This window comes from Gemmatimonadota bacterium (genome assembly GCA_040388535.1).
Lineage (GTDB): Bacteria > Gemmatimonadota > Gemmatimonadetes > Gemmatimonadales > GWC2-71-9 > Palsa-1233.
Genome location: JAZKBR010000008.1, coordinates 1 through 115,343 on the forward strand (window position 1 = coordinate 1; position 115,343 = coordinate 115,343).

The following is a 115,343-nucleotide window of genomic DNA, read 5'->3' on the forward strand; positions in this document are numbered from 1 at the left end:
GATGACAGATGACAGATGACAGATGACAGATGACAGATGACAGATGACAGATGACGAGTCATTGATGGTCATCCAGGGATAGCGATCGCCGATCGATCATCTGTCATCTGTCATCCGTCATCAAATGCACTGATCCACAACTTGTTTGGAGCGTCCATGAAGATCGCCGTCTGCTTACGCCGCGTCCCCGATACGACGAGCAAGATCGTCATCGGCGCCGGTGGGAAGGCCATAGATGAAGCGGGGTTGAAGTTTGTCCCGAATCCGTACGACGAATACGCGCTCGAGGCCGCGATCGCGTTGAAGGACGCCGCCGGTGCGGGGGAGACCGTCGTGGTCGCTTTCGGGCCGGACAATGTCCAGGAGACGCTGCGCACCGCCCTGGCAATGGGCATCGACCGTGCAGTGCACCTGCAGGGCGCCCCATCGGCCGACGGGCTCTCGAATGCCCGCGTCCTGGCTGATCATCTGAAGGATGGCAGCTACGACCTCGTCCTCTTCGGCAAGCTCGCCGTGGATGACTATGGTCAGCAGACCGGCGCGATGGTCGCCGAGCTCCTCGGCCTGCCGTGTGCCACTGCCATCACTGCGCTGGAGGTGGCCGATGGTCGTGCCACCGTTGCTCGCGAAGTCGAGGGCGGAGTCGAGCACGCGGGCTGCTCGCTTCCCGCGGTCTTCACCTGCGACAAGGGACTCAACACACCGCGCCTGCCGTCGCTCAAGGGAATCATGGCGGCCAAGAAGAAGCCGCTGGACATCGTCCCGGTGACGGCGCCTGCGGGCAAGGTGGAGATCGTCTCTCTCGCACTGCCGGCCGAACGCGCGGCAGGACGCATTGTTGGTGAGGGTGCGGCCGCGGTGCCTGCCCTGATCCAGTTGCTCACGACCGAAGCGAAGGTGCTCTGATGACGGCGATTCTTGCGATTCTCGAGCAGCGGAACGGCGCCCTCCGGAAGGGAAGCGTCGAACTCCTCGCGGCCGCGCGCCGCCTCGCCGATCAGGCCGGGACCACCGTCGATGCGCTGGTGTGCGGTGCGGGTGATGTCGCCGGCCTCGATGCGCTCGGTGCCGCAGGCGCCGACCGCGTGCTGGTTGCGACCGCGGCGGATTTCTCGGTGTACTGCCCCGACGGCATCGTGGCCACGGTGGCCGCCGTTGCGCCGCAGTATCGCGCGGTGCTCGTCTCGGCGACAGCGACCGGGAAAGACCTCGCGCCCCGCCTCGCCGCGCGACTCGGTGGCTGCTGCGGGATGGATGTCACGGCGGTGGATATCGACGGCGCCAACATTCGTGCGGTCCGACCCGTCTACGCCGGCAAGGCAATCCAGACCGTGATGTTGAGCGGGACCGTGGTGCTCGCGGTGCGGCCTGGTGCATACGCCGGCGTCAGCGCAGCGAAGGCCGGAACTCGTGAGCCCGCCAACGTACCGACCTATTTCAAGCGGCTCACCGTGACCGGTATCCGTGCGCCCGAGAAGGCCAGCATCGATGTCGCCGAGGCACGGGTGATCATCGCCGGTGGCCGCGGGCTTGGCGATCCGAAGCATTTCGCGTTGCTCGAGGAACTCGCCGAGGCGTTTGGTGGCGAGGCGGCCGTCGGTGCGTCGCGTGCCGTCGTGGATGCCGGGTGGATCGAGCACGGGGCGCAGGTTGGCCAGACCGGCAAGACCGTCGCACCCGAGCTCTATATCGCGGTCGGCGTCTCCGGCGCGATTCAGCATCTCGCCGGGATGCGCACGAGCAAGGTCATCGTCGCCGTAAACCGCGACAAGGACGCACCGATCTTCAAGGTGGCCGACTACGGAATCGTGGGCGACCTCTTCGAGGTGATGCCGGCGCTCACGGCAGCAGTGCGAGCGGCGAAGGCGCACTAGCGCCGATGCAACGCCCACTGGTCGTTGGCACCGGTGTGGCCGGACTCTGGTCGGCGTGGCGCCTCGCGTCCGAGGGCCACCACGTCCTGCTGGTCAGCAAGGAAACCCTCGCCGACTCCAACACGGCGTGGGCACAGGGGGGGATCGCCGTGGCAATGGATGCCGGCGATTCCCCCGCGTTGCATGCCGCCGATACCATCGCCGCGTCTGATGGCCTGGCCGATCCAGAGGCCGTCGACGTCCTCACGACCGAAGGCCCCGCGCGCGTACGCGAGTTGCTCGAGCTCGGGGCCGAATTCGATCGTGGCCCCGATGGCACCCTCCGCTTCGGTCTCGAGGCGGCACACTCGCGTGCCCGCATCATTCACGCGGAGGGCGACCGCACCGGCGCCGCACTGGTATCCGCACTGAGCCGCGTGGTGCGACGCGATCCGCGCATCGAATTGCGCGAGCGCACCCGGGTCCGCCGCCTGGTGCTGCGCGATGGCAGGGTGGTCGGCGCGATTCTCGTCGGCGAGGATGGCGAGGGGACGGCGGTCACTGCGCCCGCCGTGATCCTCGCGACCGGCGGCGTCGGACAGCTCTTCGAAGTCACCACCAATCCGCCGGTGGCGACGGGTGATGGCTGGTCGCTCGCCCACGCGGTTGGCGCCCGGTTGCAGCACATCGAATTCCTGCAGTTCCATCCCACCGCGCTGCACGTCGCGGGAGTGAATCCTGCGCCACTCCTGACTGAGGCGTTGCGTGGCGCGGGGGCGTGGCTGGTCGATGGCGCTGGGCGCCGCTTCGCCTTCGATGCCGATCCGCGAGGCGAGCTTGCGCCGCGTGACATCGTGGCCCGCGCGGTCGCGGGACGAGCGCTGCGTGGCGATGCGTTCCTCGATGCTCGCCACGTCGATGACGTCGAGGCGCGCTTTCCGGGGGTCGCGGCGCTGGTGGCGCAACACCACCTTTCCCTCGCGCACGATCTGCTGCCGATTGCCCCCGCAATGCACTATGCCATGGGTGGCATTCAGACCGATCTCGATGGCCAGAGTTCGGTGCCAGGGCTGTGGGCCGCAGGCGAATGCGCCCAGACCGGGGTGCACGGCGCCAATCGGCTCGCGTCCAATTCACTGCTCGAAGGTCTGGTCTTTGCCGATCGTGCCGGGCGACAGGTGGGAGAAAGCATCACCGCGTCACCTCACGCACCGGTTGGTTTCTCTCCCGCGCCGGACGATCACGACACCGGAGCCGACCGCGGACCCGACGCCCAGGCGCTGCTGGTGAAGATGCGCTCGGTGATGACGCACGACGTCGGATTGCTGCGTACTGAACCCGGGCTGGCCGAGGCCGAACTCGCGCTCGCCGCATTGCTGGCCGCCGTGCCCGAAGGCGCCTGGCACACGGCCGACATGATCCGCCTCGCGGCGCTCATCGCCCGGACCGCTCGTGGTCGGCGCGAATCGCGCGGCGGACATCGACGGACCGATTTTCCGAAACCGCGCCCCGAATAGCGACTTACTCGCGCAAGACTTCGACCGGATTGGTCCGGGTGGCCCGATGCGCCGGCGCCCAGGATGCCAGGATCGCGATCAGGAGGAGGATCGTCGCCACACCGGCAAACGAGAGTGGATCGAAGGTCGGTATCCCGAACACCAGCCCGCGCATCAGCCGGGTGAGCACGAAGGCGGCCGGCAAGCCGATACCCACACCGAGCAGCGCGTAGCGCAGTCCTTCACGAACCACCAGGCGGCGAATGGAATCGATGCTGCCCCCTAACGCGAGCCGGATGCCGATCTCCTTCCGGCGCTGGCGCACGCCGTACGCCACGACGCCATAGATCCCGACCCCGCTCAGCAGCAGTCCCAGCGTCGCAAAGACGCCCATCAGCGCCAGGACCATCCGCGGTCGCTGCAGGGACGCCGCGTACACATCGTCCATCGTGCGAATGTCGGAGATGGGAATGTCCCGGTTGATCTCGGCGATTCGCTGACGAATTGCCGGCGCAACGACGACCGGACTCACCGACGTGCGGACGATCAGCGCAGAGGCCCCGACCGGGCGCTGCCACATCGTGGCGTAGACCTCGGGAGTCGGCTGGACGTTCAGCGAGTCGTGGCGCACGTTGCCCACGACAGCGACGATGGTCGCAATCTGATCGCGGGTTGCGTTGCCGGCGGCGACCCGCTTCCCGATCGGACTCTCACCCGGGAAGAGTCGCTCGGCGAACGCCGCATTCACCGCAATGACGCGCGGGGCGTTGGCGCCGTCGGCATCGCTGAAGGGCCGTCCGGCGATCAGGGGAATCCCGGCCACCCGGAAATATTCTGGCGACACTGATTGCCAGCCTGCGCGGGGAAGCGGGCTTCCGGCAGGCAGGTCGCGTCCTTCCACGCGAATATCGGCCATCCAGTTCCGGCCGCTCATCGGAAGGTGCAACACGGTGGCCGCCGCGGTCACGCCCGGCACGTTGGCGACCTGCTGCAGGATGGTGCGCCACAGCGTCGCACGGCCGCTGTCGGGCAGGTTGGGTGGCAACAGTTGCATGGTCAGCAGATGTTCGGAGCGGAGCCCGCGATCCACTTGCCGCAGCGACAACATCGTGCGGATCATCAGCGCGGCGCCGATGGTCAGCACAAGTGCTAGAGCGATTTCACACGCCACGAGCACTCCGCGCGCCTGCCGCCCGCCATGGGCGATGGAGCGGCCCTTCCGGAGCGAACTGCCGAGCGCATGAGACCGGGTCTGCCGGACGGCAGCCACGGTGCAGACGACACCCACGGCCGCGACGAGGAGGGCGACGGTACCCAGGACCCAGCCGTCGATAGCGATCTCCGATTGACGCGGCAGGGAAGGCGGCAGGATCAGCCGCAGCAGCGACAGCCCGGCGCTGGCGAGCGCGAGTCCTGCGAGCCCGCCTGCGGCACTCAGCAGCAGCGCCTCCATCATCAGCAGGCCGGCCACCTGCCGAGTCGTCGCGCCGAGCGAGGCCCGGACGGCCATCTCCTGATTGCGCTCGAGGGTGCGGACGATCAGCAGATTGGCGACGTTGATCACAGCGAGCAGGAGCAATGAGCCGACGGCGCCGAGGAGGACGACAAGGGTGAGCCGGGCATCACCCACGAGGCTCTCCTGGAGTGATGACACCGCCGCGTCACGTGCCCAGGTGTTGTTGCGCTTGAAGTCCTGTTGCATCTGCCTGGCGAGGCCCCCAAGCTCGGCGCTCGCGCTCGCCGGGGTGACGCCATCGCGCAATCGTCCGAGGCCCAGCGTCGTTGAGTACTCCCACGACATCGCGTTCGGGTCCATGGTCATTGGCACCCAGAGATCGGTCCCGCTGTCGATCAAACCGAAACTGCCAGGCATGATCGCAACGACGCTGTACCGGGTGCCGTCGAGTTGAATTCCGCGTCCGATGATCGCCGGATCGCCACCAAATGCTTCGCGCCACAGCCGCTCGGTGAGCACGGCACGCTGCTCAGCGCCGACTGCCTCAGCATCGAGGCCGAAGGTCCTCCCCAGAAGCGGCGGCACGCCAAGCATCGGGAAGAAATTGCCTGACACCTTCGCGGCGTTGAGCAGACGCGGCGTCTCGATGCCGGTGAGCGGCATCAGCCAGCCGGGGGAGAAGCTGGCGACTTCCCGATAACTCTGTGACCGCACCCGAAGCGCTTCAACTTCACGATTGGCAAGCGTGTGACCAGGCCAGATCGCGACCAATCGCCCGGGATCGGCGTAGGGAAGGGGTCGGAGCAGCAGCGCATTGAAGACGGCGAGCACGGTCGCACTCGCCCCGAGGCCCAGCGCGAGACTCAGGACGGCGGTGAAGGTGAACGAGGGCCGCCGACGCAACGAACGCGCGGCGAATCGAAGGTTCTTCCATCCCTGCTCGAGCATCGGGATCGCGGCGCTGCTCCGGGCGTCCTCCTTGAGCAACGCGAAGTTCCCGAAGCCCCGTCGCGCGGCTGCATCGGCATCGTCGGGCGACATGCCACGCGCCCGGTTCCGATCCGCTTCTCGCGCCAGATGACCCTGGAGTTCTTCCTCCAGCTCCTGGTCGAAACGGCGGGGCCGCAAGAGGGCACGCAGGCGATACAAGAGGCGTGACATCGTAGCGTCCTCAGTCCGAGTGAAGGATATGTTCGAGGGCGGTGCTGAAGCGTTCCCACGCGGCCCGTTCTACCGCGAGCTGCCGATGACCGGCGCGGGTAAGCTGGTAGAAGCGTGCTCGTCGGTTGTTTTCCGAAGGGCCCCACTCCGCGGTGACCCAGCCTTGGCTCTCCAGTCGCCGGAGCGCCGGATACACGGAGCCGTAGTTCACATCCAGGGCCCCGCGAGAGGTCGCCTGAATCGCCTGGGTGACGTCCCAGCCGTTGGCGGGACCGGCCCGCAGCAATCTCAGGATGATCAGGTCGAGCGTCCCTTGCAACAGATCAGTCTTCGGGGTTGGCATCGCCACTCCAGGCTCTGGCGTTCCCTGTAATATCCAATAGGAAGAATGTACGCGGGCTCAATAGCTTTTGTGTCAGCCCGGGGCGATCGTAGCCCCCCGGACCCCGAAGGCGACCTTTCAGGAGAGAACATCGTGAGGCTCCAGCTGCCCGTCGTCGATCCACCGCTGGTCGACGCCGACGAGATTGCCACTTTGCAGACCGAGATTCGTACCCTGGCCGCGGTGCATCGCGCCGTGATTCTGGCGCACAACTATCAGCGCCCCGAAGTGCAGGATGTCGCCGACTTCGTGGGAGACTCGCTCGGGCTGTCGCGCAAGGCCGCTGCGGCCGAGGGCGACGTCATTGTCTTCTGCGGCGTGCATTTCATGGCCGAGACGGCAAAGATCCTTGCGCCGACGAAACGGGTGCTCCTCCCCAATCTCGCGGCAGGCTGTTCGCTCGCTGACACCATCACCGCAGACGAGGTGCGCGGCTGGCGCAAGCAGTTCCCCGACTATATCGCGGTGGGGTACGTCAATACCACGGCCGAGGTGAAGGCCGAACTCGACTACTGCTGCACCAGCGGCAACGTGCTCGACGTGATCGACGCGATCCCCGAGGATCGGGGCATCCTTTTCCTTCCCGACATGTTCCTCGGCGCGCACGTCCGCCGGATGCGGCCGAACCGCCGGGTCGAGGTCTGGATGGGGGAGTGCCACGTACACGCGGGGATCGACGTCGACACCCTGCAAGCCACGCGCGCGGCGCATCCTGGAGCGGAAGTGCTGGTGCACCCCGAATGCGGCTGCGCGTCACGACTGCTCTACCGAATGGCCGATGGCGACCTGGCGAGCGACGGCATTCACATCGCATCGACGGAAGGGATGATCAACCTGACCCGGAAACTCGAAGCCGATACCTTCATCGTCGCGACCGAGACCGGCATCATTCACCGGATGCAGCAGGCCGCGCCCACCAAGCGTTTCGTCGCCGCCGACGAGCGGGCGGTCTGCGCTTACATGAAGACGATCACGCTTCGTGACGTGCGAGATGCGTTGTTGCTGGGGCAGTTCGAGATCGAGGTGCCCGAGGCGATCCGCGAGCGGGCCCGCGGCGCGATCGATCGCATGGTCGAACTGGGCGCCTGAATGCTCACTCCAGACCTGATTGCGGCCGACGCGTTACGCGTGGCGCGCGTGGCCCTTGCCGAAGATGGCGATCGTGACATTACCTCCGAGGTGACCGTCGCGGCGGAGCAGACCGGACACGCCGAAATCGAAGCAAGAGAGAGCTGCATCCTTGCCGGTCGCGTCTATGCCGATGCCGTCGCCGCGATGTGTGGCCTTCCCGCCCCCGGCTGGCTCTTCACCGACGGCGCCGACGTGGCGGCCGGGCGCGTGATCGGGACAATCGACGGCGGTCTCCGGGGTATCCTGCGGGCCGAGCGATCGGTGCTCAACCTGCTGCAGCGTGCAACCGGCATCGCCACGATGACGCGCCGGTACGTCGAGGCGGTGGCCGGCACCGGTTGCCGGGTACTGCACACCCGCAAGACGACGCCCGGTCTGCGCATCTTCGAGGTCCACGCCGTGCTGCTGGGCGGCGGCGCACTCCACCGGCTCGATCTCGCCAGCACCCTGATGGTGAAGGACAACCACTGGCAGTCACTCGCGCGCAATGGCTGCCGCCTCGCCGATGCCCTGGCCGAAGCGAGGAGTCGGGGTGTCGTGTCGCTCCAGGTCGAAGTGGAATCCCTCGCGCAGCTCGACGAGGCCTGCGCCGCCGGTGCGACCCGCCTCCTCATCGATAACCAGACCCCCGCGACGGTCGCGGAGTGGGCCGATCGCGCGCGCGCCCACGCGCCCGGCATCGAAATCGAAGCGACCGGCGGCATCACGCTCACCACCATCCGGAGCTTCGCCGAGGCTGGGGCGAATTTCGTGAGCACGGGGGCGTTGACGCATTCGGTGAGGAGCATCGACCTTGGCGTGGAAGTGCGATGATGGATGATTGATGACGGATGACGGATGATGGGTGATGGGGGATTGAGAATCCTCCGCAAGCAAAGGTTCCGCCTTTATCCCAGCGTTCCTCGCCTATATTTGAGGTCAACCTATCCCGGAGACCCGTTCGTGGGCCTCGTCCTTCCCGTCCGCCATCAGCCGCCCCTCCCGACCACCCTGATCCGTGCCGACCAGCCCAGCGCCGAGGCGATCGAGCTGGACGTGCTCATCGTGGGCGCCGGACCGGCCGGGCTGGCCTGCGCCATCCAACTCGCGCGGACCGCCCCGGATCTCGCGATCGGGGTGCTTGAGAAGGCCGGGGCCCTGGGCGAGCACTCCCTTTCCGGCGCGGTGATCAACCCGGTGGCCTTGCGCGCGCTCTTCCCGGGAATGAAGGACGAGGAGTTCCCCTTCCGTCAGTCGGTGAGCGGTGAGGCGGTCTACTTCCTCACCGAATCGAAGTCGATCCGGATTCCGACGCCGCCGACGATGAAGAACCACGGCAACTACGTGGCGTCGCTCTCGGAAGTGGTCCGCTGGATGGGCGAGCAGGCCGAGGCCCTTGGCGTGAACCTCTTCCCGGGCTTCCCGGCAGAGTGCCTGCTGGTCGACGGCGACAAGGTGATTGGCGTGCGCACGGTGCCGGGTGGCCTCGATCGCGATTCGCAGCCGACCGATGTTTTCCAGGAACCGACCGACCTAACCGCGAAGGTGGTGGTGCTTGCCGAAGGAACCCGCGGGCCGCTTGCCGAAGCGTGGCGTGCGTGGCAGGGTGTCACCAGCGAGAATCCGCAGATCTTCGCACTGGGCGTGAAAGAAGTCTGGGAGGTCACCAAGCCGCTCGATCGCGTGATTCACACGATGGGATGGCCGCTGCCGACTGATGCCTTCGGTGGCTCGTGGTGCTACCCGATGGGACCGAACCAGGTCTCGATCGGCCTCGTCGTCGGTCTCGACTATCACAACGCATCGCTCGATGTGCACGAGTCGCTGCAGCGGATGAAGCTGCACCCGCTCTTCCGAGAAATCCTCACCGGCGGAACGATGCTCGAGTGGGGCGCCAAGACGATTCCCGAGGGCGGCTTCTACGCCATCCCGAATCGGCTCAGCGGCAACGGGCTCGTGACCATTGGTGATACTGCCGGATTCGTCGACGTCCCGTCGCTCAAGGGCGTACACTACGCGATGGAATCGGGGATGCTTGCGGCGGCCGCGATTGCCGGTGCCTTGCAGGCGCATGGCGAGGCGACCGCCGCGATGCTCGCGAGCTATGATCAGGCGGTGCGGCAGTCACGGATTGTGAGTGATATGCACAAGACGCGGAACATGCGCCTGGCGTTCAAGGACGGTTTCGTGACAGGCGGCATCAAGGCCGGCCTGATGAGCCTGACCGGTGGTGCGTTTCCCGGTGGTCGGATCACCATGGCGCGCGACGCCGACACCCCGCGCGAAATTCACGCGGCAACACCATTCGTGCCCGACAACGTCCTCACCTTCAGCAAGGTGGACGCGGTGTTCAAGTCGGGCAATGCAACGCGCGATGATCTGCCGTCGCACCTTGTGGTGGGTCGCGATATTCCTGGCGACGTGGCCGACTTCTATGCCCACCTCTGTCCTGCCGGGGTGTACGAACGGATCGGCGATGAGCTGCGCGTGAACCCGCCCAATTGCGTCGACTGCAAGGCGACCGATGTGCTCGGCCCCCGCTGGACTCCTCGCGAGGGCGGCAGCGGGCCCAAGTACCGGTTGATGTGAGTCCGCCGACCGCGCGGGACTCCCGGGCAGCTCGACTCTGGCGCTGGCTGATCGCCGCGCCCGACGAAGCGCTGGCCGATGCCTCGCGCGACGGCGAACTGGTGGTGGCCCGGGTTCGGACCTGGCTCACCCTGCTGATCACGCTGAGTCCGCTGATTTCGCTGATCCTCGAGCCCACGCAATCGCAGCACTACGTCGGGCTCGCGGTGGCGCTGACCGCGGTGCTGATGGCGATCCTGCTCGAGCGCGCGCTGCAGACCGGCGGCTACAAGAGCGAAATCTCCTTCCTTTCCGCAGTACTCGATGTGTCGCTGGTGTCGTTCGGCCTCTTCGCCTTCTGGCTGATCGAAATGCCCCTCGTGACGACCAATTCCCGCGTCGTCTTCGAGGTGTATTTCATCGCGATCGGCGCCTCGGCACTACGCTACGACACCCGGGTCACCGTCGTGGCCGGTGTCGCGGCGGTCATCGAATACGGGCTCCTCTCGGAGCTCACCTGGTACCTGCACACGCCTGAGGAGATGCGCCGCGGTGTCGAGGAGTATGGCGTCTTCTCGGCGTCGACGCAGGTCTCGCGACTGATCATGCTGGTGGCCATGACGGCGGTGGCGCTGTCGATCGTCGGTCGCTCGCAACGGCTCCGCCGCCAGAGTACCAGCGATCGTCTCACTGGCCTCTTCAACCGACCCTACGCCGAAGACTTCCTCGAAAACGAAGTGCTGCAGACTGCGCGCACCAAGACCACGATGGTGGTCGCGATGCTCGATGTCGATCACTTCAAGAACTTCAACGACACCTTCGGCCACGCGGCGGGCGATGCAGCGCTCAAGGAACTTGCGCGCGTGCTGAAGGCCGCACTTCGGCGTACGGACGTGGTAGCGCGGTATGGCGGCGAGGAGATCCTGCTGGTGATGCCAGGGACGGACATTGTACGCGGCATGGAGAAGCTCGACGAGGTCCGGGTGCAGATCGGCCTGACCGACATTGCACTGCCGCGAGGCGGCACGTCGCGTATCACGGTGTCGATTGGTGTCGCCGGCTTCGGCGTCGATGGTCGTGACGTCGATACCCTGCTCGATATCGCCGACCGCCGACTCTACCAGGCGAAGGACGCCGGGCGCAATCGCGTCGTCGGCCCCGACGCGCTACCCCAGCAGGCCTGAGCTCACCGCGAGTTCGGCATTCTGCACCGCGGCGCCTGCCGCACCTCGCACCAGATTGTGTCCCAGCGCCACCAGTCGCAGATGATGCAGCGGGCACGGCCGCACCCGACCCACCGTCACCGTCATCCCGTTGCCGCGATTGAGGTCGAGTCGCGACTGCGGCCGATCCGCTCGGCGATCCACCTCGATCGGCAGCGCCGGTGAACTGGGCAGGGCCGCCACGGTCGCATCGCCGCGGAAGCCCTCGAGTACGGCGATCGCCTCTTCAATGCTCGGCTCACGCTCGAAGCCGAGCGATGCGCTCACCATATGACCATCAACGACCGGCACGCGATGCACCATCGCGCTGACGTTGATCGCGGCGTGATGAATCTCCTCGTTGTGCAGCCGTCCGAGGATCTTGGCGGTCTCAGCCTCGATCTTCTCTTCCTCGCCACCGATGTAGGGAATCACATTGCCGAGCAGGTCGAGTGATGGAACTCCTGGGTAGCCGGCGCCGCTGGCCGCCTGTAGCGTTGCCACGGCAGCAACCCGGAGCAGGAAGGCGTGGTGCAGCGGCGCGATAGCCGTCACCAGTGCCGCCGTTGAGCAGTTGGGATTCACGATAATGGCGCCGGTCCAGCCTCGTTCGCGACGCTGCCGCGGAATGAGCCCCAGATGCGCCGCATTCACTTCCGGAATGAGGAGCGGCACATCGGGCTCCATCCGGAACGCGGAGGCGTTGCTGACCACCACGGCGCCTGCGCGCGCGAAGGCGGGCTCGACCTCGCGGGCGATCGCGGCATCGAGCGCCGAAAAAGCGATCTTGGCGCCGTGACCGGGCTCGCAGGCCGTGAGCCTGATGTTTGCCACCGACTCGGGCAGCGGCGTCGACTCGCGCCAGCGGACCTCATCGCCGAAGCGCTTGCCGACGCGTTCGGCCGAGGCGGCGAGCTGGACGATCTCGAACCAGGGGTGCTCGGCGAGGAGGGTGATAAACTTCTGGCCGACGGTGCCGGTGGCACCGAGAATGGCGACAGGAATCTTGGTCATTCGGGAAGGTAACTGGCCGTGCCGCTCTGCCGCATCGAGAGCCAGATGGCGCCGCTGAGCACGCCCACGATGACCCCGAGCGAAATCAGGATCGGGATATGTACCCACGCCGAAATCACCATCTTGACGCCCACGAAGACCAGGATGACGGCAACGCCCGGCTTCAGGTAGACGAAGGTTTCCATCGCGTGGGCGAGCAGGAAGAAGAGGGCGCGGAGGCCGAGGATCGCGAAGATGTTCGACGAGTAGACGATGAACGGATCGCGGGTGATCGCGAAGATGGCCGGAATCGAGTCAATGGCGAAGACAAGATCGGCCCATTCCACCACCAGCAGGACGAGCAGGAGCGGCGTGGCAAGCCAGCCGTTTCGGGTGCGCGCGATGAATTTGTCATCGCGATACGCCTTCGAGACCGGCAGGAACTTGCGGACAATCCGGACCACCGGATTGCGCTCGAGGTCCATCGTGTCTTCGGCCTTCGCGAGGTACATCCGGATCCCGGTAAAGACCAGGATGCCGCCAAAGAGATAGATGATCCAGCTGAAGCGCTGCAGCAGCAGGGCGCCGAGGCCGATCATGATGGCCCGCATGACGATTGCGCCGAGGATGCCCCACTTGAGCACCTTGGGCTGGAGCTTCGCGGGCACATCGAAATACTGGAAGACGAGGATGAAAACAAAGAGGTTGTCGACCGAAAGCGACAGCTCGATCACGTAACCGGTGAGGAATTCGAGGCCGTGGCGCGAGCCTTCACTCCACCAGAGAAAGCCGCAGAAGAGCAGGGCGAGGAGCACGAGGGAGCCGCTCCAGCGCGCGGCCTCCCCCGGGGTGAGCACGTGCGACTTGCGATTCAGGACGCCGAGATCGAGCACCAGCAGGACGAGAATGACTCCGCTGAAGCCGAGCCAGACTGTGGGCGAGTGCACGCTGCCGAGCACTTACCGTCCTCCGTCCATCGCGAGCAGGGCGCGGACGCGCTCTTCGGTCGGCGGATGGGTCGAGAAGAGCTTGGAGATCCCACCGACGCCGGCGAGCGGGTTGACCTGGGCGAGCGGCGCCAGTGAGGGCGACACATCCATCGGGATCTGCTGCGCGATGGCGTCGAGCCGGGTGAGCGCCTGCGCCAGCGGCTTCGCCCGGCCGGCGATCTCGGCGCCAACGCGGTCGGCCTCGAACTCGCGCTGGCGCGAGATCGCGAGTTGCATGATCGTCGCGAGAATGGGTGAGAGCACCAGCAGGATCATCCCGCCCCAGCCGCCGCCTTCCTCGTCGTCCCGCCCGCGTCCGAACATCAGCAGGTAGGGCACTACCGACAGCATCGCGGCGATCCCTGCTGCGACGGTGCCGATGAGCATGTCACTGTTCTTGATGTGCGCGAGTTCGTGCGCAAGCACGCCCTCGAGTTCGTCGGGCGGCAGCAGGCGCAGGGCGCCCTCAGTGACGGCAACAATGGCGTGGTGCGCGTTGCGTCCGGTCGCGAAGGCATTCGGCTGCTGATTGGGAACAATCGCGAGGCGCGGCATCGGCAGGCCGGCGCGCGTGCGCAGCCGATCGACCATCGCGAAGAGATCGGGTGCCTCTACCGCGGTCACCAGCTTCGCCCCGTATCCCTTGAGCACCATCTTGTCGGAGAACCAGTACGAGCTGAAGGTCATGATCAGGCCGAGGCCGCCGCCGATGACGAGCCCGCCGGCACCACCGAGCAGTTGCCCGACGACGAGGCAGAGGGAGAGCAGTCCGGCGAGCAGGACGAAGGTCTTGATGTTGTTCACGATGCGATTCCTCCAAAAACAGCGAAGGCGAGACTTCGTCGCCCCCGGCAGTCCGGGTTGCAACGAAGGTCTCGCCTGAAAAACCCACCCGGGTTCCTCGATGGCACCGTGCACGCGAGAGGCGTACAGTGTTGACGATGCCGCCGGCCGCTTGGTGCGGCTTGGCTACTCCCCTTCTTACCGGATAAAGCTAATCGGGTGATGGGTGATGGGTGATGGGGAAGGGGGAAGGGGGAAGGGGGAAGGGGGAGCGGGGAGGAGGGGAGTGCTAGCGCGGTTTGGGGTTCGGCGGGAGCTTGGACCAGTCAATGTCGCCCGGGACGCCGGACCAGACTTTCAGGGGGCCGACGAGCAGCTGCGAGCCCACGGTCTGGCCTTCGATGGAGACTGCGACCGAATCACGTGGCGCAACGGCGGTCTCGCTCCGACCCACCGGAATGCCATTGATCGCCATGCCGCAGGTTCCATCGGGGAAGATCTGGACCCGCACGTCATACCAGTCGCCGGATCGCAACGTGTTGCCAACCACCACGACACCCGCGGGTGAAATCGCCTGGGTGCGCGCTTCCCACCCCTCACCGCTCGGGTAGGCGAAGGTGCAACTGCCTTTGCCCGTCAGCCCGCCGCGAGAAGCCCCCGTTACCGCCGAGAGGCCGACACGAATCACCTGCCACTTGGATTGGGTGATCGGGGTGGTCAGTCGGACATCGAGCGCCACTCCGGGCCGCGGATCAAATCGTCGCGACGAAGCGCCCGAGCTAGAGTAGACCCCATCACCGTTGACGAGAAATGCCGCGGGACGACCCGGGGCGCTCGGAACCGTGACGGGTGTTGGGTCGCCATATAAATGCCATCGGGCCGCCCAGTCACCCGACCATTCCTCGGTATAGACCACTGTCGGCGCGAGCTCGACGATGATCAGGTGCACCTCCCCCGCCCGCCAGCCCCCAGCGGATCCGTGGATGGTCACCGCCCCGGTGCGCAGAGGATGGACCATCCCGTTTGAATCCACTTGCGCCACAGTGGTGTCTTCCGATCGCCACGACACGACTGCGGGCGGAATCGCCACCGCGGCTCCCGCCTGGTCTTCACCGCGGAGTTCGAGCTGATAATTCGAGCCGACATTGACCGTATCGCCCTGATGGCGGACACGCACCTGAGCGAGCCAATGCGTGCGCCACGGCCCCTGCCAATAGGTGGCCATTTCTCCAGTCGAGTTGGTGGGCAAGGCGATCTCGGTGGTCTTCGCGACTCCGGTGATGGAGCTGATCGCGACTCGAGAGGGGCCGGGATTTGTGCCATTCGTCAAGGGCCACGCGAGCCAACTCCCGTCGGGCGAGAGCGTGGCATTGCACTGTCCCTGTGGCAGTGGATGATCGATGATTCCGGAGTCGAGATTGAGCGCCGGGAGTTGGCACCGAGTCCCCGACCCCGCGGCCACGACAACCGTCGCCGCATCCAGCCAGCCGAGCACGGCACCGATGGCGCGGTCACTCACGCTCCGGCACACCCCGCGTCGCCCGTCGACGCCGATCCAGCAGACCGAGTCTCCGGCGGCCAGGGCGGAGCGTTTGACGTAGGCGATGCGAGAGCCGTCAGGCGACCAGCTCGGGGTGACCTCATCGGCTGCGTCGGCAGTGAGGCGGCGGACGTGATTGCTCGTGAGGTCGACGATGCTCAAGTCGAAGTTGGCGCTGGGGCCGGTGGTCCAGCGATTCGACTGGAAGACCACGAAGCGTCCGTCTGGCGACCAGGCAGAGAGTGCGTCGTCTCCGGGCGCTGAGGCGATCACGCGTTCCGTCGCTCCGGACTGCAACACCAGCTCGGTCGGGCCGTTTGAGTCTGACCGCGTGCGCGCGAAGATCCATCGCTCGCCTGAGGGGTCTCCGATCGGGCCGTTACTGAGTGACTCGGCCGGGGTGCTCCCCCACGGCGCGAGTTCCTTGTCCGAGCGCGACGAAATCGTGAAGCCGGCGGGCGTGCCCCAGCCGTCGTGACGCAGGGCGAGGCGGTGATCGACCGGCCGACCCGAGGCTGCCACGCCATAGACGCCCAGTGTTGCGTCGGGTATCGGGGTGCGCTCGAACACGGTGAATGCGGCGAGCGCCACCGCCGCGCCGGCGACCGCCCAGATCGGCGCGAGCCGTCGTGCCGACCATGGGCGTCGGCGCAGATCGCCGGGGAGATTGCGAGTGAGCGCCCGGATCGCGGACGACGGCACTTCGGGGGGGAAGACTTCCGTCAAGAGGCGGGGCGCTGAATCAGTAGCTCTGCCTGCGCGACGATATCGCAGCCACCGCAATGCGACTTCGTGTTGCAACGCGTGGTCACCCGATTCGATCGCGTGCTTGGCGACCTGGAGGAGCAGCGCCGGCTGGTCGCCGCGTTGCAGCACAAGGCGCCCGGCATCGCGATGTGCCGCGCGGAGGGCCGCGTGATCGGCCGTGTTCTCGATAGCCTCACCGATCGCGTCGTGGGCGATCTTCCAGCCGCAGGCACTTGAGGAGAGGAAGCCCAGCCGTTCGAGTTCCGGCAACATGGCGTGCGACGCATCAGGGTCGATGGTGGCGTGTTCGCTCTCGGTGACTTCCGATTCCAGCAGCCAGACCATCAGCAGGAGATGACGTTGCCGCGGCGTGAGCGTCGATGCGCGTTCGCGAAGCAGTTGGCCCGGACGCAGCAGCGTGAGAAAGTCATTGAGATGCTCGAAGTGCCACCGCTGATCACGCAGACTGATGAGGGCGCGATCGAGGCCGAGACGGATGGCTTCGAGCACGAGCAGCGGCACGCCTTCGGCGGCGACACAGAGCGCCGAGGCGACGGTGATGGTAACCTCGGATTCGTCGATCCTTCCGATGCTCTGCAACAGCGTACCGACCTCGGCGTCGGTCCAACGCAACAGTTCGATGCGCTCATGGCCGAGGCCGGTGCTGATTTCGCTGGCGCCGGGTCGCGATGCGGTCACCACCAGGATGGGGCGTTCGCCGAGTCGTTCGATCGCCGCTTCGATCACGCGCCGCGAGAGGTCGTCCCACCAGTGGGCGTCGTCGAAGATGAGGCAGACGGGGCCGTTGTGGCTGGCGTTGTCGAGCAGATCGTGGATCGCCTCTCCCGCGATCGGGTCACTTGCCCGGGCGGGGCTCGAGGTCGGCGCGGCAGCAGCGGGGAAGCGTGCGGACACGGTCGGCTGCAGGTCGATGAGTATGCGCGCCGACTCGGGCGTGATGCCACCAGTCCCCGACAGTTCAGCGAGGGAGCTGATGGCGGCAGCGAGCATCGCGCCCGGAACGAAGTGCTGCCGGGGGTACGCCCCAACCACGGCGACGCGTCCGCGCTCGCTCTTGAGTCGGACCGCAAAGTCGTCGAGCACCCGTGACTTGCCGAGCCCTGCGCCGCCGACGAGATGGATGTGCGCGCCACCGTGGCGGGCAACCCCCTTCCACTGCTCGTACATCGCGGCCATCACTGCTCCGCGTCCCACCAGGTCCGCCTCGAGCAGCACGCCGCCACTCGCATCGTGTGAGCTGCGTCGGATCTGCTCGAGTGAAGCCACCAGCTGCAGCGTGCGTGGCTGCGGCTGCCACCCCTCGGCGGCGAAGCGGCGACGCAGTTCGGCGATGCTCGCGGCGAGGTGGATGCTGCTGCCGGCCAGTTGTTCCGCTTGTAGCCGGAGACGCCAGCCGCGTTCATCGAGGGGGTAATCGTCGAGTACGCGCCTTGCGAGCGCGCTTGCCTCCGCGGCGTGCCCCGCCGCGAGGGCCCGCTCTCCGGCCACGTCGACGGTGTTGGTAAAGAGATCGTGGAGCCGATCCTGCTCCTGATCGCGCCACTGTTCGAACTGCGAGGTGCCGCGCGAGACGAACTGGGTGACGTAGGCGCCTTGGTAGAGGGCCAACGCGGGCTCGAGTTGCCCCTGTTCCAGCGCGCAGAGAAAGCTGTCGCGATCGGTATGGAGTTCCTGAGTCAGGCGGAGGTCGGTGCCATCGTTGGCCAGGGCCGCATCGCCAAGTACCTCACGGAGGCGGTAGACCACCTGACGGAGTGATGCGCGGCCCTGTTCGAGCGCGGAATCGCCCCAGAAGAGATCGACGAGCCGCTCGCGTGAACAGCGGCGGCCAGGCGCGGCGGCGAGGTACGCCAGCAGGGCGAGCGGCTTGGCGACGTCGCGGGGGAGGAGGTCACGCCCCTCGTGGTCGAGCAGGGCGAGGCGGCCAAGGGTGATCAGTTGAAAGGGCGGTACCGCGGGCATGGCACTCCAGGGGAGGGCGCCAGGGGCGATCTGTTGTGAGAGAGAAGGTGTAGCGGGGTTCGGCAGGCGGCAAGGAGGGGGCGTGAATTGGGCGTTATATGGGTTGAATCCGGTGGCTGGGCGCGGGCTGCGGGTTTCTGCGAAGCCGAGCGAGTGCACTCTGGGAGGCATCGCCTATTGACGTGGATGACGGGTGGATCACGGAGACATGGCAGCCTTAGGGATCAGCACGGCACCGCCCTGCTCCCCGAAACCGGACCGAAATCGCGATGTCACGACGCCTATCGATGCTGCTGCTGTCCTCAACGTGCTTCGTCCTTCCGATGGCCAGTCAGGAGCAAGCACTCTCGAATCAGTCAGTCATTGATATGGTCGTCGGGAAACTTCCCAAGGACTTGATCCTCCAGAAAATGAAGTCGAGTCCGGCCGCTTACGACGTGAGTCCCACGGGTTTGGTGAAGTTGAATGAGGCAAAGGTGCCGAAGGAGATCATCAAGTTGATGCTGTCAGCGCCGCGTGGGGGGGAGGCCGTACCGCCAGCGGCGACCGTCGTTGCGCCGCGAGCCTCGGCCCCCGAGGAGGAGCCGGCACCGCAAGCGCCCCCTGCCAGGGAACCGCGGCCCATGGCCAAGGGTGGGCCGGCGGAGAACACTGCGGCGACTGCTTCGCCAACCTCATCGCTGCGTGCCCGGAAGCCGAAGCCACTTCTGACACGCCTGCCTGGCGAGCCGGGTATTCACCTCCATGGTGATGACAACGACGACTTGATGCTGGAGCCGAACGGCTACGACGGCAGCAAGACCAGTAACATGCTCGGTTCTGCGCTGACTGGGGGGCTCTCCAAGGCGAAGATGAAGGCCGTCATCGGGGGTTCAGAGGCGGCCCTCCGCACGACCGATGCGGACGTCGAGTTCTACTTCGTCTTCGAAAAATCCACAGCCTCGCTCGGGGGCTCAAACAACTCCTGGTATGCGGCCCTGACCAGCCCCAACCAATTCAAGCTGCTGAGACTCGACAAGAAGACGAGCAACCGGGAAGTCACCACAGCATCCGTTGGGGCGTTCAGCGCTCAGTCCGGAACCGATGAAAAGGCTGTCGTGCGCTTCACATTCGTGCGGCTCAGAGCAGGTGTCTATCGCGTCATCCCGAAGGAACCACTCCTTCCTGGCGAGTACGCCTTCTTCCCGGCAGCCATGGGCGGGCAGGGGACGGCGGGAGCTGGAATGTCCCAGATCTTTGATTTTGGGGTAGATCAACATTGACGATTATCGCAAAGGTGGAGTCCGTGCCCAATCGGCAAGGACTCGGCCTTTGTCTGTTGCTCGCGGCATGCTCGACCGGTGATCGGGGGCACTTCAACCGCCCCCTAATGTCACCAGCATAGCCGTCATGCTTATTTCGACCTTGCTGGAGGTGGGTCAGAACACCATCGCGGGTGGGACGGTATTCGATGCGACGGGCGCCGCTGCTCCCCGGATGAAGCGCGGTTAGAAGCGGATTGCAACTAGGTCAGCGACCGCATTCGGGCCTGATTCTACCACCACCAACCCCTCCGCTCGCGCCATACTCGTCAGCATCCCCGAGCCCTGCGGCCCGGTCAGCTTTGCGTGCGGCATCCCGCCATCCTCCGACCAGGTGAAGGTCACTCGCAGGTAGAGATCCAGCGCCGGATCCGGTTGTACCACGTCATCCAGCACCACCCGAATCATCCTGCGATACACCTCGGAGTGCCCCATCATCTTCCGGATCGCCGGCCGGCCGAACAACTCGAACGTCACCATCGCGCTCACCGGATTGCCGGGGAGTGCCAGCCAGCCGCGGCCATCGGGGAGCACGCCGAACGCGGTCGGCCCACCCGGGCGAATCCGCACCCGCTGTACGATCGGCCTGACGCCCAGCGCCTGCATGACCTCGCGGACGTAGTCGTGATCGCCGACACTCACACCACCAGCAGTAATGATGAAGTCGACGTCCTGCGCCGCTTCGATCCGCGCGCGCAATGCCGCCGGATCGTCGGCGACCAGCCCCAGCGGCACCGCGATGCCACCAGCCGCCTCGATCAGCGCACGCAACGCCGGGCCGTTCACATCGCCGAGTCGTTCGCCACTGAGGATCTCCTCGCGACGATCGAGCGAGACCAGCTCATCGCCTCCCGCAAGCACGCCGACGCGTGGCTTCCGATAGACCACCGGATGCGCCACGCCGAGCGCCGCGAGCAACCCGAGCTGATGCGGACCAATGACCGTGCCAGCGGTGAGTGCCACGGCGCCGAGCGCGAGATCGCCGCCAGCGGGGCGGACATTCGTGCCGGCGTCGCGATGGTCGAGGATCACCACCTCGTCGATGCCGCGATCGCTGTCCTCCTGTCGGATGACGCTATCCGCTCCAGGCGGCACCGGCGCGCCGGTGAAGATGCGCATCGCCTCGCCCTGCTGCAGTGGACGCATCACCGCGTCTCCTGCAGCAATCACTTCGACTACCCGTAAAGATTTCGGTGTGGCCGCGCTCGCGCCGCGCACGTCGGTCGCCCGGACGGCATAGCCGTCCATCGCGGCGTTGGTCCAGGGTGGCAGGGGGATCGGCGCGCGGATGTCTTCGGCGAGAACGTGCCCGATGCTGTCAGCCAGCGGCACGCGGAGCGACGGCTGTACGGCCAGTACCGCGATGATGGCATCCGCCGCCTCGCGCACCGAATGCCGCCGGGGAGGGGTCACCTCCGCCTCGATCAGTAGCGCCGTCCTCGGCGCTTCTCGAGCACGACATCGAAGCCGAGCGTGATGGTGGGGAGAGCGAAGTACTTCGCCTTGGCGTTGGCCGGCATGTTCTCCTTCTCGGTCGGGCCAGTCACGGTCAGGAGACTCACCCAGGTATTCCGCGCCTCGAGTCGCACCTGATACCCGGAGCGCGGTGCCGTCGCGATGCCAATCCCGATGGCGCCCGTGGGGCGGACTTCGTGAGCCTTGTTGCCGAGATAGATCGGCAGGGCACCCTCATTGACCGTGCCGAACGACGCCACCAGTTCGACCGTGCTGCGCGGCACCAGCGAAAGCCCGCCGAGCGCGCGGAGATAGGGCTGGAAGAGCGATCGCGACAACGGTCGCAACACGATACCGCCCATCAGGGCCACGCCCGACGCCGACCGGTCCTTGCCGTTGATGGAAAAGCAGGCAAGCTCGTTGACGAAGTCGTTGGTCGGATTGATCCGCGAGCAGCGATCGTGCGTCCCGATGCCGAGATAGGTGGCCTCGCCCGTGAGTCCGAAGTGCGGCGTCGAGAAGTAGGTCATCTGGCCCGACAGCGTGATGTTCGATCGCAGCGAACGATGGAGATCGAAGAGATCATTCGTCGCGGCGGCTGCGGTCACCGGTTGCTGCACCGACCAGAGATCCTTCGCGCCGATCCACCCGCCCGCGACGCCGATGACCAGTCGCGACTCGTCGTGCGTCCGCTGAGCCGTCAGCGGCGCGACGAATCCGGTGAACAATGCGGCAAGCGGGACAAGGACGCGGATGGTGCGGGAACGACGGGGCATCGGAGCCTCCGGCCAACGGAGCGAGTGGGGAATCAGGTCGGGCCGGTGCACTCGGCCCAGAGCGTATTGTCTTCCGCCACGCGAACTCGCTCGAGGCGGGAGGTAGCAGGGAGACGGCCGGCGATCTCCCGCCAACACCACGCGGCGATCGCTTCACACGTTGGCCAGCGCGCACCGGAGGCGAACTCCGCAATGGCGTCGTTAAGATGGCGACCCCCAAGAGGAGTAGTGATCGCCATCGTAAGGATCTCGTCAAGAGTCGCGAGGTCGATCACCGACTGGGTGACCGGATCGAGGGTCCCCGTGACGGTAACCGCGACCTGATACAGGTGCCCGTGCGCGGTACTTCCCGGGTACTGATGCCTGGCGTAGAACGACACCACCCGGGTCAGCGCGCAGTGCATGGCGGTCAGAACGAATAGCCGAAGCCGAACTGCAGCGCCGGCACGGGGACGTAGCTGCTGCGCTTGCCAGTCGCGTTGACCGCGTTGATGACATCGCCCGTGCCTGGTTGCTTCGAGGGTTCATCAGAGTAGCTGACGGGATACTTGAGGCTCCAGAAGTACGCCTTGGCTTCCACCTTGACGAAGGTGCGCTCGCTGAGGATGAGGCGGGTCCCGATGTTCGGCGCAAAGAAGAGCTTGGTGCCGAAGGTGTATCCCGACGTGTCGGCCGCCGGTGTCTTCTGCCCTTTCACGACGCCGATCCCTACCCCGGCGTACGGTGCAATGCCGCGCCACGACTTGCCACCGGTCAGATTGAACTGCAGCGAGATCTCGCCGCCGAGCAGGTGATGATCGATCGCCGGCTTGACGCGCGTCGCGACCGAGTCGTCGGCATCGACAATGTTGCGTACGGTGCTGGCGTACCAGGCTCCAAAGGCGACCTGGACCGTGTTCTTCGCCCGGAAATCCACGCGGGCGCCCATGACGGTGCCATCGCGCGGGCCGACGGGAATCGAGCCGCCACTGCCGAACATCCGTCCGGCAAAGAGCTCGAGATAACGACCGTGGCGAACATCACGGAACGGCGAGAGCGACGGATCGTAACCGACCTGCGCCGCAGCAGGCACGGCCGCCAGGAGAGTCAGCACGACGGGAAGCAGGAACCGACGCATCACAGACACCTGTCAGAGCAGCAGGGAACGCCCAGTCATCTCGGCCGGCTGCTCGAGGCCAAGAAGGGCAAGAATGGTCGGAGCGACATCGCACAGCGCACCACCGGTGCGCAGGGCGTTGACACCGTCGCCCACAGTCAGGAACGGGACCGGATTCGTGGTGTGCGCCGTATGGGGGCCACCAGTGACCGGGTCGATCATCATCTCGGCATTGCCGTGGTCGGCGGTGATCAGCATCCGCGCCCCGGCCCGTTCTGCGACCGGGAGAATCCGGCTCAGGGCGAAATCAACGGTTTCCACCGCACGAATCACCGCCGGAATGACGCCGGTGTGTCCCACCATGTCGGCGTTGGCGAAATTTACCAGATAGAAGTCGTGGTGATGCTGCGCGATTGCCCGGGTCAGCACATCGGTAATTCCAGCCGCGCTCATCTCGGGGGCAAGGTCGTAGGTCGCCACCTTCTGCGACGGCACCAGTTCGCGCTCCTCCCCCGGCCACGGCGGTTCGTGCCCACCATTGAAGAAGTACGTGACGTGCGGGTACTTCTCGGTCTCGGCCGTGCGAAACTGCGTCTTTCCCACGACGCTGAGAACCTCGGCCAGGATTCGCGCCATCGAGAAAGGCGGGAATGCCTGGGGAATCGGGAAGGTCTGGTCGTACTGGGTCATCGTGGCGGCCGGTAGCGGGGCCACGGTACCCACGTCAAAGCCATCGAAGCCGGGGACGCAGAGCGCCGCCACAATTTGGCGCATCCGATCGGAGCGGTAATTGCAGAAGAAGATCGCATCGCCCGGCCGGATCGAGGCGACCGGTTCCGTGCCGGCCATCAGGACGAGTGGCTTGATGAATTCGTCGGTCTCGCCGCGCGAGTAGGCGTCGCGAATCCCGGCGACCGCATCGGTAATCGGCGCGCCTTTGCCATGGAGCATGGCATCGGTGGCGAGCCGGATGCGCTCCCACCGCTTGTCGCGATCCATCGCGAAGTACCGGCCGGTAAGGGTCGCGAGCACCGTCCGACCACCACCGACCCGGGCGATCTCCTGCTGCAGGCGCGCCACGACATCAGCGGCCGAAGTCGGTGCCGAGTCGCGGCCGTCGAGGAAACCGTGGATCGCGACGCGAGTGACACCGAGCCCGATGAAGGCAGCGATGGTCGCCACCAGATGGCTGTCGATGGCGTGGACGCCGCCGTTGCCCAGCAGCCCGGCGAGGTGCAGGGTGCCCCCGGTGCGCTTGACCTGCTCAGCGAGCCCGGTAATGGCATCGAGGCCGGCAAACGCGCCGCTGGTGACGGACTGATTGATGCGCACGAGGTCCTGAGGCACCACCCGACCGGCGCCGAGATTGAGATGCCCCACCTCGGAGTTCCCCATCTGGCCTTCCGGGAGTCCGACGCGAAGGCCGCTCGCCTCCAGCAGGGTACGCGGCGCCCCCGCGACCAGCTTGTCCCAGGTGGGGGTGTTTGCCATCGCGATCGCATTCCCTTCGCGCTCTTCGCGCCAGCCCCAGCCGTCGAGCACGGCGAGGATGACCGGGGAGGATGATCGGGATGAGGCCACGCATACTCCGGAGAAGGGCCAGTCGGGACGTGTCAAACTAGCCGTGCCCCGGCGGGGGGGCCAATCGCCGGGGTCGGTGGTAAACTTGGCGCCAGATTCCCACCCAAGTCGCCTGGAGTCGCTGGATGCCCCGTTTGTGCAGCGCTCGACTGCTCGTCCTGGCCGCGACTCTCGCGGTCACCCTCCCCGGCATCCTCCCGGGGCAGACCGCACCGTACCGACTCGGGCGCTGGAATGCCGATTCGCTGGGCAACCAGCGCGTGGTACTTCACGTCGACTCGACCTTCGATATCGCGGCGGTCCGGGCGCGGATCGCATGGCGGCGTCGGGATCCCCTGCCGGAACGGAAGCGGATCATCGTGACGGACGCTCTGGGCAATCGGGTGAGCGACCTGGTGGCGCTTGCCGTGCGCGCTGATTCGGGCGACGTGGTCTTCCGTCCACGCGCCGGGATGGGCGAGTACTACCTCTACTATATGCCGTACACCGGATCGGTCCGCTCGAACTATCCGAAGATCAGCTACCCCGCGCCCGACTCGAGCAGCAACGGCGAATGGTTGCGGGATGTGCACACCCGGCGCGATCGGCTCCCCGCGGCGCAGACGGTCGCCTTCGAATCGGCCGACTCGATGTCGCTCATCTGGCCGATGGAAGTGACGGCGACTGCCAGTGAAGTCGCGGCCCGGCGCACGGCGGCGGGGCGCGCACCGTTCGTGGTGTTCGCCGAGGATCGCACCCGCCCGATCAAGATGACTGACGCACTGCCGCAGCGCTGGATCGGGAATGGTGCGCCGACCGGCGTGCAGGGAACGGCACAGCGCGACGAGTATTTCGCCTTCCAGTTCGGCGTCTGGGCGCTGACCTCACTCGACTCGGTCCGAGTGGAGTTCGCTGCATTGCGCGGTCCGGCCGGGCGCACCATTGCCGCTCGCGCCTTCAACTGCATCACCACCGATGGCCGCGACTGGATCGGACGCCCGTTTCATCGTCGGGTGCAGGTCCCGGCCGGTGCGGTCGGCGCCGTGTGGTGCGGTCTGATGGTGCCGCGCGACGCGACTCCCGGTCGCTACACCGGAGGTGCGGTCGTCACTGCCGCAGCCGGGAAGCGCGTGTCGGTGCCGATTGCGCTCGATGTGGCGAAGTCGATGGCCGTGCGGCACGGCGACGATGAACCGTGGCGCCTCTCACGACTTCGCTGGCTCGATTCCCGCCTTGCGGCTGAGGGCGCGCCGACACCGCCTTACGCACCGGTGCGTGGGACACCGACGGGCGGCTTCACGCTCACGGGCCGCCGGGTCGTGATTGGTGCCACTGGTTTTCCACGGCAGATCAGCTCGTACTTCGATGGTGCGATGACCGGCCTCAGTGCACGCGCTCGGCCGATGCTCAGCGGACCAGTGGCCCTCGAGGTCGCGGATGCTCAGGGTGCAGTGCTGCCCTGGCGCAGCAGTCCGGTCCGTGTCGTCTCGCAGACCGCATCCCGGGTCAGCTTTGCGGCGGCGAGTCGCGCCGGTTCCCTCGCGCTCGCCGTGCGAGGCGAACTCGAGTTCGACGGCAATCTCGAGTACACGGTGGCGCTCACGGCCGATCGCCTCACCGCACTTGGTGATGTGCGGCTCGTCCTGCCGATGCAGCGAGATGTGGCGCGCTATCTGATGGGAATGAACAGCCCGGGCGGCGCGACACCCGAGCAGTACCAGTGGGCGTGGGACGTCAAGAAGAATCAGGACGCTGTCTGGCTCGGTGATGTCAACGCAGGTGTGCAGCTCACGCTCAAGGATGAGCGATACGTCCGCCCGCTCAACACCAACTTCTACCAGCTGCAGCCGCTGGTGATGCCGCGCTCGTGGTCCAACGGCGGCAAGGGCGGCTGCACCTTCGCCACCGCCGGTACCAGCTACCGGGCGACCTGCTTCGGCGGCGCACGCACACTCGCTCCGGGCGATACCCTCTTCTTCAACTTCCGTCTGCTGATCACGCCGTTCCACACCCTCGATCCCGATACGCACTTCGGCACCCGCTACTACCACGCCTTCAAGCCGGTCGACACGGTGCGTGCCGCCGGTGCCAACCTGGTAAACGTCCACCACGCGACCAGCATCAATCCGTGGATCAACTATCCCTTCCTTCGCCCTGAGGCGATGAAGGCCTACGCCGATTCGCTCCACGCCGCCGGAATGCGCTTCAAGGTGTACTACACCGTGCGCGAGCTGACCTACCACGCGCCGGAGCTCTGGGCGCTGCGCACCCTCGGCAGCGAAGTGCTGGCCTCCGGACCGGGCGGCGGGCATTCGTGGCTGCAGGAGCACGTGCAACGCGACTACATCACCGGCTGGGTGGTGCCGGAACTCCGCGACGTCGCGCTGGTGACGAGCGGTGTCTCGCGCTGGCACAATTTCTATGTCGAGGGAATGCAGTGGCTGACCGAACATGCCGGCGTCGATGGCATCTATCTCGATGATGTGGCGTTCGACCGGACGACGATGCAGCGGATCCGCCGCGTGCTGACCTCGCACGGAACGCCGGGTGAGCGGATCGATCTCCACTCGGCGAATCAGTTCAACAACAACGATGGCTTCGCGAGCTCCGCGAATCTCTACCTCGAGCATTTCCCCTACATCGACCGGCTCTGGTTCGGCGAATATTTCAACTACGACTCGCCGCCCGACTACTGGCTGGTCGAGCTCTCGGGCATTCCCTTCGGCCTGATGGGTGAGATGCTGCAGGGTGGTGGCAATCCGTGGCGCGGGATGCTCTTCGGGATGTCGGCCCGACTTCCGTGGGCCGGCGATCCTCGGGCGCTCTGGCAGGCCTGGGATGACTTCGGCATTGCTGGTGCGAAGCTCCGCGGCTGGTGGGCGCCCGATACACCGGTGCGAACCGGACGCCCCGACGTACTCGCGACGACGTACCAGCGCCCGAAGGGGTCGCTCGTTGCTGTCGCGAGCTGGGCCAAGGACACCGTCGATGTCCGGCTGCAGATCAACTGGCGCGCACTCGGCCTCGATTCCACCAGGGTGCGCATCGTGGCCCCGGCGATCGAGGGATTCCAGCCTGCCGCCACCTTCTCTCCCGGGGAGTCGATCCCGGTGGTGCCCGGCAAAGGGTGGTTGCTCCGGCTCCAGCCCTTTGACGCGCACGCGCGGCCCCGGTAGACTGACGAGTGCACCTAACCCGCCCAGCCACCCCATTTCGCCTCTTCCTTGTCCTGGGAATTCTCTCGGGTCGTGTAGCTGCGCCGCTCGCGGCGCAGTCCAATCCGGCGAAGCCGGCAGCGGCGCAGTCCAATCCGGCGAAGCCGGCAGCGGCGCAGTCCAATCCCGCGAAGCCGGCAGGGGCGCAGGCCAACCGTCGGGTCATCACCACCGACACCGAGTTCCTCAAAGAGCCGGGCGGGACCGGCCTGGTACGACTCGGTCGCACAACGCCGGTGATCGCGGGCACGACCAAAGGGACCTGGACCGAAGTCACGGTCGAGGGCTGGATCATCGGTAACGCGATGCGCGACGACAAACGCGATGGCTTTGATGTCGCGGTCAATCTCGCCGTCGGCTCGCCCCTTCGCGCCGTGATGGGTGGCGGCGCCACGCTCGGCCTCGCCCGCGCCGGCGCGCTCTTCAATCGGGTCGAAGTGAAATCGGGATGGGTTCACGTGCGGCGCACCGGCTGGGTGCCGAAGAGCGCCGTGGGGAACGCCGACAAGCCCGCGCCACCACCGCCGCCTCCGCCGCCACCCCCGGCTGCAGCCAAGCCCGACGCGTCGAAGCCGACCGCCTCGAAGCCGGAGGCCGCACCAACGGCCGGGACCGCCAACGCTTCCGGCGTAACTGTCGCTGCAGGGACGTCGCTTACCGCCCAGCCGAATGGCCCACCGATCGGCTCACTCGAAACGCCGGTGCACGCCGAAGTGCTGGAGCACCGCGCGGGGTGGAGCCGGGTCCGGATCGAGTCGTGGGTGCGCGATGCGGCCATTGGCGTCGCCAGCAGTGGCGGCATCACGGCGGCCGATATCCGGGCCGAGCCTGACAAGTTTGTCGGGCAGACGGTGGACTGGTCGCTGCAGGTCATCGCGGTACAGAAGGCCGATGAGCTCCGGCCGGAACTGCCACTGGGGCAGCCCTATGTGCTGGCGCGCGGACCGCTCCCCGAAACCGGCTTCGTCTATCTCACCGTAAGTGCGGATGACGCAGAGAAGTTCCGGGTGCTGCCACCACTCGCGCGGGTTCAGGTGCGCGCTACCATCCGCGCCGGAAAGACCCGTTTCCTTCCGACACCGGTCCTTACCTTCGTGCGCCGGCTCGATTGAGCCAGTGGAGGCGCCGTGAATGAACAATTGAAGGAGCGGTTGCTGCGGCGCCTCGAGACCCTCTCCGACGAGCGCGGCTTCCAGGTACTCGACTATGTCGAGTTTCTCGAAAGCAAATACGCCGAGCGTGCCGCGCCCAGCAACGTCTTCTCGAAGATCACTGACACGGTGACCGATGCGATGCGTGCGGGGAAGCTCTCTGCCGATGCGATCTCCGGCACCGTGGGTCTCTTCGATGGCGCGTCCAAGGTGATGAAGGGTGTCGCATCTGCCGCGCAGGCTGTGGTGGCCGAGGCTTCGAAGACCGCCCAGACCATCACTGCACCAAAGCCGGCTGCACCGGTAACTCCACCCGACGCGACTCCACCCAACGACAGCACCGGGAGCACGACGTGAGCGAGAAGTCGACCACCGAATTCGTCCGCGGCATCGGCCCGTGGCAGGCCATCTCCCTGGTGGTCGGGACGATGATCGGCTCGGGCATCTTCATCGTCTCGGCCGGGATCGGTCGCGAGGTGAACGCGTGGGGACCTGGCGGCCTGATGCTGGTGTGGATCCTCACCGGCTTCATGACGGTAGCCGGTGCGCTGGCCTATGCCGAACTCGCGGCGATGATGCCGAAGGCGGGTGGTCAGTATGTCTTCCTGCGCGACGGCCTCAGTCCGGCGGCGGGCTTTCTCTTCGGGTGGACGCTCTTCGCCGTGATCCAGACGGGTACCATCGCCGCGGTCGCGGTCGCGATGGCCAAGTATCTCGGCATCTTCTTCCCCGCGCTCACCGATACCATCACGGTCTCGCTCGGCAGCATCCATCTTCCCGGCACGACTGACGCGATTCCGATCGGCATCTCGGCGCAGCGCATCGTCGCGATCGCAAGCATCGTGATCCTGACTGCGATCAACGCGCGCGGTGTCTCACTCGGCGCGCGGTTGCAGACCTTCCTGACCGTGATCAAGTTCGCCGCACTGGCAATGCTGGTCGTGCTCGGCCTGCTCTTCTTCCGCAATGCCAGCGTGGCGTCGGCGAACTTCGGCCAGTTCTGGGGCACGGGTGACTGGAGCATTGCCATGCTGCCCGTGATCGGCGCGGCGATGGTCGGTTCGCTCTTCTCGAGTGACTCGTGGAACAACGTCACCTTCGCTGCGGCCGAAGTTCGCGAGCCCACGAAGAACCTGCCGCGCGCGCTGGCGCTGGGCACCGGGATCGTGACGCTGCTCTACATCCTCTCCAATGTGGCGTACCTCAACGTGCTGCCATTCGTTGGCGATGCGGCCGGTGCCGACGCGGTGTCGCGCGGGATTCAGCACGCCACGCAGGACCGGGTCGGTGCGGCCGCGGTCGAGGCCATGCTCGGTTCGGTCGGTGGCCTCGTGATGGCAGGCTTCATCGTGATCTCGACGCTGGGTTGCAACGCCGGCCTCGTACTCGCGGGTCCGCGCGTCTACTACGCGATGGCCAAGGACGCGCTCTTCTTCCGCAAGGCGGGTGAACTGCACCCGGTGCATCGGACCCCGATCTTCGGCCTCGTGACGCAGGCCACCTGGGCGTCGGTGCTCTGTCTGTCGGGCACGTACAACCAGCTGCTCGACTACGTCATCTTCGCGTCGGTGCTCTTCTACTTCCTGACCACGCTGGCCCTCTTCCGGCTCCGGAAGATCCAGCCCGACCTGCCGCGCCCGGTGAAGGCCTGGGGATACCCGGTGGTCCCGGGGCTCTACCTCGTGGCGGCGGCCGGCCTGATGGTGGTCCTGCTGCTGAAGAAGCCGCTCTTTACCTGGCCGGGTCTGATCATCGTGGCCCTGGGGATCCCGGTCTACCTGATCTGGCGCAAGAAGGAGTTCCCCGCCGCCGGTTGATTTCCGGCGGCGGCGCTCGCTATTCTTCCCGATGGAAATACCACGACTGGTCCCGGCGCGACGGTGGTCGCAGCAATGACACGGCTTCGCCCGGGCTACGCCCTCACGTTCGATGACGTTCTCCTGGTCCCGCGACATTCGAGTGTCCACCCTCGAACGGTCCTGACCGCCTCCCGCTTCACTCGCACCATCCCGCTCAATATTCCGCTCGTCGCGGCTGCGATGGACACGGTCACCGAAGCCGAAATGGCAATTGCCATGGCGCGCTCCGGCGGGATCGGCGTGATCCACAAGAACATGTCGATCGATCGGCAGGCCGCCGAAGTCGATCGCGTGAAGCGCAGTGAGAGCGGGATGATCCTCAATCCGATCACGCTCGGTCCCGAGCGACCGATTCGCGAAGCGCACGCGCTGATGCGTCGCTTCCGGATTTCCGGCGTGCCGATTGTCGACGGCAATGGCCGGCTCATCGGGATCATCACCAATCGCGACCTGCAGTTCGAGTCGAGCATGGATCGACCGATCGCCGATGCGATGACCAGTGAAGGGCTGATCACCGCTCCCGTGGGCACCTCGCTCGCCGATGCCGAAGCGATCCTCGCACGGCACCGCATCGAGAAGCTGCCGGTGGTCGATGGCGATGGCGTGCTCAAGGGTCTCATCACGGTCAAGGACATCTTCAAGCGTCGCGACCACCCCGATGCCAACAAGGACCAGCACGGCCGGCTCCGCGTGGCGGCAGCGGTCGGGGCAGGGGCCGAGGCGATGGCGCGCGCCGCAGCACTCGTCGGCGCCGGTGTTGATGTCATTGTCGTCGATTCCGCGCACGGTCACTCCGATGGCGTTCTCAACACGGTCGCCGACCTGCGCGAGATGTTCCCCGATATCCAGCTCGTGGGTGGCAACATCGCGACCGAGTCGGGTGCCCGCGCGTTGGTCGAGCGTGGTGTCGATGCCGTGAAGGTCGGCATCGGCCCGGGCTCGATCTGCACCACGCGCGTCGTCACTGGTGTCGGCGTGCCGCAGATCACTGCCATTGTCGATGCGGTGCGCGGCGCCGGCGACGTGCCGGTCATTGCCGATGGCGGCATCAAGTATTCGGGCGACGTCGTCAAGGCGCTCGCGGCCGGCGCGGCCTGCGTGATGATGGGCTCGATGCTCGCCGGCACCGAAGAGAGCCCGGGTGAGAGCATCCTGGCCGAGGGCCGGCGTTTCAAGTTGATCCGCGGCATGGGATCGATGAGCGCGATGCAGGACGGCTCGGCCGACCGCTACTTCCAGGATGGGGAGGTCTCGCCGTCCAAGCTCGTCCCCGAGGGGATCGAGGGCCGCGTGCCCTACAAGGGGCCGGTCTCCGACGTCCTCTTCCAGATGGTCGGTGGGCTTCGGAGCGGGATGGGGTACTGCGGCGTGGTCGACATCGCCGCCCTGCAGCGCGACACCGAGTTCGTCCAGGTGACTTCGGCTGGCCTCCGGGAGTCGCACCCCCATGATGTCACGATCACCCGGGAAGCGCCAAATTACAGCGTCTGACTAACCGGGGGCGATCGGGCTGATCTGGCCTGATCGCCTTCCGGCGCTTACGCTTAAGTCCTGTTCCACCCCCGTACCGCTTTACCACCCAGTTCAATGCCCTGCCTGTAACCTCAACGGGAGGAGTTCTCTCCTCCGGGGTCAAAGCCGTGAGCCTGTTCCGAACCAAGTCCATGACCGAAGTGATCCCCGACGATGAGGGCGGCCCCAGCCTCAAACGCTCCCTGTCGGCCACCAACCTCGTCCTCCTCGGCATCGGCGCGATCATCGGCGCAGGCATCTTCGTCCTCACCGGCACGGCAGCAGCGAACTTCGCCGGACCCGCCATCGTCATCTCCTTCGTCATCGCGGGCTTCGGCTGTCTCTTCGCCGGACTCTGCTACGCCGAGTTCGCGTCGATGATTCCGGTGGCCGGCAGCGCGTATACCTATGGCTACGCGACGCTGGGTGAGCTGGTCGCCTGGATCATCGGCTGGGACCTGATTCTCGAATACCTCTTCGCCGCGTCCACGGTCGCGGTGGGCTGGTCGGGGTATTTCACCGCGTTCCTCTCGTCGATCGGTCTCCACCTGCCGGCTGCCTTTGCTGGCGCACCGTTCACGGTGGAGGGCACCCACACGCTGGTGCGCGCGCAGCTCTGCGTTGACCCGGCGACCGGGGGCGTTGCCGTCGATGCGGTCTCCCGCACGGCCATCACGATTGCCGACTGTGTCTCGAAGGGCTTCACGCTCGGCCAGGGTGTGCTCAATGTGCCGGCGATGCTGCTGGTGCTCGCGCTCACCGCACTGCTGGTGCTCGGCATCAAGGAGTCGGCGCGCTTCAACAACGTGATCGTGTACGTCAAGGTCGCGATCGTCTTGCTGGTGATCTTCTTCGGATCGAAGTACGTCAACACCGCCAACTGGCATCCGTTCATCCCGGTCAACACCGGCGAGTCGGGCCACTTCGGCTGGAGCGGCATCCTCCGCGGCGCGGGCGTGATCTTCTTTGCCTACATCGGTTTCGATGCCGTGTCGACGGCCGCGCAGGAAGCGAAGAACCCGCAGCGTGACCTCCCGATCGGCATTCTCGGCTCACTCGCCGTCTGTACCGTGCTCTACATCGCGATGGCGCTGGTGATGACCGGCATGGCGCACTACAGCGAACTCAACGTGGCGCACCCGGTGTACGTCGCGATCGAGAAGGCCGGTCCGGCGCTCAAGTGGCTTGGCTTCCTCGTCAACATCGGTGCCATCGCCGGCCTCGCGTCGGTTGTGCTCGTCATGCTGATGGGCCAGCCGCGCATCTTCTATGCGATGTCGCGTGACGGCCTGCTGCCGAAGGTGTTCGGCAAGGTGCACGAGAAGTACGGCACGCCCTGGATTGCCACGATCATCACCGGTGTGGTGGCTGCCATCGTTGCCGGGATGTTCCCGATCGCACTGCTCGGTGAACTGGTGTCGATCGGCACCCTGCTGGCCTTCGTGATTGTCTGCGGCGGCATCTGGGTTCTGCGCGTCAAGCGTCCGGAGCTGGAACGCCCGTTCCGCACCCCGATGGTGCCACTGGTGCCGATTCTCGGCATCGCCATCTGCGGCTACATGATGTACGGCCTCCCGGCCGACACCTGGATCCGTCTCGCGGTCTGGATGGCGATCGGTCTGGTCATCTACTTCGGCTATGGCGCGAGCCATTCCCGCCTGGGCAAGCGTGAGCGCGGAAACGCCTGACCGCTGCCTGACGTAGTTCCCTTCCGGGGCCAGTGCCCTCCGAGCACTTTTCGGAGCGTCACTGGTCCCGGCAGTCTTTCACCCTCCGGAGTTCCGCCATGAGCATCTGGGCGACCAAGTCCATTACCGCACTCCGTGCCGAAGCCGACGAGGTCGGCGAACACTCCCTGAAGCGATCGCTAAGCGCGACCAACCTCACGGCGCTCGGCATCGGGGCGATCATCGGCGCGGGCATTTTCGTCCTGACCGGACAGGCCGCAGCGCTGCACGCCGGTCCGGCCGTGCCGATCTCGATGATCCTCGTCGGCATCGCCTGTGCCTTCGCCGGGCTCTGCTACGCCGAGATGGCGAGTGCGGTGCCGGTGGCCGGCAGCGCCTACACGTACTCCTACGCCACGATGGGCGAACTGATCGCCTGGATCATCGGCTGGGATCTGGTGCTCGAGTACGCCGCTGGCGCAGCCACGGTCGGGGTGGGCTGGTCGGGACACCTGGTCGATCTCTTCAAGAACTTCGGCATCGTGTTGCCGGCGAATCTCACCAACTCGCCGACGCAGTGGTGCACTTCTGCGGAAGTGACCGCGGCAGTGGCCGGCTGCGTGCATTCGGGATTGAATCTCACCGGCGCGCTCGTCAACCTGCCGGCGGTCTTCATCGTCGCGCTGATGTCCACCATTCTGGTGATCGGCATCAAGGAATCAGCGAGCGTCAACAACTTCATCGTGGTGCTCAAGCTCCTGATCGTGATGCTGATCATCTTCGTCGGGCTCGGGCATATCACGCCGGCCAACTGGCATCCGTTCATTCCGGCGAACACCGGTCAGTGGGGCACCTTCGGTCCGTCCGGCGTGCTGCGCGGCGCGGGGATGGTCTTCTTCGCGTACATCGGCTTCGATGCCGTCTCGACGGCGGCGCAGGAAGCGAAGAACCCGCAGCGTGACCTGCCGATCGGCATCCTGGGTTCGCTGGCGATCTGCACGCTGCTCTACGTCGCGGTCTCCGCGATCCTCACCGGCATGGTGCCGTACACCGAACTCAACGTGGCGGCGCCGGTTGCCTACGCGATCGAGAAGGTCGGCGCACCGGCATGGATCCGCATCCTCATCGATGTTGGTGCCGTGCTCGGCCTCGGCTCGGTGATTCTGGTGATGCTCCTGGGTCAGTCGCGGGTGTTCTACTCGATGTCGCGCGATGGATTGCTCGGCAAGTGGGCGGCTGCGGTGCATCCGAAGTATCGCACGCCGTACCTCTCGACCATCTTCACCGGTGTGGCCGTCGGCCTCGCGACCGGCGTGCTGCCACTGCAGTTGCTGGGGCAGTTGGTGAACATCGGCACGCTGCTCGCATTCGTGCTGGTCTGCTACGGCGTGATGGTGCTGCGGAAGACTCGCCCCGATCTCGAGCGTCCGTTCAAGACGCCCTGGGTCCCGTTCGTGCCGATCATGGGCATTGTCTGCTGCCTGGGCCTGATGGCGACGCTGCCGGGCGATACCTGGATCCGGCTGATCGTCTGGTTGATCATCGGCTTTGCGATCTACTTCGGGTACGGCAAGAAGCACAGTGTGCTGCAGCAGCAGCGCGAAGCGGGGACTGTCCCGAAGTGAGCCCGTCGCGGCGAACGGGTCAGGCCTGATTACGTTTCCGGAATGACGTCAACACCTCCTACCACGACGAGCGCTGCGGCCCAACAGGTCGCGGCGCTCGTTCGTTCCGGCAGGCTCTGCCTCACGACCCATGTGAACCCCGATGGTGACGGCCTCGGCTCGGAAGTCGGGCTGGTGCATATCCTCAGGGCACAGGGGATCGAAGCCATCATCACGAACCCCACGGCGACCCCCGAGCGCTTCGACTTCCTCTTCGCTGACCTCAAGGGCGTCGACAAGTCGCAGCAGGGCGTCAAGGAACTTCGTCGCGCCGATGCGATCCTGGTGCTCGACATCGCCGACCTGAGTCGACTCGGCGGGCTCGCTGACACGGTGCGCGATCGTGGCGTTCCGGTGGGGTGCATCGACCATCACGCCAGCGCCGGAGTCCTGCCGCCCGGGCCGCGGTATGTGGACGACAGTGCGGCCGCCACCGGCGAGCTGATCTACCTGCTCGCTCGCGAGCTCGGCTGGGCGGTCCCGCTCGAAGCTGCGCGTGCGCTCTATGTGGCACTGGTGACCGACACCGGCGGCTTCCGCTTCTCGAACACCCGGCCCCGCACCCTGCAGATTGCCTCCGAGCTGCTCGCCCTCGGTGTCGACACCGAGCAGATCTACCTCGACGTCTATGCCAGTGCGCCGATCGGTCGGCCACGACTTCTCGCCGAAGTGCTGCAGACCCTCGTGGTGGAGATGCCACTGGGGCTCGCATGGGTCACCGTGCCGCCTGGCGCCCTCGAACGTCACGAGGTCGACCCCGATGACCTCGACGGGGCCGTGGAGCACGCACGCTCGATTCGCGGGGTGCGGATGGCACTCCTCTTCCGCGAGATGTCGGGGGGCCGGGTCAAGGTCTCCCTGCGCAGCGTGGGGCAGGTCGATGTGGCCGCGCTGGCCAAGCAGTTCGGTGGCGGCGGGCACACCAAGGCCGCCGGCGTGGCGATCCACGGCTCACTCGCCGAGGTGCAGGCCACGGTGCTCGCGGGAGCCCGGAAGTACCTGGCCGGGGCCTGAGATCCCCTTGTATGACCCGCTGCCCGGACTAGCTTCCCGGCACGAAAGGGAAGGTGTTCATGACGACGGAATCAGCGGTGGACGTTTTCGAGCGAATCGAGCAGGGGCTGCAGACGATCCGGCCCTATATCGCTTCCCATAAGGGGACGCTCGAGGTCATCGACTTCGACCCCCTCGAAGGGAAGCTGTTCGTGCGCCTCGGTGGCACCTGCAAGGGGTGCGCGGCCTCCACCATCACGCTTAAGCAAGGCATCGAGACCAGGCTTCGGCAGTCGGTACCAGAGGTCAAGCTGGTCGAAGCGGTCTAGAGGGATATCGCATCATGAGTGGCACCCGTGAGGCGCAGGTTCGCGCCGCGCTCGACTCTGTGTCCAATCCGCGCACCGGCACCGGCCTCGTGGCCGCCGGGATGATCAGCGACCTGGTGGTCGACGAATCCAGCGGCGAAGCCTCCTTCACCTTCCTGCTTCGGCGCGAAGATCCCGCCACGCTGGTCCGGCAGGCTCGGCAGGCGCTCACCACGGCCGGATTGCCGCAACCCAGAATCCAGGTCACCGATCCGGCGGGTCCACCCGCAACCACGCACGGCGCGCCGCAGAGTGCCGCGACGGGCGTCCCCGCGCCGACGCCAATGGAGATCGCCGGGCTGGGCAAGGTGATCGCGGTATCGTCGGGGAAGGGCGGGGTCGGCAAGAGCACGGTCGCGGTGAATGTCGCGGTGGCACTGGCGGAGCGCGGCTTCAAGGTCGGCATCATGGACGCCGACTTCTACGGACCGAACCTGCCGCGAATGATTGGCGTCTACGAGCGCCCCACGGTGCAGAACGGCCGGATCATTCCACTCGAGGCCTATGGACTCAAGCTGATGTCGATCGGCTTCCTCGTCGATCGTGATGCGCCCGCCATCTGGCGCGGGCCGATCATCACCAAGGTGATCCACCAGTTCCTGCACGATGTGGAGTGGGGCGAGCTCGACTTTCTCTTTGTCGATATGCCGCCGGGTACCGGCGACGCCCAGCTCTCGCTGGTGCAGCAGGTGCTCGTGAATGGCGCGATCATCGTGACCACGCCGCAGGAAGTCGCCGTGGGCGATGCGCTGCGCGGGGCGAAGATGTTCGAGCGGGTGAACGTGCCGATTCTCGGTATCGTCGAGAACATGAGCGGCTTCCTCGATCCGATCACCGGCATGCGTCACGATCTCTTCGGGGTCGGCGGTGGCGAGCGCCTCGCCGATGAGATCAGTTCACCACTGCTCGGCATGGTGCCGCTGCAGCAGGGGCTGGCTTACTCGGCCGACCAGGGCGAACCGATCGTGGTGGCCGCGCCGAACTCGGCGGCGGCGGTGATGCTGCGGGAGATTGCCGACAAGGTGGTCGATCGAGTTCGTGCGGTGGGAATGGTGTTGCCAGTGCTCGAGTAAAGGCGCAGGCGGGAGTGGGTCAGCGCGCTCCGACCCACTCCACGTTCACGCCGGCCATCGAAGTCTTGAGCTCGATGGTGAGTTTCCGCGGCGCGATGGAAAATCCTTCGGTGCTCCAGACGTTACCGCGCTTTATCAGTCCTTCGACATCGAGCGAGGTAAGGAAACGCCCTGCGGTAATCTGCAGACCCACGCCACGCGGCACTCGCAGCGTGAGCGTTCCCATGGACAGCGCGACCGCCACGGCAGAGTTCCGGCGCCACTCCCCTTCAAAACCAAGCGTCGCGCGGCCAACGCCGCCCTCGACCGTGATCTCGTCGCAGCCAGCGTTGGCGAGTTGGCGGACGTCGAGTTCTGACGCGCCGACCGTGAAAGACGCCTTGCGGCATTCACCCTTCGTCGGCCGCGAAAAGGTGAGCGAGCTGCGAGTGGCGCCGCTCCAGATGGCGAGATCGACGAGCGTGGTGCCGCCGAGATCCATGGTGGCGTCGGCAGCGCCGAGATTGGCAGTAAACGAGAGCGGAATGTCGGGAGAGAACTCGAAACGCCCGGTCTGATCGAGCTGCGCGCGCGAGGTGACGCGCACTCCGCCGCCGCCGACCGCCTCCAGGCCGAGATGCAGGATCCCGGTGCGCGCGTCGTAGTCCTGCACCGGGGCGGCGCGCTCGGCATCGTAGCGCAAGACGGCGCGGTAGAGACTCCCTGACGAACCGGGCTGGACCACCACACGCCCTGCCCCGAAGTCGAGGGTCGCTCGCAACATTCGCTCGCCAGCGGCGGGGCGGGTCGCGTTGAAGCTCCGCATCGTCTGCGCCGAAAGCGTGTTGGCGGTCGCAACCACCATTGCCAGCACCAGCGCGCGCTGAGGCAGCTTCACGCCTCGGGCTCCGTGCTCGGCCGCTTCACCGCCGGCACACCGAACTGTGGTGTGGCCCAGAGGTATTCATCAGTGAGCATCTCGGGCGGCACGATCCGGCCGGCGAAGTGTTCCCGAATTCCGCCGCGCGAAAGCAGCGCCGCACCGAACCCGACCGTACCGACGAACCAGGTTCCGATAGCGGCGGCGGAAAGGATCAGCCCGCCAGCAATCGGCACCCAGCCAAAGAGCACCCACGCGAGCCAGCTGACGCCGAGCGCCATCAGGCCAGTGAGCAGGTAGCGGTAGGCATTGGGTGAAACCCGCAGCCCTGCCGCCATCCGACGCCTCGTGATGGTCTCGCCCATTGCGTGCGCTACGGCGAGAACGCCACCAAGCACCGAGACGATCGCCAGCAGGGTGTAGACGACGATTCCGAAGGGCACCAGCAGCGCGCCGGCCACCGTAAGCACGAGCCCGACCACCAGCATCCCGAAGGTCGGGAGAATCAGGACCTCGCCGAGCAGCCCTACCACGAAGGCCCTCCCGAACGAGTGCATCACCGTATCGGAGACGATCTCGAGGTTAGGTCGCCCGAAGGTCACGAGTCCGAAGCCAAGCGTGAGGAGCACGAGGAAGACACCGACAAATCCGGCCGCACGACGTGCAATGACCGAGGCGATCGACGGCGTATCTGCCGGCGTCGTGATCGGAACCGCTTCGAGTGATTGCTGGGCGCCGGTGATATTGCCGCCGACCTCACGCACGTGCCCGCCGATCGCGAGCACATCGCCCACCACCGAGCCGCCGGGGTGCACGATGATGTCGCCATCGAGTGCGACGATGTTCCCTTCCACCCGGCCGTGCACGTCGACATCGCCCTCGAGTACCACGACGTGTCCGTGAATATTCTCGGCGGAGCCAACGGAGTAGTGCCCCAGGCGAGCGGTACCGCCGACGACGGTGAGCCGGGTTTCGTCGATCGGACGCCGCAATGCCGTGCGCAACTGGCGCTCGAGCGCGGCTGGCTGATCGAGTTTTGCGGGATTGACGGTGGGACCCTGAGGATCGGCCACCGCCACGGCCTGTGGCGCGACGTCCGGTCCTGGAATCAGGATCGAGGGGAGGAGATTCTTGACCCGCCCGGACAGCTCGCCCACCACACCACGCCGATCGGCCGCCTCGAGGCGGCTTGCGGAGATCAGCGCAATGACTAGGAGGAGGGCGGCTGCTCCCTTACCAGCCCGCATCGGTCGCGGGCTCGGTGAGGAGGCGACGCAGTCCGACGAGCGCGAGGGCGTAGGTGCCGAGGGCACCGACCAGCACCGGGAAGGCACGGGTCGGGGTGGCGAGGGCGTCGCGGACGCCGCCGAACCACGGCTGCTCTGCCGTGTTCGCGGCGATGGTCTGCAAGGTGATCCAGAGCGACTGCCCGGCGTCGGCGACAGTAGGAGCCGACCAGCCGAGGGCGGCGGCCGGATGCGCGACCGCCCAGGCCAGACAGGCGGCCAGCGCGCCACCCGTGGCGACCGAGGCGACCAGGACCCGCCGACGAGCCGAGCGCTCCCGGGCCGAAAGGACCCAGGGGAGATCGGCCAGAACCGGCCGGACCTGGACTTTCGCCATCACGTGATCGGCGAACTCGGAGGAAGGCTCCCAAGTGGGGAGGCCGCCCAGCGCCGTGACCAGACGGGCGTCGAGTTGACCGAGCGCGACGCACGTCGGGCATGTCGCAAGGTGCGACATCGCCCGCGGCGAGCCGGCACCCACCAGCAGGGCGTCGAGTTCGTCTTCGGTCAGGTGATCCAGAATTACATCGCTCATAACAGGGCCCTCGTACGTCGATTTGGTAGTACGGGTTTCATCACTCACGGGTATCAGCCAGCAGGATCCGGAGCTCGTTACGGGCCCGGTGGATATAGGTCTTCACAGTGCCCAGCGGGAGATCGAGCATCTCGGCGATCTCTTCATACGGACGGCCATCGATGTGACGCAGGATGATGCAGCTGCGGTATTCGGGGCGGAGCTGATTGATCGCGACTTCGATCTGGGAGCCGAGTTCGCGCGAGGCGACCTCATCGAGTTGATTCTCGGCGCCATCGCCGATCTGAAGCGTGGTGGCCTCGATGGCGTCGGCGCTCTCCGCGTGGGGCGAGCCATCGAGCGAGAGGGTGTTGAGGCCACGGCGCCGGAGATGATCGATCGACGCGTTGTTGGCAATCTTGAAGATCCAGCTCGAGAACTTGTATTCGGGGCGATAGCTGTCGATGGCGTTGAGGACCTTGATGAAGGTCTCCTGAGTCAGGTCCTCGGCCAGTTCGCGGTCACGGACCATCCGGTACACCAGCGAGAAGACGGGACGCTGATAGCGGCGGATGAGCTCGCGGTAGGCCGACTCGCGCCCCTGAACCGCGTGGCGAACCACGTCCTGGTCGGAGAGGACCTGATAGGCGGCAGGCGACAGGCCGCTCACGCGAGGCCTCGCGTTGCCACGGCGTTCGCGAAACCGGTAGCTTTGAGGACAATGCCTGTCATCGAGCAGCCCTTACCGGTCACCGGTGGTGACGCCAAGCGCGAATACGTCCGCGAGGTGTTCACCGGGATCGCGCCACGTTACGACCAGCTGAACCATCTTCTCTCGCTCAACGCGGACCGGCGCTGGCGCCGAGCCGCCGTCAATCTCCTGGGCTGGGAGGCGGAACCGGGCGGCAGGTATCTCGATCTCTGTGCGGGAACGCTCGATCTCGCCGCCGAGCTGGGGAATCGCCCCGGCTTCGAAGGAGAGGTCATCGCGGCGGATTTCGTGCCGGCAATGCTGGTGCGCGGGGCGGGGAAATCGGCCCGGGTTCGGCCCGCTGCCGCCGACGCGCTGCGCCTCCCGTTTGACGACGGGATCTTTGCTGGAGCCACCGTTGGCTTTGGCGTGCGCAATCTGATGGACCTGGATGCCGGGCTCCGGGAAGCGGCGCGCGTTCTGGCGCCTGGCGCGCGATTCGTGGTGCTGGAATTCACGGTGCCGCACTGGCAGCCGCTGCGGGCACTCTATCTCGGCTATTTCCGCCACGTGCTGCCGCGCATCGGCCGGCTCGTGTCGAAACATACGAGCGCCTACGACTGGCTACCAGCGTCGGTGCTCGCCTTTCCCGATCCACCGGCCCTCGCCGCCCGGATGGAGGCCGCCGGCTTCGCGTCGGTACGCTGGGAACTCCTCTGGGGCGGGATTGTCGCCCTCCACGTCGGGGTCCGGAAACCACTATGACACTTGAGTCCCTCCCTGAGTTCATTGCGGCGATTGACCGCCTCGGTCACCTGGTCCGGATTCGCCAGCCCGTGCGCACCCACCTCGAGATTGCCGAGATCGCCGACCGGACGATGAAGCTTCCCGGTGGCGGGCCAGCGTTGCTCTTTGAACGCCCGGTGATGCCCGATGGTCGCGAGAGCAGCATCCCGGTGGCGATCAATCTCTACGGCTCTCACGAACGGATGCGGCTGGCCATGGGTGTCGGCGCGCTCGACGAGATCGGCGACCGGATCAGCGAGATGGTCAACATGAAGGTTCCCGACGGGCTGATGGGAAAGCTCTCGATGCTGCCGAAGCTGGCGGAAATGTCGAAGTTTCCGCCGCGCACCAGGTCGGGTCGGCCGCCCTGTCAGGAGATCGTGCTGCAGGGAGATGAGATCGACCTCGACACTATTCCCTTCCTTCAGACCTGGCCCGACGACGGCGGCCGCTACATCACCCTGCCGATGGTGATCACCCGCGACCCGGGTCGGGGCACTCGCAATGTCGGGATGTACCGGGTGCAGGTGCAGGGAAAGCGCGAACTCGCGATGCACTGGCAGCGCCACAAGACCGGCGCCGCGCACTGGCGCGAGATGGCCGAGCGGGGCGAGACGATGCCGGTGGTGATTGCCCTCGGCGGCGACCCGGTGAGCGTCTATTCGGGTTCGGCGCCACTGCCGCCCGGGATCGACGAATTTCTCTTTGCCGGTTTCATTCGCAAGCAGCCGGTGGAACTTGCGCGAGCGGTCACGTGCGACCTCGAGGTCCCGGCCGAAGCGGAGATCGTGATCGAGGGCCACATCGACCCGCGCGAGGCGCTGGTGATGGAAGGGCCATTCGGGGATCACACCGGCTTCTATTCGCTCGCTGATCTCTATCCGCGAGTGCACGTCACGGCCGTGACGATGAAGAAGAAGCCGGTGTATGCGGCCACGCTCGTCGGCCGGCCGCCGATGGAGGATTTCTACCTCGGCCACGCCACCGAGCGGATCTTCCTGCCGTTGCTGAAGCTCACGGTACCCGAGATCGTCGACTACCACATGCCGGCCGCCGGCATCTTCCACAATCTGGTGTTTGTGAGCATCAACAAGCAGTATCCCGGTCAGGCCTACAAGGTGATGCACGCGCTCTGGGGTCAGGGACTCATGTCGCTGTCCAAGGTGCTGATCATCGTCGATCACGATGTCAATGTGCAGGACAGCGAAGAAGTCTGGTGGATCGCCCTCAACAACATCGACCCGAAGCGGGATACCGAATTTGCGCGCGGGCCGGTGGACGTGCTTGACCACGCCTCGCAGGCGTTCACCTTCGGCAGCAAGATGGGAATTGACGCGACGCGGAAATGGCCAGAAGAAGGCTTTACCCGGGAGTGGCCCGAGAAGATCGTGATGGACGACGAGACCAGGGCGAAGATTGATGCGATCTGGTCGACGCTCGGCATCACGGGATGATGGATGATGGATCATGGATGATGGATCTGTGAGCAGGGAGGGGCAGACGTTTGCCGGCGGTTCGGCGCTGGCGCGCTGGGCGAGCTTCGTCAAGCTGCCGCACACGCTCTTCGCGTTGCCTTTCGCGCTGGTCGGTGTGCTCGCGGCGTCGCAGGTAGCTACCATCACGGCGCCGGTGGTGCTCTGGGTCGTGGTCGCCTTCTCAGCTGCCCGCTTCGCGGCGATGGGATTCAACCGCATTGTCGATCGGCGATTCGATCACGAAAATCCGCGCACTCGCGCCCGCGAGATACCGGCAGGGAGCATCAGCGTGGCTCAGGCCTCGATCGCCGTGGCTGCGGCGGCAGCGCTCTTCGTCTTCGCCGCATGGCAGCTCAATCCGCTCTGCTTTGTACTCGCTCCGGTGGCCCTCTGCTGGGTGCTCTGTTACAGCTATGCCAAGCGGTTCACCCACTGGCCGCACCTCTGGCTCGGGCTGTCGCTCGCGATCGCCCCGGTGGGTGGCTGGCTCGCCGTGGCGGGCGCGTGGAGTGAGCCGTGGTGGCTCCTCGCGCTGATCACGATCGCGGTGATGACCTGGGTGGCCGGCTTCGACATCTTCTATGCCCTCCCCGACGAAGGGTTCGACCGCGACCAGGGGCTGCGCAGTGCCGTGGTGCGGCTCGGCGTCCCGCGCGCGATCTTCCTTGCCAAGCTTCTCCACGGGATCACGATCCCCGCGCTCGGCATCTTCGGCTGGTTTGCCGGGTTCGGGATCTGGTACTTCGTCGGCGTCATCGTCGCCGCCGGCATCCTGGCGTGGGAGCATCAGCTGGTGAAGCCGGATGACCTGTCGAATCTCGACGCCGCGTTCTTCACGATGAACGGAGTGATGAGTCTTACCGTCTTCGGGTTTGCGCTTGTTGACGTACTGACACGATGACAGATGACAGATGACTGATGACTGATGACAGATGACTGATGACTGAGCATGGATGCTGGCACATCCGCCATCCACGTTTCGTCTCGGCCCAATATCCGTCATCCGTCATCTGTCATCCGTCATCCATCATCCTCCTGAGGATCTGAATGCCGCAGCTACCCCTGGTTTTCGCCATCACCGGTGCCTCCGGCGCTCCCTACGCGGTTCGGCTGCTCGATATTCTTGCGCGCAACCAGGTTCCGACCGATCTCATCGTGTCGGGCCACGGCTGGCGGTTGCTCGAGACCGAATCGGGGATCGCCGATGAAGCGGCCTTGCGCGCAGCGACCGGCGGCGACTGGCGGAGCATCACGGTCCATCCCGACAACGATCGCGGCGCGAAACCGGCCTCGGGCTCCTATCGCACGCAGGGGATGATCATCTGCCCGTGCTCGATGGGAACGGTTGCCGCCATTGCCGCGGGAACCTCGCGCTCGCTGGTGGAGCGTGCTGCCGATGTGATGCTCAAGGAGCGACGCAAGCTCATCCTCGTGCCACGTGAGACGCCGCTCTCGCTGATTCATCTCCGTAACCTCACCACGGTGACGGAAGCGGGCGCCGTGGTGATCCCCGCCGCTCCCGGGTTCTACCATCGTCCCGCGGCGATCGCCGACCTGGTGGACTTCATGGTGCAGCGGATGCTCGATCAGCTGGGACTCGACATTCCTCTGGGCCCGCGCTGGGGAGGGTAACGTGCGACTGGGGATCATTGCCGACACGCATGGCCTGCTGCGACCCGAAGTCTTCGAGGTCTTCGCGGAGGTCGATCACATCCTCCATGCTGGTGATCTGGGGCCGCTCGATCTGCTCACCGAACTGGAGGCGATTGCGCCGGTCACTGCGGTCTTCGGGAACACCGATCTGCCCGAGGTACGCGCCCGGCTGCCGCGAGTCGCGCGCATCCAGCTCGACGGCTTCGAGATCGTGGTGACGCACGGTGATCAGTTCGGTCGCGGGGTACCCAGCGAGGAGTTGCACGAGGCGTTCCCGGATGCGGAGATCATCATCCACGGGCACACCCACATCCCGAAGCTGGAACTGGTCGATGTCGTGGTGACGGTGATGAATCCGGGAGGCGCGGGGCCACGCCGATATGACATTCCGGCTTCGGTGGGAATCCTGGAACTCGAGGCGGGAATCCCGCCGCGCGGGCGACTGGTGCCGCTCACGGCGGCCGACGAGGACTGAACGGAGCGGGCGTTACACCTGGTGGGTGATCTGCGCCGCCACCACCCGCGAGAGCATGTTGAGGTCGTACGGCTTCTGGATCACCTCCGAGAAGCCATCCGCGGTGAGTTCCTGCGGGGTCGTGCCATCCACGAAACCCGAAGCGAGCACGATCCGGAGATCGGGGCGCAATGCGCGGATCTTGCGGCACGCCTCACGCCCCGTCATCCGCGGCATGTTGCCATCCATGATGACGAGGTCGAATGGCGTCACGGCGTCCGTCACCTTTTGCAGCGCTTCCTCGCCATCGGCCGCGACGGTCACGCCATAGCCCAGCCGCTCCAGCATTCTCCCGCCAACTACCCGGATCAGCGGTTCGTCGTCGACCAGGAGGATGTGACCCTTGCCGCGCGTCGGCTGGTCCAGCGCCACCTCCGGACTCGCGACGGCCTCGGAGTGGACCGGCAGATAGATCGTGATCGTGGTGCCTTCACCCATGGTGCTCTCCACTTCGATATGTCCCTGGTGAGATCGCACGGTGCCATAGACCATCGCGAGGCCCAGGCCCGTCCCCTGGCCTGGAGGCTTGGTCGTAAAGAACGGTTCGAAGAGTCGTGCCAGAACATCGTTCGACATTCCCGTGCCCGTATCGCGCACCTCGATGCCGACGTATTCGGTATCGAGCGTGAGTCGCGGGTTGCGTGCGAGGAAAGGGGCATCGGCCAGGAGACGGTAGGTCCGGAAGGAGAGGGTGCCCCCGCCGGGCATCGCGTCGCGCGCGTTGATGGCGAGGTTGAGGAGCGCGTTCACCAGCTGATTGTGGTCGCAGTGAACGTTCACCGGCGGCGTCGAGAGTTCGAGCCGCACCGCGATCCGGCGATCGAGGGTACGCTGCATCAGGGCCGCCGCCTCGGTCACGACCCGGTCGAGCGACACCGGCCGGGCCTCGAGCGGTTCGTTCCGCGCAAAGGCCAGCAGGTTGCGGCTCAACCCGGCGCCCCGCTCAGCGGCCGAACGAATCGCGGCGGCGTCGTCGTGGATCGCCTGTGCACCCACGCCCGGCTCCTGCAACATGTCGGCATAGCCGATGATCGCGGTCAGGAGGTTGTTGAAGTCGTGGGCGATTCCCCCGGCGAGCCGGCCGACCGCTTCCATCTTCTGCGACTGACGCAGTTCCTCTTCCAGCAGTTTGCGGTCCGTGACGTCCTGCACGACCGTGATCGCGAACGAGGGCGCGCCCGGTGAAACCACCATCGCGGAGGTGATGTTGGCCCACGCGACGCTGCCATCCACACGGAGGTAGCGTTTTTCCCGCTGCATGACCGCTGTCTCGCCCTCGAAGAGCTGGCGCGCCTGTTCGGCATCGCCGGCGATATCGTCGGGGTGCGTGACCTCGGCAGTGCGACGACCGACAACCGCATCGGGCGTGGTGCCGAGGATTGCCGCGAAGGCACGGTTGACCTGCAGATAGCATCCTTCGGTCGAGACTTCCGCCATCCCGACCGCGGCTTGCTCGAAGGCGCCGCGATAACGCGCCTCGCTGGCGGCGAGCGCGGCCTGGGCGCGCTGACGCTCGGTGATGTCCCGGAGAAAGACGCTGTACTCGGTGCCTTGCCCGGCTTCGTGCAGCGGGGTGATGGCGACCTCCACCGGGACCAGCGCCCCAGTACGCGTCCGGGCAAGGCGCTCGAATCTCTGGTTGATCGTCGAGCCTTCGAGCAGGGAGGGCGTCACCGCGAACTCGCCGGTGCCGGGGCTCGGACTGAGCAACTCGTTGAAGTTCTGCCCGACCGCGTCGGTCCGGCTCCAGCCCAGCACCTCCGTCGCCTGCGGATTCCATTCGCGCACGATGCCATCGGCATCGATCACGACGACGGCATCGAGTGCGGCCTCGAGGATGCGCCGAGTCCGGGCCGCGGTGCGCAACAGGGCGCGCTCTTCTTCCTCGGCGGCCCGCTGGCGCAGCAGCGCCGACATCCGGTTGAAGTGCTGTGTCAGCCGCCCGAGTTCATCCTCGTTGGGTGCCGACAAGGTCACCGCGAGGTCGCCGTAGGCAATCCGCGCGAGCCCGAGGTCGAGCGACGCGAGCGGCGCATAGAGTCGGCGATGCAGGAAGAGGCCGACGACCACGAAAAGAATGCAGCCACCGACCATCCAGAGCGCGACGAAGCGTGCGGCCGCACGCGCCGTGTCGGCGAGGAGGGCTTCGTGGCGATTGACGTTGCCGAGCGCGAGCATCGTGGCGTTCGCGAGATCGGCCGCCAGCGGCGCATCGAGCGTGTCGGCCTGCTTCATGAAGGCAGTGGCCGAAGGGACATCACCGAGTTCCATCGCGGCAATGGCGGCGAGCATTACCGAACCGAGATTCCCCTCGTGTACCCCGGCACTGATCAGTGTGGCTCGGAACTCGAGCGGAACTCCCTCGGGCCATGCCTGCGTGGTGAAGCCGCGCGGCGCCTCCAGCAACGCCTGCAGATTCAGGCGATGTCCCTCCAGCGTGTCCAGCGGCCCCGGGCCATGGCCGTCGCGTGTCACGCCGAGGAGCCGCCAGAGGTCGGTCATGATGTCGTCGAGGTGCTCGGCGCGGCGCGAGCTCTCGGTGAACTCCTGCAGGACCGTGGCGCTCTGCTGCTGCAGCCGCTGGGCCGCCGGGCCGAGGCGGAAGGCCACCACGAAACCCACGGCCGCGACATAGAGCAACGCGAGGACACCAATCGCGGACAGCGTCCAGCGAAGTGAAGGCGATCGACGGAGCAGTCGCGGCCGGGTCCCCGCGGTCAGGGGATCGCCTCAAGCGTTGGACGCACCAGGTGAAGCAGCGAGCGCCGTTCGGTGTCGAAACTGATCGGGCCCGTCACGCCGGCGAAGGGCGGTCGGGTGCGGCCCAGCGACACCAGCCACTGACGCACCGCCTGACGGTTGGCCCCGGCTTCGCGCGTTGCGGCGATGAGCACCTGATAGGCGTCGTAATAGAGCGCGTCACCAGCGTCGGGCGGATGCCCGAGGTATCGCTCGGCTCGCGCGATGAAATCGCGGTGCGAGGCGTCGCCATTGGACGGGTCCCAGAAGGTCACGCTGCCAAACTTCGCGCGAACATCGCGCGGCAGTCCCTGTACCTCCGCCGAATGGAGCGTGACGCCATCGCCAGCCAGAAACTGGACCTCCGGCAAGGCAGCGCTGATCGGCAAGATCAGGCAGTTCATGGTATTGCTGCGCAGCGCAAGCACAACGACGTCGGGGCGGTGCCGGGCCAGTGCGGCGAGTGCCGTCGTGCGATGGAGCGGTTCAGCGCGGATATCGGTGCACGGCCGATCAGGGACCCGTACCTTGTCGACCTCGGTCACTCCGCGCCGCTGCAGCGCGGCACTGACGCCGTCGCGCAGCCCGACGCCGTACTCGTCGCCACCGTAGAGAATGAGCACCGAGCGGCTGTGGAGCGAATCAATGGCGACGTCGGCGAGGAAGGCGCCCTCGACCGAATCGTTGGGGACCATGCGAAAGGTCCATTCGCCGGCGCTGCTGAGCCGTCGACTGGTCCCGGTGGGAACGATCTGGGGGATGCCGGCAGGATTGTAGACGTTCGCCGCGAGCAGCGACTCTCGACTCCCCGAATGCCCGACCACGGCGACAATGCGGTTGTCGGCGGCATAGGTCATCGCCTGCTCCGTTTCGCGACGAAGACCGCCCCCAAGGCTCGCCGACCACCGGACAACGGTGATCGGCGGGTTCAGGTGGAGCGAATCGAGTTCCTGGTCGACGAAGTCGACGATGCTGGGGTGGATCGCCGATCTCGGGTCGCCTGAACCGAGGAGTACGGGGGCCTGCATGTCACAGGCAGCGGCGCCGAGGAGCGCCAGCAGAACAGCAGGGAGGCGACTCACGCTGACTAACTTACCCCCGAACTGCGGCCCCGGGTATGCGCTAGTTCGGGTCCGGTGCCGGGGCCTTTGAGAGGGGGCCGGCGCCGACGCCAGTAATCTTTCCGTTCGCGTCGAGAATCCAGCGCAGCACCACCTGATCGTCCGGCATCTCACTGAAGAGCCCAGCGTGCCAGAACTGCGGCCGACCGTTGCGACGCGTCATCTTCTCCTCGACGATGGCCGTTTCCACCCCGACACGCTCGGCGATCTGGTTCATCATCGTCCGGAGCCCGTCGATGCCGCCGACCTTTTCGATCGTCTCCGGCGCGATGACCTGGAGCAATGAGTCGGCCTTCCCAGTCAGGAACCAGCGGTTGTAGGTCTTGCCCAAGGCGAGAAAATGCGCCTCCTGTTCCGGAGTCAGCTTCGGCACCGGGGCTGGCTCGCTCGAGGCGGCCGGCGCCGTCGGGGTGGTCTGGGCGGTAAGTGGGAGAGCAAAGAGCGCGAGGCCGACCAAGGCCGGCAGGTAGCGTGCATTCATCTGGTGTTCCAGGGTTCGGGTGACAGGCCCCAAACGAGAGAAGCCAAGGGATAGTTTCGTTTTGAAACCGGCCCCATTCTTTTGGTCCGTCGTCGGTCCACTACACGGTGTCGCGCAGTGACCTTTCCTAAAGATGGATTCGCCCTTCAATCCTCCGTCTAGGACTTTCGTAACTGCTTACTGCCAAATCATTTGTATTGCCCCATCCAGCGGCTTTTCGCGCTGGATCGGGGCGCATAACTTGCCCATCCTCAAGGCACGGAGCAGTGTCGCTGAAGTGGCATTTCGGCTCCCTCTCGAAGACGGAGCACCCCAATGATTCGAAGACTCCTCACGGTAGCTGTCGCGCTGGTCGCCGTGACCGCACCTCTCCTCTCCCAGACGACCGGTCCGGTCGTCCCAGTCAGTGATTTCGGGCCACGCCCCGGTCTCACCTTTGGCGGCAGTGGCATCTCGACCGACGCAGTGATGGCCAATTCCGCGGCCAATCAGGTCGCGCTCGGCGGAGCCCACCTGTTTCTCTCGGCCACGCCGCGTTTCGCCGACCCCGCGTTGACCAATGACGGCGCCGGGCGCTTCTTCGCGCTCGCCGGAACGGACCTCAATGCACCGAGCCCGGTGGACCCGTATGCGATGTGGAATTTCGATTTCGCGATCGTGGGTGACAACGTGAACGCGTGGAACTACCGCCTGTACTACGACTTCAATCCGGCCGTCGGCAACTTCGGCGATTACGGCTACGTCGCCGTGACCCCGACGCAGGACTCGTGGAACCTCGGGATGAATTTCCTCACGGTCTCGCTGGCCGGGATTGTGGTCCCGCCCACGTTCGCAGCGTTCAATCCGAATGTCGCGGGCGAGTATGGCTTCGCGCTGGTCGCGTTCAACGGCAGCCAGGTCGAAATGGGCCGGGCCGCGATTCTCGTGAACACTGCGTTGCCGGGCGGTCCTCAGGATGTCGTGCCGGAGCCCGCCACGATGGGGCTGTTGGCGACTGGCCTGGTTGGCATGGCCGCCGCGCGCCGCCGGAAGAAGATCACCCGGAGCTGATGCCGGAGTGATCAAGTTGCACCCTGCATCGGGCCCAGACGCCCGATGCAGGGTGTTGCTGCGTCAGCACGTCGCGTCGGTGTGCGGCCGATCGCATGCGAGTCGTCCCAACTTTCGGATCCTGAAACGATGACTTTCCTCGCGTTCGCACGATCCGGCAACCGTACTCTGAGGAGTTCCAATGCACCGAAAACTGTTTCTCGCTGCCGCAGCGGCGATCGCTGTTGCTGCCGCCCCGCTCACCGCACAGACGACATCTCCCGTGGTTCCGTTGAGCGACTTCGGCCCCCGACCCGGCCTCACCTTCGGTGGCAGTGGCATCTCGACTGATGCAGTCGAGGCCAACTCAGTGGCCAATCAGGTCGCACTGGGCGGCACGCACCTGTTTCTGTCCGCAACGCCTCGGTTCGCCGATCCCGCCCTTGGGAACGACGGCGCGGGCACCTTCTTCGCCCAGGCCGGCACCGATCTGAATCCGCCGAGCCCGCTCGATCCCTACGCGCTCTGGAACTTCGATTTCGCGATCGTCGGTGAGAATGTCGAATCTTGGAACTACCGGCTGTACTACGACTTCAACCCCGCAGCCGGCAATTTCGGCGACTATGGCTACGTGGCGGTCACTCCGACCCAGGACTCCTGGAACCTCGGGATGAACTTCCTCGGAACCGCCATCGCCGGCATTGTGGTGCCGCCGACCTTCGCCGCGTTCAACCCGAACGCCGCGGGCGAGTATGGCTTCGCCCTGGTCGCATTCAATGGCAGCCAGGAGGAAGTGGGTCGCACAGCGATTCTCGTCAACACCGCCGCGACCGACGTGGTGCCCGAGCCGGCGAGCATGTCGCTGATGGCCATGGGTCTGGTCGGGATGGCCGCGGCGCGCCGCCGGAAGAAGGCCGCCCGCAGCTAGCTCCACGCCTCGAGCGGCTGGGTCCGGCGCCACGCATCGGGCCGGGTCCGGAACCAGCTCATCACCAGCAGCCGCTGGTGCAGTCGCTCCGCATCGACCCGTTCCCTGGGCGGTGCGGGGCGATTGCGTTCGGTCCGTACCACGGCCTCGAATGCTTCCCGCTCGATCGGAGAAACCGGGTCGGGATAGCAGGCGCGCACCTCGCCCCCGATGATGATGTACGCGCGCGCATCGCCGTTCGACCCCGGATCGCGGTAGACAAAGGTGAGCAGTTCGAGGGCCGTGCGCGCTCGGGTCGTCGCGGCGAGCAACCATTCGAGTGACTCGAATCGTTCACGCCAGCGGAGTGCTCCCTCGAAATCACCCGCATCGCTCCGCGTCGTCATCTCGGTGATGACCCGATCGACGGGTCGCACGCTGCGCCCGTCGCAGAACGCCGCCGCAATTTCAGCCTGCTCCCGATACGTCGACTCTACCACGAGTCCCGCGCATGGTCCGAGGCAGGTGCGGAACTCGAATCGCGGGCAAGCGGCCCGCCTGGGCTCTGCGAAGAGGTCGCCCTGTTCGGCGTACAGCATTGGCATGTCGGCGCGACAGTCGCGCAGGCCGAGGAGGTCGCTGAGAATCCGGGCCGCCTGTTGCGCGCGCCCCCGGGAGGGAATCGGTCCGTATACTCGACCGGGGTGCCGTTCTGGCGAGGTGGTGGGGAGCAGGCGCGGGGCGGGCTCGTCGGTCAGCACAAGGAAGCCGTACTGCTTCGAGCGATTCATCGCGACGTTGAAGCTGGGTCGATGCTTGCGAATCAACTTCAGTTCGTTGAGTGCTGCAGCGAATTCACTTGGAGCGTAGTCGAAGACGATGTCGCTGGCCGCGTGCAGAATGCGCGCAGCTTTGTCGTGGGGATATTCGGCCCGGAAATAGGAGAGCAGTCGGGTCCGCAGCTGCTTCGCCTTGCCCACGTAGAGCACTCGCCCGGAGGCGTCGAGCATCCGGTAGGTGCCGGGTCGATCCTCGGCCAGCCGCCGGACCCGGAGGCGCAACGCCTCGAGGTCGGCAGCAGGGAGGGCGAGGGCGAGGGAGGCCATGCCGAAAGATACGAGAAGGGAGAAGCGAGAAGGGAGAATCGAGAAGGGAGAAGGGAGAAGGGAGAAGGGAGAAGGGAGAAGGGAGGAGGGTCGAGAACGTGTCACCCTGAGCGTAGCGAGGGGGCGGAGTTCAGGCTCCCTCGACTCCGCCCGCTTCGCGGGCTGCGCTCAGGATGACAACCCCTTCTCCCTTCTCCCTTCTCGCTTCTCGTCTTCAGCTCTGGCACCGCCAGCAAAACACCGTCCCGCGCGCATCGATATCGTGGGTCGCGGCGAGGCGGGTCCCGCAGATCCGGCATGCCTCCCCTTCGCGGCCATAGACGAAGAGCTCAAGCTGGAAATTGCCCGGCTCACCGGTGCTGGTGACATAATCCCGGAACGAGGTCCCCTCGCTCGCGATGGCCGCGGCGAGAATACGCTGGACGTGGCCATGGAGGCTGCGAAGCTGGGCAACTGGCACCCGGCTGGCGGCCTTCGAGGGGTCGATCCCCGCGGCGAAGAGGGCCTCGGTCGCATAGATGTTTCCGACGCCAACGACGACCTTCTGGTCCATCAGGACTTTCTTGATCGCCGCGCGGGATTTCCCGAGCCGCTGAGCGAAGAGGTCGGCAGTGAACGCCGGGTCGAGCGGTTCCGGTCCGAGGCGGGCGTCGTAGGCGAGCCAGCCGGCTTCGTCGAGCCAGCGCAGCGTACCGATCCGGCGGACATCGCGATAAACCAGGGTCGCGCCGTCATCGAGGTCGCAACGGAGCACGGCATAGTGCAGTTCTTCGGCTGAGAGCGCTCGCTCGTATACCAGCAGTGACCCGGTCATCCCGGGCTGTACCGCGAGAATCTTCGTGTCGGTGCGCAGCAGCGCGTGCTTCGCGCGGCGATCGACCGCGGTGATCTGACGTCCAGGGAGTTCTCGCAGCAAGGTGTCCGCGCTCACGCCCTCGAGCACGTTGTCGTGCGACAGCGCGGCACTCACGATCCGTCGATCCACGAGTCGTGCCCGCAGCTGGCGGACGAGAGTCTCGACTTCAGGTAGTTCCGGCATCAGCCCTCCCTTCTCTCTTCTCCCTTCTCCCTTCTCGCAGCTTCCCGCCACCCAATGTCCCCGCGAAACTGCATCCCCTCGAAACGAATGCTCTCGGCGGCGCGCCGACTGGCGGACTGCGCCTCGGCGAACGTCGCGGCGACAGCGGTCACTGCGAAGACGCGCCCGCCGTTCGTTACGAGGGTGCCGTCCTCCCGGGAGGCCGTGCCCGCGTGGTAGACGGTGACGCCCTCGGCGAAGCGCTCGGGGAGCGTGATCGGGTCACCCTTTCGTGGCGCATCGGGGTAGCCTGCCGCCGCAACGACCGTGGTCACTGCGGCCGCGTCACGCAGGGTAAGCTCGGGCAGTGCTGCACCGCGAGCCGCGGCGTCGAGCAGCGCAGTCAGACCGGAGCCAACCAGCGGCAGGACTACCTCGGTCTCGGGATCGCCGAGTCGGCAATTGAATTCCACCACGTTCGGTGTGCCGTCGGGATGGAGCATCAACCCGGCATAGAGCACCCCGCAGAATGGCGCACCGCGTCGTTCGAGTTCGGCGAGCGCGGGGAGCAGAACCTCTCGCTCCACGCGCGCGAGCAGGGCAGGGGAAGTAAGCGCGACCGGAGCGTACGCGCCCATCCCGCCGGTGTTGGGGCCGAGATCGCCTTCGCCGAGCCGCTTGTGGTCCTGGGCCGGCGGCAGGATGCGCACTTCGCGGCCGTTGGTGACGGCCAGCACCGAAAGCTCTTCTCCGACCAGAAACGACTCGATCACGACGACATCGCCCGCGGCGCCGAATTGATGCTCACCCAGCATTGACCTCACCGTGTGAGCGGCTTCGTCGCGGGTCTCGCAGACGACGGCGCCCTTGCCGGCCGCGAGGCCTGATGCCTTCACGACCAGCGGCTCGGCATGCGTGTCGATGTACGCGAGGGCGGCAGCCAGATCGGTGAAGGTGGCGCTCGCCGCGGTGGGAATCCCGGCGGCCGCCATCACATCCTTCGCGAAGGCCTTCGACGCCTCTATTTGTGCTGCGGCGGCCCCCGGCCCGAACACGGCGATCCCCGCCGTGCGCAGCCGATCGGCGAGTCCGAGTGCCAGCGGGACTTCGGGACCGACGACGACGAGGTCGATCGAGAGGAACGCGGCGGCATCGGTGAGGCGGTCGAGATCATCGGCCGCGATCGGCAGGTTGGTAGCCAGCTGGGCCGTTCCCGGGTTGCCCGGGGCGACGTAGATCAGGTGGGACGGATCATCGGCAGCGAGGGCGTGGACGAGTGCGTGTTCGCGGCCCCCGCCGCCGACGATGAGCAACTTCACGCGGAGCCTTTCGCGCGCGCTTCCTGATAGGCTTCCTTCGCCTTCTCGCCGGCGCGCTTCGCGGCATTCTTGATGTGATCCACGGTGTCCTTGAACTCCGCCTTGTAGTGCGCCGCCGCGTCGCGCATATCGTCGCGCAGTGGGCGATCGGCCTCGGGCGTCCCGCGACGGATGTACTCGCCCCGGATGATCCGCTCGTATTCGCCCGCCTGCACCCAGCGCTGCACTTCTGCGGCGCGCACGACATTCATCGGGTGCGTGAGCGCCAGCGTCGCGACAATCTTGTAGACGATGTCGAGCCCGTCGTTGGACGCGGCGTATTCATTCGCCTGCTGCATGAACGGTTCGAGATTCAGGTCGCCAGGGCGGATGTTCGCGGTGTTGCCGCCGCCAGCCATCTTCATGAAGAGCCGCATGGTGGCCGCGAGATCCTGCGAACCGAGCAGGCCCGCACGATCGGCCGAAAGCTCTGATTTCCGCGACCACTCGAGGAACGCCATCTTCACGGGCAGCAGGATGATGCTCGCGAGCACTGGCAACACGCCGAGTGACACCAGCAGCATGATCTCGGCGATGGTACGGTAGAGCGAGTGCCCGCTCATCACGTGACCAAGCTCGTGCGCGAGCAGGACTCGCTGCTCATCGATGTCGAGCAGCTCGAGCGCCGAACTGTGAATCACGATGAAGGGGTTGTCGATGCCGTAAGCGCCGGCGTTGAACACGGGAGTCTGGGTGACGTAAAGCTCGGGGATCACTTCCCAGCCGAAGGTCGAGCAGTTCTCGACGTGCAATCCCCAGAGCGTCGGGAACTGGGTCGGCCCCACGCGAACGGCGTTGCCCTGGAAGAGCAGCTGGATGCCTCGCTCACCACCAAGGATGCCGAGAATCTTGCGAATGATTTCGTCGACGCCAGGAATGGCGCGGAGCGATTGGAGGGCGGCGCGATCGGCTGGATGTTCCCACGAGACGGCAGCAATCTCGGGCAAGGCGACGCGCGGACGGGCGGCAGGCAACGAGGTCATCACGAGCTCGACAGTTGGGGACTCACAATCCTACGCAGTCGGCCGGGGTTCTGTTTCACGATGCACCATCAGACCGCCATCGCCTGATCGAGGTCGGCCATCAGGTCGTCGATGTCCTCGATCCCGACCGAGAGCCGGACCAGGGAGTCGGTGAGCCCCATTTCGTCGCGCATCGCCTTGGGGACCGAAGCGTGGGTCATCGAGGCCGGGTGCCCCACCAGCGACTCCACCCCGCCCAGCGACTCGGCGAGCGAGAAGATCTTCGTGGCTTCCACCATCCGCTTCGCCTTGGCGACATCCCCCAGCTCGATCGACAGCATCCCGCCGAAGTCGCTCATCTGGCGGCTGGCGAGGGCGTGCTGCGGATGATCGGCCAGACCAGGGTAATAGACGCGCACCACATCCTTCCGTTCCGAGAGCCACTGGGCCAGCCGCCTGGCGCTGCGGCAGTGGGCCTTCATCCGCAGCGGCAGGGTCTTGACGCCGCGCAGGGCGAGCCAGCAATCGAACGGGCCCGGGACGCCACCAGCGGCGTTCTGGAGGAAGCCGAGCTGCTCGCCGAGGTCGTCGCGTCCGGTAATCAGGGCGCCACCCACCATATCCGAGTGCCCGTTGAGGTACTTGGTGGTGGAGTGCAGCACGATATCGGCGCCGAAGGAGAGCGGGCGCTGGAGGATCGGCGTCGCGAAGGTGTTGTCGACCACGAAGAGCAGCCCCAGGGCCTGCGCCAGGTCGCCCACGGCACGCAGGTCGGTGAGGAACATCATCGGATTCGTCGGCGTCTCGCAGAAGAGCATTTTCGTGGTCGGCCGCAGGGCGCCTTCGATGTTCCGGATCTCGCGCATGTCGACAAAAGTGAACTCGAGCCCGAAGCGCTCATAAACGCGCTGCATCAGCCGATGACTACCGCCGTAGATGTTCGCGCCGACCACGACGTGATCGCCCTTGTTGAGGAGCTTGAGGGTGGTGTCGAGCGCCGCCAGACCCGAGCCGAAGGCGAAGCCGTGGCTCCCCCCTTCGAGGGCGGTCAGGCAGCGCTCGAGGGTCTCGCGCGTGGGGTTCTGGGTACGGGCGTATTCGTAGCCCGCGTGGGGTGACCCGAGTGCGTCCTGGATATAGGTGGACGTCTGGTAGATCGGTGGCATGACCGCACCCGCCAGCGGGTCGGGCTGGTGACCCGCGTGGACCGCCAGAGTAGCGAGTCGGTGAGCGGGATCTGTATGTGCGAGTCGAGTCATGGTGGTGCCCGGCGAAAGGAGGCGGAAGGTTATGCCCCGCCTCAAGTTGGGGCAACCCGCTGATTGTCGGGACCGGCCGCCCCCGGTACTTTTTTCATGGATGGCCTCCCTGAACCCTGCTGCCTCCGGACCCGAGACCGAGCGCATCCTCGTCGTCGACAACGATGAGTACGTTCGGCGCGTCCTGACCCGGGCTTTGGCCATCGACGGCTATGAGACCTACGAGGCCGAGGGGACCGAGCAGGCCCTGGCACTGCTGGAGGAGCTGGGCGGAGTACCGCTGGTGCTGAGCGACATCCACATGCCGGGGCGCGATGGCGTCGCCTTGCTCGTGGATGTGATGGCCAAGTACCCCGATACCGCCGTAGTGATGCTCACCGGCGACGCCGACGTCGCCATGGCGGTGGAAAGTCTCAAACTCGGCGCACTCGACTATCTCGCCAAGCCGGTGCTGGTCGAGGAGCTGCAGCAACGGGTTCGTCGCGCGCTCGACAAGCGCCGGATGACAATCCAGTTCCGCGACCTGCAGAAGAACTACCAGGAAGATCTCGAGCGACAGGTCAGCGAACTCTCCCGCAAGAACCAGGAGATGTTCCTCGCCCAGGTCCAGATGGCAGTGCGGATGCTGGAAGCCAAGGACCAGTACACCCGCGGTCACTCCCACCGCGTCGCCATGTACGCCGAGGCGACCGGCCGGATGATGGGCCTCGATGAAGAACTGGTGCAGCAGATCCGCCTTGGCGGCGAGTTGCACGACGTGGGCAAGATCGGGACGCGCGATGCCGTGCTCAACAAGCCGGGCGCGCTCACCGACGAGGAATTCGCCGAGATCCGGCGGCACACCACCGACGGTGAGGAGATGCTCTCGGTGCTCCGCGAAGATCACCCCGAGGTGCTGCACATTGTGCGCTGGCATCACGAACGCCTTGATGGCTCAGGCTTTCCCGATGGGCTGCACGCCGCCGACATTCCGATGACGGCGCGAATCGTCGCCGTGGTCGATGCCTTCGACGCGATGACCACCACGCGCGCCTATCGCGAGATGCGGAAGCCGGAGCTCGCATTCGAGGAACTCGAGCGTTTTCAGGGAATGCACTTCGACCCCGACGTGGTGAAGGCGTTCCGCGCGGCCTTCCCCGATCCTTCCCTGTTGCCCTTGCCCACGTGAGCCCGCGCTCCAGTCGTGAGACCAATCGCCGATGAGTGATACCCTGATGATCTCCGTGTCCGGAATGCGCGGACACGTCGGTACCGACCTCACGCCCGAGCTCGTGGCACGGCACGCCGCGGCACTGGGCGCCTGGGTGCGCTCCCGTGGCGGACACCGGGTCGTGCTCGGTCGTGATGCCCGGACATCCGGGCCGATGTTCTCGCTCGCTGCAACGGCAGGATTCCAGTCGGTCGGCGTCGACGTGATCGACATCGGTGTGGTGCCGACCCCGACGGTGCAGATGGCGGTCGAGCATCACCGCGCCGGTGCGGGACTGATCATCACGGCGAGTCACAACCCGATCGAGTGGAACGCGCTCAAGTTCGTCGGGCCCGACGGCATCTTCCTCGACGCCGAATCTGGCGCCGTGGTGCGCCGGCTCGCGGAAGACGGACCGGATCGTGCCGGTTGGGATACCATCGGCAAACTGCTGGCTGATCCCGATGCGATCTCGCGGCATCTCGATGCGGTGCTCGCCTTGCCAGTGATCGACGTGCCGCTGATTCGCTCGCGCAATTTTCACGTTGCGCTCGACTGCGTGCGCGGCGCTGGTGGTCCGACGATGCTCGCGCTCTTCGAGCGCCTCGGCGCGCGGGTCAGCGGCATCAACCTCGAGGCCGACGGGCGCTTCCCCCGGGAGCCCGAGCCGATCCCCGAAAACCTCGGTGAACTCGGTGCCTTCGTGGTGAAGAGTGGCGCCGACCTGGGGATGGCCGTGGACCCTGACGTGGACCGCCTCGCGCTGGTCGACGAGCGTGGCCACCCGATCGGCGAGGACTACACCCTCGCCCTCGCCGTTCGCGCCGTGCTCGCCCGGCAACCCCGGAGCGCGGCGACGCCAGCCGTGGTGGTCAATCTTTCGACCTCGCTGGTCGTGGAAGACGCGGCGCGCGACGGCGGCGCGCGATTCGTCAGGGCGCCGGTGGGCGAGGCCAATGTTGCCCGGAGCATCGTGGCGGAAGGCGCTGTTATTGGCGGAGAAGGGAATGGCGGGGTGATCCTGCCCGCGCTCCACGTCGGGCGGGATGCCCCGCTGGGGGCGGCCCTCATCTTGCAACAGCTGGCGGCATCCGGACTGGGGCTGGCAGCACTCGTGGCCGCCTCCCCACGGTACGTAATCGTCAAGGCCAAGTCTCCCCGTGGGGGCGACCTCGAGGCACAGTACGCCGCCCTGCGGGGGATTTTCCCGGATGCGGCGGTCGATACCCGCGACGGGCTGCGGCTCTCGTGGCCCGATCGCTGGCTGCACGTTCGTCCGTCGGGGACGGAACCTATCGTTCGACTCATCGCCGAAGCGCCGACTGGTGCCGAGGCCGAAGCTTTGGTGGCGAAGGCCCGCGGGGCGCGCTGAACGCGCCTCGCCCGAGAGGAGAATCACGCGCATGTGTGGAATCGTCGGATACGTCGGACCGCGGCAGGCCGCGCCCATCCTGATGGAAGGGCTGCGACGGATGGAATACCGCGGCTATGACTCGGCTGGCATCGCCGTGCTCAACGGAGATCTGCTCGACGTCCGCAAGGCTGCCGGAAAACTCGGCGTGCTGGCGCAGGAGCTCGTCGGCAAGATGCCAGTGGGTACCACCGGCATCGGGCACACGCGCTGGGCGACCCACGGCGGGCCTACCACTCCGAATGCGCATCCGCACCTCGACCAGACCGGCCGGATCGCCCTGATCCACAACGGCATCATCGAGAATGCGCCCGCGATCAAGAAGGCGCTGCTCGCGCGCGGTCACACCTTCACTTCCGAGACGGACACCGAGGTGCTGGCGCACCTGGTGGGCGAGTTCTACGACGGGAACATCGAGGAAGCGGTCGCGGCGGCGCTGCGAGATGTCGATGGCGCCTACGGGATCGCGGTGATCTGCACCGAAGAGCCGAACACGCTCATTGCGGCGCGCAACGGCTCGCCGATCATCCTCGGCATCGGCGAGGGCGAGAATCTGGTCGCGTCGGATCAGTCGGCGCTGGTGGAGCACACCCGCTCGGTGATCTACCTCGACAACGGCGAAATGGCGGTGGTGACCCCCGAAGGCTATCGGGTCCGCACCCTCACGACGCGTGAAGTCGACAAGCCGATCAATCAGATCGAATGGGATCTCGCGACGATCGAGCGCGGCGGCTACGAGCATTTCATGCTCAAGGAGATCTTCGAGCAGCCGGAAAGCCTTGCCAACACGATGCGTGGGCACCTGCTCGAGGAGAGCGGCAACGTCCGCGTCTTCGGCCTCAAGATTTCCGACGAGCAGGCGAAGGGAATCAAGCGGATCATCATCACCGCGTGCGGGACGTCGTGGCACTCGGGGCTGATCGGCAAGTACATGATCGAGGAACTCGCGCGCATCCCCACCGAGGTGGAATACGCCTCGGAATTCCGCTATCGCAATCCGATCGTTGACGAACACACGCTGGTCATCGCCATTTCGCAATCGGGCGAAACGGCCGACACCCTCGCCGCGCTGACCGAGGCGAAGAGCCGTGGCGCGCGCACGGTGGGGCTGGTGAATGTGGTGGGTTCGACCATTGCACGCGAAGTCGATGGCGGACTCTTCCTGCGCTGCGGCCCTGAAGTTGGCGTTGCGAGCACCAAGGCGTTCACGTCGCAGGTCGCAGCACTGGCGATGGTCACGCTCCGCTTCGCCCGGCTGCGCAACATGTCGCTGCTCGATGGGCAGCGCTATGTCGCGGCGCTCAACAAACTGCCGTCACAGATCGCCGAGATCCTCTCCCGCGCCGACGAAGTGAAAGTGCTGGCCGATCGCTTCGCGGATGCGACCAACGCGCTCTACCTCGGCCGCGGCGTGAACTTCCCGGCGGCGCTCGAAGGGGCGCTCAAGCTCAAGGAAATTTCCTACGTGCACGCCGAGGGATATCCGGCGGCCGAGATGAAGCACGGGCCGATCGCGCTGATCGACGAGAATATGCCGGTGGTGGTCGTGGCGCCGCGGGATGCGGTGCACGCCAAGATCGTCTCGAATGTGCAGGAAGTCCGGGCGCGCGGCGGCAAGGTGATCGCGATCGTGAACGCGGGCGACGAGGAGATCTCTCGCCTGGCCGAGGCCACGTTCATCGTGCCGGAGACGCTCGACCTGTTGACGCCGATCCTGACGGTGATTCCGCTGCAGCTCTTTTCGTACTATGTCGCGCTGCGTCGCGGGTGCAACGTCGACCAGCCGCGGAACCTGGCGAAGAGCGTGACGGTCGAGTAAACGGACGGCGGCTGAAGTCGCGGCTCGGCTGCCGTTCATCCTCATTTCACACTGCGCAAGACGTCAATCCCCGCCTTCATCGTCGACTGGAATCCCTGTTGATACGCCATCCCGTTGACATCGGAGTCGGTGTTCACGACACCGATGATGGCGGTGTGACGCTCCGGGTCGAGGTAGAGAAAGGCACGGAAGCCGGCCTGACTCCCCGTGTGACCCACGAAGCGCCGCTCGCCTTCCTTCTCGATGAAGAAGGAGAGCCCCATCCCTTCGGTGCCGGCCTGCACGATCGGCGTCCACATCCGTTCAAGCGAGGCGTGTGGCAGGATCTCGGCGTACGTTGCCGCGTGCGCGCTATCGCCCGCCGCCGCTCCCATCAGGAAGCCGGTCCACTTCGCGAGGTCACCTATCGGCGCGTTCCAGCCGCCGTTCGGGATCGTGACCCCGGGGTTGAAGTCGCGACCGTTCGCCTTGACCGAGCCGTCTTTTTGCACCGTGTAATTGTTCGAGCGCCAGCGCGCGAGGTGATACGGCGTGCTCCCGAAATAGCTCGTGGTAATCCCCAGCGGCGAGAAGAGATTCTTGGTGACGTAGCTCTCCCACGGATCTCCCGTGATCTGCTCGACGACGCGCGCGAGATAGATGAATCCCGGATTGCTGTAGCCGTACCGCGAGCCCGGCGCGAACACCAGCTGCATATAGGGCATCATCGCGACCAGCTGCGACCATTCGGTCGGTTCGAACGGCTCCCACGATTCTCCCTTGGTCCACGGCCAGGTCGGATTCTGCAATCCGGAGGAATGCGACAGCAGCATCCGGATGGTGATCTGGTCCATCGACCCGAAGGTGCTGTGCACCTTGCGCAGATCGGGAATCCATTTCGTGATGGCGTCGTCGAGTGTCACCTGATTCCGCTCGATCTGCTGCATCACCGCAATCGCCGTGAGCGTCTTGGTGATCGAGCCCCAGTGCCAGATCGTCGCGGCCTCGGCCTTCTCGCCGCGCTCCTTGTCGCCGAACCCCACGTAGTGCTCGGCCACGACCTTGCCATCGCGCACGAAGGCGATCCCGCCACCCACGAGATGACTCACGGAGGCGAACGAGTCGAGGGCCTGCGTTGCTGCAGGCCAGGCATCGGGAAGGGGCATTGTCGGCTTCTGGCGCTGGGCGCCGAGCGAGATCGGAAGGAGGGCAAGTGCGACAACGAGGCGGCGCATCGGCTGTCCTGGAATGAAGTGGAGTCCACTCCAAGATCCGCTCAGCGGGGGCTGCCGGCAAGCGCGACCCCAAGCAGGAGGCCCGCCCGGTAGCCATGTCGACTACTGTATCCCTCGGGGAGTTCTTCTTCGCGGAAGAGGGATTGCCCCGCGATCCCCTCGGCCCGCACCAGCGCACTCCAGCGCCGGGTGAGCGGTACGTCGAGCTCGAGTGAGGCGCGTGCCGCAGCGCGCCAGCGCGCCTCGCCGTCGGCCAGTGCAAATGCCCACCGTTCATAGATCGCTCCGGCGCCGGCGTAGAGAGCTGGCCCCGCGGTGCTTGCCGCGATGCGACGCGACAGCTCGGCCCCGACGCCCGAGGCCGAGAGGGCGCCGCGAGTCACGACCGACGCGCTCGCTCCTCGCACCGCGAGATCGCTGGTGATGCGGTGCCCTTCGACGGCCACTCGCCACGGCCCGTGTTGCCGCGCGACACCGGCGACCAGGTTGACTGGATGGTCGGGGAGAATGGCGGGCCGATCGGGGTCGACGGCATCGAGGGAATGCCCGGCCGTGACCGCCGGCCCGGCGGCGAGGGAGAAGCGCCACTGGGCGGTGAGTCGCGGCGTGATGCCAACGGCAAGGAGAAGGAGCAGGGTAGAACGCATCGTGACCTCGGCGAGGAAGAGAGTCGCCACGATCACTGGGCGGGATCAACGCACGCTCAAATCACCGCCCTCGTTACCTTTTCCCCCATGCGCATCGTGTTGCAGCGGGTCAGTGAAGCCAGCGTACGCATCGGCGGCGACGTTGCCGGCGCGATCGACCGCGGCTTTCTCGTGCTGGTGGGTTTCAGTCCGTCCGACTCGGCGGTCGAAGTTGCCTGGATGGCCGAAAAAGTCATCGGCTTGCGACTCTTCGCCGATGCCGAGGGGAAGATGAATCTGGACCTCGCGGCGGTCGGCGGCGCGCTGCTGGTGGTGTCGCAGTTCACGCTCTATGGCGATGCCGCGAAGGGGCGCCGGCCCTCGTTCATCGACGCGGCCCGCCCGGAAATCGCGATTCCGCTGTACGAGGCCTTTGTCGCCGCACTCCGGGCCAGCGGCGTGACCGTGGCCACCGGCGAGTTCGGGGCCGACATGCAGGTTGCCCTGACCAATGACGGACCCGTGACCCTGCTACTGGAGCGCAACGCATCGTGATGCCGACCATCGTGCTGGCCTCTGCTTCACCGCGACGGAAGCAGCTCCTCGAAATGCTCCGACTGCCGATCCTGGTGACGCCAGCGGACGTCCAGGAGATCCCGCTGCCCCGCGAGAAGCCGCTCGACTATTCCCGGCGACTCGCGCGCGACAAGGCGCGCGCCGTGCCCGGTCGGCTGGTGCTTGGCGCCGACACCATCGTCGTGCTCGATGACCAGATTCTCGAGAAGCCGGCCGACGATGCCGACGCGTTGCGAATGCTGCTGGCATTGCAGGGGCGAAGCCATACCGTAGTCACGTCGATCTGCCTGCTCGCCGATGGCCGTCAGCTCGATGCTGTTGACCAGACCCAGGTGACCTTTCGGGCTGCCGACGCGGAGTATCTCCGCCGCTACGTGGCGACGGGCGAACCGCACGACAAGGCCGGTTCCTACGGCATTCAGGGCTGGGGCGCTGCGCTGGTGGAGCGAATCGACGGCGACTTCTTCAGCGTGATGGGGCTGCCGGTGCGGCTGGTGCTGCAGTTGCTCGAAGAGGCGGGGTATCCGTACCAGTTCGGCGGCTAGCGCCGGTCAGGGTGCTTCGCTCGCGAGGCGAAGTGCCCGCAGCACGGCACCGGCCTTCGCTTCGGTTTCCTGGAATTCCATCTGTGGTACTGAATCAGCGACGATGCCGGCGCCAGCCTGCACGTATGCGTGGTTGCCCATGAACGCGACGGTGCGGATCGCGATCGCCGTATCCATGGTGCGTCCGCCAAAGCCGACATAGCCGACCGCACCAGCGTAGGGCCCGCGCCGAGTCGGCTCCAGCGAGTCGATGATCTGCATCGCACGCACCTTGGGGGCACCGCTCACCGTGCCCGCAGGAAATGCCGCCGCGAACGCATCGAGCGCATCGAGTTCCGGACGCAGCGCCCCGCGCACTTCACTCACCAGATGCATCACCTGCGAATAGCGCTCCACGACCATCTGTGCGACGACGCGCACGCTGCCGTACCGCGCCACACGACCGACATCGTTCCTGCCGAGATCGACGAGCATCAAGTGCTCGGCACATTCCTTCGGGTCGGCCCGCAGTTCGGCTTCCATCTCGGCGTCGTGCGCCGCATCGCGCCCGCGAGGCCGGGTGCCCGCGATCGGCCGGAGCGTGACCTCCTCGTGCTCGACCCGCACCAGGACCTCGGGCGACGCGCCTGCGAGGGTGAGTTCACCCAGGCGGAGGAAGTAGCAGTAGGGCGCGGGATTCAATGCGCGAAGGAAGCGATAGGTGCGAAACGGATCCGGCGCGGGTGTCACATCCATCCGGCGTGACAACACGATCTGGAAGGCATCACCCGCTGCAATGTGCTCCTGGCAGCGCGCGACGTCGCGGCGGTAGTCCGCATCGTGGTACACCTTCGTGGCGTCGGCGGGAATGCGTTCGGCCGGAATCGCGAGTGGCGCCAGGGCATTCGGTGCGGCGAGGCGGGCGAGCCACGCGGTCGCCTTCGCATCAGCGGCATCGATCCGCTGTTGCAGTGCGGCGTCGTCGAGAGTAGCGGCCACGCTGACGTTGGCGATCACGATGGCACGATGGAAGAGATTGTCGAGCACCAGCAGGGTGTCGACAATCATCGCGACGGCATCGGGGGGCGAACGGTCGTCGGTTGGCGCGTTGGGGAGCTGCTCCAGCGTGCGCACCACGTCGTAGCCCCAGAACCCGACCGCGCCGCCGGTGAACCGCGGCAGCCCGGGGACGTCGACCGCCCGATCGAGTCGCAACAGATTGGCGAGATGCGTGAGCGGTGCGGCGTCGCCGGCGGCGGTCCACTCGCCAGCCGGGTCGAGTCGCTCGACCGCACTGCCGCGATAGCGGAAGACGACCTCGGGTTCGGTCGCGAGGAAGGAATAGCGCGCCCAGCGTTCGCCACCTTCGAGCGATTCCAGCAGGAAGCCGTACTCGCCGCGATGCAGCTTGGCGAATGCCGACACCGGGGTGTCGCCATCAAGCACCACTTCGCGCACCAGCGGCACGCGAGTGAACCCTGCCGCCGCGGCCTCGCGGCAGCGGATCAGCGCATCATTCATCTCCCTTCTCCCTTCTCCCTTCTCGTGCATTCCGCTCATCGACGCGCTGCCAGCAGCCAGACTCCGGTGCCAGTGATCGTGAAGCGGAGCATGTCGGCCGCTGGGCGCTCGGTGACGACGAACTGCAGCTGGTCGGTGCCGATCTGATGGGCCGCCGCCATGGCCTGTTCGAAGAGGGCAGGCGTCGCGTATTTCGCGATGGCTTCGCTCGGCTCCTGGAAGTGCGTGGCGTAGGAGAAGGTGAGCCGGATCCCGGGCTTCAGGGAATCACTGCTTTGCAGCTCCACACCGTAGCGCCCCGCCGATGGGGAGAGACGCAAGGTGACGCTGTCGCCCGGAGCTTTCCTGGTGCTGTCGGCCGGTACCTCGATGATCGCGAAGATGGCGTTGTCGGGCGCGCCGTGCCGCATCACGATGGTGCGACCAGCCCGGGCGCTGTATTTCACCACTGTATCCGGCGGCGAGGCGCCGGACCGCTCGAGCACCCAGATTGCGCTCGCGCCGACTGGTGGCCCAGGATCGACCTTGGCGGTGCTGCTCCCACCCGGGTTGATGAACTGGTTGCCATGGCCGCAGGCGCCAAGCAGGAGGAGCAGGGCGACGCCTATCTTCCCCGCATGCGCCCTCTCCTGACGCTGCTGCTGCTGACCCAGACCGCCCCGCTCCTCGCCCAGGGTCCTTGGCGTTCGGGTAACGACCTCGAACTCGTGCGCCGGGCCGTCTCCCACCGGGTTTCCCGGGATGCGGACACCCTGCTGGCCGCATGGCAGGCCACAGCGCGTGGGGTGGTGCGGTTTGCGTCGGAGGTCAATCACGGCAGTGGGCCAGTTGAACGAGTGATCAGGGCGGACGAGCTGCGAGTCGAAGTGTACGGGGAAGCCCCGAACCGGAGCAAGCAGATTGTCGTCGCCTGGCGCGACACCTCGTTCCTCCCGAACCGCGTCAGCTACCACCGCGACCATCTTGGCATCGTGGCAAATGACTTTGGCGGCGTGATTCGCCTCGGCGATGGCGACGAGGTCCGTGACCTCATCCATCCGCTCTCGCCGGCAGGCCTGGATCACTACCAGTTTCGACTCGGTGACACGCTCACGCTCGCGGCCGCCAAAGGCGTGGTGCGAGTGGTTGCGGTCGAGGTCCGCCCGGTCGACCAGGCTGCAGCGGCTGCCGTCGGCACACTCTATCTCGACCTCGATCGTGCTGCGCTGGTGCGCTTCCGCTTCACGTTCACTCCCGCATCGTATCGCGACCCCACGGTCGAGAACATCACCGTCACGCTCGAAAATGCCCTGCAGGAGAATGCCCGCTGGCTGCCCTGGCGACAGTCGATCGTGATCCGCCGCGGATCGCCATTGCTGGACCTGCCGATACGGACGGTATTGCGAGCCGACTGGTCACTGAGCGATTACGCCCTCGGAGTGACGCACCTCCCTGCGAGATTCACCGGCCCGCTCGTGGCCGGGTTGCGTCGCCCCGCGCCCGATTCCACCTGGGGCGCACCCCTCGCCTTACGGCTGGACCTCCTCCCGGCGACTGCAGCCGATGTGGCCGAAGCGGAAGCCGAAGCGATGCGTGCGCTGGGCGGGCGGCTGATCGACGGACTCCCGGGGGCGCGGCTCGCGGCGCGGGGTGTCAGCGAACTGGTGCACGTCAATCGGGTGGCGGGGGTCACCCTCGAACTCGGCGCCCGCTTCTCGGCAGGTCGTGGCGTCACCGCGCGAGTACACGGCGGCTTCGGCTTCAGTGATCAGCGCGCGACAGGGCGGCTCTCTCTCGAAAAATCGTTCGGCGCCACCGACCTCGTAGTGGGCGCGGAGCGAACCATTGGGGACTTCACGGGCACGCAGGTCATCAGCGGCGCGCTCAACAGCGTCCGGACTGCGCTGCAAGGTCAGGACCTCGGCGATTACGTGATGCTCGAACGGTTCCGGATCGGTCTGAACCTGACTGCCGGCGCGACACGCGTGCGACTCGTCGCCGCGGAAGAGTGGTCGACGTCTGTGGCGACCGAATTCTCCCCAATTTCGGGGAGCTCGGCGACGAATCCCGCGCTCGGTGCGGGCCAGGCCACCGTGCTCTCGGGATCGGTGCGGCGGCGCGCCGTCAATGGCAACGGCTGGACCATCGATGCCGAGGTCGCGTCGGGAGATCGCGACTGGGGGCGTATCGCCGTGGATGGGCGGACCAGCACCTCGTTCGGGGCGGGTGCGTTACAGCTCCACCTGCTGGGGGGAATTGGTACCCGTGAATTGCCGGGATACCGCACTTTCGTGGCAGGGGGCCGTGGCACGCTCCCGGGGCTCCCCTTCCGCGCGCTGGGCGGACGTCGCCTGGCACTGATCGATCTGGGGTGGATCCGACCGATCACGGTGCCAAGTCCCCCCATCCCGAACGCTCAGCGGATTCGTCTTCCGAGCGCCTTCGGGCCCTTCGTGGCGGCGGCGATCGCGGGTGGCGGACCTTCGGTGATTGGGGAGGCATCTGGGCGTGTGGAGCCGGTTGCCGGACTCCGGCTCGATCTCTGGGGGCCACTCCTCAGGATCGAGGCCGGGGCGGCACTGCGCACGGGTCACGTGGGAATCACGCTCGACGTGCATCCTGACTGGTGGCCCGTCCTCTAGCGGCAATGGCTGCCGCCCGATGTGGCTCCAAGTGCCGGAGCGGCATAGATTTCCGCCAAATTCCCCGGTGCGACCCCGACCCCCGACGAGGGTGCGCGTGACGACCTACAACGACGAATGGCTTGCGGCGATTCTGGGCCCCCTGCTTCCACCGGGCGCTCTCGATCGGATCCGCACCGGTGTCGACAACAAGAGCACCCTCTGGGAGCGCCTGCTCGACTCCCGCCTGTTGCCCGAGGCGGAGGTCCTGACGGCGTTGTCAATGCGTTGTCGCTTGCCCATCGCCGAGCTGGGTGATGCGAGCGACGCAGCCCGCGATGCATTGCCCCAAGGTCTCGCGCGCCGGTACGGTGTGGTCCCGCTGCGGGTCAATGACGCCCTCCTCGAAGTGGCGACTGCCAACCCCTTCGATGTTGGCGCGGAGCAGGCGCTGGCCTTCGCTACCGGACGGGAAGTGCGGATGGCGCTTGCCTCCCCTCCGCGGATCCGCGAGAAGCTCAACCAGATCTACGGCCCCGAAGCGCCCGAGCATCATGTCGCCGACCTCCTCATGGGGATGGAAGGTCCTTCGGTCACCGAACTCTCCGAGCAGGACGCCGAAGACGCCGAGTTGCTCATCTCGGAAGCGAGTTCGCGGCCGATCATCAAGCTGGTGAATGTCCTGCTCGACGACGGCATCACCAGCCGGGCAAGCGACATTCACGTCGAATCGGCCGAGCAGGCCGTGATGGTCCGCTATCGCATCGATGGCGTCCTTCGCCAGGCGATGACGATTCCGCGCAAGGCGGGCTTGCCACTGATTTCGCGCATCAAGATCATGTCGGGGCTCGACATCGCCGACCGGCTGCGGCCGCAGGATGGTCGCGCGCGTGTGGCGGTCAACGGCAATCCGGTCGATCTGCGTATCTCGACGCTTCCCGCCACTCACGGCGAGAAGGTCGTCATCCGCATCCTGAACACCCAGTCCACGACACTCGCCCTGGCGGCGCTTGGCCTCTATCCCGAGGAACAGGCGCTGATGCGAATGCTGCTCGGTCACAAGGAAGGCGTGCTGCTGGTCACGGGCCCGACCGGCTCCGGCAAGACGACCACGCTCTACTCGTGCATTCGGGAAATCCAGAGCGAAGGCGTCAACATCGTCACGGTCGAGGATCCGGTCGAGTACCGGCTCGGCGCCAACATCGTGCAGGTACAGACCAACGAGAAGACCGGCCTCACCTTCGCGACCGCGCTGCGCTCGATCCTGCGTCAGGACCCCGATGTCGTGCTCGTCGGCGAAATCCGCGACGTCGAAACGGCGCAGGTCGCCGTCCAGGCATCGCTGACCGGTCACCTGGTGCTCTCCACGCTGCACACCAACGACGCGCCCAACACGATCACGCGTCTGGTCGACATGGGGCTCGAAGCGTTCAAGATCGGCGCCGCGCTGCGTGGCGTGCTGGCGCAGCGACTGATGCGCCGGCTCTGCCCGATCTGCCGCATCCGCCAGCCATGGTCGGAGCTGCCGACGCGAATTCAGCGCTTCGTCCCGGAGACGGCCGAACTCTGGAAGCCTGTCGGCTGCGGGCAGTGCACCCAGACCGGATACCGCGGCCGCTTCTCCGTCGTCGAGATCCTGGTGGTGACACCGGACATCGAGCGGATTATCGGTGCGAATGGGACCGCCAACCAGATCGCGGCCGCCGCACGAAGCGCCGGGATGGGGACGCTGTTCGATTGCGGCCTTCGGCACGTGCTCGATGGGCACACCTCGGTCGACGAGCTGCTGCGTGTGACCGACATCCCCAACGACGGCAATCTGCCGTTGCGCACCATCCTCGAACCGGTCGCCGTCGCAGCAACGCACGCGGCAGCGGCCACGCTCTCCTTCCCGTCGGCGGAGGAATTGCTCGAGGGGCTGGAGCTGCTCGACGACACTGGTACCCATGCGGTGCAGAAGAGCAAGTCGCGCGCGACCATCCTGCTGGTCGAGGATGAAGACACCTTGCGCCGGGTGATGCGCGATCTGCTCGAGCAGGAGGGGTACACCGTGTGCGAGGCGCGCGATGGTGTCGAGGCGCTCGAGCAGGTCGATCGCCACAATCCCGACCTGATGCTCCTCGACCTGAACCTGCCCAACGTCGACGGCTACAGCGTCCTGGCGCAGCTGCGCTCGCGCCCGGCAACGATTGACCTTCCCATCCTGGTGCTCTCGGCGCGCGGCGACGAAGACAACGAAGTGCGCGTGCTTCGCCTGGGCGCGACTGATTTCCTGACCAAACCCTTCCGGCCACGAGCGCTCTCCGCGCGTCTCGAGGCCACTCTTGCCAGGCGACGAACGTGACCAACGTGCAGGTCGAGGAACCCACCGAAGGACTGCGACTGATCAAGCCGAGCGTCCGGACCCAGCCCGCCTATACGCTCGAGGCGCCGCCCGCCGCGCGAAAACTCAACCAGAACGAAGCGCCCGACGACTTTGCCGACGCGTTGAAGCGCGAGGTACTCGAGCGCGTGCTGGCGCGGCCATGGCATCGCTACCCCGAGTTCACGCCCCGCTCTCTCAGCAGCAAGCTGGCGGCACACTATGGCTGGGATGTCGATGGGATCCTCGTCGGCAACGGGTCCAACGAACTCATTCAGGCGACGATGGCGGTGTCGGTCGAGCGCGACGATGTGGTGGTCGCGCCAGCACCGACCTTTTCGCTCTACCGGCTGCTCACCTCGGTGTTCGGCGGGCGGTACGTCGGCGTTCCCTTCGCGTCCGGCTTTCGCTACGACATTGATCGCCTGATTCGCACCGCCCAGCGGGATGAAGCCAAGCTGCTGGTGCTCAATACGCCCAATAATCCCACTGGATCCGCGCTGCGGCTCGAGGACGTCGAGCGGGCACTTGTCGAGACCGAGGGCTTTGTTGTGTGTGACGAGGCATACATCGAATTCGGGGGCGAAAGCGCCATTCCCCTGCTGGCAACCCACTCACGGCTCGTGGTCCTGCGCACCTTTTCGAAGGCGCTCGGGCTCGCGGGGATGCGCTTCGGCGTGGCACTGGCCCAGCCCGCCGTCGCGCGCGAGATTGCCAAGGCGAAGCTGCCGTACAACGTGAACGTCGTGACCCTGGCGGCGGCTGAAGTCGCGCTCGAGCACCAGGAGCGGATCGACCAGCGGGTGGCCGACGTCATCAGGGCGCGGACGCGCCTGTTGCTGGCGTTGCGCGCGCTGCCGGGGCTCACGGCGTTCGACAGCGCGGCCAACTTCGTGGTGATCCGTTGCGAGTCGCGACCCGCCAAGGCGGTGTTCCAGGCGTTGCATCGCGACTTCGGCATTCTGGTGCGCGACGTCTCGGGCGGCGTGGATCTCGAGGAGTGCCTGCGCATTTCGATCGGGCGGGAGGACGACATCGACGCCGTCGTCGCCGCCGTGACGACCATTTTCGGAGGGGCGACATGAGTCGCGAAGCAACGGTGGAGCGGATCACGGCGGAGACGGAGCTGCGGCTCCGCTTCGACCTGGACGGCACAGGGGAAGCATCGATCGAGACCGGCATCGGCTTCTTCGATCACATGCTGGGCGCCTTTGCGCGGCACGGCATCTTCAACCTCGTGGTCCACGCCGAGGGCGATCTGCACGTCGATGGCCACCACACGGTGGAAGACACCGGGATCGCGCTGGGGCAGGCGATCGCTGGCGCGCTGGGTGATCGCCGCGGCATACGTCGCTACGGCGAGGCCACGGTTCCGCTCGATGAGGCGCTCGTGCGCGTCGTGGTCGATTGCTCGGGACGGCCGTTCATCGCGTGGGACGCAAATCCGCCAGCGTGGCAGATGCTCGGAGAATTCGACGTCGCGCTCGCGCCGGAATTCTTTCGTGCCGTCGCGGTGCACGGCGGGCTCACGCTGCACGTTGACCTGATTCGCGGCAGCAACGCGCATCACATTGTCGAGGCGACATTCAAGGCGTTCGCGCGGGCGCTCGATGCGGCGACCACGCTCGACCCCCGCGTGACCGATGTGCCATCGACGAAGGGCGTGCTGTGATCGTTGTGGTGGACTACGGCGTCAACAACCTCGCTTCTGTCGTGCGCGCCTTCGGTGCGGTCGGCCATCCCGCGACCCTCTCCGCCGATCCTGATGTCGTGCGCCGGGCCAGCCACGTCGTCCTGCCGGGTGTCGGCAATTTCGGACGCGCTGCCGTCACGCTGCGCGTCACCGGTCTCGGCGACGCGGTGCGGGAACAGGCGGCGGCGGGACGCCCCGTCCTCGGAATCTGCCTGGGACAGCAACTCTTCTTTGCCGAAAGTGAGGAAGCTCCCGGCGCGGCCGGGCTGGGCCTGCTGCGCGGGCGGGTCGTGCGATTCACCACGTCGTTGCACGTGCCGCATGTCGGCTGGGCCGAAGTGCTGCCGACGCAGGCTGGGCGGGCACATCCGGTGACCGGGCCGCTGCTCGGAGAGGCCGGCGGGTTCTATTACCACGTTCACTCCTTCCACCCGGCCGACCTTCCCGAAAGCACCGTGCTCGCCACGGCCGACTACGACGGGCGCTTCGCGACGATTGTGGGAGAGGGAAGTGTCCTTGGCGCACAATTCCACCCCGAGAAATCGCAGGATGCCGGCCTCGCACTCGTGCGCCGCTTCGCGGAGTGGACACCGTGACCATCTTCGGTGCCCGATGCTAGCGCGCCGGATCATTCCCTGTCTCGACGTGGCCGCCGGTCGGGTCGTGAAGGGAATCCATTTCGAAGAGTTGCGCGACGCCGGCGATCCGGTGGAACAGGCGGCGCGCTACGACCGCGAAGGGGCCGATGAACTGGTCTTTCTCGACATTGCGGCGAGCTACGAGGCGCGCAGTACCACCCTGGCGATGGTGGAACGTGTCGCCGAAACGCTGTTCATTCCGTTTACCGTGGGCGGCGGGATTCGCTCGGTGGAAGATGCTGGTGCCGCACTCCGAGCGGGTGCCGACAAGGTCGCCGTGAACACGGCGGCTGTGCGCGATCCTGATCTGGTGTCGCGGCTTGCCGACGCCTACGGCACCCAGTGCGTTGTGGCGGCGGTGGATGTGCGCTGGGCGAACGACCGCTGGGCGGTGATGGTGACTGGGGGGCGGGATGCGACGCCGCTCGAGGCGATCAGCTGGATTGCCGAACTCGAGCATCGCGGCGCCGGCGAGATCCTCCTCACGTCGATGGACCGGGATGGCACGCGCAGCGGCTACGATCTGCGCCTCACCACCGCCGCCGCGCACGCCGTTGATATCCCGATCATTGCCTCGGGTGGCGCCGGCTCGTTCGAGCATCTGGCACAGGCCCTTGAAGCCGGCGCGCACGGCGTCCTCGCCGCGTCAATCTTCCACTTCGACAATCACACCATCGCGAGCGCGCGCAGCTTTCTGCGCAGCCGGGGCATCCCCGTCCGACCCTGAGCAGCCTCGGCCGTTAGAAGTCGTTGGCGTAGCTCAGGAACTTGACCCCACCATCACGATCGACGATCGAGCCGAATAGCTGCCGGGTGAAGGTGCTGTCACCCGCGCGATACGTTACCTGACATGGTCCCCAGAGGGCAGTCCGCCCGCGAACCAGCTGCAGCGTGTCCCGGGTGCACTGCAACTCGAGCAGCGCGAGCGACATCCCGCGGTGGCGCGCGAGCGCACGGGCCATTCCCTTCGCGTTGCTCTGGGTGACCTGTCGCCAGAAGATCGCCGGATCGAGTTCGTAAGGTGCCGCCGCATAACGGTGGTCAGGAAAGAGGAGCCACGCGAACTCGGCCCGTGTCACCAGCAGGCGCGAGAGGGTCGCCGTATCGCTCCGGGAGAGCGCCGCCAGATATCCCCGCACCAGCGCTTCACGCGTGGTGTACCCGCTGGTGAGTGCGGCGGGCGAATCGACCCCCACCCGGAAGCGGCGCAGATACTCGGCCATCGGCAGGATCGAGTCGATAGCGTCGCCGGGCCGGCGCCAGGGTGCGCTGTCGACCGCGACGCGCACGGTCGCGTCGGATTTCGTCGTACAGGCCGACAGTACCACTGCCGCGAGCACCGTTGCAATTCGTCGTATCACGAGCTGACTCCAGTCGTTCCAGCCGACCAGCCCCGGAGATGGGCGAATAACGCCACACATCCGGGGCCGGTCAGTGGAACGGCAATGTTGGTGATCAGTTCCGCGTGTATGCGGTCCAGCCTTCCCACCACTTGGCGCCGGCCGGGTCGGCCGCGCCTCGGAAGCTGGTCGGCACGATGAACGCACCGGCGCGGATCGCGAGGTCACCCGTGCCCACGAAAGTGTTCAGGCCGCCGGCCCGCGCAGTGGATGCTACTGACAGGCTCCAGTCGAAGTCTGCTGCTGCCGCCGGCGATGTGGCCGAAGTTACCGGGAGCTTGGTGAAGAGCGCCGAGGTGAGACCGACCAGGTCGATGGTGTTCGCAGTCGCGGCGAGGTCGGTGGTCTGCTGCCCCGCCTGTAGAGCCGTCGGCGTTTCGACGATCAGGTTGTTGCGGATCGACAGCAGTCCTGCCGTCTCGCGCGCCTTCGATTGCGCATCGCGATAGCCGATCGCGGCGCTCGGCCAGCGTGCGAAGATGCCGTTGATGTAGTGCCCGCCGGTGCCGCGGCGGAGAATCGCGCCGAAGCCGCCGGCCGTCGGTACCACTCCGGCACCGGTGCCGACCAGAGTGAAGTTGGCGATCGTCGGTACCGTGAACGGCGCGGTGTCGAAGCCGAGATCGCAGCCCGACCCGTTGCAGCCGTCGTTCTCGATGCCTTGCGGGTCGGCGGAGGTATTGCCGGCGCCGGCACGGGGCGGCACGACCCGGCTCTGGAAGCCGATGATGTACTGCAGCCGGCCAACGTACCCTTCCGACATATCGAAGTGATCGTCACCTGATTCGTATGACACCAGGTAGCGACCGTCGACGGCGCCGCCGAAGAACTCGTAGGAGTCGTCGAGCCCGTTGAGCGATTCGAGGTACTCCAGGGTGGTGCCGCTGCCGATCGCAGCCAGTGTGAAGGAATTCAGTTCCGCGTCCTGGGCCGGCGCGAAACCGGCATACTCCACCCGCACATACCGCAGGGTGCCGCTGTTGTCAGCGTTGTTGGTGCCGCCGTTGTAGGGAATGAGCGGGTTGTCGGCGCTGGTACCGGTGCCTTCGATGTTCACGACCCCGGAACGGTTGGAGATGCCGTTGCCGATCAGGATCAGGCCGCCCCAGTCTCCGGGCTGCCGCGAGCCGGCCGCTTGCGACGATGTGAAGACGATCGGGGCCGCAGCGGTACCGTTCGCCACGATCCGCGCGCCGCGAAGGACGAAGAGCGAGGAGCCGACGGTGGCAAAGTCGCCCACGATCCTTGTACCCGCTTCGATCGTGAGCGTCGCGCCGTTGGCGACCTTTCGGAAGCCCTTCAGGGTGTAAACCTTGTCGGCGGTCCAGGTCGTATTCGTGGTGATGTCAGTGGTGACATCCACGGCCGTCGGACCACTCGTCGTCACGGTCACTTCCGCAGAAAACGCCGAGGTGCCCGCTGAGCGCACCGCGGCAATCTTGTAGCGGTACTGGGTGCTGAGGGTGAGGCCGGCGTCGTCGTAGCTCGTCGCGCCGGCTACCGGGCGGGCGATCTCGGCGAAGGCAGCGGCTCCGGTCGCACGCTGGAGCACGTACTGGGTCACTCCGGTGCCCGCAGTCCAGCTGATGTGGGTTCCGGTCGCGCCGGTCGCGGTCGCGGTCAGCCCGGCCGGCGGATCGTTGGTCACGGGATTCGGGTCGGTCGGGTCGCTGCTGCAGGCGCCAAGTGCGGCAATGCTGAGGAGCACGGCCGCGCGCATGCTCGTGCCAATCCTGAAAGTCATTCCTGGTTCCTCGTCGATGGAGTGTGCGTGCAGGCGAAACGCCAACATCACGCGGCAGAATCAAGCGCGGTGGTGTTGGCGTCGGGTCGCAGTGCAGTCACAGGACGGTCACGAAGCACGAAAGACTAGAGACTTGAGACTAGAGACTAGAGACTTGAGACTAGAGACTTGAGACTAGAGACTAGGGACCGAGCTGTCAGCCCGAGCGCGGGCGCAGTCGAAGGAGTGTTAGCCAGGTAGTGAGGCCAGCCTCTAGTCTCGAGTCTCTAGTCTCTCATCTCTGTTCTACTGCGTCCAGCTGAATCCGATTCCGATCACTCGCCCCGCCCGGTAGGACTCCCGGATGACAGCGCCCTGATTGATGCGGTAGGGGGTGTCGAGCAGGTTCTTGCCATCGAGCCGCGCGCTGAGCGCGCCAGCCACGGGGAATCGGAGCGAGAGGTCGAGCACATTGCGAGGTTGTTCGATGACATCGGGTAGCGGCGTTTCACCGGCTTCGGTGATGCGTTCGCCGACGCGATTGAAGAGCGCGGTGGCCGAAGCATTCCCGGAGGGATGGGTCCAGGTGATACCGGCGTTGACGACGTACGGGGCCTGACCGACCATTTTCCGCGCGGCATTGGTGACCGAGCCGCTGGTCGGGTCGATATGAATGGTTGACTTCATCACCGTGGCATTGGTGAAGACATCGAACGGCTGCAGCACGGAGGCCAGGGTGCCGAGCCCCTTCCGCAGCTCGAGCTCAACGCCATAGTTGTCGGCGCTCGCGGCGTTCACGTAGCTGATGATTCGGGTGCCCGATGTGCCCTGGTAGACACGCTCTATCGGATCAGTGAACTTCTTGGCGAAGAGCCCCAGCGAAACAACCTCGCCGCGATGCGGATAGAACTCCCAGCGCAGGTCGTAGTTCTGGATCAGCGCGCGCTTCAACTCCGGGTTGCCCTTGACGTTGTCGAAGCCGATGACTTCGCGGAAGAGGATCGGCGAGAGTTCGCGGTACTCGGGACGAGAGAGCGTCTGGGTGCCGGAGAGCCGCAGCGACGTCCGAGTGCCCAGTTTCAGGTTGAGTGCAACCGACGGAAGTACGTCGGTGTACGCGGGGGTGGCAGTCGAAGGCTCGCCTGCCGTCGAGCGTGAATCAACCTGGACTTGCGACCGCTCGATGCGTGCGCCCGTCACCAGCTCGAGGGCTGGAGTGATTGGAAAGGTGGTCATCAGGTAGCCCGCGACCAGTTTGTCGCTTGCCGTGTATGACCCACCCGCCGCCAGTGGGGTGATTCGCAGGTTCGACTCCCCGGTTCCCGTGAGCCGCCCATCGAAGATCTGCTCCGGCGCCAGCGACGTCACCGCCTCTGGCAAGGGCCGCACCAGCGACAGCGAATACGCGGTGTTCACGGCATCGCGATCGGTACTGCGATAGATCCCGCCGACCTTGACGCTTCTCCCTGCCGACGGCGCCCCGAGGAAGAATTGCCAGTTGGCGTTCGCTTCGAGGGAATGCTCGCCGAGATCGGCGAAGGTGCGGACCGCCCCCTCGTTCGCGAAGCCGAACCAGGTCGGTGTAGCGGTGGAGCGGTCGTAGACGATTTCGGAACGATCCGGTTCGCGACGGGCCACCTTCGAGAAGGTGACCCCGTAATCGAGCAGATGCCGACCGCCGAACTCCTGGTGCATCGCGAGTTGCCCTGATGCAATGCTCCGTTCGACATACCGCAACCGCGTGATCTCGAACGGGAGCGCGAGATTCTCCGAGCTGCCGCTCTCGCGGCGTCCTTCATTGTCCATCGTGCGGTTGTAGGTGGTATTGAGCGAGAGCTTGCTCTGGGTTCCGAGCGTCACACCGAAATTGGCAATCCCGCCCCAGAGCACCGTGCTCCGGCCGGTCGAGCCGTCGTACCGATCCACTTCCTCGGCCTGGCCATTCGAGCCGATCTGGGCCAGCGCGCGTCTCTGGCCCGCCTTCGTCTCCTGGGCGTAGCTGTAGGTGCCGGAGAGGAGATACGACAGCTGGCTGCTCCCGGTCGGGATCGCGCCGCCGAGCGTCATGCCGTAGCCGCCGTTCGGCGTGCCGGTGCGGGTTGCTGGCGACCAGACGTTTCGCAGCGAGCCGATCAGCGAATTGACCTGGGCACTCGGCAACTGCTGGGTGAAATCGGTCGCGCGAAGCAGCGAGGGAAGGGCACGATCGGTCGCACCGAGGGCAAGCAGGTCTCGCCCGGTGGATGGTGCGAAGAATCCTGTCTTGCCGGTCACCGCCGTGTTGAAGCCGGTGGACAGCGAGAACCCCGTGAAGCGACGCCCCGAAAACTCCCGCGTCCGGATGTTCACCGAGGCACCGGCGAAGTCACCCGGCTGGTCGGGGGTGAAGGTCTTCGAGGTCGAGATTCCTTCGAGCAGCTGCGACGGAAAGAGGTCGAGCGGGACGATCTTCTTCTCCGGTTCGGGCGACGGAATCCTGGCGCCGTTGAGTGACGCTTGAGTGTACCGATCGCCGAGCCCACGGACGAAGACATACTTCCCATCCTGGACCGTCGCACCGCTCACTCGCTGGATCGCGGCGGCGGCGTCACCGTCGGGCGAGCGGGCGATCTGCTCACGGGAAATGGCATTCACGATGCCGACGCTGTTCCGCTGTTCGTCGAGTGCGGAATTCACGGAGCCCTTCTCCACGGCCGCGGTGACCGAGATCTCCGAGAGCTCCACTGCGCGTGGCGAGAGGGTCACGTCCTGCGTCACCACGCCGCTCTGGGGCACCACGATGCCGGTCACCAGCTTCGGGGTGTAGCCGATCTTGACCGCCCGGATCGTGACCGTGCCGGCTGGCACGCCCCGAAGCGTGTAACGGCCGTCGACTGTGGTGTTGACCGAATGGGAGCTGCCGGGAATCGTGACGAGGGCGCCAGCGAGCGGGAGCCCGCCTTCGCTGTTGAGGACCCGGCCGTTGATCCGCGCCTCACCCTGCGCCATCAGGGAGGCGGGAAGCAGGAGCGCCACCACAAGTCCATTTGCGCATCGCGCGATCAATCTGGTCGTCACACCGCCACCCCGTTCCGGAGGAATGAGGGGCCGCTCCGATCATCGGACCCGTCCCCCCACGAACCGCAGCAGAATGCTCGGAGTGTGTGACGACCTCGTCACGAGCGGCGCAACAAACGGGTCACAAAAGAAAAACGGCCCCGAAACCGGGGCCGCCGCAGTGAAAACGATTCATCCTCTTGGCGGATCCGGGATACGCGACGTGTCGCCAACGCCGCTCGGCGCGTTGGGCTTGACCCGAATCGACTTGGCGGGAATCCCGACATGGACGTGATACGGCCGCACATTCTTGGTGGCCAGGGCGCTGGCCCCGACCATTCCGTTCTCGCCGACGTGTACCCCCGCGAGCACGGTCGCGTGATAGGTAATCCGCACATCGTCCTCGAGCACCGTCAAGAGCGACGTCACATCCTTCTGGTCCACGATGCTGTGGGTGTGCGAATAGATGTTGGCATAGTCCGAGATCGAGACCCTGTGCCCAAGCCGGAGCCCGCCACGATCGTCGAGCAGGACGTGTCGATGCACCACCACGTCGTCGCCGACTTCCATGGCGTACCCGAACGAGAACTCCACGTTCTGGAAACACTTGAAGTTGCGGCCGACGCGCGCGAAGATGTGCGGCGCCAGCAGTCGGCGAAACTCGATGCCGAGGGCCACGTGCTGCCCACCCACGGGGAGGCGATCGAAGGAATACCACAGCCAGAGCAGCGGCTTCACCCGCGCGAAGCGTTCGGTATCGACCTCGGCATAGTACTCGGGTTCCAGCGTGATGTTGCGCGGGTCGAGCGCCTCGATCGCGATCCGCGATCCGGCGGGCAGCGCGGGGTCGGCGAGACGTTCGTCCCAGCGGCCCTGTCCTGGCCAGGTCAGTTCGAAGAGCGTCTCGCGGGTGATGGCGTTCCAGTCGGCGCCTGGGGCACGGAGCTGCTGGTCGAGGTCGGCGAGCCAGCTGTCGCGGAGAAGTTGCTGGCCTTCAGGAAGCGGGACGGGCTTGAGCGGTCGAAGCACCATACGGGCAGCTCAGGGCTTGATGGAGTCGGTGCGTTGCCTGGTGCGGCCCAGGATCCGGGCCCGTTCGCTGTCGAGTCGGCTCAGGCGCCGCTCCCATTCCTCGTTGGTGCCGTCGAGGTAGGTCACGGTGAAAGGCTCGTGCAGCGGCAACTCCCGTTCATAGATGAACAGGCCACTGGCCTGCTCGCGGACATCCAGTTGCTGATTCGAGAAGGTCGGCGACAACGGGATCGTCGCGATCGGACGGTACTGCTGGCTGTGCAGCGAGAGCGTCAGCACCGAGGGGTCGAAGCGAGTCGATGGCGCCAGCGAATGGAACGAAACCAGGGCTACGCCGGGGTCGCGCACGCCGCGCGCGGACGCGACCGAGTCAATCTTCCGTCGGTGCGTCTGCAGCAGCAGATGCAGCGACTGATACGCATCCGGCGCGAGCACCCGGATCAGCCGCTCTTCCAGGGGAACGAAGCGGACTTCGAGCGTCCCGGTGCGGAGGCGGAGCGTGATGACGTCCTGGTTCAGCTGGCCATATCCGGGCTGGATATCAGTCGAGCTGGTGTCGCGTGGCGGCACGACGACCTGCGCCCGCGCGCACGCCGGGAGTGCCAGCAGGGTCACCGCGAGCGCGAGCGCGTGGCGACGACTCATCACGGTGCGCCCGCCGCCGCCAGCAGCGAGGCGCCGAGGTCGGCAATGCCGAGTCCGGTCACGGCGCTGACCGCCTGGATCTGATCGGGTTCGAGTCCGAGGGCGAGGCTGCGGTCGCGAACGGCCTGCAGCTGCTGCGCGCGCGAGAGCTTGTCAGCCTTCGTCAGCACGGCGAGGACGCCACACCCGGCACGCTGCAACAGGCCGTGGAACTCGGCGTCGTCCTTGGATGGTTCGTGCCGGATATCGAGCAGCCAAACCACGCCTGTCAGCGACTTGCGCTCGGTGAGGAGCTTTTCGAGAAGCTTCCGGTAGGCGCCACGCGTCCCCTTGTCGGCGCGTGCGAAGCCATAACCGGGGAGGTCGATGAGATAGAGTGGCGGCATCCGGAAGATATTGAGCAGCTGCGTCTTGCCCGGGGTGGATGAGACGCGGGCAAGTGCCTTCCGGCCCACCAGCGCGTTGAGCAACGACGACTTGCCGACGTTGGAGCGGCCGATGAAGGCGAATTCCGGCGCCGCCGGATGGAGATTGTGCAGCGGATCGGGAAACGATCCGATGAACTCGATCGGCAGCACCGCGAGCGGCGAGACCGCCGCAGAAGTCGGGGCGGTCAGGCTTCCTTCTTCTGGCGGGCGCGCTCGGTCACGACCAGCGGCGTCGCACCGCTGTTGATCGATTCCGGCGTGATGATCACCTCGCGCACATCATGTCGCGACGGGAGATCAAACATGATATCGGTCATTACCGATTCCAGGATGGCGCGCAATCCGCGGGCACCGGTCTGACGGGTGATCGCCTTGCGGGCGGCGGCACGGAGCGCCTCGGGGTCGAACGTCAGGCCCACGCCTTCGAGTTCGAAGAGCCGCTTGTACTGCTTGGTCAGCGCGTTCTTGGGCTCGGTCAGGATGCGCACCAGCGCTTCCTCGTCGAGCGACTCGAGGGCCACCAGGACCGGGAGACGACCGACCAGTTCGGGGATCAGCCCGAAGCGGAGCAGGTCATCGGGCTCGGCCGAGTGGTAGGCGTGCTTCTCATCGTATTTCGACTTGGCGGAGACCTCGGCTTCACTGCCGCCCATCCCGCCGCCGAAGCCGATCCGCTGCCGACCGAGTCGTGACTCGACGATCTTGTCGAGGCCGTCGAAGGCGCCACCGCAGATGAAGAGGATGTCGCGCGTGTTGATCTGGATGTATTCCTGCTGCGGGTGCTTGCGGCCCCCCTGCGGCGGAACCGAGGCCACGGTCCCCTCGAGAATCTTGAGCAGCGCCTGCTGGACGCCCTCGCCGGAGACATCGCGGGTGATGCTCGGGTTCTCCGACTTGCGCGCGATCTTGTCGATCTCGTCGATGTAGACGATGCCGCGTTCGCACTCGGCCACGTTGAAGTCGCCGGCCTGCAGCAACCGCACCAGGATGTTCTCGACGTCTTCGCCGACATAGCCCGCTTCAGTGAGCGTCGTGGCATCGGCAATGGTGAAGGGGACATCGAGAATCCGCGCCAGCGTCTGCGCCAGCAGCGTCTTGCCGGTGCCGGTGGGTCCGAGCAGGAGAATGTTGGACTTCTCCAGTTCGACGTCGCCATCACGCGGGCCGGCATTGATCCGCTTGTAGTGATTGTAGACCGACACGGCCAGCGAACGCTTGGCGCGTTCCTGTCCCACCACGTACTGGTCGAGCGTGTCCTTCAATTCCTGCGGCGATGGAACGGGCCGCTGGCCTTCGGTCTGCTCGCGCTCCTCGTCCTCCGCCAGAATCTCGTTGCAGAGGGTGATGCATTCATTGCAGATGTAGACCGAGGGTCCGGAGATGAATTTCCGGACCGAGTCCTTGCTCTTCCCGCAAAAACTGCATCGGAGGTGCTTGTCGTTGGACATCGGGTACCTCAGGTGGTGCTGTCGCCGCTCGCTCGCGGGGTGAACACGGTGTCGATCAGACCGTACTCCTTCGCCTGCTCGGCGCTCATGAAGCGATCCCGCTCCATGTCCCGCTCGATCTGCTCGAGCGGCTGCCCGGTGTGCTTGGCATACAACTCGTTCATCCGCCCGCGCAGGTAGAGGATCTCCCGCGCCTGGATCTCGATGTCCGCCGCGGTGCCCTGCGCGCCACCGGACGGCTGATGGATCATGATCCGGGAATGCGGCAGCGCCGCCCGCTTCCCCTTGGTGCCGGCGGTCAGCAGGAACGAGCCCATCGAGGCGGCCATTCCCATGCAGATCGTGTTGATCGGCGCTCGCAGGTGCTGCATCGTGTCGTAGATCGCCATCCCGCTCGACACCACGCCACCCGGCGAGTTGATGTAGAGGTAGATGTCCTTCTCGGGGTTGTCGGCCTCGAGGAAGAGCAGCTGCGCGATGATGATGTTCGCGACGTCGTCATTGATGCCGGCGCCGAGAAAGACGATCCGGTCCATCAGCAGGCGCGAGAAGATGTCGTAGGTCCGCTCTCCGCGAGCCGACTTCTCGATAATGTACGGCGGATACACTGACGCGTGCGTCACGCGGTTACCTCGGTAACGGTGGACTGCGCGAGGAGCCACGCAAAGGTCTTCTCCTCGGTGATCGTGCGCTCGAGTTCGCCGAGGCGCTTCCCCTGCTGTAACGACGCGTAGAGCTTGCCCGGTTCCACCCCTCGGGCGGCAGCCAGTTCGGCTACCCGGGCGTCAAGATCTGCCTCGGTACAGTGCAGGTTCTGGGCCGTCGAGATGGCATCGAGAACCAATTCCCGCTTGACCTGGCTCTGGGCCACCGGCTCGAACGAGGAGGCAAAGGTGTCGAATTGCGCCTCCTCGATCCGGTACCCCTCGGCGTAGGCATGGACCAGGCGGTGGACCAGCGACTGGGGCGCCGGCACGTTGTTGGCCTCCACCAGCTGCTGGACCAGCTGATCGCGGACCCCCTGATCGGCGCTGCGGACCGCATCGGCCTTGAGGTCGTCGCGGATCCGGTCGCGGAGGGCCGTCACCGAATCGAAATCACCAAGTTCCCGCGCAAAGGCATCGTCGAGCGCGGGGAGGATCTGCTCCTTGACCTCGTGGAGCGTGATCTGGACCCGGCGGCTCTCCCCGCGGCGGGCCACCTCGGGGTGGTCCTCCGGGAAGCGGACATCCGCCTCGGCCACACCGCCCGGGCTGAGCTTCATGATCTGCTCTTCCACGTCCGGAATCGTCTGTCCTGACCCGAGGACCAGGTTGTAGGGCTGCGATTCGGCCGGTGCCTTGCCGTTTTCAATGGTGTTCACGGTCACGGAGACGAGGTGGCCGGGCTTCGGTTGCACCCCGTCGAGCGGGCTCCAGGTGGCCTTCTGCTCGCGGATCTTTTCGAGCTGCTCCTGCACCATCTCGTCGGTGACGACCGGTACCGTACGAGTAAGCGTGAAGCCGCCCGTCGTGGCGACAGCCAGGTTCGGTCGGACCTCGATGAGCAGGTCGAAGGTGAGCGGCGCGCCCTCGTGATAGTGGACGTTGCGCACCTGTGGATCGGCCGTGGGCTGAAGCTCGGTTTCCTTGAGGATCGTCTCCCAGCTCTCACGGAGGGCATCCTCAAGCACCGAGCGACGGATCTCCTGCTCGAACTTCTTGCGGACCACGGGCTCGGGTGCATGCCCCTTCCGGAAGCCCGGCAGGCGAGCCTGACGTGCGTATTCGCGGACAGCCCGGCGCTCGGCGGCGGCGAGGCGTTCGAGGGGAACGGTCACCTGGAGGGACTTCGAGGCGACATCTTCGGCGGTGGTCTGGTAGGTGATTTCAGTCATAGCCGCCAAATATAACGGCTCCCCCTTGACGAGTGGGGGGAAACAGCGGTTCTCTTGGGGACTATGGCACGTATTCTGGTAGTCGACGACGAATCATCCATCCGCCGGGCGCTCCGATTGATGTTCGAGCGCGGGGGGCACACCGTCATCGAAGCCGCATCGGCGCCGGTGGCGCTGGAGCTGGTGGTCGATTCCGAGCCACCCGATGCCATCGTCTGCGACGTGAAGATGCCGGGTATGGACGGGATGGAGTTCTATCGGGCACTGGGCGGTGTGGCCCCGGCCCTCCAGTCGCGGCTGGTCTTCCTGACCGGTGCGTCACGAGACCCCGCGGTCCACACCCGGATCGAGCAGCTCGGGGTTCCCCTTCTCGGCAAGCTCGACGACCTGCAATTGGTGGTTGATGCGATCCGCATCACCCTCTTCCGCCGCCCGAAGGCCTGAACCGCGCTATTTTGTCGTCGCAGCCGTCGTAGCCGCCGCCGGCACGGCGCTCAGCAAGCCCAACCCTTTCAGCCCGAGCTTCGCAGCGACCCCCAACACCGGGGCTCCTACCGCCGTTGCGAGCAGGATGGTGTCGGCGACCACCAGCGGCTTGGTCCAGCGATTCACGAAGCTCCGATCGCGCAGGAGCATCACGCCGAGCGCGAAGCCTCCGTTGACGATCACCAGCAAGGCGACCGCGGCGGCCGAAGCGACCCCGATAACGGAGTCGAGCCAGGGCAGGGTAGTGGGCTCCATCGGACGCCTCGATTGTTGGGATTCTGGAATATACGCCAGACGTCGCAGGCGTGAAACGTTGGTCGAGAGGGGAAGGGGGAAGGGAGAAGGGAGAAGGGAGAAGGGAGAAGGGAGAAGGGAGAAGGGGAAAGGGGAAAGGGGAGCGGCGCTGATCGCCCACTGATCGCACGACCCCCTCCCAAGAGGAGTGCGGCCAGAGGGCGACGCCTCGGGGCGGCCGGCCTATCGCCCCTTCCAACTGTTGTTTCCGAGCTCCGCATCCATCCAGATCCCGCCGTCGATCACCACCGAGGTGATCGCCTTCGCGCCGCTCACGGCGATCCGTGCTTCGGATTGATTGGCGCGCCAGACGGCGGACGTCTGATGCAGCGTGTCGATGACCCCGCCGGCACGAGTGACGATCAGGTCGAACGGCGCGGCCAGCCCGCCGACATTCTTCACGGTCACCACGGAGCCGGTCCCGGACTTCTTCACGCCGGCTACCTCGAGATCGATGTAGCCGTTGGAGAAATACCAGTTGCGCCAGAACCAGTCGAGGTTCTGCCCGCTTCCGGTATTGAACGAGTTGAAGAAATCCCATGGGGTGGGATGCTTCCCGTGCCAGTTGTCGATGTAGGTGTGCAACGCCTTCCGGAAGGCCACATCACCGAGCATCTCCTTCACCGCGAGATAGCCGAGTGCCGGTTTGCCATAGGCGTTGTTGCCGTACGCTGCGTTCTTGAGCATGTCGCCCGGGGTGACGATCGGGAGGTCTTCGAGCGGTGAAGGATCATTGATCCACCCGGCCACACGGAATTGCCTGAAGAGATCGGCCGCACGCGCCTTTCCCATGTCGGCCTGATTGATCAGGTATTCGAAGGTGGTCGCCCACCCCTCGTCCATGAAGCCGTAGCGCGTCTCGTTGATTCCCATGTAGAACGGGAACCAGGTGTGAGCGATCTCGTGCGCGGCGACGAACCGGGCGAACGAGGTATCGGCAAACGTGTTGTCGTTGACCATCATCGGGTATTCCATGTCGGCGACGCCCTGGAACACCGTGGTTTTCTCGTAAGGGTAGGGAACTCCCGGCCAGTTGTTCGAGAACCAGTCGAGTGACTGCTTGGCAAAGGTGACCATGTGACGGTAATCGGCCGACGAGTCCACGTAGGCGGCCTGCACGCTCGCACGGCGGCCGGACGAACGATCGACAACAACGCTGCCACCATCCCAGCTGTAATGATCGCTCACGCCGAACGCCACGTCCGGAACATTCGTCGCCGTGAAGTGCCAGGTGAGGATCGAGTCCTGCTGCGTCACGGCGCGATTCGCCATCTCCGCGCTGGTCGCGATGTGGATGACGTCATCCGATTGCAGGGCACTGCGGTATCGCTGCAATGGGCCGGGCTGCAGCAGGAGCTCCGGGTTCGTGAGTGTGCCAGTACCCCAGACCACGTAATTGCGCGGCACGCGAATCGTGACGTCGTAGTCGTTGAAGTCGCTGTAGAACTCCTGACCGTCGGTAAAGTCCATCCGGTCCCAGCCGTCGTAGTCGTCGTACACGGCCACACGAGGATAGAAGTATGCGAGGAAGAGTGACGTCGGGTCGAGCATGCCCTCGCGGTTGCTGAGCTCCGCCAGCGTGACGTGCCAATCGATGTTGAGGCGAACGGAATCGCGCGGCATCAGCGGGGCCGGAAGTCGGACCGTGCGCCAGGTGGCAGCCCCGCCGTCGGCCTGACCCCATGGCACAACGGTTCCGTTCGCGACGAAGCGGTCGATCTGCACGCCATCGGTGAGATACTCAGCTGGAGCGCTTCCCATCCGCGCCGCACCCGGCTTATGGATGTTCAGCAGCAGCTTCATCGTGAGCGCGCGAAGGGTGTCTGGACTGGTGTTGTAGTAGACGATCGTCTCGCTGCCACGGACGGCTCGACCCGACGGGGAGAGGTCAATCGAGATGGCATACCGCGCACGATTCTGCCAGTAATTCGGGCCGGGTCGACCGTCCGCGGCGCGGGTACCCTTCGCGAAGGCCTGCGCGACAGTGCGGGGCCGGTAGAGCGGCTGCTGCGCGGAAGCCGACGTGGCTACTTGCAGCATCACGGCGGCGAAGAGTGCAGTGGCGGGAAGGACTCGGCTCATCGCTGGTTCCGGTGGGGGAAGTGCGCGTCGACGGCCGCCATACGCAGTGCGTGAGCGGAGAGTTGCGCTCTCCCAGGGACAGGTTCGCTGCCAACTTCCCGCCATGGCCAGATCGACAATCGTCCCTCCCTGAAACCATTTCCTCGACTCCGACGTCCCTAACTACTCCAAAGGAGTAATTAGGAGCCCCAGTGACTCACGACCCCGTTCCCGACCTCAGTACGCTCGAATTCCACGTCCTGCTGGCGCTCGCGGCCGAGCCGCTCTATGGCTACGCCCTCAAGGACGCCATCTCGACCGAGTCCGGCGGGATGCTGACCCCGAGGGCTGGCTCGCTCTACCGCGTCGTCGCCCGGCTGATGGGGGACGGCCTCGTGAAAACGGCGGAGCCGGTCGATGCCGAGCCCCATCCGGGCCTCGAACGGAAATACTACGCGCTGACTCAGCGGGGCCATCGCGTTCTGGCGGCTGAAGCACAGCGTCTCAAGCATGCGGTCGCCACGGCGGAGCGACGGCTCAACGCATCGCGGGGCAGCTGATGCTCGGCGCATTGCTTTGGCTGCTGCGGCTCTTCCCGGAAGAATTCCGCTCGGCTTTCGAAGCCGAGATGACGGAACAGATCACCAGGGACTACGCTGCGGCCCGCGAGGCCGGACGCCTCGCCGCCGTCCGATACGCGCTTCTCACCGCGTGGGACCTGCTCATCTCGGGCGTCGCCGAGATCGTCAATCCATCGCTGGTCACTCCATACCGTACCGACACGAAGGGAGAGAGCATGGCATCGCGCATCAGCGACTGGGTTGCAGACCTCCGCCTGGCCGTGCGGGCGCTGCGGCGCTCCCCTGGCTTCGCGGCCGTCACCATCGGGACGCTTGGGCTGGCCATCGGCGCCAACGCCGGCATGTTCTCGGTCGTCGACACCGTCCTGCTGCGGCCGCTGCCCTACGAAAATGTCGATCGCCTGGTCTTCATCGCTGCATCGGCGCCGGGCTCCGACCTGCCGGGCGAGGTTGGCGTCTCGACCGAATTCTTCGTGCAGTACAAGGAGCGCTCGAAACTTCTCGAGGACGCAGCGCTGATCTCCTCCTTCACGTCGACCCTTTCCTCCGGCGAACAGGTCGAGCGAATCAGGATGTCGTCCCCGACCGCGTCCCTCTTCTCCACGCTTGGTGCCAAGCCGATCCTTGGCCGGTTGCCCGTGGCCGATGATGAGTCACGCGTGGTCGTGCTGAGCTACGCGCTGTGGCAGAGCTGGTTCGGCGGCGACCCGAAGGTGATCGGGAAGACGCTGCAGGTCGCCGGCGATAGCCGCCAGGTGATTGGCGTGATGGGCAACGATTTCCGCTTCCCGGTCGAGGGGACGCAGCTCTGGTTTCCGAGTGTCGTTCGGCTCGAGAATATTCGCCCGGGGCGCTTCGGCGCCGGAATGATTGCGCGAATGAAGCCCGGGGTCACGACAGAAGCGCTCGCACTGGAACTCACCGGCCTTTCGAAGCAGCTGCCTGAGCGATTTGGCGGTCCGCCGAGCTACGCCAAGATCATCGCGCAGCACCGCGCCGTCGTGCGCACGATGAAGGAACAGTTGCTCGGCGCGGTCTCTGGTCCGCTCTGGATTCTGCTCGCGGCAGTCACGATCGTGCTGCTCATCGCCTGCGCCAATGTTGCCAACCTCTTCATGGTGCGTGCCGAAGGGCGCCAACGTGATCTCGCGGTGCGACGCGCCATCGGCGCCGGCCGTACTCAGCTGATCCGTCTCCAGATGGCGGAAGCGGTCATCGTCGCCTTTGCAGCCGGGCTCGTTGCGGCCGTGCTGGCGACGATCGTATTGCCGATCTTTCTGCAGTCGGCTCCGCCCGGCATCCCCCGGCTGGCTGATGCGCATCTCGGCGGTGTCGGTCTGGTCTATACCTTCGTTGCGGCGCTCGTCGCGGCTCTCGGCTGCGGATTCATTCCTGCGGTGCGCGCGTCCGAACCCGACCTCAAGCGCTTGCGCGAGGGAGGCCGGGGTTCGACGCGCGGACGTACCTGGGGCCGCGACGGGCTGGTCGTGGCGCAGACCGCGATGGCGCTGGTGCTGCTGATCGCGTCGGGCCTTCTCCTGCGCTCCTTCTCGAACCTGCGCCACGTCGACCCAGGATATCAGACGAGCGACATCTTCACCTTCCAGATCGCGCCTGATCGTCCGTCGCTGAATGATGGCCCCACCTACGCGCGGTTCCAGGTCGATTTCATGCGCCGGCTGCGTGAGCTCCCTGGCGTGAAGTCGGTGGGCCTGGTCGAAAATGTTCCACTCAACGAAGGGACGAATGCGCTGCGGTGGATTTCCGATGAGTCCAAGGCCGATGGCGGCTCGATCCTCAACGTGACCTTCGAGGCCGGTGACTATTTCCAGACGATGGGGATCAAGGTCATTGCCGGTCGACCACTCAGCGAGGAAGAGACCCTCAACTGGCGCGGCAACGTGGTGATCAGCCAGGCGGCGGCGCAGCTGATGTGGCCGGGCAAGGATCCCCTCGGTCACCGGATGCACGTCGAGGGCGACACCACGTGGGTCACCGTGGTCGGTGTCGTCGCCAATGTCCTGCAGAGCGACTTCCGCACCGCGCCTGAGGCGCTCGTCTACCAATCGTTGGTCGGCCCAACGCCGGGCAGCTGGAGTATTTCCTCTCCAGCCTACGTGATCAAGACGCCGCGCGCCGAAGTGATCGCTGCCGATGTGCGTACCCTCGTGAAGCAGGTCGCACCGGAGGCGCCGATGTACCGGATCTTCACGATGGCGGGCCTCGCCAAGGATTCGATGGCATCGCTCACCTTCACGATGCTCACCCTCGGCATCGCCGCGGGGCTCGCGCTGATCCTGGGAACGGTCGGACTGTACGGCGTGCTGTCATACGTGGTCGCGCATCGCACCAGGGAGATTGGCGTGCGGATGGCGCTGGGCGCCGAGGCGGGGCAGGTGCGTCGCATGGTGGTGGGGCAGGGGCTCCGCGTGGTGGGTGCTGGCGTCGTCCTCGGCATTGTGGTCGCGCTGCTCGCGACCAAGGCGCTCGCCTCGTTGCTCTTCGGCATCAGTGCTCTCGATGCCCTGACCTTCGTCGCGATGTCGACGGTGCTGGTTGCCGTGGGGATGCTCGCGAGCTACCTGCCGGCGCGCCGTGCATCGCGGGTCGATCCGATCGAGTCGTTGCGCGAAGGGTGATCCGAAGCGGAACCGTTCTGCATCCATTCAAGGAGAACTCGTGACAACTACTTCCGCACGATGGGCCGGCCTGGCCTTGTGCACACTGACGCTGATAACGGTAACGCCGGTCCCAAGTGCGGCTCAGGCAGGGAGCGCGCAGGAGCAACTGTGGGACGCGGCGAAAATTGGCGACACCACCGCAATCTCGGTGGCACTTGGTCGCGGCGCCCGGATCGATTCTCTCGACACCCGGACCAACATCAACGGCCGACGCGCGTTGAACTGGGCTGTCTGGTTTGATCAGGCGGAGACGATCCGGTTCCTCGCCAAGCGGGGCGCCGATATCAACCTGGCCAATGTCACAGGGTTCACTCCCCTGCATCACGCGGCCGAAAACGGCTCGCTCGCCGCCGCGCGGGCCCTCGTCGCGCTGGGCGCCGATCGAAAGCTCCGCACCGCCGAGGAACTCCGCGCCGCCGATGTCGCACGCTTGCGGGAAAAGCTCCTCGTGGCGGCCCTGCTGGATTCATTGCCGGACAAGTAGCGCATTGCGCCTGAGGGACACGTCGGACCCCGAGAGCGAGGCGAATCCTCGCCCTCCTCCTCGCCGTACAGTCACCCTCGGCGACCGACGTGTCAGCTCCCTCCCGTGCCCAATCGGAGCACTTTCTGCGCATGAAAGCCCTCATTGCCTGCACCGCGATGTTCTCGTTCCTTGCGTTCCCGATCCAGGCGCAGCGCACCGTTCACGGCCTCGTCTTCAACGACGCCAACGGCAACGGCCTGCTGGATCCCGGCGAACGGCCAGTTCCGGGCGTCGTCGTCTCCAATCAGCTGGATGTGGTCACCACGGATGCGGCTGGCCGGTATCGGCTTCCTGCCGATGAGAAGACCCTCGTCTTCGTGTCGGTCCCGACAGACTGGAAGAGTGTCGGTGCATCGTGGCGCGCGGTGGCCAGCATTGACTCGATCAACTTCGGCCTTCTGGCGGAGCGACAGCCCCGAACTTTCCGCTTCATTCACGCCTCGGACACGCACATCGACACGAGCGTCGTCGACCGCGTTCGGCGTTTCCGGACCCTCGCCGATTCACTCCACCCGGCATTGACCCTGTTTGCCGGCGATCTCATCAGGGATGCGATGAGCCAGCAGGAGCCTCGTGCGCGTGGCTATTTCGAGCTCTTCCTCGCGGAGATGAAGTTGCGCGCGCCATACTGGGCGGTGCCGGGCAATCACGACCATTTCGGCATCATTCCAAGCCGGTCGCACGTGCCCGAAACCCATCCGCTGTACAATCGTGGCATGTACCGCCACTACATGGGACCGGAGTACTACTCCTTCAACTATGGCGGGGTGCACTTCATCGGGCTCGACACCGTGCAACCGGATGATTCGGCGTACTACGGCGGCGTCGACTCCCTGCAACTCGCGTGGCTGACGCGTGATGTCGCGGCGCTGCCAACAACAACACCGATCGTGATGTTCGCCCACATCCCGCTCACCTCGGCCGTGGAGGCGCTGACCGGCTACATCGACATGGCCCTCGTCAGCAGCGTCGCCCACCTGAAGACGGGGCCCACCTTTCGCCACACCGGTGCGAATACCCTTGCGGTGCTCGAGGTGTTCAAGGGGCGCCCGTGGCCGCTGATTCTCGGCGGGCACACGCACGTCGCCGAGAAGATGGTGTATCAGACCGACCGGGGCCCGCTCAGATTCGAGCAAAGCGCGGCGATCGTCGGGTCGAATGACTATGGCCCGGTCATCATGCAGTCCGGCTTCTCGCTCTACACGGTCACCAATGGTGCCATCGATGCTGGCAAGTTCGTGCCGATCGATATGCCCAAGAAGTAGCTGTAATGCGGGCGCCCGGGGTCGAACCGGGATGGGTTTCCCCACAGGATCCTAAGTCCTGCGCGTCTGCCAGTTTCGCCACGCCCGCGGAATCGACTCAACGGTGGCACCGGAATCTTAGCGTCCTCGCTCCTCGGAGGGGGAGGGTGACGTGCGCGTCGCCCCTGCTATCTTACCGGCCAGACTTCACCGATTCAGGGGATTGCTCCAATGCGTAACTGGATGACCCGGGCCTCACTGGCCCTCGTGGCCGTGGCAGCGCTCTCTGCCTGCGGCGATCAGCGCCTCGCCAAGCTGCACACCGGGATGCCCGCCGATTCGGTGGCCACCGTGTTCGGCGCCGATGCGCCGCATCGCACGCTGACCTATCTCACCGCGGGCCGCCAGTGGGAAGTGCGACTCTACGCAGTGAAGGCCGCGGCCGAGGCGGATTCCGTCGAATGGCGGAAGCTTTCGCCGGTCGTGCTGAATGATGGCAAGGTGATCGCGTATGGCTGGGGCGCGTGGGACAAGCTCGCCGCCAAGCTGTCGATCCCGGTGCCCGCGAAGTAGTTCGCCGCAGGAGCGCCGCAGCAAAACGCCCGCGCATCGAGAGATGCGCGGGCGTCGTGCTTGGAGCTGGGCAGTGGTTACTTGTCGCTGAGTCGGACGCGCACCACGCGGGTGTAGGGCCGGGTGCCGCCGTTCATGATGGTCAGCGTGACGATGTTGTTCTTCGCATCGCCGAGCGCGGTCCGAAGTTCTGCTTCGGTGCGAACCGGCTTCCCCTCGACTTCGGTGATCACGTCGGTCCAGGCCTGCGGCGTCCCGGCCGGCACCAGCTTGTCTTCGGCCGGTGACCCTGGCGCCACACCGCGCACCATCAGCCCCTTGGTGGTCGTCGGCACCTGGATCTGCGATGCCAGTCCGGGAGTGAGTACCTCGACGGCGACGCCGAGCCGGTTCTTGAAGATGTTCGCGCCCGGCGCCGCCGGCTTCGCGACCGCGACCGTGCTGTCGCTGTCGCCATCGTTCGAGACATTCACGGCGTTGAGCCGGACGGTGAATTCCTTGTGTCCGCTCTTCCGCACCGCCTCGACGCGCACGGTGGTCCCCGGCTCCTTGAAGCCGACGATCTGCTGCAACTGGGCGACGTACTTCACCGGCAGGCCGTCGATGGCGACGATCACGTCACCCTGCTCGAGCCCTGCGGCCTTCGCGGGAGACTTGTCCGAGCCGAAATCGCTGATCTTCACGCCGGCGATGGCATCGAGGCCGAGGTAGACCGCGTCCTCGCCGTCAGCGGTCTCGACGATCACGTCGAGTCCTGCGCGCACGACCTTGCCGTGCGCGATGATCTGCGTCATCACCTTGCGGGCGAGGTCGATCGGCACCGCGAAGGCGTAGCCGGAGTAGAAACCGGTGAAGGACGCAATCGCCGAGTTGATACCGATCACTTCGCCGCGGACGTTCATCAGCGGGCCACCCGAGTTGCCCTTGTTGATGGCGGCATCGGTCTGGATGAAGTCCTGGATTTCGCCACGACGTTGCGGCGTGCCGGGTTCGTTGAGCCGCAGCGTGCCGCGGCCCTTGGCACTCACAATTCCCTGGGTCACCGAGAAGGTGAGATCTTCACCGAGCGGGTTGCCGATTGCCAGCACCCATTCGCCGACGCGCACCTTGTCGGATTCGCCCAGCGCCGCCGGTGTCAGGCCGGTCGCGTCGATTTTCAGGACGCCGATGTCGGTGTCCTTGTCGGTGCCGATGATCCGCGCGATGTAGGAGCGACCGTCGAGCAGGCGCACTCGCACCTTGGTCGCGCCTTCGACAACGTGGTTGTTGGTCAGGATGTACCCATCAGACGAGACCACGAACCCCGAGCCGCTGCTCCGGTCGACCTGGCCCTCGTCAGGCTGATGGAAATACTTCTCGAAGCCGGGCGGAATGTTCTTGGGGGCCGTGATGCTCTGCGGCGCTTCTTCCCGTTCCGACTGGATGAAGACCACCGACGGTCGCACGGCCTCGGCGATCGCCGCATAGGCATCGCTGAGATCGGCGAGCGGCTTCGCCGCCGGAATGTGCGGCGCGTCGACTTTCACGATCGGCGCGTGCGGCCCGCCGCGGTTCTCCTGAGCGAGACCGTTGCGGGGGAAATTCAGGAGCCCGGCGAAGAAGAGGCCGAGCACGAAGGCGAGCGCCACGAGGGCGCCGAATTTGAGCCAGTTGCGGGAGTGCGTGGACATGGGTCCGTTTCCAGGGTGTGTATCCGGCGGGCCGGACCCCAGAGAGGAGCCCGGCCCGCACTGACTACATAATACTCTGATGCACCGACCGGGGTTTCGGTCGCAAGAGCAACCCCGGCTTACGACTTCGGCGCGTCGTCGACGATCTCGTAGTCGGCATCGACTGCGTCATCCTTCGGCGGCGCGTCGGCACTGGCCTCACCACCCGCCGGTGCCTCTGCCTCGGAACTCGATGCATTCTGGTACAGCGAAGCTCCCGCCGCCGAGTAGGCGACATTCAGGGCATCAAGTGCCGTCCGGATCTTGTCGGTGTCGCCGGTCCGCAGGGCCTCCTTGCCGGCCTCCACCGCCTGGTCGAGCCGCTCCTTCACATCGGTGGCCAACCGGTCGATCCACTCCTTCGAGTCCTTCTCGACCTTGTAGACCAGCCCGTCGAGCTGGTTGCGGGTCTCGATCGCGTCGCGCCGCGCCTGGTCGTCCTTGGCGTTGGCTTCGGCCTGCTTGACCATCTTGTCGATGTCGGCGTCCGACAAGCCACCCGACGCCTCGATCCGGATCTTCTGCTCCTTGCCGCTCGCCTTGTCCTTGGCCGAGACGTGGAGGATGCCGTTCGCGTCGATGTCGAAGGTCACCTCGACCTGCGGCATCCCGCGCGGGGCGGGCGGAATTCCGGTGAGCTGGAACTTGCCGATGGTCCGGTTGTCCTGCGCCAGCTGGCGCTCACCCTGCAGCACGTGAATCTCGACCGTGGTCTGGTTGTCTTCGGCCGTGCTGAAGGTTTCCGACTTCTTGGTCGGGATGGTCGTGTTCCGCGGAATCAGCACCGTGGTTACGCCACCGAGCGTCTCGATGCCGAGCGACAGTGGGGTGACGTCGAGCAGCAGGACGTCTTTCACTTCGCCGCCGAGTACGCCGCCCTGGATCGCCGCGCCGATCGCCACGACTTCGTCGGGGTTCACGGAGCGGTTCGGCTCCTTGCCGAAGAACGCCTTCACGATCTCCTGGATCTTCGGGATACGCGTCGAGCCGCCGACGAGGATGATTTCGTCGATGTCGCCCGGCTTGAGTCCGGCATCCTTGAGCGCCTTCTCCATCGGCGGCATTGTGCGCTGGATCAGGTCGTCCACCAGCTGCTCGAACTTGGCGCGGGTCAGCGTCAGGTTGAGGTGCTTGGGACCCGAGGCGTCGGCCGTGATGAATGGCAGGTTGACGTCGGTCTGGGTGGTGCTCGACAGCTCCATCTTGGCCTTCTCGGCCGCTTCCTTGAGGCGCTGGAGCGCCATCGGGTCCTTGGAGAGGTCGATGCCCTGATCCTTCTTGAACTCCGACACCAGCCAGTCGATCAGCCGCTCGTCGAAGTCATCGCCGCCGAGGTGCGTGTCGCCGTTGGTGCTCTTCACTTCGAAGACGCCCTCGGCGAGTTCGAGCACGGAGATGTCGTAGGTGCCGCCGCCGAGGTCGAACACGGCGATCTTCTCGTCCTTCTTCTTCTCGAGGCCATAGGCGAGTGCCGCCGCCGTGGGCTCGTTGATGATGCGCAGCACCTCGAGGCCGGCGATCTTGCCGGCATCCTTGGTGGCTTGGCGCTGGGCGTCGTTGAAGTACGCCGGCACCGTGATCACGGCCTTGTCGACGCTGTGACCGAGGTAGTCTTCGGCGGTCTGCTTCATCTTCTGCAGGATCATCGCGGAGATCTCGGGCGGCGTGTACTTCTTGCCGGCGATCTCGACCGACGCGAGACCGTTCGGGCCAGCCTCGACGACGTAGGGCACGCGCTTGGTCTCGTCCTTGATTTCATCGAGCCGGCGGCCCATGAAACGCTTGACCGAGAAAATGGTCTGCTTCGGGTTGGTGACGGCCTGGCGCTTGGCGACCTGTCCGACCAGTCGCTCGCCGTCCTTGGTAAAGGCAACGACCGACGGGGTGGTCCGGCCACCTTCGGCATTGGGGATTACGACCGGATCGCCGCCCTCCATCACAGAAACGACGGAGTTGGTCGTGCCGAGGTCAATCCCGATGATCTTTGATCCCATGGTCTCGTTATCTCCTGAAATCCGTCGACGACGGCCGTTCTGGCCTGTGGTCGGTGCGGTCGCGCGATGGAGGGGCAAGCGGCATACCGGGATTGCCTGCCGGATTGGCAGGGTAGGCCTGACGCGAAAAAGGCCGCACCCCGGTGGGGTGCGGCCTTTTTCAGCAAGCGCTGCCGGTGGTCTAGAGAGTCTTGCGACGCCGCTTGAGTGCAAGCCCAGCCAAGCCAGTGGCGAGCAACGACATCGTCGCCGGTTCGGGCACCACATCACCCGGGGTGCCTTCGCCGCGAACCAGCCACGTTTCCCGGTTGGGGTCATCGACGACGTAGTAATCTGAGCCGGAACCGAAATACCCTGCGATGGCATCACCGTAGTCGCAGTTCTGGAACCCCGTAACAAACCAGAACGCCGCGCAGCGCATCTGGCCACCATCGCTGAGGAAGTTTCCCGCCGGATCGAGGAATGCGCTGGCGGCGGGACGATTCGCCCACTCTTCTGCCGTGGCGAAGCGGAAGCCGTCGACGAAGTTGTAGCTGTTGTCGCAGGTACTACCCGACATCCGGCATGGGGAAGCCCAAGCCCAGTCGAGGCCCAAGTAGGTAATGAAGGCGTTGGCCGCGACCGGTGGAGCTGACTGGGCAGACGCCGCGGACGGCGCTCCCAGGAGTGCGGCTGCTGCGAGGGCAATGACCGCAAGACGTTTGGACAAGGGCGCCTCTGGATGTGGATGGTTCCCCGGGGGAAGCGCATGCCCTGTACCGTTCTCCGCCCCTGTGAGCCGATTTTTGAAGTCGATGATCTGCAATGACTTACAGAACCGTGTGCCAGTTGCATCGAGAGCCCGTTCGCGATCACTGTTGCAGCTCCGCCGCAACAGCATGTCGCTTGAGCCACAGCATGAGCCATAGCGCGGGGTGGCTTCAGGCTCCCGCTCAGGCTTCATTGCTGGTCATGACTCGCCGCTGGGTCGTTTTACTCGCCCTGCTGGGCTGTTCGCCTGCCGGCACACCCTCGTTACCGGCACCCGAGCGGGTTCGTCAGTACCAGGCCAGTCGGGCGAGTTCGGCTCCGATGATCGACGGGAGGCTCCGCGACCCGGCCTGGGAGAACGCACGGTGGAGCGAGACATTCGTGGATATCGAGGGAGTCGCCCGCCCGGCACCGACCTGGGCCACCCGATTCAAGCTCGCCTGGGATGATGGCTTCCTCTACGTCGCCGTGGCGATGGACGAGCCCGACCTCTGGGCCACGCTCACCCAGCGTGACGCGGTGATTTACCACGACAACGATATCGAGCTCTTCGTCGATCCCGATGGCGATGGCCTGCGCTATTTCGAACTCGAGCTCAATGCGCTGAATACGCCGTGGGACCTCTTCCTTGCCAAGCCTTATCGCGATGGTGGCCGAGGCGACAATTCCTGGGATATCACCGGATTGCGGTCTGCCGTCGGACTCGAGGGAACGCTGAACGATCCGCGCGATCGCGACGGCGGCTGGACTGTGGAATTCGCGATACCGTGGCAGGCATTCAGCGACGGCGGTGGGACCAAGGTGCCGCCGAAACGGGGCGATCGCTGGCGGATTAATTTTTCGCGAGTGGAGTGGGACCTGGACGTCGTGGATGGCCAGTACCGCAAACGGCCGGCACTCTCGTCCACCCTGCATCCCGAGCACAACTGGGTCTGGTCACCGCAAGGCGAGATCAACATGCACGCACCGGAGCGGTGGGGAGTGGTAACCTTCCGATGAACGACCTCTCTCGCAGAACTTTTCTCCACGCGGCAGGCGCCGGGGCGATTGGCGCCTCGCTGCTGTCCCGGGTCGCGCCAAGTTCCCGCGCACCGTTCTCGGCGTGGACCTGGGTTCATGGCGGAGGGGCAACCACCCCCGACGAGTGGGGTGTCCGCTATCGGCGGCTCCGTGATGCCGGCCTCACCGGCGTGCTGGTGAATGGCGGTGACACCGCCGTGCACGCGGCAGCGGCACACGCGGCCGGGCTGGTGCTGCATCGCTGGACCTGGGCACTCAATCGCAGCGGTGACGCGCGGGTGAAGGCGGAACACCCCGAGTGGTTCTCGGTGAGTCGCAAGGGTGAAAGTTCGCTGACGCACCCACCCTACGTGGGCTACTACCAGTGGCTCTGCCCGTCGCGCGAAGAGGTGCGCGCCTATCTCAGTCAGGCGATGGGAGAGGTTGCGGCAGAACCTGGTGTCGACGCGGTGCACCTCGATTACATCCGCCATCCCGACGTGATCCTGCCGCGCAATCTGTGGGAGCAATACCACCTCGTGCAGGATCACGAGATGCCGGAATACGATTTCTGCTATTGCGAGGTCTGTCGCGAGAAATTCCGCAAGGAGCACGGGAAGGATCCGCTCGCCCTCAAGGACCCGAGTCGGAATCGCGAGTGGCGCCAGTTCCGCTACGACTCGGTGAGTCAGCTGGTAGGCATTCTCGCACGCTCGGTTCACGCCCGGGGCAAGGCGATTTCAGCGGCGGTCTTTCCGACCCCGGCACTCGCTCGCATGCAGGTCCGGCAGGCGTGGGACAAATGGCCGCTCGACCTCGTCTTTCCCATGCTCTATCACAAGTTCCATCGTCAGGACATTCCCTGGATCGGCCGCGGGGTCGCGGAAGGAATCGCGGCACTCCCGGCGTCGACACCGGTGGTCGCCGGAGTGCATCTCCCCGATCTGCCACCGGCCGAGCTGGTGCAGGCGATCGAGGTGGCGCGGAATGCGGGTGCGTCGGGAGTGGCGATGTATGACTTGGGAGGTTTGAGCGATGCCCATCTGGCGGCCGTGAGAAGCGTGATGGGGTGATGGGTGATGGGTGGGTGAGGAGAAGGGAGAAGGGAGAAGGGAGAAGGGAGAAGGGAGAAGGGAGAAGGACTCAGCCGAAGTTTTCGGGATGTCGCGCCATGTCGGCCGTGAAGGTTGCGCGCAGGCGCGCGATGTCCTGGTCGAGTGCGCCGGTCGGACGGAACAGCGGTTCGATCGACATGCGTTTGTGTTGGTAGTCGAGCGACACCGGGACGATCGGAACGCCCGCGCCCACAGCGATTCGATAGAAGCCGCTCTTCCACTCCGTGGTACGCTTGCGAGTGCCCTCCGGCGACAGCCCCATTACCAGTTGCGCGCGCGAATGGAAACGTTCGATGGCGGATTCCACGGTCCCGAGCGATGTGGTCCGATCAATCGGCTCACCACCGAGCCAGCGGAGGATTGGTGCGGCAGGCCAGAAGAAGATGGTGTGCTTGCCGAGCCAGGTGAGGCGAATGCCGTAGCCGAACATTGCCATGATGCAGAGGAAGAAATCCCAATTCGAGGTGTGAGGCACCACGATCAGGACGAATTTCGGCTCCTCAGGTAACTCCCCTTCGAGGTGCCAGCCGAAGAGCGCGAGCAGGCGGCGGTTGAAGGCGCGAGTGGCCGGCGTGCCCCGACGTGGCGCGCCAAGGGACCTGCTGCTCACTTCGCCCCGGCAGCGCGTGCTGCGCCGCGCAGTGCCAACGGGCGATTCGGGGTTTCGTGCAACGCACGCGCAAATTCTCGTGCGGCCTCGTCGCGGCGACCGGTGGCCAGCAGTGCCTCACCCAGCAACTCGTGCGCGGGCTTGTCGACGAACGGTGGTCCGAACGCATAGGGAATGCTGTCGGAGAGGAGTACCGCGCGGCGCAGTCGTTGTTGCGCGGCAAAGGTGTCATGGCGCGCGAGTCGGATGACTCCATCGAGTTCGAGTTCGAGCACGGCGCCGCGCTGCGCATCGGCGCGATCCTCGGGCGAGCTGTTGCCACGCCTCACAATCAAGGCGGCTGCTTCGGCGTTGGCCTGCCTGAGCGCCTTGAGGTCGGCGGCGGCGGTCGCGCTGTCGCCACGCTTTGCGGCGGCGTAGCCGTGAGCGAAGTACCAGGTCTGTCGGTCGAACGGGTCGGTGAGGGTGGTCGGGCGCCACATCGCGTCGGGCCCTGCCCACGCTTCCGTATCGAGCAGCTGTCGCGACCACATCGCGATCGCGTCGCCAGTGAACGCCGAATCGCTGGAGGCGCGACGCTGACATTGCTGGAGCAAGGCCGTCGCCATCGCCGTCCGGCCGAGCGAGAGGTAGCCGTAGTGAAGCCAGCTGTTGTAGTGCCCGCACCCCTTGCCACTCGTCATTCCCGGCATCGCGTGGCCACTCGCGTCGGTATGCGTCGCGCGCTGATTGGCCGCGACGAGATCCTGCCACATGCCGCGCGCCATGAAGATGTGCGAGGTCATGTGCTGGGCGTGATCCGCCGCGGGCGCACTGCGCGCGAGGCTGCGGGCTGCGGCCAGCCCGGCACCGGCGTGGTCGGGGTCGTCGGTAGCGTGAATCACATAATGCGCCGCACCGGAGTGCGCCGGCTGGCGGCGAAGCACGTCGTTCGCGATGAGGTAGGCGCGACGATAGGTCGCGGTGTCGCGGACACCCTGATTGAGCGAGAGCAGGGCGAGCGCGTGGAAGAGCTTCGCCTCGTCGTCAGCAGGATATTGCTGCGACAGCTTCGCCATCGCCGCGGCATAGAGTGTGTCGCGGTGCGGCTTGCTCCCGGCACCGTAGAGCACCTCAACCGTCGCGAGGTAGTCGCGCTCGCGCTGGCTGCGCGCCTTCGCCGCACGCGCGGCCGCTGTCGGGGCAAACCGTGCGAGTGCCGCCCGGGCGGAGTCGGGGAACTGTTCATCCCACACGCCGTAGTTCGACGCCATCGCTTCGCCCCAGAACGCCATCGTCATGCCGGGGTCGAGTCGTTCCGCCGAGCGGAAAGCGGCGACGGCCTCGTCGTAGTGGAAGAGATGGAGCAGCATCGCGCCGCGGAGAAAGGCGCTGCGGGCCACTGGTGAAGCGGTGGAGACCGGAAAGACGAGCGCGCCGAGCCCGGGCACCTCGACGGCCGTCGGCTGCTGCGCCGACAGTGGCGCCCCCGCCGCAACCAGCACAAGCGTTACCGCAAGGCCCGACTGAACCCGGTGCTTCATCGTCACTTGACGATGAGCGTCTGGCGCCAGAGCACTGGACCCTGGCCGAATCCTGCGGTCAGCTGGTACTGCCCGGGGCGCAGAGGCGCTGGCAGCTCGAAGTCCCAGGTCTCGCCTACATCCACGAGTTCTGACGCCGGGCGCGGCACCCGGAGTGATGGCTGCAGGTCGGCGCCGTCCTTCGCGCGCGGGCGCCAGGCCACCAGGGTGGTGTCTGCGCGGATCGAGAACTTCACGCGATTGGCCGGCCCGATATTGATGAACCGGAAACGATGGGTCACGCCGCCACTGAGGGTGAGCGGAGCCGACGTGGCCGAGTCACCGTTGACGAGAATATCCTGGGTGGCTGAAACGCCGTTCCAGAGAGCGATGTACAGGTGGTCGGTCGTCGGATCGAAGGGATGACCGGGCTCGGTCACGACAATGGCGCCGGCGGCGCCGCCGGTCACCTGCTCGATGTCATTCATGTGCGTGTGATACATGAAGGTGCCGGCGCGCGGCAGCAGCAGGTGCGCGACGAAGGTCTTCCCCGGCTCGATCGGTGGCGCAAGTGCGGTCCCGCGATTGCTCCAGCCCACCACACCATCCGACCAGCTCTCGAGTTCGATCCCGTGCCAGTGGATACCGCCTGATTGCGTCGTGCGGTTGTGCACGAGGATGTCGACGGGCTGCCCACGAGTCAGGAAGAGCGTCGAGGCGGGGTTCTGCATCGAGTCGGGTCGGGGTGCCACCCCGCCGCGCTGAACGATGTAGCTGAAGGTCGCCGGCATATTGCCGCGCGCTGGCCCCTGCTGCATGAACAGGTCGAGTTGACGCCGGGGTACCGGGCTCGTGGAGGCCGCACCACGCCGCGGCGCCACGTTCAGCCCCATCACAAGCCCCGCCATATGCTCCGCCGGATCTGGCGAGTGCGTCTGATGGACGTCGGCGGCATCGTGGTCCATCCGCGAATCCGGAATCACATGGAAAGTGAGGTGACAGTGGAAGAGCCAGTTGCCGGGTCGATCGGGCGACCACGTCAGCTCGCGCGTCGACCACGGCAGGTAGGTCTCGGTGACCGCGAGCATCGCCTTGCTCGCGGGGATCGGCGTGGCGGCGAGCCCGGTGCCTGTGGCTGTGTTCCGGAAATAGAAGCCATGCAGATGCATCGGGTGCGGCCGGATGGTGCCGTTGATCACCCGCCACCGCAACGAGTCACCCACGGTGGTGCTGATCCGCTCGGTGTACGGCCACGACTTGCCGTTGATCGCCAGCGCTTCCTTGTAGTGCGTCGAGTCGATGTCGACGTTCACGATGTTGAGTACGAAGATCCGATCGGGGCGAGAGCCGCCCGCCGGATCGACCACGAACGCGCCCCCCGTCGTGGTGCGCTCCTGATCGCCACGCTTCATCCCTTGCATGCCGATGTTGGCGCGGTAGAGATAAGTCCCCGGCACGCCGGCCACGAAGGTCACCGTCGCGGAGTCGCCGGGCCTGAGGTGCAGCGTGTCGGCTTCGGCGATGGGATGCCTGCCGAGTCCGATGATGTGCGCGGTCGAATCGGTGAGCGTGTTATGGACCGTGGCGCGGACCACCGTTCCCTCGCGCACTCGAATCAGCGGCGCGGGAATACGCGGCGCCTTGCCGGCCTCGCTGAACGCCTCCACCGTGGCGTGCGGCCCATCCTCCGCCTCGGGATACCACTCGGCCCGCTGCAAGACCAGGTCGATGTGCAGGGTGTCCTGGCGCAGCGATCCGCCGGCCTCACGATTGTCATTGGCAACGACGCGAGGCGCCGGCGCCGCTCCGCGGGGCGTCAGGGTCACCCCGGCGGTGAGGAATGCACCGGCGGCAAACACGATCTGCAGGGCGAGGCCACGCATGGCGAACCATCCCGGGTTGGGTGGTGTGAGGCGGGGGTGGGCCGTTCAGTTGTGAGACGAAGCGGGGAAGTATGCCTGCGGAAGGGCGGGGTGGTAAGGGGAACCACCCCGGTGAGCCAGGTTCAGCGCCAGGCGCGCGGGATCGCCTCGGCCTTGGGAACCAGCGCAGCGGCGCCGGCTTCGAGGCGTTCGGCGATCCGCCGACGAATGGCCCGCAGCTCGCGGAAGCCGACGAGCTTCCGCTCCTCTTCATCCCAGAGGGTGAGCCACAGCGTGCGGACGCTCCCCGGCAGCGTGAGCGTGGTGACCTGCTGAAGCACCGGGTTTTCGTCGAAGCAGCGTTGCAGGCGGTAGTTCGGAATCCGCGAGGCGACGTGATGAATGTGATGCAGCCCGATGTTGGCGGTGCACCACTGCAGCAGCTTCGGCATCACCAGATGCGAGGCGCCCTCGAGGCCGGAAGCGTAGTAGTTCCACGCCTCGCGATAGCGCCAGTAGGTGTCCTCGAACTGGTGCTGCACATAGAAGAGGTAGACGCCAATTGCGCCGGCGAGCAGGGTGACCGGGACCTGAACCATCAGGAAGCGCTGCCAGCCCACGAGCCAGCACATCGCCGCAACGGCGCCGACAATCCCGACATTGGTCCAGTGCACGCTGGCCCATTCACGCTTCCAGCTGCGCGGGATGTCGAGCGGGAGGCGATGCTTGAGCACGAACTGCCACGCCGGCCCAACGACCAGCAACACGAGCGGGTGCCGATAGAGCCGGTAGAGGCGCTGCTTGCCGCGCGGGAGCGCGAGGTATTCGGCCACGGTGAGCGTGTCGATATCACCGAGATCGCGGCCGTCGAGATCGCCCGAGGTCGCGTGATGGATCGCGTGGGTCTTGCGCCAGTAGGTATAGGGAACCAGCGTGATCACGCCGAGGATCGAGCCGACGATGGAATTGGCGCGACGCGAGGTGAAGAAGGAGCCGTGCCCGCAATCGTGCTGCAACATGAAAAGGCGGACGACCATCATCGCAGTCGGAGCAGCGAGGAGCAGGGTGAGCCAGTAGCCCACCGAGAGGCTCCAGAGCATCAGCGCCCAGGAGCCAGCGAAGAGCGCAGCGGTGCTGGCGAGCTGCCAGATGCTCGACCAGAGAACGGAACTCCGGTACGGCGCCAGGACGGCGTTCCAGTCGATTGATCCTTCGGTGCTGTCCTCGGCGGCGCTGGTTGCCATCGCTGATCCTGTCGCGGGTGCGGGGTGCTGGGCCAGCCCGGAATCTAGCCAGAGGTACCCCCGGACCGGCCAGCCTCAGGTTTTTGCGTCCGGGGTCCGATAGTGAGGGTAGAGCACAACCACCCGGGGAGCGTTCCAGCACCCCACCCGAAGGCCCGCGTCAGGTTTTCCTGCCGCGGGCCCTTCTTCTTCCCCCTCAGGCCGCCTCATCGGGGCGGGGGAAGAGGTCGATCTGCGGCGGGTGCAGCGGCAGCCCGCTCGCCAGCAGCACCTCGTCGACCCAGCCCTCACGACCGCCGCGATCGAGCAGGTGACAGGAGACCCCGAGGTCGCGGGCGAGGTCGTCGATCACGGCGTCGATGTCGTGCTGGAAACCTTCGTTGACGTCGCGCTTGCCGTCGAACGATGGCGCCGCAGTGATGGGGACCTTGAAAAGGCCGCTGTAACTCCGGACCCACTCGCGCACCAGCGCGTCGTAGGCCGGCTGCCGCCCCGCCTGATGGACGAGGTAGGCGTAATTGTCGAGCACCGACCGATCGCAGATCACGATGTCGCTCTCTGCCTCGGCGGCAATTTCCCGCGCGATCTGGGTGTGGAGGATCCACGCCTGCGCCTGCAGCGTGGTGTCACGATTGATCGGCAAAGGAGAGCTGCGCGCCACTTCGGCCACGAGGTCGACGGCGCGATCCTGCCGCTTGAGCCGCGCTGCGAGGTCGTAGCAGAGCGTGGTCTTGCCGACGCCGTGCGAACCGATGAACGCGATCTTCACGACTGCGGAATCGCCCGACCGATGATGATCGTGATGTTGTCGGAGCCACCATCGTCGAGTGCCATCTGCAGCAGCTGTTCGCAACACTGTTGTGCCGAGGTCATGGTGCGGAGGCACTCGGCGATCTGCTCGTCGGAAACGTGCTTGGTGAGTCCGTCGGTGCAGAGCAGGTGGACGTTGTGCCAGTCGGCCTTGAGCCGCGTGATCACCGGAGCAGTGGCGTGGCCACCAATGGAGCTCGAGAGAACGTTCGCGAACTGCGATCGCGCGGCAACGGCCCGAGTGAAGACTCCCTGGTCCACCAGGTCCTGCGCGATGGTCTGGTCGCGGGTCACCTGAGTGAGGCGTGCGTCGCGGTAGAGGTAGTAGCGCGAGTCGCCCACCTGCAGCAGGTAGTACCAGGGCCAGACCCCGAGCCAGAGGGTGAGGGTCGTGGCCATGCTGCTCCCCTCGGCCTCACCGCCGGCGCGCTCGACCACGGCCTCGTGCGACCGGAGGGCGGTATCCTGCAGCGTGTCGGTGAAGCTGTCCTCGGTGCTGCTGTGCTGGTCGTGGCAGTCGATGGTCGAGAGGAGGTACTTGGTCGCCACTTCGAGGGTGGTCGCGCTGGCCTCCTCGCCGCCCTGTCCACCTCCCACGCCGTCGGCGACCATGGCGATGAAGGCCATCCGCCGGTCGGCCAGCGGGAGCCGGTCCTGTTCAGAGAGATTGGTCTGCAAGACGCTGAGGCGTTTCTGCACCGACGCCAGGAGGAAATGATCCTGGTTCTGCTTGCGGACCTTGCCGACGTGGGAGAGCCCGAAGACGTCGAGTTCTTCGTCGCGCGGCTTGCGGTCGGGGGTGGCGGGTGTGGGGGGCATGCGGTAGGCCTCAAACGCCAGCGAGAGCGGCGATATAAGTGTTCCGGCGAGGATGGCTGAAGTTAACCCCGCCTCAGGGAGGGTGTGGGGGCTGTCGCGCCCACGCCACGTTGACGCCAGCGGTCCGATTCCGTAGCGTGCAGTTAACCCGTTACTGACATATCGGCTCCGGAGCCGACACCTCACCTCCACCCTGGAGTTCCGCATGGCGTTGCGTACTCGTCTGACCCTGGGCCTCGCCGGACTGGCCGCCCTGGCCGCCTGCTCCGAATCGGCACCGACTGCGAGCGACCCGGTCGCCACCCCGGTGTTCAACAATGCCTCGGATAAGGCCGGTGACAATCCGGTGAAGCACCTCTTCGAGACGCGGAACTCGCCGGCGATTGCTGCTGCGAGGGCGAAGCCGGGCGGTGGCACCGGGATCAGCTATCACGGCGGTCCGGTCCTCCAGGCCGCGACGAAGGTGGTGGCGATCTACTGGGCCAGCTCGCCGATCTACAACAACGGACCGGCGGCCGGGACGTTCAGCACCTCCGGCAACAGCGGGGACAATTCGCTGGTTGGTCACTTCATGCGCAATCTTGGTGGGTCACCCTACTTCAACATCAACACCACCTACAAGAACAGCGCCGGCACCGCCATCAACAACATCGTGACCTACACCGGCTTCTGGGCGAACAACACCTCGGCGCCAACCGGCACGGCCAATGTCACGGACGCCCAGATGCTGTCGATGCTGTCGAGCGGCTTCACGAGCGGCAAGCTGGTGTACGATGCCAACACGCTCTACATCGTTTTCACGTCGGGGAAAGTGAATCTCGGTGGCGGTTTCGGAACCCAGTACTGCGGCTACCACACCCATGGCAATGTCAGCACGCCCGCGGGCACCAAGGTCGCGCTCTATTCGGCGATGCCCTACGACTACGCCTATCCGTCGGCCTGCACCAACGGGACGGCGGCGCCGAACGGCGATGCGGGTGCCGACAACGAAGTCTCGGTCCTGGCACACGAGATCGAGGAGACCACAACCGACCCGATGGGGAACGCGTGGTACGACAACCGTGGCTATGAGAACGCCGACAAGTGCGCGTGGAACTTCGGGACCACGTACAGCAACGGCACCGGCATCGCCAACATGAAGCTCGGCGGAAAGGATTTCCTGGTGCAGCAGAACTGGATCAACTCGGGCACCGGCGGCTGCCGGCTGAGCTGGCCCTGATCTGAGGCTGTAGCAGGGCTGATTTCGGCCACGCCCCTCGGGAACCAATCCCGGGGGGCGTGGCACTTTCGGGCTATATTCACGGAGCATGTTCCCCTACCGAGACGACAATCCTGCGATCCTGACCCCGGTGGTCACGGTCGGCCTGATCGCGGCGAATCTCGCGGTCTGGATCGTCTTTCAGGGGATGGGGGTCGACCAACGCCTGGCCGCTTCAGTTTGCGAGCTGGGGCTGATTCCCGGCGACCTCTTGCACCGGCTCCCGGTCGGCTACTCCTTCCCGGTCGGGAACGGTATGGCCTGCGTGGTCGAGTCCGGGCAGGCGTGGAAGACGGTGATCACCTCGATGTTCCTGCACGGTGGCTGGCTCCACGTGCTGGGGAACTGCTGGTATCTCTGGGTCTTCGGCAACAACGTCGAGGACGCGATGGGGCATTTCCGCTTCCTCGCCTTCTACCTCGTCTGCGGCATCGCTGCGGCGGCGGCGCAGATCGTGGCCGACCCCGGCAGCGCCGTCCCGATGGTCGGGGCAAGCGGCGCCATCAGCGGAGTGATGGGCGCATATGTGGTCCTCTATCCGCGAGTGCGGGTGCACACCCTCGTGGTGCTGGTGGTCCTCTTCTTCCGGATGACCTTCCCGGCGTGGGCCGTACTCGGACTTTGGTTCCTGACCCAGATCCTGAATTCACGGATCGAAGGGCAGGTGGGTGGCGTCGCCGTGATGGCCCACATCGGCGGTTTCCTTGCCGGCGCCCTGCTGATCTTTCTCTTTCGCAGTCCCGCATTGCTGGAGCGCCGCGCCCGTCTGCTGGCGACGCGTACCATGGAGGGATTTGCCCGATGAGTTCCGTCGATACCAGGCCTCCGCGCGTCGCGCGCGGCGCCACTGTCTATCCCTCGCGTGAAGCTGCGCCTCCCGCCGGGCACCTGCCGCGAAATCCCGGGATGCCGCTCGACCTCGCGTGGGTGCGCGACACCCGGGTCAACCGGAGCGCTGTCGAACGACGCGCGGCGACCATCCCCACGCGCCGGTCGGTGAAGACCACCTTCCAGGCAGGCTGGTTGCTTCGCGCGATCACGCTGATGGACCTCACCACGCTGCAGGGCGATGACACCGCGGGCCGGGTGCGCCGACTCTGCGCCAAGGCGCGCCAGCCTGTGCGCCCTGACATCCTCGCCGACCTCGGGATGAACGAGGTGCCGATCAAGGTCGCTGCGGTTTGTGTCTATCACGCGTATGTGCAGACGGCGGTGGATGCGCTCGAGGGGAGTGGCATTCCGGTGGCGGCGGTCTCGACGGGATTCCCTGCGGGGCTGTCGCCGATGAAGACGCGGATCGCCGAGATCGAGGCATCGGTTGCCGATGGCGCCGAAGAAATCGACATCGTGATCACCCGGTCGCACGTCCTCACCGGCAACTGGCAGGCGCTCTACGACGAGGTCCGCGCCTTCCGCGAGGCGTGCGGCAACGCGCACCTCAAGGCGATCCTCGGCACCGGCGAGCTCGCGACCCTGAAGGACGTCGCGCGGGCGTCGGTCGTGGCGATGCAGGCCGGCGCCGATTTCGTGAAGACCTCCACGGGCAAGGAGCCGGTCAACGCGATTCTGCCCGTCGGCGTGGTGATGGCGCGCGCGGTGCGCGAATATCACGACCGCACCGGTCACTACGTGGGATTCAAGCCGGCCGGTGGCATCCGGAAGGCCAAGGAATCGCTCGACTGGCTCGCGATGATGAAGGAAGAACTCGGCGACCGCTGGCTGCGCCCCGATCTCTTCCGGTTTGGTGCCTCCTCGCTGCTTACCGACATCGAGCGGCAGCTGGAGCATCATCTGACCGGAAGATATTCGGCGAATCATCGGCATCCGCTTGCCTGAAGGCAGGAGAATGGATGACGGATGGTGGATGACAGATGACATGATCCGTCATCCACCATCTGTCATCCGTCATCATTCAACGTCTTAACGAATTACCGTGAGTGTGAAGCCATGACCTCTGTCCGCGACGCATTCGAATCCATGGCCTGGGGCCCGGCGCCGGAATCGCCAGCGCAGGCAATCGAATGGCTCGAGCGCCATCATCGCCGCTTCGGCCATTTCGTGGCCGGCGCGTGGACGGCGCCGGCCGACACCTTCGTGGTGTCGAACCCGGCGACCAGCGCCGAACTCGCGCAGGTGAGCCAGGCGAGCGAGATCGATGTCGACCTCGCGGTGGCCGCGGCGCGGGCGGCATTGCCAGGATGGAAAGCGCTCGGTGGGCACGGTCGTGCTCGCTGGCTCTATGCCATCGCGCGCGGCATCCAGCGCAACGCGCGGCTCTTCTCGGTGGTGGAGTCCCTCGACAACGGCAAGCCTATTCGTGAATCCCGCGACATCGACATTCCGCTCGTGGCGCGACACTTCTATCACCACGCCGGCTGGGCGCAGTTGCTCGACAAGGAATTTCCGGGGATGGAAGCGGTCGGCGTGGTGGGCCAGGTGATTCCCTGGAACTTCCCGCTGCTGATGATGGCGTGGAAGATTGCTCCCGCGATCGCAGCCGGAAATACGGTCGTGCTCAAGCCGGCGGAGTTCACGCCACTGACCGCCCTCTGCTTCGCCGACCTGCTGCACGACATCGGCTTCCCGCCGGGCGTCGTGAACATCATCACGGGCGACGGTCGCACTGGCGCCGCGCTGGTGAATCACATCGGGGTCGACAAGGTCGCCTTCACCGGCTCGACCGATGTCGGCCGCGCGATCCGCGGCGCCACCGCAGGCAGCGGCAAGAAGCTCACCCTCGAACTCGGCGGCAAGTCGCCGTTCATCGTCTTTGATGACGCCGATATGGATTCGGTGGTCGAAGGCGTGGTCGACGCGATCTGGTTCAATCAGGGGCAGGTCTGCTGCGCCGGCTCGCGCATCCTCGCGGCCGAGAGCATTGCCGATCGATTGGTGGAGAAGCTGCGCGCCCGGATGGAGACGCTGCGCGTGGGCTCGCCGCTCGACAAGGCGGTCGACATCGGCGCGATCGTGGCACCGGTGCAGCTCGCCCGCATCGATGAACTCGTGAAGCAGGGAATCGCCGAGGGCTCCACCTGCTGGCAGCCGTCGTGGAGCGTGCCGACCGAAGGACTCTTCTATCCGCCGACACTGTTCACCAACGTGTCGCCGGCGGCTACGGTGGCGCAGATCGAGATCTTCGGACCGGTCGTGGTGCTGATGACCTTCCGCACGCCCGATGAAGCGGTCGAGATCGCCAACAACACCCGGTACGGACTGGCGGCGTCGCTCTGGAGCGAGAACATCAACCTCGCGCTCGACCTCGCGCCGCGGCTCAAGGCCGGCACGGTCTGGATCAACTGCACCAATGTCTTCGATGCTGCGGCCGGTTTCGGTGGCTATCGCGAGAGTGGATACGGGCGTGAGGGTGGCAGGGAGGGGATGTACGAGTATCTGAGATCTTCGCACGGCAAGCGTGCTGAACGAGAAGCGAGAAGCGAGAAGCGAGAAGCGATTGGCTCCGATGCGGTGGCGAGCGCCGATGGCCTGCCCGGGGTGGATCGCACTCCGAAGCTCTACATCGGTGGCAAGCAGGCGCGGCCCGATTCCGGCTACTCGTTGCCGGTCCACGGGGCCAAGGGCGAGGTGATCGCCGAGATCGGGCGTGGCAACCGGAAGGACATCCGCAATGCGGTGGAAGCGGCACACGCCGCGTCGAAGTGGGGGAAAGGTACGGCGCACCTGCGCGCGCAGGTGCTCTACTACATCGGCGAGAATCTCGCAGCGCGTCGGGAAGAGTTCGCGGCGCGGCTCACTGCCATCAGCGGCAAGGCGGGCGGCGCCGCCGAAGTCGAGGCAGCGATCCAGCGCTGCTTCACCTGGGCGGCCTGGGCCGACAAGTACGACGGCGCCGTGCACCACACACCGCTTCGCAATGTGACGCTCGCGATGCCGGAGCCACTCGGCGTCATCGGCATTGCCTGTCCTGATGAGGCACCGCTGCTCGGGTTCGTCTCAACCGTGCTCCCGGCGATCGCGATGGGGAACAGCGTCGTCGCGATCCCGTCCGAGGTGGCGCCACTCCTGGCCACCGACCTCTACCAGATCTTCGATACCTCCGACTTGCCTGGTGGTGTGGTCAATATCGTCACCGGCCTGCGCAAGGAACTGCTCACGGCGCTCGCCGGACACGATGACGTCGATGCGATCTGGGTCTTCGCGACACGCGCCGAGGCGACTGAGGCCGAGAAGCTCTCGGCCGGCAACATGAAGCGCACCTGGACCGAGTGGACGGTGCGCAACTGGGCCGACCCCGCCGATGGTGAGGGAACCGAGTTCCTGCGTCACGCAACGCAGGTGAAGAACATCTGGGTGCCGTACGGCGCCTGACCCCGGGCACCCGACGTTTCTCCAGCGCCATCGCGCCTTCGCGGTGGCGGTCGCCTACCTGCTCTTCGGCCTGCTCTGGATCTCCTACTCCGACGCAGCGGTCGAATCACTCGCTAGCGATCCCGACACCCTGACCCGGCTCCAGAACTGGAAGGGGTGGTTCTTCGTCTGTGTGACCGCAGTCGCGGTCTATTTCCTCGTGCGCGGTGCACTGAGCGCCGAACGCAAACTGAGTCGCTCACTGGGCGAGGCCGAGGCACGGCTGCGGCTGGTGCTCGACACGATCCCGAGTCGCGTGCTCTGGAAGGACCGCCACAGCCGGTACCTCGGTGGCAACCTCCGTTTTGCGAAGGACGCCGGGCTCGCCGATCCTGCCGAGCTCGTCGGGCTCTCCGATACCGACTTGCTCTGGGGCGGCGATGCGGCACGACTGCAGGAATCGGATCGCAAGATCGTGAGCGGCGAGGTCACCCATCTCGAATACGAACTGATCATCCCCTCGCCAGAGGGGCAACCGCGCCACGTGCAGGTTACCAAAGTGCCGCTTCCCGGACCCGATGGGGAGATCGCCGGGGTACTCGCGAGTTACGAGGACAACACCGCGCAGCGTCTCGCGGAGCGGCAGCTGCATCACGCCCAGAAACTGCGCGCCATCGGCGAGCTGACGAGTGGCGTGACCCACGATTTCAAGAACGTGCTCTCGGTCATCATCGCGAACGGCGAACTGGTCGCGCGAACCCTCCCGGTCGACTCCGAGGAAGCGGTAGCGATGAGCGACCTCCTCGCGGCCTCACAAGGTGCCGTGGGAATGGTCCGCAAGCTCCTCGGCTTCTCGCGTGAGGGCGATCTGGTCTTCGGCGCGGTCGATCTCCGACCGGTGGTGCGCGACCTGGCGCCGATGCTGTCGCGACTGCTGGCCGGCCAGCACCAGCTCGAGGTTGCGATTCCGCAGGAGCTGCCACTGATCTTCGCCGATCCGGATGCGGTCGAGCAGATGCTGCTGAATCTCATCACCAATGCGCGCGACGCGATGCCGGACGGCGGGGCGATTCGCCTCGAGCTCTTTGGGCCGGGCGACGGCTGGGACGAGGATCTGTCGGCGCGCGTGCTCGGTACCGAAGACGAAGTCCTCGTGGGGAACGTCGTCACGGTGCGCGTGAGCGACACGGGCTGCGGCATGAGTCCCGACGTAGCCGAGCGCGTGCTGGAGCCATTTTTCTCGACCAAGCCGATCGGGCAGGGGACCGGGCTCGGGCTCTCGATGGTATATGGCCTGATGCGGCAGCACGGCGGCTATGTGACGTTGCGCACCGCGCCCGGCAAAGGCGCCTCCTTCGGGCTCCACTTCCCGGTGCTCACCGAGGACGCACCACTGCGCGAGCGGCGTCGACGGCCGCAAGTGGTACAGCTTGCGCGGGGGAGCGAGACGATCCTGCTCGTCGATGATCAGGAAGAATTGCGCCGCACCGGCAGTCGCGTGCTCCGCCGCTACGGGTACACCGTGCTCGAAGCAACAAATGGGGCCGAGGCGCTGGCCATCTGGCGCGAACGGCGGAGTGAGATCGCCCTCGTGCTGACGGACTACATCATGCCCGAGATGCATGGGCTCAATCTGGTGCGCGAGCTGCGGGCGATCGATCCGCGGGTCTGCGTTGCGCTCTCGAGCGGCCACGCCGATGTGATGGACGCCGCAGGAAACGAGAGCAGTACCGCCGTGCCGATGATCGCGAAGCCGTGGTCGCTGGAAGAGCTGGTGACTGGCGTCAGGGACGTGCTCGACGGCCGACGGTGAGCGGGATGGATCCCGAGGGTTGACGCCGCGCGCCATTTCCCATACAATGTAGGTATGGATCGTCTCGGATCGTTTGAAGAGCTGGTGCTCATCGTCGTCGGCCGGCAGGCCGGCGAGGGGTATGCCGTCACCATCCAGGACGCGCTGGAGTGCGAGTGCCACGAGGAGATCTCGCTCGGCGCGGTCTACGCCACGCTCGATCGACTCGAGCAGAAGAAGCTGCTGCGCTCCTCGGTCGGCGGTGCGACGTCCGAACGCGGCGGTCGCCGGAAGCGCTACTTCGAACTGACGGCGCCCGGCGCCGCGGCCCTGCGCCAGATGCAGGAGATCCGAGCCCGGCTCCACGCCGGCTCGGCGATTCGCGCATGAGGATCCGCCGGGAATCCGTGCTCCGATGGCTCATTGATCCCAGTTATCTCGAAGAGATTCTTGGCGACCTGACAGAGTCGCGCGGCACGCGGACCGGAGTCTCCCATCTCCGGGACGTCCTCAGTGTGTGCGTTCGTCAGTCGCGACTCCGGACAATCCCCCGATCGCTGGCGCTGCCGCTGGTCGCGGCCATTGCCGCACTATTCCTGCTGGCGAACCCGGCGCCGATCCGGACCGTGCTCGCGGCCGACGATGCCGGGCCG

Annotated in this window: 98 protein-coding genes and 1 tRNA gene (1 of these 99 running past the window's edge); 51 read left to right on the top strand and 48 right to left on the bottom strand. The window is 65.9% G+C overall.

The features are described from left to right. The first annotated feature begins 156 nt into the window (after positions 1 to 156). Genes V4558_14885 through nadB form a run of 3 tightly spaced genes read left to right on the top strand, consistent with a single transcriptional unit; the run spans position 157 to position 3,370 of the window. Positions 157 to 906: an electron transfer flavoprotein subunit beta/FixA family protein gene (locus tag V4558_14885; GenBank protein ID MES2306786.1), complete on the top strand. Its 750-nt coding sequence runs from the start codon at positions 157 to 159 to the stop codon at positions 904 to 906. Then, positions 906 to 1,874: an electron transfer flavoprotein subunit alpha/FixB family protein gene (locus tag V4558_14890; protein ID MES2306787.1), complete on the top strand. Its 969-nt coding sequence runs from the start codon at positions 906 to 908 to the stop codon at positions 1,872 to 1,874. The genes V4558_14885 and V4558_14890 overlap by 1 nt, the downstream gene beginning before the upstream one ends. A 5-nt stretch (positions 1,875 to 1,879) precedes the next feature. Continuing rightward, the gene (gene nadB / locus V4558_14895; protein ID MES2306788.1) at positions 1,880 to 3,370 is read left to right on the top strand and encodes an L-aspartate oxidase; all 1,491 of its coding nucleotides are present in this window, start codon (positions 1,880 to 1,882) and stop codon (positions 3,368 to 3,370) included. Positions 3,371 to 3,374: 4 nt separating this feature from the next. On the opposite strand, the gene V4558_14900 is transcribed toward nadB, so the two are convergent. Together V4558_14900 and V4558_14905 are read right to left on the bottom strand one after the other, a co-directional pair. Continuing rightward, entirely contained in the window at positions 3,375 to 5,966 is a 2,592-nt protein-coding gene (locus tag V4558_14900) for an ABC transporter permease (protein MES2306789.1), read from the bottom strand. A gap of 10 nt (positions 5,967 to 5,976) precedes the next feature. Continuing rightward, positions 5,977 to 6,309, bottom strand: coding sequence for a PadR family transcriptional regulator (locus tag V4558_14905; GenBank protein ID MES2306790.1), 333 nt, complete (start codon positions 6,307 to 6,309; stop codon positions 5,977 to 5,979). A gap of 132 nt (positions 6,310 to 6,441) precedes the next feature. On the opposite strand from V4558_14905, the gene nadA reads away from it, so the two are divergent. From nadA to V4558_14925, 4 genes are all read left to right on the top strand, one after another. Next, complete coding sequence (nadA, locus tag V4558_14910; protein MES2306791.1) at positions 6,442 to 7,437, top strand: quinolinate synthase NadA; 996 nt, start codon at positions 6,442 to 6,444, stop codon at positions 7,435 to 7,437. Further along, a complete protein-coding gene (nadC, locus tag V4558_14915; GenBank protein ID MES2306792.1) occupies positions 7,438 to 8,292 on the top strand; it encodes a carboxylating nicotinate-nucleotide diphosphorylase in 855 nt (284 codons plus the stop codon). 129 nt (positions 8,293 to 8,421) lie between these two features. Continuing rightward, a complete protein-coding gene (locus tag V4558_14920; GenBank protein ID MES2306793.1) occupies positions 8,422 to 10,047 on the top strand; it encodes an electron-transfer flavoprotein:ubiquinone oxidoreductase in 1,626 nt (541 codons plus the stop codon). Continuing rightward, complete coding sequence (locus V4558_14925; protein ID MES2306794.1) at positions 10,044 to 11,210, top strand: GGDEF domain-containing protein; 1,167 nt, start codon at positions 10,044 to 10,046, stop codon at positions 11,208 to 11,210. The genes V4558_14920 and V4558_14925 overlap by 4 nt, the downstream gene beginning before the upstream one ends. Here V4558_14925 and asd read toward each other — a convergent pair. From asd to V4558_14945, 4 genes are all read right to left on the bottom strand, one after another. Next, entirely contained in the window at positions 11,193 to 12,242 is a 1,050-nt protein-coding gene (gene asd / locus V4558_14930) for an aspartate-semialdehyde dehydrogenase (protein ID MES2306795.1), read from the bottom strand. The genes V4558_14925 and asd overlap by 18 nt on opposite strands. Next, on the bottom strand, positions 12,239 to 13,180 hold the full coding sequence (locus V4558_14935; GenBank protein ID MES2306796.1) for a TerC family protein: 942 nt from the start codon (positions 13,178 to 13,180) through the stop codon (positions 12,239 to 12,241). The genes asd and V4558_14935 overlap by 4 nt, the downstream gene beginning before the upstream one ends. Next, a complete protein-coding gene (locus V4558_14940) occupies positions 13,181 to 14,014 on the bottom strand; it encodes a M48 family metalloprotease (protein MES2306797.1) in 834 nt (277 codons plus the stop codon). A gap of 268 nt (positions 14,015 to 14,282) precedes the next feature. Then, positions 14,283 to 18,263: an AAA family ATPase gene (locus V4558_14945; GenBank protein ID MES2306798.1), complete on the bottom strand. Its 3,981-nt coding sequence runs from the start codon at positions 18,261 to 18,263 to the stop codon at positions 14,283 to 14,285. 287 nt (positions 18,264 to 18,550) lie between these two features. Between V4558_14945 and V4558_14950 the strand changes: the two genes are divergently transcribed. After that, positions 18,551 to 19,525 carry a hypothetical protein gene (locus V4558_14950; GenBank protein ID MES2306799.1) on the top strand — a complete coding sequence of 325 codons (975 nt, stop codon included), beginning with the start codon at positions 18,551 to 18,553 and terminating at the stop codon, positions 19,523 to 19,525. Positions 19,526 to 19,750: 225 nt separating this feature from the next. Here the strand turns inward: V4558_14950 and glp are convergent, their stop codons facing one another. The 5 genes from glp to gpmI are packed head-to-tail and all read right to left on the bottom strand — an operon-like array spanning position 19,751 to position 24,472. Next, on the bottom strand, positions 19,751 to 20,977 hold the full coding sequence (glp, locus tag V4558_14955; GenBank protein MES2306800.1) for a gephyrin-like molybdotransferase Glp: 1,227 nt from the start codon (positions 20,975 to 20,977) through the stop codon (positions 19,751 to 19,753). Between the two features lie 11 nt (positions 20,978 to 20,988). Then, the gene (locus V4558_14960; GenBank protein MES2306801.1) at positions 20,989 to 21,795 is read right to left on the bottom strand and encodes a hypothetical protein; all 807 of its coding nucleotides are present in this window, start codon (positions 21,793 to 21,795) and stop codon (positions 20,989 to 20,991) included. Positions 21,796 to 21,827: 32 nt separating this feature from the next. Next, positions 21,828 to 22,199 (bottom strand): 6-carboxytetrahydropterin synthase, encoded by a 372-nt coding sequence (locus V4558_14965; GenBank protein ID MES2306802.1) that lies wholly within the window; start codon positions 22,197 to 22,199, stop codon positions 21,828 to 21,830. A gap of 5 nt (positions 22,200 to 22,204) precedes the next feature. Beyond that, positions 22,205 to 22,912 carry a hypothetical protein gene (locus V4558_14970; protein MES2306803.1) on the bottom strand — a complete coding sequence of 236 codons (708 nt, stop codon included), beginning with the start codon at positions 22,910 to 22,912 and terminating at the stop codon, positions 22,205 to 22,207. 12 nt (positions 22,913 to 22,924) lie between these two features. After that, the gene (gene gpmI / locus V4558_14975) at positions 22,925 to 24,472 is read right to left on the bottom strand and encodes a 2,3-bisphosphoglycerate-independent phosphoglycerate mutase (protein MES2306804.1); all 1,548 of its coding nucleotides are present in this window, start codon (positions 24,470 to 24,472) and stop codon (positions 22,925 to 22,927) included. A 125-nt stretch (positions 24,473 to 24,597) separates the two neighbouring features. On the opposite strand from gpmI, the gene V4558_14980 reads away from it, so the two are divergent. The 10 genes from V4558_14980 (at position 24,598) to V4558_15025 (ending at position 37,953) form a co-directional block, all read left to right on the top strand. Then, a complete protein-coding gene (locus V4558_14980) occupies positions 24,598 to 27,627 on the top strand; it encodes a glycoside hydrolase domain-containing protein (GenBank protein ID MES2306805.1) in 3,030 nt (1,009 codons plus the stop codon). Positions 27,628 to 27,635: 8 nt separating this feature from the next. Continuing rightward, positions 27,636 to 28,778, top strand: coding sequence for a hypothetical protein (locus V4558_14985; protein ID MES2306806.1), 1,143 nt, complete (start codon positions 27,636 to 27,638; stop codon positions 28,776 to 28,778). A gap of 15 nt (positions 28,779 to 28,793) precedes the next feature. Next, positions 28,794 to 29,174 carry a hypothetical protein gene (locus V4558_14990; protein MES2306807.1) on the top strand — a complete coding sequence of 127 codons (381 nt, stop codon included), beginning with the start codon at positions 28,794 to 28,796 and terminating at the stop codon, positions 29,172 to 29,174. Continuing rightward, a complete protein-coding gene (locus V4558_14995; protein ID MES2306808.1) occupies positions 29,171 to 30,634 on the top strand; it encodes an amino acid permease in 1,464 nt (487 codons plus the stop codon). The genes V4558_14990 and V4558_14995 overlap by 4 nt, the downstream gene beginning before the upstream one ends. Positions 30,635 to 30,709: 75 nt before the next feature. Further along, positions 30,710 to 32,167: an IMP dehydrogenase gene (gene guaB / locus V4558_15000; protein ID MES2306809.1), complete on the top strand. Its 1,458-nt coding sequence runs from the start codon at positions 30,710 to 30,712 to the stop codon at positions 32,165 to 32,167. Positions 32,168 to 32,340: 173 nt separating this feature from the next. Continuing rightward, on the top strand, positions 32,341 to 33,876 hold the full coding sequence (locus tag V4558_15005) for an amino acid permease (GenBank protein MES2306810.1): 1,536 nt from the start codon (positions 32,341 to 32,343) through the stop codon (positions 33,874 to 33,876). Positions 33,877 to 33,974: 98 nt separating this feature from the next. Beyond that, entirely contained in the window at positions 33,975 to 35,480 is a 1,506-nt protein-coding gene (locus V4558_15010; protein ID MES2306811.1) for an amino acid permease, read from the top strand. 42 nt (positions 35,481 to 35,522) lie between these two features. Then, entirely contained in the window at positions 35,523 to 36,533 is a 1,011-nt protein-coding gene (locus V4558_15015; protein ID MES2306812.1) for a bifunctional oligoribonuclease/PAP phosphatase NrnA, read from the top strand. Between the two features lie 59 nt (positions 36,534 to 36,592). Further along, positions 36,593 to 36,841 (top strand): NifU family protein, encoded by a 249-nt coding sequence (locus V4558_15020; protein ID MES2306813.1) that lies wholly within the window; start codon positions 36,593 to 36,595, stop codon positions 36,839 to 36,841. A 14-nt stretch (positions 36,842 to 36,855) separates the two neighbouring features. Further along, positions 36,856 to 37,953, top strand: coding sequence for an Mrp/NBP35 family ATP-binding protein (locus V4558_15025; GenBank protein MES2306814.1), 1,098 nt, complete (start codon positions 36,856 to 36,858; stop codon positions 37,951 to 37,953). 19 nt (positions 37,954 to 37,972) lie between these two features. Here the strand turns inward: V4558_15025 and V4558_15030 are convergent, their stop codons facing one another. Genes V4558_15030 through V4558_15045 form a run of 4 tightly spaced genes read right to left on the bottom strand, consistent with a single transcriptional unit; the run spans position 37,973 to position 41,282 of the window. Then, positions 37,973 to 38,830 (bottom strand): hypothetical protein, encoded by an 858-nt coding sequence (locus V4558_15030; protein ID MES2306815.1) that lies wholly within the window; start codon positions 38,828 to 38,830, stop codon positions 37,973 to 37,975. Beyond that, positions 38,827 to 40,059 (bottom strand): polymer-forming cytoskeletal protein, encoded by a 1,233-nt coding sequence (locus tag V4558_15035; protein MES2306816.1) that lies wholly within the window; start codon positions 40,057 to 40,059, stop codon positions 38,827 to 38,829. Before V4558_15035 ends, V4558_15030 begins: the two co-directional genes overlap by 4 nt. Then, the gene (locus V4558_15040; protein MES2306817.1) at positions 40,046 to 40,633 is read right to left on the bottom strand and encodes a hypothetical protein; all 588 of its coding nucleotides are present in this window, start codon (positions 40,631 to 40,633) and stop codon (positions 40,046 to 40,048) included. Before V4558_15040 ends, V4558_15035 begins: the two co-directional genes overlap by 14 nt. A 40-nt stretch (positions 40,634 to 40,673) precedes the next feature. Then, positions 40,674 to 41,282, bottom strand: coding sequence for a sigma-70 family RNA polymerase sigma factor (locus V4558_15045; protein MES2306818.1), 609 nt, complete (start codon positions 41,280 to 41,282; stop codon positions 40,674 to 40,676). A 51-nt stretch (positions 41,283 to 41,333) separates the two neighbouring features. Between V4558_15045 and V4558_15050 the strand changes: the two genes are divergently transcribed. From V4558_15050 to V4558_15070, 5 genes are all read left to right on the top strand, one after another. Next, positions 41,334 to 42,068 (top strand): ubiquinone/menaquinone biosynthesis methyltransferase, encoded by a 735-nt coding sequence (locus tag V4558_15050; GenBank protein ID MES2306819.1) that lies wholly within the window; start codon positions 41,334 to 41,336, stop codon positions 42,066 to 42,068. Beyond that, on the top strand, positions 42,065 to 43,543 hold the full coding sequence (locus V4558_15055) for a menaquinone biosynthesis decarboxylase (GenBank protein ID MES2306820.1): 1,479 nt from the start codon (positions 42,065 to 42,067) through the stop codon (positions 43,541 to 43,543). Before V4558_15050 ends, V4558_15055 begins: the two co-directional genes overlap by 4 nt. Before the next feature lie 13 nt (positions 43,544 to 43,556). Then, the gene (locus tag V4558_15060; protein MES2306821.1) at positions 43,557 to 44,465 is read left to right on the top strand and encodes a UbiA-like polyprenyltransferase; all 909 of its coding nucleotides are present in this window, start codon (positions 43,557 to 43,559) and stop codon (positions 44,463 to 44,465) included. A gap of 146 nt (positions 44,466 to 44,611) precedes the next feature. After that, positions 44,612 to 45,196, top strand: a complete 585-nt coding sequence (locus V4558_15065) for a flavin prenyltransferase UbiX (protein MES2306822.1) — start codon at positions 44,612 to 44,614, stop codon at positions 45,194 to 45,196. A gap of 1 nt (position 45,197) precedes the next feature. Next, complete coding sequence (locus V4558_15070; GenBank protein ID MES2306823.1) at positions 45,198 to 45,692, top strand: metallophosphoesterase family protein; 495 nt, start codon at positions 45,198 to 45,200, stop codon at positions 45,690 to 45,692. Positions 45,693 to 45,704: 12 nt separating this feature from the next. Here the strand turns inward: V4558_15070 and V4558_15075 are convergent, their stop codons facing one another. The 3 genes from V4558_15075 to V4558_15085 all read right to left on the bottom strand — a co-directional run bounded on the left by V4558_15075 (position 45,705) and on the right by V4558_15085 (position 50,072). Continuing rightward, positions 45,705 to 48,371, bottom strand: a complete 2,667-nt coding sequence (locus tag V4558_15075) for a PAS domain S-box protein (GenBank protein ID MES2306824.1) — start codon at positions 48,369 to 48,371, stop codon at positions 45,705 to 45,707. Positions 48,372 to 48,448: 77 nt separating this feature from the next. Beyond that, positions 48,449 to 49,552: a branched-chain amino acid ABC transporter substrate-binding protein gene (locus tag V4558_15080; GenBank protein ID MES2306825.1), complete on the bottom strand. Its 1,104-nt coding sequence runs from the start codon at positions 49,550 to 49,552 to the stop codon at positions 48,449 to 48,451. Between the two features lie 40 nt (positions 49,553 to 49,592). After that, on the bottom strand, positions 49,593 to 50,072 hold the full coding sequence (locus tag V4558_15085) for a hypothetical protein (protein MES2306826.1): 480 nt from the start codon (positions 50,070 to 50,072) through the stop codon (positions 49,593 to 49,595). A 315-nt stretch (positions 50,073 to 50,387) separates the two neighbouring features. On the opposite strand from V4558_15085, the gene V4558_15090 reads away from it, so the two are divergent. Next, the gene (locus tag V4558_15090; protein ID MES2306827.1) at positions 50,388 to 51,122 is read left to right on the top strand and encodes a PEP-CTERM sorting domain-containing protein; all 735 of its coding nucleotides are present in this window, start codon (positions 50,388 to 50,390) and stop codon (positions 51,120 to 51,122) included. Positions 51,123 to 51,303: 181 nt separating this feature from the next. Further along, positions 51,304 to 52,029, top strand: coding sequence for a PEP-CTERM sorting domain-containing protein (locus tag V4558_15095; protein ID MES2306828.1), 726 nt, complete (start codon positions 51,304 to 51,306; stop codon positions 52,027 to 52,029). Here the strand turns inward: V4558_15095 and V4558_15100 are convergent. The 5 genes from V4558_15100 to V4558_15120 form a co-directional block, all read right to left on the bottom strand. Continuing rightward, on the bottom strand, positions 52,026 to 53,114 hold the full coding sequence (locus V4558_15100) for a nuclease (protein MES2306829.1): 1,089 nt from the start codon (positions 53,112 to 53,114) through the stop codon (positions 52,026 to 52,028). The genes V4558_15095 and V4558_15100 overlap by 4 nt on opposite strands. Positions 53,115 to 53,328: 214 nt before the next feature. Then, on the bottom strand, positions 53,329 to 54,153 hold the full coding sequence (gene mutM, locus V4558_15105) for a bifunctional DNA-formamidopyrimidine glycosylase/DNA-(apurinic or apyrimidinic site) lyase (GenBank protein ID MES2306830.1): 825 nt from the start codon (positions 54,151 to 54,153) through the stop codon (positions 53,329 to 53,331). Continuing rightward, complete coding sequence (gene purD / locus V4558_15110; protein MES2306831.1) at positions 54,153 to 55,451, bottom strand: phosphoribosylamine--glycine ligase; 1,299 nt, start codon at positions 55,449 to 55,451, stop codon at positions 54,153 to 54,155. Before purD ends, mutM begins: the two co-directional genes overlap by 1 nt. Then, positions 55,448 to 56,473, bottom strand: coding sequence for a M48 family metallopeptidase (locus tag V4558_15115; protein MES2306832.1), 1,026 nt, complete (start codon positions 56,471 to 56,473; stop codon positions 55,448 to 55,450). The genes purD and V4558_15115 overlap by 4 nt, the downstream gene beginning before the upstream one ends. A gap of 68 nt (positions 56,474 to 56,541) precedes the next feature. Beyond that, on the bottom strand, positions 56,542 to 57,711 hold the full coding sequence (locus V4558_15120) for a cystathionine gamma-synthase (protein MES2306833.1): 1,170 nt from the start codon (positions 57,709 to 57,711) through the stop codon (positions 56,542 to 56,544). Positions 57,712 to 57,811: 100 nt separating this feature from the next. Between V4558_15120 and V4558_15125 the strand changes: the two genes are divergently transcribed. The 3 genes from V4558_15125 to glmS are packed head-to-tail and all read left to right on the top strand — an operon-like array spanning position 57,812 to position 62,130. Beyond that, on the top strand, positions 57,812 to 58,879 hold the full coding sequence (locus V4558_15125) for an HD domain-containing phosphohydrolase (GenBank protein MES2306834.1): 1,068 nt from the start codon (positions 57,812 to 57,814) through the stop codon (positions 58,877 to 58,879). Between the two features lie 31 nt (positions 58,880 to 58,910). Beyond that, positions 58,911 to 60,272, top strand: a complete 1,362-nt coding sequence (glmM, locus tag V4558_15130) for a phosphoglucosamine mutase (GenBank protein ID MES2306835.1) — start codon at positions 58,911 to 58,913, stop codon at positions 60,270 to 60,272. A 31-nt stretch (positions 60,273 to 60,303) separates the two neighbouring features. After that, positions 60,304 to 62,130, top strand: a complete 1,827-nt coding sequence (gene glmS, locus V4558_15135; GenBank protein ID MES2306836.1) for a glutamine--fructose-6-phosphate transaminase (isomerizing) — start codon at positions 60,304 to 60,306, stop codon at positions 62,128 to 62,130. A 41-nt stretch (positions 62,131 to 62,171) separates the two neighbouring features. Here the strand turns inward: glmS and V4558_15140 are convergent, their stop codons facing one another. Both V4558_15140 and V4558_15145 read right to left on the bottom strand, forming a co-directional pair. Beyond that, entirely contained in the window at positions 62,172 to 63,344 is a 1,173-nt protein-coding gene (locus tag V4558_15140; protein MES2306837.1) for a serine hydrolase domain-containing protein, read from the bottom strand. A gap of 41 nt (positions 63,345 to 63,385) precedes the next feature. Next, positions 63,386 to 64,027, bottom strand: coding sequence for a hypothetical protein (locus tag V4558_15145; protein MES2306838.1), 642 nt, complete (start codon positions 64,025 to 64,027; stop codon positions 63,386 to 63,388). A 51-nt stretch (positions 64,028 to 64,078) separates the two neighbouring features. Here V4558_15145 and dtd point away from each other — a divergent pair, with 51 nt between their 5' ends. Together dtd and V4558_15155 are read left to right on the top strand one after the other, a co-directional pair. Then, positions 64,079 to 64,525: a D-aminoacyl-tRNA deacylase gene (gene dtd, locus V4558_15150; GenBank protein MES2306839.1), complete on the top strand. Its 447-nt coding sequence runs from the start codon at positions 64,079 to 64,081 to the stop codon at positions 64,523 to 64,525. Then, positions 64,525 to 65,091: a Maf family protein gene (locus V4558_15155; GenBank protein MES2306840.1), complete on the top strand. Its 567-nt coding sequence runs from the start codon at positions 64,525 to 64,527 to the stop codon at positions 65,089 to 65,091. The genes dtd and V4558_15155 overlap by 1 nt, the downstream gene beginning before the upstream one ends. 6 nt (positions 65,092 to 65,097) lie before the next feature. Here the strand turns inward: V4558_15155 and V4558_15160 are convergent, their stop codons facing one another. Then, a complete protein-coding gene (locus tag V4558_15160; protein ID MES2306841.1) occupies positions 65,098 to 66,591 on the bottom strand; it encodes an anthranilate synthase component I family protein in 1,494 nt (497 codons plus the stop codon). Between the two features lie 35 nt (positions 66,592 to 66,626). Next, on the bottom strand, positions 66,627 to 67,037 hold the full coding sequence (locus V4558_15165) for a hypothetical protein (GenBank protein ID MES2306842.1): 411 nt from the start codon (positions 67,035 to 67,037) through the stop codon (positions 66,627 to 66,629). 171 nt (positions 67,038 to 67,208) lie between these two features. Between V4558_15165 and V4558_15170 the strand changes: the two genes are divergently transcribed. The 6 genes from V4558_15170 to hisF all read left to right on the top strand — a co-directional run bounded on the left by V4558_15170 (position 67,209) and on the right by hisF (position 74,611). Then, positions 67,209 to 69,212 (top strand): hypothetical protein, encoded by a 2,004-nt coding sequence (locus V4558_15170; GenBank protein ID MES2306843.1) that lies wholly within the window; start codon positions 67,209 to 67,211, stop codon positions 69,210 to 69,212. Between the two features lie 67 nt (positions 69,213 to 69,279). Continuing rightward, entirely contained in the window at positions 69,280 to 71,535 is a 2,256-nt protein-coding gene (locus V4558_15175; GenBank protein MES2306844.1) for a type II/IV secretion system protein, read from the top strand. Next, on the top strand, positions 71,532 to 72,638 hold the full coding sequence (hisC, locus tag V4558_15180) for a histidinol-phosphate transaminase (GenBank protein MES2306845.1): 1,107 nt from the start codon (positions 71,532 to 71,534) through the stop codon (positions 72,636 to 72,638). Before V4558_15175 ends, hisC begins: the two co-directional genes overlap by 4 nt. Then, positions 72,635 to 73,225, top strand: coding sequence for an imidazoleglycerol-phosphate dehydratase HisB (gene hisB / locus V4558_15185; protein ID MES2306846.1), 591 nt, complete (start codon positions 72,635 to 72,637; stop codon positions 73,223 to 73,225). The genes hisC and hisB overlap by 4 nt, the downstream gene beginning before the upstream one ends. Continuing rightward, positions 73,222 to 73,842: an imidazole glycerol phosphate synthase subunit HisH gene (gene hisH / locus V4558_15190; GenBank protein MES2306847.1), complete on the top strand. Its 621-nt coding sequence runs from the start codon at positions 73,222 to 73,224 to the stop codon at positions 73,840 to 73,842. Before hisB ends, hisH begins: the two co-directional genes overlap by 4 nt. A 16-nt stretch (positions 73,843 to 73,858) precedes the next feature. Beyond that, on the top strand, positions 73,859 to 74,611 hold the full coding sequence (gene hisF / locus V4558_15195) for an imidazole glycerol phosphate synthase subunit HisF (GenBank protein MES2306848.1): 753 nt from the start codon (positions 73,859 to 73,861) through the stop codon (positions 74,609 to 74,611). A 13-nt stretch (positions 74,612 to 74,624) separates the two neighbouring features. On the opposite strand, the gene V4558_15200 is transcribed toward hisF, so the two are convergent. The 9 genes from V4558_15200 to tig all read right to left on the bottom strand — a co-directional run bounded on the left by V4558_15200 (position 74,625) and on the right by tig (position 85,472). Then, the gene (locus tag V4558_15200; GenBank protein ID MES2306849.1) at positions 74,625 to 75,245 is read right to left on the bottom strand and encodes a hypothetical protein; all 621 of its coding nucleotides are present in this window, start codon (positions 75,243 to 75,245) and stop codon (positions 74,625 to 74,627) included. Positions 75,246 to 75,339: 94 nt separating this feature from the next. Beyond that, positions 75,340 to 77,028, bottom strand: a complete 1,689-nt coding sequence (locus V4558_15205; GenBank protein MES2306850.1) for a fibronectin type III domain-containing protein — start codon at positions 77,026 to 77,028, stop codon at positions 75,340 to 75,342. Between the two features lie 285 nt (positions 77,029 to 77,313). Continuing rightward, entirely contained in the window at positions 77,314 to 80,022 is a 2,709-nt protein-coding gene (locus V4558_15210; GenBank protein ID MES2306851.1) for a TonB-dependent receptor, read from the bottom strand. A 213-nt stretch (positions 80,023 to 80,235) separates the two neighbouring features. After that, complete coding sequence (locus V4558_15215; protein MES2306852.1) at positions 80,236 to 81,075, bottom strand: acyltransferase; 840 nt, start codon at positions 81,073 to 81,075, stop codon at positions 80,236 to 80,238. Positions 81,076 to 81,084: 9 nt separating this feature from the next. Further along, positions 81,085 to 81,720 carry a hypothetical protein gene (locus V4558_15220; protein ID MES2306853.1) on the bottom strand — a complete coding sequence of 212 codons (636 nt, stop codon included), beginning with the start codon at positions 81,718 to 81,720 and terminating at the stop codon, positions 81,085 to 81,087. Further along, positions 81,720 to 82,298 (bottom strand): ribosome biogenesis GTP-binding protein YihA/YsxC, encoded by a 579-nt coding sequence (yihA, locus tag V4558_15225; protein MES2306854.1) that lies wholly within the window; start codon positions 82,296 to 82,298, stop codon positions 81,720 to 81,722. Before yihA ends, V4558_15220 begins: the two co-directional genes overlap by 1 nt. A gap of 35 nt (positions 82,299 to 82,333) precedes the next feature. Next, positions 82,334 to 83,596 carry an ATP-dependent Clp protease ATP-binding subunit ClpX gene (clpX, locus tag V4558_15230; protein MES2306855.1) on the bottom strand — a complete coding sequence of 421 codons (1,263 nt, stop codon included), beginning with the start codon at positions 83,594 to 83,596 and terminating at the stop codon, positions 82,334 to 82,336. 8 nt (positions 83,597 to 83,604) lie between these two features. After that, a complete protein-coding gene (gene clpP, locus V4558_15235) occupies positions 83,605 to 84,219 on the bottom strand; it encodes an ATP-dependent Clp endopeptidase proteolytic subunit ClpP (GenBank protein ID MES2306856.1) in 615 nt (204 codons plus the stop codon). Continuing rightward, positions 84,216 to 85,472, bottom strand: coding sequence for a trigger factor (tig, locus tag V4558_15240; protein MES2306857.1), 1,257 nt, complete (start codon positions 85,470 to 85,472; stop codon positions 84,216 to 84,218). Before tig ends, clpP begins: the two co-directional genes overlap by 4 nt. A gap of 63 nt (positions 85,473 to 85,535) precedes the next feature. On the opposite strand from tig, the gene V4558_15245 reads away from it, so the two are divergent. Further along, complete coding sequence (locus V4558_15245; GenBank protein ID MES2306858.1) at positions 85,536 to 85,916, top strand: response regulator; 381 nt, start codon at positions 85,536 to 85,538, stop codon at positions 85,914 to 85,916. A 6-nt stretch (positions 85,917 to 85,922) separates the two neighbouring features. Here the strand turns inward: V4558_15245 and V4558_15250 are convergent, their stop codons facing one another. Both V4558_15250 and V4558_15255 read right to left on the bottom strand, forming a co-directional pair. Continuing rightward, on the bottom strand, positions 85,923 to 86,213 hold the full coding sequence (locus V4558_15250; GenBank protein ID MES2306859.1) for a hypothetical protein: 291 nt from the start codon (positions 86,211 to 86,213) through the stop codon (positions 85,923 to 85,925). Between the two features lie 222 nt (positions 86,214 to 86,435). After that, positions 86,436 to 88,334 carry a M1 family metallopeptidase gene (locus V4558_15255; GenBank protein MES2306860.1) on the bottom strand — a complete coding sequence of 633 codons (1,899 nt, stop codon included), beginning with the start codon at positions 88,332 to 88,334 and terminating at the stop codon, positions 86,436 to 86,438. A 191-nt stretch (positions 88,335 to 88,525) separates the two neighbouring features. On the opposite strand from V4558_15255, the gene V4558_15260 reads away from it, so the two are divergent. From V4558_15260 to V4558_15275, 4 genes are all read left to right on the top strand, one after another. Beyond that, positions 88,526 to 88,873, top strand: a complete 348-nt coding sequence (locus tag V4558_15260) for a PadR family transcriptional regulator (GenBank protein MES2306861.1) — start codon at positions 88,526 to 88,528, stop codon at positions 88,871 to 88,873. Then, entirely contained in the window at positions 88,873 to 91,533 is a 2,661-nt protein-coding gene (locus tag V4558_15265; GenBank protein ID MES2306862.1) for an ABC transporter permease, read from the top strand. Before V4558_15260 ends, V4558_15265 begins: the two co-directional genes overlap by 1 nt. Before the next feature lie 40 nt (positions 91,534 to 91,573). Continuing rightward, complete coding sequence (locus tag V4558_15270; protein ID MES2306863.1) at positions 91,574 to 92,059, top strand: ankyrin repeat domain-containing protein; 486 nt, start codon at positions 91,574 to 91,576, stop codon at positions 92,057 to 92,059. A gap of 131 nt (positions 92,060 to 92,190) precedes the next feature. After that, the gene (locus tag V4558_15275) at positions 92,191 to 93,366 is read left to right on the top strand and encodes a metallophosphoesterase (protein ID MES2306864.1); all 1,176 of its coding nucleotides are present in this window, start codon (positions 92,191 to 92,193) and stop codon (positions 93,364 to 93,366) included. A 6-nt stretch (positions 93,367 to 93,372) separates the two neighbouring features. Here V4558_15275 and V4558_15280 read toward each other — a convergent pair. Further along, positions 93,373 to 93,454 (bottom strand) — tRNA-Leu (locus V4558_15280). A 122-nt stretch (positions 93,455 to 93,576) separates the two neighbouring features. Between V4558_15280 and V4558_15285 the strand changes: the two genes are divergently transcribed. Beyond that, positions 93,577 to 93,918, top strand: coding sequence for a hypothetical protein (locus V4558_15285; protein ID MES2306865.1), 342 nt, complete (start codon positions 93,577 to 93,579; stop codon positions 93,916 to 93,918). A 77-nt stretch (positions 93,919 to 93,995) separates the two neighbouring features. Here the strand turns inward: V4558_15285 and V4558_15290 are convergent, their stop codons facing one another. The 3 genes from V4558_15290 to V4558_15300 all read right to left on the bottom strand — a co-directional run bounded on the left by V4558_15290 (position 93,996) and on the right by V4558_15300 (position 98,180). After that, complete coding sequence (locus tag V4558_15290; protein ID MES2306866.1) at positions 93,996 to 95,588, bottom strand: trypsin-like peptidase domain-containing protein; 1,593 nt, start codon at positions 95,586 to 95,588, stop codon at positions 93,996 to 93,998. Between the two features lie 119 nt (positions 95,589 to 95,707). Then, complete coding sequence (gene dnaK, locus V4558_15295) at positions 95,708 to 97,621, bottom strand: molecular chaperone DnaK (GenBank protein MES2306867.1); 1,914 nt, start codon at positions 97,619 to 97,621, stop codon at positions 95,708 to 95,710. A 181-nt stretch (positions 97,622 to 97,802) separates the two neighbouring features. Next, on the bottom strand, positions 97,803 to 98,180 hold the full coding sequence (locus V4558_15300) for a PEP-CTERM sorting domain-containing protein (GenBank protein MES2306868.1): 378 nt from the start codon (positions 98,178 to 98,180) through the stop codon (positions 97,803 to 97,805). 512 nt (positions 98,181 to 98,692) lie between these two features. Here V4558_15300 and V4558_15305 point away from each other — a divergent pair. Both V4558_15305 and V4558_15310 read left to right on the top strand, forming a co-directional pair. Continuing rightward, entirely contained in the window at positions 98,693 to 99,370 is a 678-nt protein-coding gene (locus V4558_15305; protein MES2306869.1) for a carbohydrate-binding family 9-like protein, read from the top strand. Further along, positions 99,367 to 100,443, top strand: a complete 1,077-nt coding sequence (locus V4558_15310; GenBank protein ID MES2306870.1) for a Tat pathway signal protein — start codon at positions 99,367 to 99,369, stop codon at positions 100,441 to 100,443. The genes V4558_15305 and V4558_15310 overlap by 4 nt, the downstream gene beginning before the upstream one ends. 70 nt (positions 100,444 to 100,513) lie before the next feature. Here the strand turns inward: V4558_15310 and V4558_15315 are convergent, their stop codons facing one another. The 6 genes from V4558_15315 to V4558_15340 all read right to left on the bottom strand — a co-directional run bounded on the left by V4558_15315 (position 100,514) and on the right by V4558_15340 (position 107,332). Next, positions 100,514 to 101,095, bottom strand: a complete 582-nt coding sequence (locus tag V4558_15315) for a lysophospholipid acyltransferase family protein (protein MES2306871.1) — start codon at positions 101,093 to 101,095, stop codon at positions 100,514 to 100,516. Then, positions 101,092 to 102,618, bottom strand: a complete 1,527-nt coding sequence (locus V4558_15320) for a hypothetical protein (GenBank protein MES2306872.1) — start codon at positions 102,616 to 102,618, stop codon at positions 101,092 to 101,094. The genes V4558_15315 and V4558_15320 overlap by 4 nt, the downstream gene beginning before the upstream one ends. A gap of 2 nt (positions 102,619 to 102,620) precedes the next feature. Continuing rightward, positions 102,621 to 104,480: a multicopper oxidase domain-containing protein gene (locus tag V4558_15325; GenBank protein ID MES2306873.1), complete on the bottom strand. Its 1,860-nt coding sequence runs from the start codon at positions 104,478 to 104,480 to the stop codon at positions 102,621 to 102,623. Between the two features lie 122 nt (positions 104,481 to 104,602). Beyond that, positions 104,603 to 105,703 carry a fatty acid desaturase gene (locus V4558_15330; GenBank protein ID MES2306874.1) on the bottom strand — a complete coding sequence of 367 codons (1,101 nt, stop codon included), beginning with the start codon at positions 105,701 to 105,703 and terminating at the stop codon, positions 104,603 to 104,605. Positions 105,704 to 105,899: 196 nt separating this feature from the next. Further along, positions 105,900 to 106,472 carry an ATP-binding protein gene (locus tag V4558_15335; GenBank protein ID MES2306875.1) on the bottom strand — a complete coding sequence of 191 codons (573 nt, stop codon included), beginning with the start codon at positions 106,470 to 106,472 and terminating at the stop codon, positions 105,900 to 105,902. After that, entirely contained in the window at positions 106,469 to 107,332 is an 864-nt protein-coding gene (locus V4558_15340) for a protein phosphatase 2C domain-containing protein (protein MES2306876.1), read from the bottom strand. Before V4558_15340 ends, V4558_15335 begins: the two co-directional genes overlap by 4 nt. 205 nt (positions 107,333 to 107,537) lie before the next feature. On the opposite strand from V4558_15340, the gene V4558_15345 reads away from it, so the two are divergent. The 7 genes from V4558_15345 to V4558_15375 all read left to right on the top strand — a co-directional run. Further along, positions 107,538 to 108,551: a hypothetical protein gene (locus V4558_15345; protein ID MES2306877.1), complete on the top strand. Its 1,014-nt coding sequence runs from the start codon at positions 107,538 to 107,540 to the stop codon at positions 108,549 to 108,551. 88 nt (positions 108,552 to 108,639) lie between these two features. Beyond that, positions 108,640 to 109,395, top strand: coding sequence for a rhomboid family intramembrane serine protease (locus V4558_15350; protein ID MES2306878.1), 756 nt, complete (start codon positions 108,640 to 108,642; stop codon positions 109,393 to 109,395). A gap of 101 nt (positions 109,396 to 109,496) precedes the next feature. Further along, positions 109,497 to 110,426 (top strand): deoxyribose-phosphate aldolase, encoded by a 930-nt coding sequence (gene deoC, locus V4558_15355; GenBank protein MES2306879.1) that lies wholly within the window; start codon positions 109,497 to 109,499, stop codon positions 110,424 to 110,426. A 111-nt stretch (positions 110,427 to 110,537) separates the two neighbouring features. Continuing rightward, positions 110,538 to 112,919 carry an aldehyde dehydrogenase family protein gene (locus V4558_15360; GenBank protein MES2306880.1) on the top strand — a complete coding sequence of 794 codons (2,382 nt, stop codon included), beginning with the start codon at positions 110,538 to 110,540 and terminating at the stop codon, positions 112,917 to 112,919. Positions 112,920 to 112,962: 43 nt separating this feature from the next. After that, entirely contained in the window at positions 112,963 to 114,711 is a 1,749-nt protein-coding gene (locus tag V4558_15365) for an ATP-binding protein (protein MES2306881.1), read from the top strand. Between the two features lie 54 nt (positions 114,712 to 114,765). Beyond that, entirely contained in the window at positions 114,766 to 115,080 is a 315-nt protein-coding gene (locus V4558_15370) for a helix-turn-helix transcriptional regulator (protein MES2306882.1), read from the top strand. After that, positions 115,077 to 115,343: the 5' portion of a hypothetical protein gene (locus V4558_15375; protein MES2306883.1), read on the top strand. 210 nt of this gene lie beyond the right edge of the window; the window shows 267 of its 477 coding nt (coding positions 1–267); it begins with the start codon at positions 115,077 to 115,079; its stop codon lies off the right edge, out of view. The genes V4558_15370 and V4558_15375 overlap by 4 nt, the downstream gene beginning before the upstream one ends.

Coding starts and splice junctions, on each gene's coding strand:
- V4558_15090 (MES2306827.1), top strand. CDS start 50,388: ATGATTCGAAGACTCCTCACGGTAGCTGTCGCGCTGGTCGCCGTGACC.
- tig (MES2306857.1), bottom strand. CDS start 85,472: ATGACTGAAATCACCTACCAGACCACCGCCGAAGATGTCGCCTCGAAG.
- V4558_15250 (MES2306859.1), bottom strand. CDS start 86,213: ATGGAGCCCACTACCCTGCCCTGGCTCGACTCCGTTATCGGGGTCGCT.
- V4558_15020 (MES2306813.1), top strand. CDS start 36,593: ATGACGACGGAATCAGCGGTGGACGTTTTCGAGCGAATCGAGCAGGGG.
- V4558_15330 (MES2306874.1), bottom strand. CDS start 105,703: ATGGCAACCAGCGCCGCCGAGGACAGCACCGAAGGATCAATCGACTGG.
- V4558_15010 (MES2306811.1), top strand. CDS start 33,975: ATGAGCATCTGGGCGACCAAGTCCATTACCGCACTCCGTGCCGAAGCC.
- V4558_14950 (MES2306799.1), top strand. CDS start 18,551: ATGCTGCTGCTGTCCTCAACGTGCTTCGTCCTTCCGATGGCCAGTCAG.
- V4558_14900 (MES2306789.1), bottom strand. CDS start 5,966: ATGTCACGCCTCTTGTATCGCCTGCGTGCCCTCTTGCGGCCCCGCCGT.
- V4558_15160 (MES2306841.1), bottom strand. CDS start 66,591: ATGAATGATGCGCTGATCCGCTGCCGCGAGGCCGCGGCGGCAGGGTTC.
- nadC (MES2306792.1), top strand. CDS start 7,438: ATGCTCACTCCAGACCTGATTGCGGCCGACGCGTTACGCGTGGCGCGC.
- V4558_14965 (MES2306802.1), bottom strand. CDS start 22,199: ATGCACTGCGCGCTGACCCGGGTGGTGTCGTTCTACGCCAGGCATCAG.
- V4558_15095 (MES2306828.1), top strand. CDS start 51,304: ATGCACCGAAAACTGTTTCTCGCTGCCGCAGCGGCGATCGCTGTTGCT.
- V4558_14905 (MES2306790.1), bottom strand. CDS start 6,309: ATGCCAACCCCGAAGACTGATCTGTTGCAAGGGACGCTCGACCTGATC.
- V4558_15255 (MES2306860.1), bottom strand. CDS start 88,334: ATGAGCCGAGTCCTTCCCGCCACTGCACTCTTCGCCGCCGTGATGCTG.
- dnaK (MES2306867.1), bottom strand. CDS start 97,621: ATGGGATCAAAGATCATCGGGATTGACCTCGGCACGACCAACTCCGTC.
- V4558_15065 (MES2306822.1), top strand. CDS start 44,612: ATGCCGCAGCTACCCCTGGTTTTCGCCATCACCGGTGCCTCCGGCGCT.
- V4558_15305 (MES2306869.1), top strand. CDS start 98,693: ATGATCGACGGGAGGCTCCGCGACCCGGCCTGGGAGAACGCACGGTGG.
- V4558_14970 (MES2306803.1), bottom strand. CDS start 22,912: ATGCGTCGGTTCCTGCTTCCCGTCGTGCTGACTCTCCTGGCGGCCGTG.
- V4558_15350 (MES2306878.1), top strand. CDS start 108,640: ATGTTCCCCTACCGAGACGACAATCCTGCGATCCTGACCCCGGTGGTC.
- V4558_15055 (MES2306820.1), top strand. CDS start 42,065: ATGACACTTGAGTCCCTCCCTGAGTTCATTGCGGCGATTGACCGCCTC.
- V4558_15040 (MES2306817.1), bottom strand. CDS start 40,633: ATGAGCGATGTAATTCTGGATCACCTGACCGAAGACGAACTCGACGCC.
- V4558_15325 (MES2306873.1), bottom strand. CDS start 104,480: ATGCGTGGCCTCGCCCTGCAGATCGTGTTTGCCGCCGGTGCATTCCTC.
- V4558_15220 (MES2306853.1), bottom strand. CDS start 81,720: ATGAGTCGTCGCCACGCGCTCGCGCTCGCGGTGACCCTGCTGGCACTC.
- V4558_15115 (MES2306832.1), bottom strand. CDS start 56,473: ATGACCTCGTTGCCTGCCGCCCGTCCGCGCGTCGCCTTGCCCGAGATT.
- V4558_15205 (MES2306850.1), bottom strand. CDS start 77,028: ATGACTTTCAGGATTGGCACGAGCATGCGCGCGGCCGTGCTCCTCAGC.
- V4558_14960 (MES2306801.1), bottom strand. CDS start 21,795: ATGCCCCGTCGTTCCCGCACCATCCGCGTCCTTGTCCCGCTTGCCGCA.
- V4558_15140 (MES2306837.1), bottom strand. CDS start 63,344: ATGCGCCGCCTCGTTGTCGCACTTGCCCTCCTTCCGATCTCGCTCGGC.
- guaB (MES2306809.1), top strand. CDS start 30,710: ATGACACGGCTTCGCCCGGGCTACGCCCTCACGTTCGATGACGTTCTC.
- V4558_15170 (MES2306843.1), top strand. CDS start 67,209: ATGCGCCCTCTCCTGACGCTGCTGCTGCTGACCCAGACCGCCCCGCTC.
- V4558_14945 (MES2306798.1), bottom strand. CDS start 18,263: ATGCCCGCGGTACCGCCCTTTCAACTGATCACCCTTGGCCGCCTCGCC.
- glmM (MES2306835.1), top strand. CDS start 58,911: ATGAGTGATACCCTGATGATCTCCGTGTCCGGAATGCGCGGACACGTC.
- V4558_15035 (MES2306816.1), bottom strand. CDS start 40,059: ATGCGGGCTGGTAAGGGAGCAGCCGCCCTCCTCCTAGTCATTGCGCTG.
- V4558_15275 (MES2306864.1), top strand. CDS start 92,191: ATGAAAGCCCTCATTGCCTGCACCGCGATGTTCTCGTTCCTTGCGTTC.
- V4558_15100 (MES2306829.1), bottom strand. CDS start 53,114: ATGGCCTCCCTCGCCCTCGCCCTCCCTGCTGCCGACCTCGAGGCGTTG.
- hisB (MES2306846.1), top strand. CDS start 72,635: ATGAGTCGCGAAGCAACGGTGGAGCGGATCACGGCGGAGACGGAGCTG.
- V4558_15085 (MES2306826.1), bottom strand. CDS start 50,072: ATGAATGCACGCTACCTGCCGGCCTTGGTCGGCCTCGCGCTCTTTGCT.
- V4558_15245 (MES2306858.1), top strand. CDS start 85,536: ATGGCACGTATTCTGGTAGTCGACGACGAATCATCCATCCGCCGGGCG.
- dtd (MES2306839.1), top strand. CDS start 64,079: ATGCGCATCGTGTTGCAGCGGGTCAGTGAAGCCAGCGTACGCATCGGC.
- V4558_15050 (MES2306819.1), top strand. CDS start 41,334: ATGCCTGTCATCGAGCAGCCCTTACCGGTCACCGGTGGTGACGCCAAG.
- deoC (MES2306879.1), top strand. CDS start 109,497: ATGCCGCTCGACCTCGCGTGGGTGCGCGACACCCGGGTCAACCGGAGC.
- V4558_15345 (MES2306877.1), top strand. CDS start 107,538: ATGGCGTTGCGTACTCGTCTGACCCTGGGCCTCGCCGGACTGGCCGCC.
- V4558_15060 (MES2306821.1), top strand. CDS start 43,557: ATGGATGATGGATCTGTGAGCAGGGAGGGGCAGACGTTTGCCGGCGGT.
- V4558_15155 (MES2306840.1), top strand. CDS start 64,525: ATGCCGACCATCGTGCTGGCCTCTGCTTCACCGCGACGGAAGCAGCTC.
- V4558_15300 (MES2306868.1), bottom strand. CDS start 98,180: ATGTCGGGTAGTACCTGCGACAACAGCTACAACTTCGTCGACGGCTTC.
- mutM (MES2306830.1), bottom strand. CDS start 54,153: ATGCCGGAACTACCTGAAGTCGAGACTCTCGTCCGCCAGCTGCGGGCA.
- V4558_15005 (MES2306810.1), top strand. CDS start 32,341: ATGACCGAAGTGATCCCCGACGATGAGGGCGGCCCCAGCCTCAAACGC.
- V4558_15015 (MES2306812.1), top strand. CDS start 35,523: ATGACGTCAACACCTCCTACCACGACGAGCGCTGCGGCCCAACAGGTC.
- V4558_15310 (MES2306870.1), top strand. CDS start 99,367: ATGAACGACCTCTCTCGCAGAACTTTTCTCCACGCGGCAGGCGCCGGG.
- nadB (MES2306788.1), top strand. CDS start 1,880: ATGCAACGCCCACTGGTCGTTGGCACCGGTGTGGCCGGACTCTGGTCG.
- V4558_15320 (MES2306872.1), bottom strand. CDS start 102,618: ATGAAGCACCGGGTTCAGTCGGGCCTTGCGGTAACGCTTGTGCTGGTT.
- V4558_15265 (MES2306862.1), top strand. CDS start 88,873: ATGCTCGGCGCATTGCTTTGGCTGCTGCGGCTCTTCCCGGAAGAATTC.
- hisF (MES2306848.1), top strand. CDS start 73,859: ATGCTAGCGCGCCGGATCATTCCCTGTCTCGACGTGGCCGCCGGTCGG.
- V4558_15025 (MES2306814.1), top strand. CDS start 36,856: ATGAGTGGCACCCGTGAGGCGCAGGTTCGCGCCGCGCTCGACTCTGTG.
- V4558_15125 (MES2306834.1), top strand. CDS start 57,812: ATGGCCTCCCTGAACCCTGCTGCCTCCGGACCCGAGACCGAGCGCATC.
- V4558_14980 (MES2306805.1), top strand. CDS start 24,598: ATGCCCCGTTTGTGCAGCGCTCGACTGCTCGTCCTGGCCGCGACTCTC.
- V4558_15120 (MES2306833.1), bottom strand. CDS start 57,711: ATGACTCGACTCGCACATACAGATCCCGCTCACCGACTCGCTACTCTG.
- asd (MES2306795.1), bottom strand. CDS start 12,242: ATGACCAAGATTCCTGTCGCCATTCTCGGTGCCACCGGCACCGTCGGC.
- V4558_15340 (MES2306876.1), bottom strand. CDS start 107,332: ATGCCCCCCACACCCGCCACCCCCGACCGCAAGCCGCGCGACGAAGAA.
- V4558_15370 (MES2306882.1), top strand. CDS start 114,766: ATGGATCGTCTCGGATCGTTTGAAGAGCTGGTGCTCATCGTCGTCGGC.
- V4558_15360 (MES2306880.1), top strand. CDS start 110,538: ATGACCTCTGTCCGCGACGCATTCGAATCCATGGCCTGGGGCCCGGCG.
- V4558_14890 (MES2306787.1), top strand. CDS start 906: ATGACGGCGATTCTTGCGATTCTCGAGCAGCGGAACGGCGCCCTCCGG.
- glmS (MES2306836.1), top strand. CDS start 60,304: ATGTGTGGAATCGTCGGATACGTCGGACCGCGGCAGGCCGCGCCCATC.
- V4558_14885 (MES2306786.1), top strand. CDS start 157: ATGAAGATCGCCGTCTGCTTACGCCGCGTCCCCGATACGACGAGCAAG.
- V4558_15215 (MES2306852.1), bottom strand. CDS start 81,075: ATGGTGCTTCGACCGCTCAAGCCCGTCCCGCTTCCTGAAGGCCAGCAA.
- V4558_15290 (MES2306866.1), bottom strand. CDS start 95,588: ATGTCCACGCACTCCCGCAACTGGCTCAAATTCGGCGCCCTCGTGGCG.
- clpX (MES2306855.1), bottom strand. CDS start 83,596: ATGTCCAACGACAAGCACCTCCGATGCAGTTTTTGCGGGAAGAGCAAG.
- V4558_15285 (MES2306865.1), top strand. CDS start 93,577: ATGCGTAACTGGATGACCCGGGCCTCACTGGCCCTCGTGGCCGTGGCA.